The organism is Fictibacillus nanhaiensis, from assembly GCF_036213205.1.
In the GTDB taxonomy this organism is placed as follows: Bacteria; Bacillota; Bacilli; order Bacillales; family Fictibacillaceae; genus Fictibacillus; species Fictibacillus nanhaiensis_E.
In genome coordinates, this window is sequence record NZ_JARMFC010000006.1 from 57,537 (window position 1) to 171,403 (window position 113,867).

Annotated in this window: 146 protein-coding genes and 1 pseudogene (2 of these 147 cut by a window edge); 92 read left to right on the forward strand and 55 right to left on the reverse strand. The window is 34.1% G+C overall.

Annotation, left to right across the window (positions count from 1 at the left end; translation table 11 throughout):
• On the forward strand, nt 1-1,808 hold the 3' portion of the coding sequence (locus tag P4V41_RS06885; protein ID WP_328084113.1) for a ribonucleoside-diphosphate reductase subunit alpha. Its footprint begins 418 nt before the window's first position; only the last 1,808 of its 2,226 coding nucleotides appear in the window; the start codon falls outside the window, past its left edge; the stop codon is at nt 1,806-1,808.
• Entirely contained in the window at nt 1,798-2,850 is a 1,053-nt protein-coding gene (locus P4V41_RS06890) for a ribonucleotide-diphosphate reductase subunit beta (RefSeq protein WP_328084114.1), read from the forward strand. Before P4V41_RS06885 ends, P4V41_RS06890 begins: the two co-directional genes overlap by 11 nt.
• A gap of 59 nt (nt 2,851-2,909) precedes the next feature.
• Here P4V41_RS06890 and comER read toward each other — a convergent pair whose 3' ends face one another.
• A complete protein-coding gene (comER, locus tag P4V41_RS06895; RefSeq protein WP_328084115.1) occupies nt 2,910-3,746 on the reverse strand; it encodes a late competence protein ComER in 837 nt (278 codons plus the stop codon).
• Between the two features lie 93 nt (nt 3,747-3,839).
• Here comER and P4V41_RS06900 point away from each other — a divergent pair, with 93 nt between their 5' ends.
• From P4V41_RS06900 to P4V41_RS06910, 3 genes are all read left to right on the forward strand, one after another.
• Nucleotides 3,840-4,478, forward strand: coding sequence for a helix-hairpin-helix domain-containing protein (locus P4V41_RS06900; protein ID WP_328084116.1), 639 nt, complete (start codon nt 3,840-3,842; stop codon nt 4,476-4,478).
• Between the two features lie 69 nt (nt 4,479-4,547).
• Entirely contained in the window at nt 4,548-5,009 is a 462-nt protein-coding gene (locus tag P4V41_RS06905; protein ID WP_328084117.1) for a ComE operon protein 2, read from the forward strand.
• Nucleotides 5,006-7,294 carry a DNA internalization-related competence protein ComEC/Rec2 gene (locus tag P4V41_RS06910; RefSeq protein WP_328084118.1) on the forward strand — a complete coding sequence of 763 codons (2,289 nt, stop codon included), beginning with the start codon at nt 5,006-5,008 and terminating at the stop codon, nt 7,292-7,294. The genes P4V41_RS06905 and P4V41_RS06910 overlap by 4 nt, the downstream gene beginning before the upstream one ends.
• Nucleotides 7,295-7,329: 35 nt before the next feature.
• Here P4V41_RS06910 and P4V41_RS06915 read toward each other — a convergent pair whose 3' ends face one another.
• The gene (locus P4V41_RS06915) at nt 7,330-7,461 is read right to left on the reverse strand and encodes a YqzM family protein (RefSeq protein ID WP_082820577.1); all 132 of its coding nucleotides are present in this window, start codon (nt 7,459-7,461) and stop codon (nt 7,330-7,332) included.
• A gap of 286 nt (nt 7,462-7,747) precedes the next feature.
• Between P4V41_RS06915 and holA the strand changes: the two genes are divergently transcribed.
• Nucleotides 7,748-8,773, forward strand: a complete 1,026-nt coding sequence (gene holA / locus P4V41_RS06920; protein ID WP_328084119.1) for a DNA polymerase III subunit delta — start codon at nt 7,748-7,750, stop codon at nt 8,771-8,773.
• Between the two features lie 372 nt (nt 8,774-9,145).
• On the opposite strand, the gene rpsT is transcribed toward holA, so the two are convergent.
• Nucleotides 9,146-9,412, reverse strand: a complete 267-nt coding sequence (rpsT, locus tag P4V41_RS06925) for a 30S ribosomal protein S20 (RefSeq protein WP_066291124.1) — start codon at nt 9,410-9,412, stop codon at nt 9,146-9,148.
• A gap of 156 nt (nt 9,413-9,568) precedes the next feature.
• Here rpsT and gpr point away from each other — a divergent pair, with 156 nt between their 5' ends.
• From gpr to P4V41_RS07010, 17 genes and pseudogenes are all read left to right on the forward strand, one after another.
• On the forward strand, nt 9,569-10,678 hold the full coding sequence (gene gpr, locus P4V41_RS06930; protein ID WP_328084120.1) for a GPR endopeptidase: 1,110 nt from the start codon (nt 9,569-9,571) through the stop codon (nt 10,676-10,678).
• 68 nt (nt 10,679-10,746) lie between these two features.
• On the forward strand, nt 10,747-11,100 hold the full coding sequence (locus P4V41_RS06935; RefSeq protein ID WP_328084121.1) for a DUF3679 domain-containing protein: 354 nt from the start codon (nt 10,747-10,749) through the stop codon (nt 11,098-11,100).
• A 234-nt stretch (nt 11,101-11,334) separates the two neighbouring features.
• Nucleotides 11,335-13,173: a translation elongation factor 4 gene (lepA, locus tag P4V41_RS06940; RefSeq protein WP_066396318.1), complete on the forward strand. Its 1,839-nt coding sequence runs from the start codon at nt 11,335-11,337 to the stop codon at nt 13,171-13,173.
• Between the two features lie 73 nt (nt 13,174-13,246).
• Nucleotides 13,247-14,392 (forward strand): radical SAM family heme chaperone HemW, encoded by a 1,146-nt coding sequence (gene hemW, locus P4V41_RS06945; protein ID WP_328084122.1) that lies wholly within the window; start codon nt 13,247-13,249, stop codon nt 14,390-14,392.
• Nucleotides 14,393-14,472: 80 nt separating this feature from the next.
• On the forward strand, nt 14,473-15,498 hold the full coding sequence (hrcA, locus tag P4V41_RS06950; protein ID WP_197133243.1) for a heat-inducible transcriptional repressor HrcA: 1,026 nt from the start codon (nt 14,473-14,475) through the stop codon (nt 15,496-15,498).
• A 25-nt stretch (nt 15,499-15,523) separates the two neighbouring features.
• Nucleotides 15,524-16,096 (forward strand): nucleotide exchange factor GrpE, encoded by a 573-nt coding sequence (grpE, locus tag P4V41_RS06955; RefSeq protein WP_328084123.1) that lies wholly within the window; start codon nt 15,524-15,526, stop codon nt 16,094-16,096.
• A 34-nt stretch (nt 16,097-16,130) separates the two neighbouring features.
• Entirely contained in the window at nt 16,131-17,960 is a 1,830-nt protein-coding gene (gene dnaK / locus P4V41_RS06960; RefSeq protein ID WP_328084124.1) for a molecular chaperone DnaK, read from the forward strand.
• Between the two features lie 172 nt (nt 17,961-18,132).
• Nucleotides 18,133-19,245: a molecular chaperone DnaJ gene (gene dnaJ, locus P4V41_RS06965; protein ID WP_328084125.1), complete on the forward strand. Its 1,113-nt coding sequence runs from the start codon at nt 18,133-18,135 to the stop codon at nt 19,243-19,245.
• A gap of 291 nt (nt 19,246-19,536) precedes the next feature.
• Nucleotides 19,537-20,478 carry a 50S ribosomal protein L11 methyltransferase gene (prmA, locus tag P4V41_RS06970; RefSeq protein ID WP_328084737.1) on the forward strand — a complete coding sequence of 314 codons (942 nt, stop codon included), beginning with the start codon at nt 19,537-19,539 and terminating at the stop codon, nt 20,476-20,478.
• A gap of 17 nt (nt 20,479-20,495) precedes the next feature.
• Nucleotides 20,496-21,248, forward strand: a complete 753-nt coding sequence (locus P4V41_RS06975) for a 16S rRNA (uracil(1498)-N(3))-methyltransferase (protein ID WP_328084126.1) — start codon at nt 20,496-20,498, stop codon at nt 21,246-21,248.
• 5 nt (nt 21,249-21,253) lie between these two features.
• Complete coding sequence (gene mtaB, locus P4V41_RS06980; RefSeq protein WP_328084127.1) at nt 21,254-22,606, forward strand: tRNA (N(6)-L-threonylcarbamoyladenosine(37)-C(2))-methylthiotransferase MtaB; 1,353 nt, start codon at nt 21,254-21,256, stop codon at nt 22,604-22,606.
• A gap of 162 nt (nt 22,607-22,768) precedes the next feature.
• Complete coding sequence (deoC, locus tag P4V41_RS06985; RefSeq protein ID WP_328084129.1) at nt 22,769-23,443, forward strand: deoxyribose-phosphate aldolase; 675 nt, start codon at nt 22,769-22,771, stop codon at nt 23,441-23,443.
• A 148-nt stretch (nt 23,444-23,591) separates the two neighbouring features.
• On the forward strand, nt 23,592-23,765 hold the full coding sequence (gene rpsU / locus P4V41_RS06990) for a 30S ribosomal protein S21 (RefSeq protein WP_066237650.1): 174 nt from the start codon (nt 23,592-23,594) through the stop codon (nt 23,763-23,765).
• Between the two features lie 20 nt (nt 23,766-23,785).
• The gene (locus tag P4V41_RS06995) at nt 23,786-24,229 is read left to right on the forward strand and encodes a GatB/YqeY domain-containing protein (protein WP_328084130.1); all 444 of its coding nucleotides are present in this window, start codon (nt 23,786-23,788) and stop codon (nt 24,227-24,229) included.
• 100 nt (nt 24,230-24,329) lie between these two features.
• Entirely contained in the window at nt 24,330-25,661 is a 1,332-nt protein-coding gene (locus tag P4V41_RS07000) for a nodulation protein NfeD (RefSeq protein ID WP_328084133.1), read from the forward strand.
• Between the two features lie 22 nt (nt 25,662-25,683).
• A pseudogene (locus tag P4V41_RS07005) lies at nt 25,684-26,259 on the forward strand (flotillin-like FloA family protein); the annotation flags it as partial.
• 93 nt (nt 26,260-26,352) lie between these two features.
• On the forward strand, nt 26,353-26,655 hold the full coding sequence (locus P4V41_RS07010; RefSeq protein ID WP_328084134.1) for a zinc ribbon domain-containing protein: 303 nt from the start codon (nt 26,353-26,355) through the stop codon (nt 26,653-26,655).
• A gap of 127 nt (nt 26,656-26,782) precedes the next feature.
• Here P4V41_RS07010 and P4V41_RS07015 read toward each other — a convergent pair whose 3' ends face one another.
• The 20 genes from P4V41_RS07015 to P4V41_RS07110 form a co-directional block, all read right to left on the reverse strand.
• Nucleotides 26,783-26,920 carry a hypothetical protein gene (locus P4V41_RS07015; protein ID WP_328084136.1) on the reverse strand — a complete coding sequence of 46 codons (138 nt, stop codon included), beginning with the start codon at nt 26,918-26,920 and terminating at the stop codon, nt 26,783-26,785.
• A gap of 179 nt (nt 26,921-27,099) precedes the next feature.
• The gene (locus tag P4V41_RS07020) at nt 27,100-27,798 is read right to left on the reverse strand and encodes a MarR family transcriptional regulator (RefSeq protein ID WP_328084137.1); all 699 of its coding nucleotides are present in this window, start codon (nt 27,796-27,798) and stop codon (nt 27,100-27,102) included.
• Between the two features lie 36 nt (nt 27,799-27,834).
• Nucleotides 27,835-28,059 (reverse strand): DUF5659 domain-containing protein, encoded by a 225-nt coding sequence (locus P4V41_RS07025; protein WP_328084138.1) that lies wholly within the window; start codon nt 28,057-28,059, stop codon nt 27,835-27,837.
• Nucleotides 28,060-28,211: 152 nt separating this feature from the next.
• Nucleotides 28,212-28,643: a hypothetical protein gene (locus P4V41_RS07030; protein ID WP_328084139.1), complete on the reverse strand. Its 432-nt coding sequence runs from the start codon at nt 28,641-28,643 to the stop codon at nt 28,212-28,214.
• A gap of 138 nt (nt 28,644-28,781) precedes the next feature.
• Nucleotides 28,782-28,985: a hypothetical protein gene (locus P4V41_RS07035; RefSeq protein WP_328084140.1), complete on the reverse strand. Its 204-nt coding sequence runs from the start codon at nt 28,983-28,985 to the stop codon at nt 28,782-28,784.
• 15 nt (nt 28,986-29,000) lie between these two features.
• The gene (locus tag P4V41_RS07040) at nt 29,001-29,399 is read right to left on the reverse strand and encodes a hypothetical protein (protein WP_328084141.1); all 399 of its coding nucleotides are present in this window, start codon (nt 29,397-29,399) and stop codon (nt 29,001-29,003) included.
• A 143-nt stretch (nt 29,400-29,542) separates the two neighbouring features.
• Nucleotides 29,543-30,418 carry an N-acetylmuramoyl-L-alanine amidase gene (locus P4V41_RS07045; protein ID WP_328084142.1) on the reverse strand — a complete coding sequence of 292 codons (876 nt, stop codon included), beginning with the start codon at nt 30,416-30,418 and terminating at the stop codon, nt 29,543-29,545.
• Between the two features lie 23 nt (nt 30,419-30,441).
• Nucleotides 30,442-30,891 (reverse strand): hypothetical protein, encoded by a 450-nt coding sequence (locus P4V41_RS07050; RefSeq protein WP_328084145.1) that lies wholly within the window; start codon nt 30,889-30,891, stop codon nt 30,442-30,444.
• Nucleotides 30,882-31,370, reverse strand: coding sequence for a hypothetical protein (locus tag P4V41_RS07055; protein WP_328084146.1), 489 nt, complete (start codon nt 31,368-31,370; stop codon nt 30,882-30,884). The genes P4V41_RS07050 and P4V41_RS07055 overlap by 10 nt, the downstream gene beginning before the upstream one ends.
• Nucleotides 31,371-31,372: 2 nt before the next feature.
• Entirely contained in the window at nt 31,373-34,402 is a 3,030-nt protein-coding gene (locus P4V41_RS07060; protein WP_328084147.1) for a phage tail spike protein, read from the reverse strand.
• Nucleotides 34,403-34,660: 258 nt separating this feature from the next.
• Complete coding sequence (locus P4V41_RS07065; protein WP_328084148.1) at nt 34,661-36,085, reverse strand: O-antigen ligase family protein; 1,425 nt, start codon at nt 36,083-36,085, stop codon at nt 34,661-34,663.
• Between the two features lie 78 nt (nt 36,086-36,163).
• Entirely contained in the window at nt 36,164-37,660 is a 1,497-nt protein-coding gene (locus P4V41_RS07070; RefSeq protein ID WP_328084149.1) for a polysaccharide deacetylase family protein, read from the reverse strand.
• Nucleotides 37,661-37,828: 168 nt separating this feature from the next.
• Nucleotides 37,829-38,113 carry a hypothetical protein gene (locus P4V41_RS07075; protein ID WP_328084150.1) on the reverse strand — a complete coding sequence of 95 codons (285 nt, stop codon included), beginning with the start codon at nt 38,111-38,113 and terminating at the stop codon, nt 37,829-37,831.
• A 33-nt stretch (nt 38,114-38,146) separates the two neighbouring features.
• The gene (locus tag P4V41_RS07080; RefSeq protein WP_328084151.1) at nt 38,147-39,574 is read right to left on the reverse strand and encodes a hypothetical protein; all 1,428 of its coding nucleotides are present in this window, start codon (nt 39,572-39,574) and stop codon (nt 38,147-38,149) included.
• 71 nt (nt 39,575-39,645) lie between these two features.
• Nucleotides 39,646-40,416, reverse strand: coding sequence for a phage tail domain-containing protein (locus P4V41_RS07085; protein ID WP_328084153.1), 771 nt, complete (start codon nt 40,414-40,416; stop codon nt 39,646-39,648).
• Nucleotides 40,413-46,397, reverse strand: a complete 5,985-nt coding sequence (locus tag P4V41_RS07090; protein WP_328084154.1) for a phage tail tape measure protein — start codon at nt 46,395-46,397, stop codon at nt 40,413-40,415. Before P4V41_RS07090 ends, P4V41_RS07085 begins: the two co-directional genes overlap by 4 nt.
• 299 nt (nt 46,398-46,696) lie before the next feature.
• Complete coding sequence (locus tag P4V41_RS07095) at nt 46,697-47,593, reverse strand: hypothetical protein (RefSeq protein ID WP_328084155.1); 897 nt, start codon at nt 47,591-47,593, stop codon at nt 46,697-46,699.
• A 57-nt stretch (nt 47,594-47,650) separates the two neighbouring features.
• On the reverse strand, nt 47,651-47,869 hold the full coding sequence (locus P4V41_RS07100; RefSeq protein ID WP_328084157.1) for a hypothetical protein: 219 nt from the start codon (nt 47,867-47,869) through the stop codon (nt 47,651-47,653).
• Between the two features lie 76 nt (nt 47,870-47,945).
• Nucleotides 47,946-49,631, reverse strand: a complete 1,686-nt coding sequence (locus P4V41_RS07105; RefSeq protein ID WP_328084158.1) for a hypothetical protein — start codon at nt 49,629-49,631, stop codon at nt 47,946-47,948.
• A 156-nt stretch (nt 49,632-49,787) separates the two neighbouring features.
• Complete coding sequence (locus P4V41_RS07110; RefSeq protein ID WP_328084159.1) at nt 49,788-50,006, reverse strand: hypothetical protein; 219 nt, start codon at nt 50,004-50,006, stop codon at nt 49,788-49,790.
• Between the two features lie 150 nt (nt 50,007-50,156).
• Between P4V41_RS07110 and P4V41_RS07115 the strand changes: the two genes are divergently transcribed.
• A complete protein-coding gene (locus tag P4V41_RS07115) occupies nt 50,157-50,369 on the forward strand; it encodes a helix-turn-helix transcriptional regulator (protein ID WP_328084161.1) in 213 nt (70 codons plus the stop codon).
• A 68-nt stretch (nt 50,370-50,437) separates the two neighbouring features.
• On the opposite strand, the gene P4V41_RS07120 is transcribed toward P4V41_RS07115, so the two are convergent.
• From P4V41_RS07120 to P4V41_RS07270, 31 genes are all read right to left on the reverse strand, one after another.
• Complete coding sequence (locus P4V41_RS07120) at nt 50,438-50,881, reverse strand: hypothetical protein (protein ID WP_328084162.1); 444 nt, start codon at nt 50,879-50,881, stop codon at nt 50,438-50,440.
• 38 nt (nt 50,882-50,919) lie between these two features.
• On the reverse strand, nt 50,920-51,921 hold the full coding sequence (locus P4V41_RS07125; protein ID WP_328084163.1) for a site-specific integrase: 1,002 nt from the start codon (nt 51,919-51,921) through the stop codon (nt 50,920-50,922).
• Between the two features lie 24 nt (nt 51,922-51,945).
• Entirely contained in the window at nt 51,946-52,362 is a 417-nt protein-coding gene (locus P4V41_RS07130) for a hypothetical protein (protein ID WP_328084164.1), read from the reverse strand.
• A 17-nt stretch (nt 52,363-52,379) separates the two neighbouring features.
• Nucleotides 52,380-52,928: a hypothetical protein gene (locus P4V41_RS07135; RefSeq protein ID WP_328084165.1), complete on the reverse strand. Its 549-nt coding sequence runs from the start codon at nt 52,926-52,928 to the stop codon at nt 52,380-52,382.
• A gap of 127 nt (nt 52,929-53,055) precedes the next feature.
• Nucleotides 53,056-54,678 (reverse strand): hypothetical protein, encoded by a 1,623-nt coding sequence (locus tag P4V41_RS07140; RefSeq protein ID WP_328084166.1) that lies wholly within the window; start codon nt 54,676-54,678, stop codon nt 53,056-53,058.
• Between the two features lie 159 nt (nt 54,679-54,837).
• Complete coding sequence (locus P4V41_RS07145) at nt 54,838-55,104, reverse strand: hypothetical protein (protein WP_328084167.1); 267 nt, start codon at nt 55,102-55,104, stop codon at nt 54,838-54,840.
• Nucleotides 55,105-55,561: 457 nt separating this feature from the next.
• Nucleotides 55,562-55,999, reverse strand: a complete 438-nt coding sequence (locus P4V41_RS07150) for a hypothetical protein (protein WP_328084168.1) — start codon at nt 55,997-55,999, stop codon at nt 55,562-55,564.
• A gap of 611 nt (nt 56,000-56,610) precedes the next feature.
• Nucleotides 56,611-56,757 (reverse strand): hypothetical protein, encoded by a 147-nt coding sequence (locus P4V41_RS07155; RefSeq protein WP_328084169.1) that lies wholly within the window; start codon nt 56,755-56,757, stop codon nt 56,611-56,613.
• A 27-nt stretch (nt 56,758-56,784) separates the two neighbouring features.
• Nucleotides 56,785-57,519 (reverse strand): hypothetical protein, encoded by a 735-nt coding sequence (locus P4V41_RS07160; protein WP_328084170.1) that lies wholly within the window; start codon nt 57,517-57,519, stop codon nt 56,785-56,787.
• A 10-nt stretch (nt 57,520-57,529) separates the two neighbouring features.
• Nucleotides 57,530-58,036 (reverse strand): hypothetical protein, encoded by a 507-nt coding sequence (locus tag P4V41_RS07165; protein WP_328084171.1) that lies wholly within the window; start codon nt 58,034-58,036, stop codon nt 57,530-57,532.
• Complete coding sequence (locus P4V41_RS07170) at nt 58,029-58,676, reverse strand: hypothetical protein (protein WP_328084172.1); 648 nt, start codon at nt 58,674-58,676, stop codon at nt 58,029-58,031. Before P4V41_RS07170 ends, P4V41_RS07165 begins: the two co-directional genes overlap by 8 nt.
• Entirely contained in the window at nt 58,663-58,911 is a 249-nt protein-coding gene (locus tag P4V41_RS07175) for a hypothetical protein (RefSeq protein WP_328084173.1), read from the reverse strand. The genes P4V41_RS07170 and P4V41_RS07175 overlap by 14 nt, the downstream gene beginning before the upstream one ends.
• The gene (locus P4V41_RS07180; RefSeq protein ID WP_328084174.1) at nt 58,908-59,303 is read right to left on the reverse strand and encodes a hypothetical protein; all 396 of its coding nucleotides are present in this window, start codon (nt 59,301-59,303) and stop codon (nt 58,908-58,910) included. Before P4V41_RS07180 ends, P4V41_RS07175 begins: the two co-directional genes overlap by 4 nt.
• Before the next feature lie 13 nt (nt 59,304-59,316).
• On the reverse strand, nt 59,317-59,781 hold the full coding sequence (locus P4V41_RS07185) for a hypothetical protein (protein ID WP_328084176.1): 465 nt from the start codon (nt 59,779-59,781) through the stop codon (nt 59,317-59,319).
• Nucleotides 59,782-59,855: 74 nt separating this feature from the next.
• The gene (locus tag P4V41_RS07190; protein ID WP_328084177.1) at nt 59,856-60,872 is read right to left on the reverse strand and encodes a hypothetical protein; all 1,017 of its coding nucleotides are present in this window, start codon (nt 60,870-60,872) and stop codon (nt 59,856-59,858) included.
• 46 nt (nt 60,873-60,918) lie between these two features.
• On the reverse strand, nt 60,919-61,455 hold the full coding sequence (locus P4V41_RS07195) for a hypothetical protein (RefSeq protein ID WP_328084178.1): 537 nt from the start codon (nt 61,453-61,455) through the stop codon (nt 60,919-60,921).
• 34 nt (nt 61,456-61,489) lie between these two features.
• A complete protein-coding gene (locus tag P4V41_RS07200) occupies nt 61,490-62,938 on the reverse strand; it encodes a hypothetical protein (protein ID WP_328084739.1) in 1,449 nt (482 codons plus the stop codon).
• A gap of 41 nt (nt 62,939-62,979) precedes the next feature.
• The gene (locus P4V41_RS07205) at nt 62,980-64,509 is read right to left on the reverse strand and encodes a hypothetical protein (RefSeq protein ID WP_328084179.1); all 1,530 of its coding nucleotides are present in this window, start codon (nt 64,507-64,509) and stop codon (nt 62,980-62,982) included.
• 51 nt (nt 64,510-64,560) lie between these two features.
• The gene (locus tag P4V41_RS07210) at nt 64,561-66,345 is read right to left on the reverse strand and encodes a terminase large subunit domain-containing protein (RefSeq protein WP_328084180.1); all 1,785 of its coding nucleotides are present in this window, start codon (nt 66,343-66,345) and stop codon (nt 64,561-64,563) included.
• The gene (locus P4V41_RS07215) at nt 66,345-67,202 is read right to left on the reverse strand and encodes a hypothetical protein (RefSeq protein WP_328084181.1); all 858 of its coding nucleotides are present in this window, start codon (nt 67,200-67,202) and stop codon (nt 66,345-66,347) included. The genes P4V41_RS07210 and P4V41_RS07215 overlap by 1 nt, the downstream gene beginning before the upstream one ends.
• Before the next feature lie 143 nt (nt 67,203-67,345).
• Nucleotides 67,346-68,737 (reverse strand): hypothetical protein, encoded by a 1,392-nt coding sequence (locus P4V41_RS07220; protein WP_328084182.1) that lies wholly within the window; start codon nt 68,735-68,737, stop codon nt 67,346-67,348.
• 223 nt (nt 68,738-68,960) lie between these two features.
• Nucleotides 68,961-69,563 carry a ClpP family protease gene (locus P4V41_RS07225; RefSeq protein WP_328084183.1) on the reverse strand — a complete coding sequence of 201 codons (603 nt, stop codon included), beginning with the start codon at nt 69,561-69,563 and terminating at the stop codon, nt 68,961-68,963.
• 142 nt (nt 69,564-69,705) lie between these two features.
• Entirely contained in the window at nt 69,706-69,870 is a 165-nt protein-coding gene (locus tag P4V41_RS07230) for a hypothetical protein (RefSeq protein WP_328084184.1), read from the reverse strand.
• Between the two features lie 44 nt (nt 69,871-69,914).
• Nucleotides 69,915-71,138 (reverse strand): hypothetical protein, encoded by a 1,224-nt coding sequence (locus P4V41_RS07235; protein ID WP_328084186.1) that lies wholly within the window; start codon nt 71,136-71,138, stop codon nt 69,915-69,917.
• 8 nt (nt 71,139-71,146) lie between these two features.
• Nucleotides 71,147-71,335, reverse strand: coding sequence for a YonK family protein (locus P4V41_RS07240; RefSeq protein WP_328084187.1), 189 nt, complete (start codon nt 71,333-71,335; stop codon nt 71,147-71,149).
• Nucleotides 71,336-71,369: 34 nt separating this feature from the next.
• Nucleotides 71,370-72,626: a PhoH family protein gene (locus tag P4V41_RS07245; RefSeq protein WP_328084188.1), complete on the reverse strand. Its 1,257-nt coding sequence runs from the start codon at nt 72,624-72,626 to the stop codon at nt 71,370-71,372.
• A gap of 177 nt (nt 72,627-72,803) precedes the next feature.
• A complete protein-coding gene (locus P4V41_RS07250; protein WP_328084189.1) occupies nt 72,804-73,070 on the reverse strand; it encodes an HU family DNA-binding protein in 267 nt (88 codons plus the stop codon).
• Nucleotides 73,071-73,239: 169 nt separating this feature from the next.
• Nucleotides 73,240-76,026, reverse strand: a complete 2,787-nt coding sequence (locus P4V41_RS07255; RefSeq protein WP_328084191.1) for an RNA dependent RNA polymerase — start codon at nt 76,024-76,026, stop codon at nt 73,240-73,242.
• A gap of 27 nt (nt 76,027-76,053) precedes the next feature.
• Nucleotides 76,054-76,860 (reverse strand): hypothetical protein, encoded by an 807-nt coding sequence (locus tag P4V41_RS07260; RefSeq protein ID WP_328084192.1) that lies wholly within the window; start codon nt 76,858-76,860, stop codon nt 76,054-76,056.
• Nucleotides 76,861-77,046, reverse strand: a complete 186-nt coding sequence (locus tag P4V41_RS07265) for a hypothetical protein (protein WP_328084193.1) — start codon at nt 77,044-77,046, stop codon at nt 76,861-76,863.
• Nucleotides 77,047-77,194: 148 nt separating this feature from the next.
• The gene (locus P4V41_RS07270; RefSeq protein WP_328084194.1) at nt 77,195-77,461 is read right to left on the reverse strand and encodes a hypothetical protein; all 267 of its coding nucleotides are present in this window, start codon (nt 77,459-77,461) and stop codon (nt 77,195-77,197) included.
• A gap of 252 nt (nt 77,462-77,713) precedes the next feature.
• On the opposite strand from P4V41_RS07270, the gene P4V41_RS07275 reads away from it, so the two are divergent.
• From P4V41_RS07275 to P4V41_RS07400, 26 genes are all read left to right on the forward strand, one after another.
• A complete protein-coding gene (locus tag P4V41_RS07275) occupies nt 77,714-78,547 on the forward strand; it encodes a ParM/StbA family protein (protein ID WP_328084195.1) in 834 nt (277 codons plus the stop codon).
• Nucleotides 78,540-78,767: a hypothetical protein gene (locus P4V41_RS07280; protein WP_328084196.1), complete on the forward strand. Its 228-nt coding sequence runs from the start codon at nt 78,540-78,542 to the stop codon at nt 78,765-78,767. The genes P4V41_RS07275 and P4V41_RS07280 overlap by 8 nt, the downstream gene beginning before the upstream one ends.
• 153 nt (nt 78,768-78,920) lie before the next feature.
• Nucleotides 78,921-79,511 carry a M23 family metallopeptidase gene (locus P4V41_RS07285; protein WP_328084197.1) on the forward strand — a complete coding sequence of 197 codons (591 nt, stop codon included), beginning with the start codon at nt 78,921-78,923 and terminating at the stop codon, nt 79,509-79,511.
• A gap of 218 nt (nt 79,512-79,729) precedes the next feature.
• Nucleotides 79,730-80,167 (forward strand): helix-turn-helix domain-containing protein, encoded by a 438-nt coding sequence (locus P4V41_RS07290; RefSeq protein WP_328084199.1) that lies wholly within the window; start codon nt 79,730-79,732, stop codon nt 80,165-80,167.
• Between the two features lie 120 nt (nt 80,168-80,287).
• Nucleotides 80,288-80,434, forward strand: coding sequence for a hypothetical protein (locus tag P4V41_RS07295; RefSeq protein WP_328084201.1), 147 nt, complete (start codon nt 80,288-80,290; stop codon nt 80,432-80,434).
• Between the two features lie 147 nt (nt 80,435-80,581).
• Nucleotides 80,582-81,115: a hypothetical protein gene (locus tag P4V41_RS07300; protein WP_328084203.1), complete on the forward strand. Its 534-nt coding sequence runs from the start codon at nt 80,582-80,584 to the stop codon at nt 81,113-81,115.
• Nucleotides 81,094-82,266 (forward strand): hypothetical protein, encoded by a 1,173-nt coding sequence (locus P4V41_RS07305; protein ID WP_328084205.1) that lies wholly within the window; start codon nt 81,094-81,096, stop codon nt 82,264-82,266. Before P4V41_RS07300 ends, P4V41_RS07305 begins: the two co-directional genes overlap by 22 nt.
• A gap of 119 nt (nt 82,267-82,385) precedes the next feature.
• Nucleotides 82,386-84,587 (forward strand): FtsK/SpoIIIE domain-containing protein, encoded by a 2,202-nt coding sequence (locus P4V41_RS07310; protein WP_328084206.1) that lies wholly within the window; start codon nt 82,386-82,388, stop codon nt 84,585-84,587.
• Nucleotides 84,588-84,695: 108 nt separating this feature from the next.
• Nucleotides 84,696-84,866, forward strand: coding sequence for a helix-turn-helix transcriptional regulator (locus P4V41_RS07315; protein WP_328084207.1), 171 nt, complete (start codon nt 84,696-84,698; stop codon nt 84,864-84,866).
• Between the two features lie 29 nt (nt 84,867-84,895).
• On the forward strand, nt 84,896-87,085 hold the full coding sequence (locus P4V41_RS07320) for an AAA family ATPase (RefSeq protein WP_328084208.1): 2,190 nt from the start codon (nt 84,896-84,898) through the stop codon (nt 87,083-87,085).
• On the forward strand, nt 87,078-87,962 hold the full coding sequence (locus P4V41_RS07325; RefSeq protein WP_328084209.1) for a hypothetical protein: 885 nt from the start codon (nt 87,078-87,080) through the stop codon (nt 87,960-87,962). The genes P4V41_RS07320 and P4V41_RS07325 overlap by 8 nt, the downstream gene beginning before the upstream one ends.
• Before the next feature lie 1,207 nt (nt 87,963-89,169).
• The gene (locus tag P4V41_RS07330; RefSeq protein WP_328084210.1) at nt 89,170-90,393 is read left to right on the forward strand and encodes a hypothetical protein; all 1,224 of its coding nucleotides are present in this window, start codon (nt 89,170-89,172) and stop codon (nt 90,391-90,393) included.
• A gap of 419 nt (nt 90,394-90,812) precedes the next feature.
• The gene (locus P4V41_RS07335) at nt 90,813-91,166 is read left to right on the forward strand and encodes a hypothetical protein (protein ID WP_328084211.1); all 354 of its coding nucleotides are present in this window, start codon (nt 90,813-90,815) and stop codon (nt 91,164-91,166) included.
• 8 nt (nt 91,167-91,174) lie between these two features.
• Nucleotides 91,175-91,360: a hypothetical protein gene (locus P4V41_RS07340; protein WP_328084212.1), complete on the forward strand. Its 186-nt coding sequence runs from the start codon at nt 91,175-91,177 to the stop codon at nt 91,358-91,360.
• 259 nt (nt 91,361-91,619) lie between these two features.
• On the forward strand, nt 91,620-91,898 hold the full coding sequence (locus P4V41_RS07345; protein ID WP_328084213.1) for a hypothetical protein: 279 nt from the start codon (nt 91,620-91,622) through the stop codon (nt 91,896-91,898).
• A 113-nt stretch (nt 91,899-92,011) separates the two neighbouring features.
• Nucleotides 92,012-92,461 (forward strand): hypothetical protein, encoded by a 450-nt coding sequence (locus P4V41_RS07350; RefSeq protein ID WP_328084214.1) that lies wholly within the window; start codon nt 92,012-92,014, stop codon nt 92,459-92,461.
• Between the two features lie 147 nt (nt 92,462-92,608).
• The gene (locus tag P4V41_RS07355) at nt 92,609-92,755 is read left to right on the forward strand and encodes a hypothetical protein (protein ID WP_328084215.1); all 147 of its coding nucleotides are present in this window, start codon (nt 92,609-92,611) and stop codon (nt 92,753-92,755) included.
• A 182-nt stretch (nt 92,756-92,937) separates the two neighbouring features.
• Nucleotides 92,938-93,066 carry a hypothetical protein gene (locus P4V41_RS07360; protein WP_328084216.1) on the forward strand — a complete coding sequence of 43 codons (129 nt, stop codon included), beginning with the start codon at nt 92,938-92,940 and terminating at the stop codon, nt 93,064-93,066.
• Nucleotides 93,063-93,518: a SprT-like domain-containing protein gene (locus P4V41_RS07365; RefSeq protein WP_328084217.1), complete on the forward strand. Its 456-nt coding sequence runs from the start codon at nt 93,063-93,065 to the stop codon at nt 93,516-93,518. The genes P4V41_RS07360 and P4V41_RS07365 overlap by 4 nt, the downstream gene beginning before the upstream one ends.
• 441 nt (nt 93,519-93,959) lie before the next feature.
• Complete coding sequence (locus P4V41_RS07370) at nt 93,960-94,172, forward strand: hypothetical protein (RefSeq protein ID WP_328084218.1); 213 nt, start codon at nt 93,960-93,962, stop codon at nt 94,170-94,172.
• A gap of 31 nt (nt 94,173-94,203) precedes the next feature.
• Nucleotides 94,204-94,785: an HNH endonuclease signature motif containing protein gene (locus tag P4V41_RS07375; RefSeq protein WP_328084219.1), complete on the forward strand. Its 582-nt coding sequence runs from the start codon at nt 94,204-94,206 to the stop codon at nt 94,783-94,785.
• 400 nt (nt 94,786-95,185) lie between these two features.
• Nucleotides 95,186-95,377, forward strand: coding sequence for a hypothetical protein (locus P4V41_RS07380; RefSeq protein WP_328084220.1), 192 nt, complete (start codon nt 95,186-95,188; stop codon nt 95,375-95,377).
• A gap of 85 nt (nt 95,378-95,462) precedes the next feature.
• Nucleotides 95,463-95,963: an Ltp family lipoprotein gene (locus tag P4V41_RS07385; RefSeq protein ID WP_328084221.1), complete on the forward strand. Its 501-nt coding sequence runs from the start codon at nt 95,463-95,465 to the stop codon at nt 95,961-95,963.
• A gap of 302 nt (nt 95,964-96,265) precedes the next feature.
• Complete coding sequence (locus P4V41_RS07390; RefSeq protein ID WP_328084222.1) at nt 96,266-97,000, forward strand: hypothetical protein; 735 nt, start codon at nt 96,266-96,268, stop codon at nt 96,998-97,000.
• 104 nt (nt 97,001-97,104) lie between these two features.
• Complete coding sequence (locus P4V41_RS07395) at nt 97,105-97,329, forward strand: AbrB/MazE/SpoVT family DNA-binding domain-containing protein (protein WP_328084223.1); 225 nt, start codon at nt 97,105-97,107, stop codon at nt 97,327-97,329.
• 156 nt (nt 97,330-97,485) lie between these two features.
• A complete protein-coding gene (locus P4V41_RS07400) occupies nt 97,486-97,725 on the forward strand; it encodes a hypothetical protein (RefSeq protein ID WP_328084224.1) in 240 nt (79 codons plus the stop codon).
• A gap of 35 nt (nt 97,726-97,760) precedes the next feature.
• On the opposite strand, the gene P4V41_RS07405 is transcribed toward P4V41_RS07400, so the two are convergent.
• Nucleotides 97,761-98,033 carry a hypothetical protein gene (locus P4V41_RS07405; protein ID WP_328084225.1) on the reverse strand — a complete coding sequence of 91 codons (273 nt, stop codon included), beginning with the start codon at nt 98,031-98,033 and terminating at the stop codon, nt 97,761-97,763.
• A gap of 132 nt (nt 98,034-98,165) precedes the next feature.
• Between P4V41_RS07405 and P4V41_RS07410 the strand changes: the two genes are divergently transcribed.
• The 42 genes from P4V41_RS07410 to P4V41_RS07615 form a co-directional block, all read left to right on the forward strand.
• A complete protein-coding gene (locus P4V41_RS07410) occupies nt 98,166-98,375 on the forward strand; it encodes a helix-turn-helix transcriptional regulator (RefSeq protein ID WP_328084226.1) in 210 nt (69 codons plus the stop codon).
• 150 nt (nt 98,376-98,525) lie between these two features.
• Nucleotides 98,526-98,741 (forward strand): hypothetical protein, encoded by a 216-nt coding sequence (locus P4V41_RS07415; protein WP_328084227.1) that lies wholly within the window; start codon nt 98,526-98,528, stop codon nt 98,739-98,741.
• Between the two features lie 107 nt (nt 98,742-98,848).
• Entirely contained in the window at nt 98,849-99,013 is a 165-nt protein-coding gene (locus P4V41_RS07420; protein WP_328084228.1) for a hypothetical protein, read from the forward strand.
• Nucleotides 99,014-99,034: 21 nt separating this feature from the next.
• Nucleotides 99,035-99,181 carry a hypothetical protein gene (locus tag P4V41_RS07425; RefSeq protein ID WP_328084229.1) on the forward strand — a complete coding sequence of 49 codons (147 nt, stop codon included), beginning with the start codon at nt 99,035-99,037 and terminating at the stop codon, nt 99,179-99,181.
• 12 nt (nt 99,182-99,193) lie between these two features.
• Complete coding sequence (locus P4V41_RS07430; protein WP_328084230.1) at nt 99,194-99,367, forward strand: hypothetical protein; 174 nt, start codon at nt 99,194-99,196, stop codon at nt 99,365-99,367.
• Nucleotides 99,357-99,587, forward strand: coding sequence for a hypothetical protein (locus P4V41_RS07435; protein WP_328084231.1), 231 nt, complete (start codon nt 99,357-99,359; stop codon nt 99,585-99,587). The genes P4V41_RS07430 and P4V41_RS07435 overlap by 11 nt, the downstream gene beginning before the upstream one ends.
• A 158-nt stretch (nt 99,588-99,745) precedes the next feature.
• Nucleotides 99,746-99,898, forward strand: coding sequence for a hypothetical protein (locus P4V41_RS07440; RefSeq protein WP_328084232.1), 153 nt, complete (start codon nt 99,746-99,748; stop codon nt 99,896-99,898).
• Nucleotides 99,888-100,043: a hypothetical protein gene (locus P4V41_RS07445; protein ID WP_328084233.1), complete on the forward strand. Its 156-nt coding sequence runs from the start codon at nt 99,888-99,890 to the stop codon at nt 100,041-100,043. Before P4V41_RS07440 ends, P4V41_RS07445 begins: the two co-directional genes overlap by 11 nt.
• 1 nt (nt 100,044) lies before the next feature.
• Nucleotides 100,045-100,278 (forward strand): hypothetical protein, encoded by a 234-nt coding sequence (locus tag P4V41_RS07450; RefSeq protein ID WP_328084234.1) that lies wholly within the window; start codon nt 100,045-100,047, stop codon nt 100,276-100,278.
• Nucleotides 100,279-100,317: 39 nt separating this feature from the next.
• Complete coding sequence (locus P4V41_RS07455) at nt 100,318-100,659, forward strand: hypothetical protein (protein ID WP_328084235.1); 342 nt, start codon at nt 100,318-100,320, stop codon at nt 100,657-100,659.
• 41 nt (nt 100,660-100,700) lie between these two features.
• Nucleotides 100,701-100,865 (forward strand): hypothetical protein, encoded by a 165-nt coding sequence (locus P4V41_RS07460; protein ID WP_328084236.1) that lies wholly within the window; start codon nt 100,701-100,703, stop codon nt 100,863-100,865.
• A 43-nt stretch (nt 100,866-100,908) separates the two neighbouring features.
• Entirely contained in the window at nt 100,909-101,457 is a 549-nt protein-coding gene (locus P4V41_RS07465; protein ID WP_328084237.1) for a YpiB family protein, read from the forward strand.
• 80 nt (nt 101,458-101,537) lie between these two features.
• A complete protein-coding gene (locus P4V41_RS07470; protein ID WP_328084238.1) occupies nt 101,538-101,693 on the forward strand; it encodes a hypothetical protein in 156 nt (51 codons plus the stop codon).
• A 44-nt stretch (nt 101,694-101,737) separates the two neighbouring features.
• The gene (locus tag P4V41_RS07475; RefSeq protein ID WP_328084239.1) at nt 101,738-102,043 is read left to right on the forward strand and encodes a hypothetical protein; all 306 of its coding nucleotides are present in this window, start codon (nt 101,738-101,740) and stop codon (nt 102,041-102,043) included.
• A 30-nt stretch (nt 102,044-102,073) separates the two neighbouring features.
• A complete protein-coding gene (locus P4V41_RS07480) occupies nt 102,074-102,331 on the forward strand; it encodes a hypothetical protein (RefSeq protein WP_328084240.1) in 258 nt (85 codons plus the stop codon).
• Nucleotides 102,332-102,373: 42 nt separating this feature from the next.
• Nucleotides 102,374-102,583, forward strand: coding sequence for a hypothetical protein (locus P4V41_RS07485; protein WP_328084241.1), 210 nt, complete (start codon nt 102,374-102,376; stop codon nt 102,581-102,583).
• Nucleotides 102,584-102,653: 70 nt separating this feature from the next.
• A complete protein-coding gene (locus P4V41_RS07490; RefSeq protein WP_328084242.1) occupies nt 102,654-102,818 on the forward strand; it encodes a hypothetical protein in 165 nt (54 codons plus the stop codon).
• Complete coding sequence (locus tag P4V41_RS07495; protein WP_328084243.1) at nt 102,818-103,039, forward strand: hypothetical protein; 222 nt, start codon at nt 102,818-102,820, stop codon at nt 103,037-103,039. The genes P4V41_RS07490 and P4V41_RS07495 overlap by 1 nt, the downstream gene beginning before the upstream one ends.
• Nucleotides 103,040-103,254: 215 nt before the next feature.
• Complete coding sequence (locus P4V41_RS07500) at nt 103,255-103,575, forward strand: hypothetical protein (RefSeq protein ID WP_328084244.1); 321 nt, start codon at nt 103,255-103,257, stop codon at nt 103,573-103,575.
• 19 nt (nt 103,576-103,594) lie between these two features.
• Nucleotides 103,595-103,807, forward strand: a complete 213-nt coding sequence (locus P4V41_RS07505) for a hypothetical protein (protein ID WP_328084245.1) — start codon at nt 103,595-103,597, stop codon at nt 103,805-103,807.
• Between the two features lie 16 nt (nt 103,808-103,823).
• Entirely contained in the window at nt 103,824-104,006 is a 183-nt protein-coding gene (locus P4V41_RS07510; protein WP_328084246.1) for a hypothetical protein, read from the forward strand.
• Nucleotides 104,007-104,308: 302 nt separating this feature from the next.
• A complete protein-coding gene (locus tag P4V41_RS07515; RefSeq protein ID WP_328084247.1) occupies nt 104,309-105,562 on the forward strand; it encodes an AimR family lysis-lysogeny pheromone receptor in 1,254 nt (417 codons plus the stop codon).
• Between the two features lie 45 nt (nt 105,563-105,607).
• The gene (locus tag P4V41_RS07520) at nt 105,608-105,742 is read left to right on the forward strand and encodes a hypothetical protein (protein WP_328084248.1); all 135 of its coding nucleotides are present in this window, start codon (nt 105,608-105,610) and stop codon (nt 105,740-105,742) included.
• Nucleotides 105,743-106,079: 337 nt separating this feature from the next.
• Nucleotides 106,080-106,298, forward strand: a complete 219-nt coding sequence (locus tag P4V41_RS07525; protein WP_328084249.1) for a hypothetical protein — start codon at nt 106,080-106,082, stop codon at nt 106,296-106,298.
• A 163-nt stretch (nt 106,299-106,461) separates the two neighbouring features.
• Nucleotides 106,462-106,638, forward strand: coding sequence for a hypothetical protein (locus P4V41_RS07530; protein WP_328084250.1), 177 nt, complete (start codon nt 106,462-106,464; stop codon nt 106,636-106,638).
• Nucleotides 106,639-106,669: 31 nt separating this feature from the next.
• Nucleotides 106,670-106,801 carry a hypothetical protein gene (locus P4V41_RS07535; RefSeq protein ID WP_328084251.1) on the forward strand — a complete coding sequence of 44 codons (132 nt, stop codon included), beginning with the start codon at nt 106,670-106,672 and terminating at the stop codon, nt 106,799-106,801.
• Between the two features lies 1 nt (nt 106,802).
• Nucleotides 106,803-107,177, forward strand: coding sequence for a hypothetical protein (locus tag P4V41_RS07540; protein WP_328084252.1), 375 nt, complete (start codon nt 106,803-106,805; stop codon nt 107,175-107,177).
• A 27-nt stretch (nt 107,178-107,204) separates the two neighbouring features.
• Nucleotides 107,205-107,363, forward strand: coding sequence for a hypothetical protein (locus P4V41_RS07545; protein ID WP_328084253.1), 159 nt, complete (start codon nt 107,205-107,207; stop codon nt 107,361-107,363).
• 542 nt (nt 107,364-107,905) lie between these two features.
• Nucleotides 107,906-108,079 carry a hypothetical protein gene (locus P4V41_RS07550; RefSeq protein WP_328084254.1) on the forward strand — a complete coding sequence of 58 codons (174 nt, stop codon included), beginning with the start codon at nt 107,906-107,908 and terminating at the stop codon, nt 108,077-108,079.
• A 103-nt stretch (nt 108,080-108,182) separates the two neighbouring features.
• Complete coding sequence (locus P4V41_RS07555) at nt 108,183-108,470, forward strand: hypothetical protein (protein WP_328084255.1); 288 nt, start codon at nt 108,183-108,185, stop codon at nt 108,468-108,470.
• A gap of 244 nt (nt 108,471-108,714) precedes the next feature.
• Nucleotides 108,715-108,897 (forward strand): hypothetical protein, encoded by a 183-nt coding sequence (locus tag P4V41_RS07560; RefSeq protein ID WP_328084256.1) that lies wholly within the window; start codon nt 108,715-108,717, stop codon nt 108,895-108,897.
• A gap of 204 nt (nt 108,898-109,101) precedes the next feature.
• Nucleotides 109,102-109,350, forward strand: coding sequence for a hypothetical protein (locus tag P4V41_RS07565; RefSeq protein WP_328084257.1), 249 nt, complete (start codon nt 109,102-109,104; stop codon nt 109,348-109,350).
• A gap of 54 nt (nt 109,351-109,404) precedes the next feature.
• Complete coding sequence (locus tag P4V41_RS07570; protein ID WP_328084258.1) at nt 109,405-109,602, forward strand: hypothetical protein; 198 nt, start codon at nt 109,405-109,407, stop codon at nt 109,600-109,602.
• Nucleotides 109,603-110,037: 435 nt separating this feature from the next.
• Nucleotides 110,038-110,310: a hypothetical protein gene (locus tag P4V41_RS07575; RefSeq protein ID WP_328084259.1), complete on the forward strand. Its 273-nt coding sequence runs from the start codon at nt 110,038-110,040 to the stop codon at nt 110,308-110,310.
• Between the two features lie 487 nt (nt 110,311-110,797).
• Nucleotides 110,798-110,920, forward strand: a complete 123-nt coding sequence (locus P4V41_RS07580; protein WP_328084260.1) for a hypothetical protein — start codon at nt 110,798-110,800, stop codon at nt 110,918-110,920.
• Nucleotides 110,921-111,132: 212 nt separating this feature from the next.
• Nucleotides 111,133-111,393: a hypothetical protein gene (locus tag P4V41_RS07585; RefSeq protein ID WP_328084261.1), complete on the forward strand. Its 261-nt coding sequence runs from the start codon at nt 111,133-111,135 to the stop codon at nt 111,391-111,393.
• A 50-nt stretch (nt 111,394-111,443) separates the two neighbouring features.
• A complete protein-coding gene (locus P4V41_RS07590; RefSeq protein WP_328084262.1) occupies nt 111,444-111,605 on the forward strand; it encodes a hypothetical protein in 162 nt (53 codons plus the stop codon).
• Between the two features lie 55 nt (nt 111,606-111,660).
• The gene (locus P4V41_RS07595; protein ID WP_328084263.1) at nt 111,661-111,885 is read left to right on the forward strand and encodes a hypothetical protein; all 225 of its coding nucleotides are present in this window, start codon (nt 111,661-111,663) and stop codon (nt 111,883-111,885) included.
• A 115-nt stretch (nt 111,886-112,000) separates the two neighbouring features.
• Nucleotides 112,001-112,282: a hypothetical protein gene (locus P4V41_RS07600; RefSeq protein ID WP_328084264.1), complete on the forward strand. Its 282-nt coding sequence runs from the start codon at nt 112,001-112,003 to the stop codon at nt 112,280-112,282.
• Nucleotides 112,283-112,480: 198 nt separating this feature from the next.
• Nucleotides 112,481-112,636, forward strand: coding sequence for a hypothetical protein (locus P4V41_RS07605; protein WP_328084265.1), 156 nt, complete (start codon nt 112,481-112,483; stop codon nt 112,634-112,636).
• A gap of 317 nt (nt 112,637-112,953) precedes the next feature.
• The gene (locus P4V41_RS07610; protein WP_328084266.1) at nt 112,954-113,499 is read left to right on the forward strand and encodes a DUF3267 domain-containing protein; all 546 of its coding nucleotides are present in this window, start codon (nt 112,954-112,956) and stop codon (nt 113,497-113,499) included.
• Between the two features lie 194 nt (nt 113,500-113,693).
• Nucleotides 113,694-113,867: the 5' portion of a hypothetical protein gene (locus P4V41_RS07615; RefSeq protein WP_328084267.1), read on the forward strand. The gene runs 15 nt beyond the window's last position; the window shows 174 of its 189 coding nt (coding positions 1-174); it begins with the start codon at nt 113,694-113,696; its stop codon lies off the right edge, out of view.

Sequence of the window (113,867 nt, forward strand, 5' to 3'; positions counted from 1 at the left end):
TCGGACTAAAAACGCTTGCTGATCGATATTTGGCAAAAGGTTTCAACCACGAAATCTATGAATTGCCACAAGAACGCTGGATGCTGATCGCATTATTTTTAATGAGAGACGAAAATCCATCGAAAAGACTTCAATTAGTTGAAGAGGCATACTGGGCGCTCTCGAATCTTTATATGACGGTTGCGACCCCGACTCTAGCGAATGCAGGCAAGAGTTATGGGCAGCTTAGTTCTTGTTTTATTGACACCATCGATGATAGTTTAAGAGGGATCTTTGATTCTAATACAGATGCTGCAACTGTTTCAAAAGGTGGGGGCGGACTTGGTATCTATCTTGGGAAGATTAGAGCTAGAGGTTCTGACATTAAAGGATTTAAAGGGAATTCATCTGGTGTAATACCGTGGATGAAGCAGTTAAATAACACAGCCGTTTCTGTAGATCAGCTAGGACAGAGGCAAGGTGCGATTGCGGTTTACCTGGATATTTGGCATAAAGACATCTTGGAGTTTTTAGATGCAAAGCTAAACAATGGTGATGAACGAATGAGAACGCATGACCTTTTTACAGGTGTGTGTCTGCCAGACCTTTTCATGGAGAGCGTGGAAAAACGCGAGGATTGGTATCTGTTCGATCCTCATGAGGTAAGAAAAATCAAAGGCTATTCATTAGAAGATTTCTATGATGAAACGGTTGGATCAGGAAGCTTCAGAGAAAAATATGCTGATTGTGTAGAAGATGAGAGGCTTTCAAGAAAATCTATTCCTGCTATTGAGATCATGAAACGAATCATGAAGTCGCAACTTGAAACCGGAACACCGTTCATGTTTTATCGAGATACGGTAAACCGGTTAAATCCGAATCCTCACAAAGGTATGGTCTATGCATCTAACCTGTGCACAGAGATTATGCAAAACATGTCTGTAACTGTTGTCACTTCAGAGGAGGCAGAGGATGGAGAAATTGTTATCAGAAAAACGCCAGGAGACTTTGTCGTCTGTAATCTGTCGTCTCTTTCTCTTGCTAAAGTGATCAATGATCAAGTGTTAAAAAGAGTCATTGATATTCAGATCCGAATGCTTGATAACGTTATTGATCTTAATCGTATAGATGTACCTCAAGCAGAACTTACAAATAAGAAGTATCGTGCGGTCGGTGTAGGTACGTTTGGATGGCACCATCTTTTAGCGAAAGAGGGAATAAAGTGGGAAAGTGAAGAAGCCGTTTCGTATGCTGATAACCTTTATGAAACCATTAATTATCATGTAATCAATGCTAGTTGTGAGCTTGCGAAAGAAAAGGGAGGATATCCGGCATTCAAAGGATCAGATTGGGAGACCGGGACTTACTTTTCAAAGCGTAACTATTCCTCTGAAGAATGGAATAGTTTAAAAGAAAGAGTCAATATGCACGGCCTAAGGAATGGATACCTCATTGCGGTTGCACCTAATTCATCAACGTCGATCATCGCTAATTCGACACCGAGTGTGGATCCTATATTTAAAAAATTCTATTCTGAAGAAAAAAAGAATTATAAAATACCAGTAACCGCTCCTGACTTGAATGCAGAAACAACTTGGTATTATAAATCTGCGTTCTTAATCGATCAAACATGGAGCATTGAACAGAACGCAGCTAGACAAAGACACGTGGATCAGTCCATTTCGTTTAATCTCTATGTCAATCACAATATAAAGGCAAAAGATCTGTTACACCTGCATATGCTTAGCTTTAAAAAAGGGTTGAAGACTACCTATTACACCCGATCTACGTCAATTGAGTTAGAAGGATGTGAAAGCTGTGAAAGTTAAAGAAGGTGAACAACTCAATGAGAGAAAAATTTATGACGTACAAGCTCCTAATCGATCTACAGGTATCATAAATGGTAAGAGTTCCAATATTTTAAACTGGGACGATGTGAGATATAAATGGGCTTATCCACTATACAAAAACATGTTAGCTAATTTTTGGACACCGTTTGAGATCAATATGTCTAGTGACAGCAAACAATATGTTAGCTTGAGCGAAAAAGAACAAGATACGTTTAATAAAATCATAGGATTATTGGCGTTCTTAGATAGTGTTCAAACGGATTATTCGAGCAAAGTAGCTGCGTATTTAACAGATTCAAGCCTTGCTGCACTCATGGCCACTCTATCGTTTCAAGAAGTCGTTCACAATCAATCATATTCGTACGTATTGTCCTCTTTAGTACCGAAGTCTAAGCAGGATGAAATATTCGAATACTGGAAAACAGATGCTGTACTAAGAGAGAGAAATGATTTTATTGTTGAAGGGTATGAGGAATTTCTTCATAATCCTACACCTCAAACATTTTTAAAATCTATTATTTACGACGTGATTCTTGAAGGATTAAATTTTTATTCTGGTTTTAGCTTCTTCTATAATCTGGCAAGAAATCAAAAGATGGTCTCAACTTCAACTATGATTAACTATATTAACAGGGATGAGCAGCTGCATGTTTATCTATTTACACAAATTTTTAAAGCCGTATTAGAAGAAGATCCGCATTTAAGAGATGAAGAGCTGGAAATGTTTGCGAAAAACACGTTTCAGCGAGCTGCGGAGCTCGAGATCAAATGGAGTAAGTATATAATAGGAAATTCATTTGAGGGCATCCATGAATCCGATCTAGAAGCTTATATTAAATTCATGGCAAATAAACGATTAAACGAATTAGGATTTAACAAGTTATATCCAGAATACAATAAAAATCCACTTCCTTGGATAAAGGCTTATTCTGATGTGAATTCAGGAAAAAGTGATTTTTTTGAGCAGAAATCGAGACAATACACTAAAGTTTCTGATGAAAATGGTTTCGATGAACTATAGAAAGCCGGGATTTAGGTCCCGGCTTTCTTTTTTTAGGTGTTTTATAATGACGATAGAAATCACTTAAGCTCCTCTTTCACTTCAAACTGCTGACTTACTTTGTCACATTCTTCATGATATTTTTCATGTGTACGTTTAATGACATGATCGAATACATCATCGACCTCATTGCTCAGAATCTTAATACCTTCACCTGTAATACCACCCTTTACGCATACCTTTTGAATGAGTGTAGGTAGCGTATAAATATCCTTCTCAAGTAGTTTCCCCATTCCGATGATCATATCACTTGCAAGTTGGGTTGCCTGAGCTTTAGTGATATCGGTTTGATCGACTGCTGAATTAATAAAGCATTGCAGGACATAACCGATAAACGCAGGTCCACAGCTCGCGATATCAGATGAGATTCGAGTAATATTTTCATCGATTACAAGTGGTGTAGAAATATTGTTCATTAAAGATAGCAGCTTCTCTTTGTAATCAGGGTGACACCTCTTTCCGAATGATACAAGTGATGATCCAGCTAGTGCACGGTTATTAATGCTCGGAATAGCTCTTGCAATATTGCAATCTAGCAGATCTTCCAACTGTTCACAGGAAATAGGACTCGTAATAGAAACGAGCAACTGATGTTTAGAGATGGAGCTTTTATTGCTAGATAGCAACGAATAAAACTCGTGTGGCTTCACACATATGAACACAATTTCAGCAAAACGGAAAACTTCTTCAGGAGTAGTTCCAACCTTCATTTTTGGATAGACATTCTGCAGCCTCTCAGCTTTAGACAGAGTGCGGTTAGTGACCATGAGCCTTGATGGCGATATGGCTGAAGATTCGATAAAAGAAGAAGCAAGAACGCTTCCCATATTTCCGGTTCCGATAATTCCAACCTTCATATCTGAACCTCCTTCCTCTACGTTCAAATTTATGCACACAGTGTATCAAATATGTTTGTTTGCAAGTTCAAGCCTATTTAAGAAGGTGAAATGATGGAAAAGCTAAAGCGACATATGAACTGGATAATTGGAGGTGGAATACTGCTCACACTTGCAATAATTGTATCTCTATTCAATTATTTTCAAAGTGAACCAAATATGACTATAACTTCACAAATACCAAAACAATTGGAACCGAAAACACCAATTACCACTGATCAGCCTAAACGAAAGAATGAAGATAAGAAAGAAGAGACAGAAACTGAAATTATGGTTGATGTTCAAGGAAGTGTAAAGCGTCCAGGAGTTTACGAGCTGAAAGAAGGAGACCGTGTGTTGGATGCTATACAGATGGCTGGGGGCTTTAAAGATGGAGCAGAAGTTCGTTCGGTTAATCGAGCGTTAAAAATATCCGATGAGATGATCGTGTATGTCGCTGAGAAAGGTGAAAAGTATGAGTTGCAACGAGCATTAAATAAACCGATGGAGGAAAACATCACACTCGTTAACATCAATTCAGCGGATGAAACGGTGCTCCAAACCCTAAACGGAGTGGGTCCTGCAAAAGCGCAAAGTATCATCTCCTATCGCGAAGAGAACGGACCTTTTACCTCCTTAGAGCAGTTATTAGAAGTAAGAGGAATCGGGGAAAAGACGATTGAACAATGGAAGAATCAAATTAGTTTTGATTAAGGGTTTTTATTGACCCATTAAAAAACGAATACTACACTTAGGTTATAGAAATTGAGGAGGCGGTTAGCGTTGCAGCGAATATCGTGGAACGAATATTATATGGCACAGAGCCAATTGCTTGCACTGAGAAGTACATGCACCAGATTAGCTGTAGGTGCAACAATAGTAAGAGATAAACGGATTATCGCTGGAGGTTATAATGGCTCGATCTCAGGTGGTGTTCATTGTATTGATGAAGGCTGCTATGTTATAGATGGTCATTGTGTAAGGACCATTCATGCAGAGATGAACGCACTCTTGCAATGCGCAAAATTCGGTGTGCCGACAGAAGGTGCCGAAATGTACGTGACCCACTTCCCTTGTTTGCATTGCTGTAGATCAATCATACAAAGCGGTATTAAAAAAATCTATTATGGTCAGGATTATAAAAATCATCCTTATAGCATTGAACAGTTTAAAGAAGCGGGAGTAATCGTTGAGAAAGTTGAAATGAACTTCTTACCTTCAACATTCCTTGCTCATAAAGCATGATTCCTAGACATGCAGTCTTGAGTGCATGTCTAGGATTTTATGGGATTTGGCTTTCTCGGAATCCTTCGGTAACCGGGTTAGTTTTTGCGGCTTTCCTGGTTATTGTTATCGTTATACAAATCAGAAAAAAATCAGTATACATCCTCGTTTTTCTCCCATTCTTCTTTATTTATTCTCATTATGATAACAATAAAAGTTTCTCAAAGCTTTCCGCGGAACAAATGATGTTTTCAGGCAAAATAAATTCAATCCCCAAAATAGACGGAAACCTGCTACGTTTTGAACTTGTAACGTATAATGAAACGATTGTTGTCTATCATAAAATCAAATCAGCAGCCGAAAAGGACCAGCTCAAAAATCTACGCATAAATCTGACGTGCACGATAAAGGGGAAGCTTCAGGAACCCAGGAGAAATACCCATTTTTATGGAATGGATTATCGTGAATATTTAAGGAACGATAATATTTACTGGATCTTAAAAACGGCACAGTTTGGTTTGAATCAATGTAATGAGGTAAGAGAACCAAGTGTATATGAACAAATAAATACTTGGAGAAGCAAAAGTATTAAAGAATTAGAAAGTCATTTTTCTAAAAACACAGCAGGATTGATGAACGCCCTCCTTTTTGGTTATAGAGATGGAATAGAAGCAGAAACACTTCAGTATTATCAAGGACTAGGGCTGACGCATCTATTAGCAGTCTCAGGGTTTAATGTTGGAATTGTAACTTACTTCTTGTACTTAATTCTTGTTCGACTAGGTGTGATAAAAGAAATAGCTTACATACTGATCATTCTTTTCTTGCCGATCTACATCGTTCTAACAGGAGCGGAGAGTTCCATCGTACGAGCTGGTATAATGGGCATGATTGTTATATTGATCATGATGTTTAGAAGAAAAGTGCACCCAGTGACCCTCCTGTCTTTTGTATGTATAGGGATGCTGAGTTGCGATCCTTCATTTGCTTCAGACCTTGGATTTCAACTTTCTTTTCTAATGACCTTCGTGTTAATTACTTCTAAATATGTTCTCGAAAACTCTTCACCTATTAGGTTGCTAATCATGACTACCTTCATCTGTTCTTTATTTTCCGTTCCGATTATTCTTTATCATTTTTTTGAGTTTTCCTTATTGTCCATTCCGTTTAATGTCATATACATTCCTTTTGTTTCAATGGTTTTGTTCCCGATTTCTTTTTTTATTCTGATCCTTTCACTATCTAACCCAGAATCAATTCTTTTCGTTAAAGAGTTTATTGAATACTTGTTTAATTTTTCAGTCTTGGTCATGGAAAAGGCGCAATCTCTCAAGATGTCTGTGATTTTAGGCAGACCGGCTCACTGGATATTTGCGCTGTACTTTGTGGCGATATTTTACTTTCTTTATAGATGGGAAGTTACTAAGCGTATTCAATTATTGATGACTCTTCCGTTTCTCATGGTCTGTTGTATTCATTGGGGGCTTCCTTATGTGAACCCAAAAGCAACGATATCTTTTATTAATGTAGGACAAGGCGATAGTATTCTCATTGAGCTACCATATAGAAAAGCAGTATATTTGATTGATACTGGTGGCTCAGTCTCTTTCGATCAAGAGGATTGGGAAAAAAGAGAGGAAGAATATGATGTTACGAAACAAGTTGTATATCCTTTCTTGAAGGCTAAAGGTATTCAACGCTTAGATGGTTTAATCATTACTCATGGAGATTTGGATCATGCTGGGGGAGGCGAGTTTCTGCTCGAAAATTTTAAAGTGAACCATGTATTTTTACCTCATAAGCAAATAGGTAATAACATGGAGGCGCTCATCCAAACTGCTGCAGCCAGAAACAAGATAAAAGTGGTGAAGCTAGCTAAAGGTATGCAGTGGGAATCAGCTCACTCTCTATTTTTAGTTTTACATCCTGGATCCAAAGAAAGCACTTCAAATAATAGCTCTATCGTTCTCTGGATTAAGGTGTACGATCGTACATTTTTATTAACAGGAGATATAGAAGTAGAAGCTGAAAAAGCGATAATAAAAAGTTTTCCAAGAATCAAATCTGATGTCCTCAAGGTCGGTCATCATGGAAGTATGACATCTTCAACTGAGTCATTTCTAGACAGTGTTTCTCCTCGATATGGAATTATTTCCGCAGGCGAAAATAACATATATGGCCATCCTGCTCTAGAAGTTTTGAAGAGATTTAAGGAAAGAGGGATTATCATTTATCGGACAGACCAACACGGTGATATTTCATTTGTGGTAGATAAAGAGAGATTAAAGGTTAAAACGGCACAATAAAAAAGGACCGAAAAAATTCGGTCTTTTTTTATGTATTATGCGATTGCTTTTAGAATGACTCCGATGGCGAAGATTACCGTAAAGAATCCAAATGATACAACAAAGCCCATGCCGGAATCAATAAGGTCGTTACGCTTACTTTGTACATCTTTTTCGAAATGGTTCATGTGACAACCCTCCTAATCCATCCTTAGTATACGTTATCATTTTTAAAAAATCCATACTGAAAATGCTTTCTTTTATGTGTTTTATCTAAAACTTACCAAAGATGAGAGTCGTTGTCACCAATATTTAAAAAATGCATAGGATATCCTATTAAAGCTAGCCTCAAACGATTATTTCGTTTTGGTGTTAGTGTTTATCATAAATGAAGGAACAGACGTATGTGCTGTTCCTTCTTTTGCTTGCAAATGCACATAGTTCCTCATAGGATAAGAGGTAGAGGTGAAAAAGGTGCTTACAGTAGAAACGTTAAAGAAGAAGATAAAGAACAAAGAATCATACCCGATCTACCTGATTTGGGGCACGGAAACTTATTTAGCAGAAGAGGCGGTACAAACTATTACAAGCCTTTTGGCTCCTGACGAAAGAGACTTTAACTTAAGTGTACATAATCTAGATGAAATCTCAGTTCAAGAGATAATTGAAGACGCAGAAACAATGCCCTTTTTGGGAGAACGCCGCGTCGTAGTAATAAAAAATGCAACTTTCTTAACAGCTGCAAAAGATAAATCAAAGAGCGAACATGACTTCAAAGTGTTTGAACAATATATACAAAATCCAGCAGACTATACAACGTTAGTCATTGTGGTTCCCCACGAAAAATTAGATGAGCGCAAGAAGATTGTAAAATTGGTTAAAGCACAATCTGAGATGATTCAGGTTTCAGAGCTTAGTAACGATACCGCTGAAAAATGGCTCCAAAAAGAAGCTGTGAATCTAGAAGTCTCTATCGATGGAGAAGCGATTCAACTGCTTCTTTCAAGACTAGGAACGCATATGGCAGTATTAGCAAAAGAAATAGAAAAGATGGCTCTATTTGTCGGTGTGAATGGAGTTATCACAAAGGAAACAGTGGATTCATTAGTAGCTAGAACTCTTGAAGATGATGTGTTTGCATTAGTTGATCATGTAGTGCATAAAAGAACAGAACAAGCTCTTAGAAGCTTTTATGATCTAATGAAACAAAATCAAGAGCCAATTCAAATTCATGCATTGATTACGAGGCAATTTAGAATGATTAACGGCATTAAAGAACTTCAAAAGAAAGGATATGGGGAAAAGCAAATTGCTTCATCACTTAAATTACATCCTTACGCAGTAAAGTTGGCTGCAAAACATGCAAAACGATTCAATGAAGTTTTTCTTCGGAATTGTCTGAATGAATTCGCCGAAACAGATTATAAATTAAAAACTGGCCAGATGGACAAAACACTCTTGCTGGAGTTAGAGATCGTAAAACTCTCACAAGGCTCATAAGTTTGTGACAAACCTCTTTTCATATGATGAAAAGGGGTTTTTTTATGTTCCTAGTATAGTTTAGTGATGGAGGGTATAGGCATGACGATTATTTGTCGAGTTATGACTTGCCGATTTATGTTCAAAACTCGCCGTAATAACTCTAGAATTTCTATAATTATTGTCCAAATATCTAAAATTAGTAAGTTGAATACCCTGCATGGTATAAGTGAATCCTTCATTAGTCCCATAAATGAACCTGTTTTGTTCAATGTACAAACATTCTAAAAGCCAGCTCACATTTAACAGATGAGCTGGCTTTTATAATGAATTGTGCAAAATAAAAAAACGACCTATTGGTGTAAGGCCGTTTTTCGGATTTCATCCTTCAATTTATGCGTTAACACCGTTTAAAGCCTTAGCAAGACGAGACTTTTGGCGAGAAGCTGCATTTTTGTGGATAAGTCCTTTGTTTGCTGCTTTGTCAATCTTCTTAGAAGCAGTAACAAAAGCTGCTTGAGCACCTTCTGCATTGTTTGAAGCTGCAAGTGCTTCAAAGTTTTTGATAGCAGTACGCATGCCAGACTTTAGTGAAGCGTTGTGTGCACGACGCTTTTCGTTAGTTTTTACACGTTTAATCGCTGATTTAATATTAGCCAATCCATTCACCTCCCTAAATGAACCATGAGCAACAAAATTACTTTCCGTTGCAAAAAATAGGACACAAAGTATTCTATCAAAATCGCCCTCTAAATGCAATACAAGAATGAAAAGGAAGAGTTGCGGCAAAAATAAGATAAAGGAAGGTGGTAGATTATGGGTAAAGATTTAGACCTGTCAGCCTATTCTGTGCGAACGGATCTGGCTATAGAAGCGCACGATATGCTTTTAAAAGAAGATGAAGTTGTTAATAAAAGTACGCTCGAGGGTGTCATTATACATGAAAAAGATAGAGATGGTATCAAGATCGTTAGAGTAGAGATTGACGAAAAGGGAGCAGAGACTACCGGGAAGAAGGCAGGTGTGTATGTCACTTTTGAAGTTCAAGGAATTCGTGAAAAAGATTCAAAGCTTCAGGAGCGTGTACAAGAAGTATTTGCGCATGATTTTTATCGGTTCTTAAAAGAACAAGGCATCAAACAGGATGACACTTGTCTCGTTGTGGGATTAGGAAATTGGAATGTAACACCAGATTCTCTAGGACCTTTGGTTGTTGAAAATTTGACGATCACAAAGCACTTGTTCGAGTTAGCACCGGAAAACGTTGAAGAGGGTTTTCGTCCAGTCTGTGCGATTTCGCCTGGAGTAATGGGTATTACAGGTATAGAAACAAGTGATATCATCGATGGGATCGTTAAAAAGGCAAATCCAGACTTTGTCATAGCAATAGATGCTCTAGCTTCACGTTCGATTGAGAGGGTGAACGCCACGATTCAAGTTTCTAATACAGGGATCCATCCAGGATCCGGTGTCGGAAACAAACGTAAAGAGCTTAGCCTTGAAACGTTAGGTATTCCGGTGATCTCTATTGGAATTCCTACGGTTGTTGATGCGGCAACAATCACAAGTGATACGATCGATTTTATCCTGAAACACTTTGGGCGCGAGATGAATGAGAAAGATAAACCCTCCAAATCTCTTTTGCCGGCGGGTATGACGTTTGGGGAAAAGAAAGTACTAACTGACGATGATTTGCCAGAGGAAGATCATCGTAAATCGTTCTTAGGAATTGTTGGTGTATTAGAAGAAGATGAGAAACTTCGGTTGATTCGTGAAGTGCTTGCGCCGATCGGACACAACTTGATGGTCACACCGAAAGAAGTCGATGTGTTTATTGAAGACATGGCCAATGTATTGGCAAATGGTTTGAATACAGCGCTTCATGGTGGCATTGATCAAGGAAATACTTCTTCTTATACACATTAAGTTTTAGTCATGTTTGGACAAGCTTGTGCATAAATTTAAATCGTATATCCCCATGTGGAGGAATGATCATGACAAAATTTATGTTAAAGTGTTTCGGGCTAGTAACTATTCTTTTATTTGGGGTTTTATTTGGTATTCAAAAAGCACACTTTGAAATGGATGAGTTAAAAGGCTCTCCACAAGAAGCTTTAGAATCAAGTTCAAATCCTTCGAATAAACAAGAAGAAACGAAACCGAAATCAGCCTCAGTAACAAGTCATGATATAAAAGCAAAGCAAGAAACGCTAACTAAAATAGATTCCTTTAATGTTTTTTCAGCACTTGGACAAAGACTTACATCGTGGATTTCTTCAGCTTTCGGTGTTATGATCTCTATATTTGGTGTTATCATTAGTGAGATGCTAGCTATTTTTTCACCCTAGAACCATAAGGGATTCTTTCCTTTATTGGTTCTTTTTATTTAGGTGCCATTCAACATTCACCATAGAAATTTTGATGAAAATTAAAAAGAACAGAATAAAAACATTACTAAAGAGTTACTATGAACATAAAACGCGTCTTCATCCTATTTTTTTAGGTTGTGATTGAAACAGATACTCTGTATTGCTATAATCAAAGCTAGTGACTTTTCCTAAAATTGTAGGAGTGAACGTATAATGAATAGAGAAGAAAAATTAAAAAGACAAGCTAAGATCAGGAATTTCTCCATAATTGCACATATTGACCATGGGAAATCCACTTTAGCGGACAGAATTTTGGAAGAAACGAGTGCACTAACACAGCGTGAGATGAAAGAGCAGCTGTTAGACTCGATGGATCTTGAACGTGAACGTGGAATAACGATTAAATTGAATGCCGTTCAGCTTCAATATAAAGCTAAAGATGGCGAGATTTATACGTTCCACTTAATTGATACCCCAGGACATGTAGATTTTACATACGAAGTGTCTAGAAGTTTAGCAGCCTGCGAAGGAGCATTGCTTATCGTAGATGCTGCTCAAGGGATTGAAGCACAGACGCTCGCGAACGTTTATCTCGCACTTGAGAACGATCTAGAGATATTACCGGTTATCAACAAGATTGATCTGCCAAGTGCAGAGCCTGAACGTGTGCGTCAGGAGATTGAGGATGTTATCGGACTGGATGCTTCAGAGGCAGTACTTGCTTCAGCTAAAGCGGGTATCGGTATTCAAGATATTCTTGAACAGATCGTAGCAAAAGTACCGGCGCCACCTGGTGATCCGGAAGGGCCGTTAAAAGCACTTATCTTTGACTCTCTTTATGATCCATATAGAGGTGTTGTTACGTATATTCGAGTAGCTGAAGGTACAGTGAAAGTCGGCGATAAGATTAAGATGATGGCGACAGGTAAAGAGTTTGAAGTACTTGAGCTTGGGGTGTTTACACCAAAAGCGGTTCAAAAAGACTTTTTAACGGTTGGTGATGTAGGATTCTTAACCGCTTCGATCAAAAATGTTGGAGATACACAAGTCGGGGATACGATAACGAGTGCAGTAAAAGGCGCCTCTGAACCTCTGCCTGGTTATAGAAAGATGAACCCGATGGTTTACTGCGGATTATATCCAGTAGACACAGCGAAATATAACGATCTTCGTGAAGCGTTAGAACGATTAGTGTTAAATGATTCTGCTCTTCAATATGAGCCAGAAACATCTCAAGCACTTGGTTTTGGTTTCCGTTGCGGATTCTTAGGACTGCTTCACATGGAGATCATCCAAGAGCGTATCGAGCGTGAGTTCAACATCGACTTGATCGCGACAGCTCCGAGTGTTATCTACAATGTTACGATGACGGATGGTGAGAAGATCATTGTTGATAACCCGGCGAATATGCCAGAAGCACAGAAGATTTCTGTAGTTGAAGAACCTTATGTTAAAGCATCCATCATGACGCCGAACGATTATGTTGGTACGATTATGGAGATCTGTCAAAAGAAACGCGGTATCTTCATGACGATGGATTATTTAGAAAACAACCGTGTAAATGTTTTATATGAGATTCCTCTTTCAGAGATCGTGTATGATTTCTTTGATCAGTTGAAATCGAGTACGAAGGGATATGCATCTCTTGACTATGAATTGATTGGTTATAAGCCATCTAAGCTGGTTAAAATGGAAATATTACTGAACAACGAGAAGATCGATGCCCTTTCTGTAATCGTTCATAAAGATTTTGCGTATGAGCGTGGAAAGGTAGTCGTTGAAAAGCTGAAAGAGCTTATTCCGCGTCAGCAGTTCGAAGTGCCTATCCAAGCGGCAATCGGACAGAAGATTGTAGCTCGTTCAAACATTAAAGCATTACGTAAGAACGTTTTGGCTAAATGTTACGGTGGAGATATCTCTCGTAAGCGTAAGCTTTTAGATAAGCAAAAAGAAGGTAAGAAGCGTATGAAGACCATCGGTCGAGTAGACGTTCCGCAAGAAGCGTTCATGGCCGTTCTTCGTATGGATGATACAAATAATAACAACAAATAAAAAGCAACTTAAGACCGCGAAGGCAATTCTAGCGGTCTTTCCTAATTTATGAGACAAAAAGGCGGTGAACATCTTGCTAAAAGCGGCGTATCTGCATATTCCATTCTGTGTTCAAATCTGTCATTATTGCGATTTTAACAAGATATTTATTCATCAGCAGCCAGTGGATGAATATCTACAATCTATGAAAAAAGAGATGATTCATACAACGACGAGGTTCAAGGATTATGAGATGGAAACCATCTTCGTAGGTGGTGGAACACCAACCTCTTTGAGCGAACAGCAGCTGCAGACGTTCTTGAGTGATGTGAATGAAGTGCTAGGTAACAGATCCCTAAAAGAATTTACAGTTGAAGCGAATCCAGAGCAGACAACAAAAGAAAAAATTGCAGTGTTAAAAGAGAATGGAGTTAACAGGCTAAGCGTTGGCGTTCAAGCTTTTCAATCTTCTTTATTAAAAAAATTAGGCAGAACACATAACAAAGAAGATGTCTATTCTACAGTTACAGAGGCAAGAAAAGCAGGTATTGATAACATGTCGATCGATCTCATGTTTGGGCTGCCAGGTCAAACGATGGATATGTTTAAGGAGTCGGTAGATGAAGCGTTAGCATTAGATGTTCCTCACATTTCTTCTTATTCGCTGCAGATCGAAAAGAAAACCGTTTTTTATAACTTGGCTCAAAAAGGAAAGTTGACTCTTCCAGAACAAGAGCTTGAAGCTGCCATGTATGAATATTTAATTGAGGCACTTGATAAAAAAGGTTTTAAACAATATGAGATCAGCAATTTTGCAATTCCAGGGTTTGAGAGCAAGCATAATCTCCAATACTGGAACAATAACGAATATTTTGGTATAGGGGCTGGAGCTCACAGTTATGTTGAAGGAACAAGAAGAAGAAATGCGGGTCCACTAAAACAATATATGAACTTGGTCGCGGAACATGGTTTTCCGTATATCGAAGAACATCAGGTTCCACTATCTGAAAAGATGGAAGAAGAAATGTTCATGGGCCTTCGGAAACAGGAAGGTGTTTCTGATACGACGTTTATGAGTCGATATGGCAGATCCATGTTTGATATTTATAAAGAACCTATTCAAAGACTCATTCAAAAAGGCTGGCTAGAACAGCGAGAAGACACTCTCGTTTTAACCAAGGATGGAAGACCATTAGGCAACGAAGTCTTCCAAGAATTTATTGGTGTAGTTTTAGATTGACAACGGAGAGTACCTTTTGGTAACTTATATTATAGATTTAGCACTCGCTCTTTAAGAGTGCTAACAAGTGGGGTGATGGTATGTTAACGGAACGACAACTCTTTATTCTTCGTGTTTTAATAGATGACTATATTAAGCATGTTGAGCCTGTGGGTTCCCGTACGATCTCTAAACGAGAGGACATTACCTACAGTCCCGCAACGATTCGAAACGAACTTGCGGACTTGGAGGATCTTGGCTTTCTAGAGAAAACCCATACATCATCTGGTAGAATACCATCTGAAAAAGGATATCGATTTTACGTGGACCACCTGCTTCCTTCTCTTTCTATGAAAGAGAGTGAGATAGGTCATTCAGAATTTTTATTTACAGAAAAGGTCCAGGAGGCAGAGGCATTATTTGATCAATCAGCTAAGATTCTATCAGATCTGACAAACTATACATCTGTAGTGTTAGGACCTAACGCATTAGACATGAAGTTAAAGCACATGCAGATCATTCCGATCTCTTCCCAAGTCGCAGTGGCAATCTTTGTGACGAACACGGGACATGTTGAGAACAGACAGATTGTACTGCCTGATACGATCGAACCTTCAGAACTAGAAAAGCTCGTCAATATTCTAAACGAAAGGCTTGCAGGTGTTCGATTGATAGAATTGAACACACGGATACAAAAAGAACTTTCGGCGGTGTTTAAAAAGCACCTTAAAGATTATCAAAACATGGGCGTATTTTTAGATCAGCTTCTTTTATGGAGCAAGAAGGAAAAGCTTTTTTATGGTGGGAAAACAAACATGCTTTCTCAGCCTGAATTTCGAGACTTAGATAAAGTTAGACCGCTTCTAGATTTCTTAGAAACGCGTGACTTAATGGAAAAGCTCGTGTCATCTACAGAAAAAGGACTTACCATTAGAATTGGTACGGAAAACGAGCATGAAGCGATGAAGAACTGCAGTGTGATCAATGCCTCTTACACGATGCATGGTAAACATATAGGTACGATTTCGTTAATCGGTCCAACAAGAATGGAGTATCAAAAAGTCATCTCTTTACTAGATTCATTATCAAAGGAAATGACGAACATATTAAACGATTTTTCAAATTAGTGGATTACTTTAGGGAGGTGAAAGCATGAACAAAGAGGACATCACTCAAGATCAAACACAAACTGATGTGAATGAAGAAGGAACAGAAACAGAAGAAGTTGTTGTTGAAGAAGTGGAATCTATTACGGAAGAAACTCTAACTGAAGAGCAACAACGTATTTCAGAGCTAGAAGCAAAGCTTGAGGAAGCCAGCCAAAAAAATCTTCGCCTTCAAGCGGATTATGATAATTTCCGCCGTAGAACAAGAGAAGAACAGGCAGCAAGCCTTAAATATAAATCTCAAAGTCTTCTTGAACAGTTATTACCTGCACTCGATAACTTTGAGCGTGCTTTGAAGACTGAAGCTACAAACGATCAGACCAAAACTCTTATTCAAGGGATGGAAATGGTTTATCGTCAACTAGCGGATGCGCTTAAACAAGAGGGTCTGACAGAAATCCCGTCAGTCGGTGAAACGTTTGACCCCAACCTGCATCAAGCAGTGATGCAAGTGGAGGATTCTGAAACAGAGTCTAATACAGTAATTGAGGAACTGCAAAAAGGTTATATGTTAAAAGATCGAGTTATTCGACCTGCGATGGTAAAAGTAAACGCGTAGATAAAACTACATATGAATGATGGAGGGAAAAAACATGAGTAAAATCATCGGTATTGACTTAGGTACAACAAACTCTTGTGTAGCTGTTATGGAAGGTGGAGAAGCGGTAGTTATTCCGAACCCGGAAGGAAACCGTACAACACCATCAGTTGTAGCTTTCAAAGATGGAGATCGTTCAGTTGGAGAAGTAGCAAAGCGACAAGCAGTAACGAACCCGAACACAATCATGTCAATCAAACGTTACATGGGTACAGATCATAAAGAAACAGTTGAAGGCAAAGATTATACGCCACAGGAGATTTCTGCAATCATCCTGCAAAAGTTAAAGTCCCATGCTGAAGACTATCTTGGAGAAAAAGTTGAAAAAGCGGTAATCACAGTTCCAGCTTATTTCAACGATGCTCAGCGTCAAGCTACTAAAGATGCTGGACAGATAGCTGGACTTCAAGTTGAACGTATTGTAAACGAGCCAACAGCAGCTGCATTAGCATATGGACTTGAAAAAGATGAAGACCAAACAATCCTAGTATTTGACCTTGGTGGTGGTACGTTTGACGTTTCTATCCTTGAACTAGGAGATGGATTCTTTGAAGTAAAAGCGACATCTGGTGATAACAAGCTTGGTGGAGATGACTTTGACCAAGTGATCATCGACTATCTAGTAAGCGAATTTAAGAAAGAGAACGGTATCGATCTTTCTCAAGATAAAATGGCTCTACAACGCCTAAAAGATGCTGCAGAGAAAGCGAAAAAAGACCTTTCTGGTGTAACATCTACACAAATTTCATTACCGTTCATCACTGCTGATGCTTCTGGACCTAAGCACTTAGAGTTAAACTTATCACGTGCGAAATTTGAAGATCTTTCTTCAGACTTAGTTGAACGTACGATGGGACCTACTCGTCAAGCGCTTAATGATGCAGGAATGTCACCATCTGACCTTGATAAAGTTATTCTTGTTGGTGGATCTACTCGTATCCCAGCTGTACAAGAAGCAATCAAGAAATTCACAGGTAAAGATCCTCATAAAGGTGTAAATCCTGACGAGGTTGTTGCACTTGGTGCTGCAATTCAAGGTGGAGTACTTGCTGGAGATGTGAAAGATGTTGTTCTTCTTGACGTAACACCACTTTCGTTAGGTATTGAAACGATGGGCGGCGTGTTTACAAGATTGATCGATCGTAACACAACGATTCCAACTTCAAAATCTCAAACGTTCTCAACAGCTGCTGATAACCAAACATCTGTTGATATCCATGTTCTTCAAGGAGAGCGTGAGATGGCAGCGCACAATAAGACGCTTGGAAGATTCCAGTTATCTGAGATTCCACCAGCACCACGCGGAGTGCCTCAAATCGAAGTAAGCTTCGACATCGATGCGAACGGTATTGTAAACGTACGTGCTAAAGATCTAGGTACGAACAAAGAACAATCCATTACGATTAAATCTTCTACAGGTCTTTCTGATGAAGAGATCGATCGCATGGTAAAAGATGCTGAAGAAAATGCAGAGTCGGATAAGAAGAAACGTGAAGAGATCGACACTAGAAATGAAGCAGATCAACTTGTTTTCACAGTTGATAAAACGTTGAAAGATCTTGAAGGTAAGGTAGACGAAGCTGAAGTGAAGAAAGCTGAAGAAGCAAAAGAGAGCTTGAAAAAGGCTCTTGAAGGTGACGATATCGAAGCAATTAAAAAAGAAAAAGAGGCATTGAGCGAAATCGTTCAACAACTTTCTGTAAAACTTTATGAGCAAGCAGCACAACAAGCTCAAGCTCAGGGCGATGCAGAAGGACAATCAACGAAGAACGATGACAACATCGTTGACGCTGATTACGAAGAAGTAAACGACGATAAAAAGTAACCTTTAGCAGATAAAAGTCAAAGTCAGGTCATCTTGACTTTGACTTTTTTTCTGAGTTGAAGATGAGTTCATTGGACTTAAGAACGTAACAAAACCTTTGCAGTTTTCGTCTTGAGTCAGGTGGTATTCAATGGTAAGATAACTTTTATGTGAGAATTCGGGAGTGTCCTATATGAGTAAACGAGATTATTACGAAGTACTTGGATTAGATAAAAATGCCTCAAACGATGAGGTGAAAAAAGCATACCGTAAACTTGCCAGAAAGTATCACCCAGATGTAAATAAAGAGGCAGATGCGGAAAATAAATTTAAAGAAGTAAAAGATGCATACGAAACACTGAGCGATCCTCAAAAGAAAGCTCATTATGACCAATTCGGCCATACTGATCCAAATCAAGGATTCGGTGGCGGCGGAGCTGGTTTTGACGGTTTTGGCGATATTTTTGATATGTTCTTTGGTGGAGGCGGCGGCCGAAGAAATCCAAACGGTCCTCGTCAAGGAAACGATCTTCAGTATGGACTAAGACTATCTTTTGAAGATGCTGTATTCGGTAAAGATACAGAAATACAGATTCCTACAGAAGAATCATGTGAAACATGTCATGGGTCGGGTGCTAAGCCTGGAACAAAGCCTGAAACGTGTTCACATTGTAATGGAAGCGGCCAGCTGAACGTTGAACAGAACACACCGTTTGGTCGTATTGTTAATCGCCGAGTATGTAACCACTGTAGTGGAAAAGGAAAGATCATAAAAGACAAGTGTAAGACGTGTCATGGTAATGGGAAAGTGCGCAAGAACAAGAAGATTTCTGTTAAAGTTCCAGCTGGTGTAGATAACGGTCAGCAGATTCGTATGTCCGGCCACGGAGAACCTGGGGTTAACGGTGGACCTGCGGGAGATCTTTATGTGGTGTTCCAAGTAGCAGATCATGAGTTCTTCGAGCGTGATGGAGATGATATCCTTTGTGAGATGCCGTTAACGTTCTCTCAGGCTGCATTAGGTGATGAGATTGAAGTCCCAACACTCTATGGAAAAGTTAAGCTTAAAGTTCCAGCAGGCACACAAACAGGAACTCATTTCCGCTTAAGAGGTAAAGGTGTAAAAAACGTTCACGGAAGAGGTCAAGGTGACCAGCACATTCAAATAAAAGTCATCACACCGAAAAACTTAACAGAAAAACAAAAACAGCTTCTTCGCGACTTCTCAGAAATCAGCGGAAGCATGCCAGATGAACAACAAGATGGATTTTTCGACAAAGTAAAACGAGCATTTAAAGGCGAGTAAAATCAACCTGCAATACCTAAGTTATACATGCATAAATAAACTTTCTAAACCTCTTTCTAAAAGTTTTTTGTTTTGTATCTATTTACATCTTTGGCAGGTTGATTGAAACGTAAGGTGCGAGACTCCTGCGGGACAGGTGGGCAGGTGAGACACTTAAGAGTGAATCGTACGAATGTGGCTCACCGCCTGCCCCGCGGAAAGCGAGCGGCCTGGAGTGGAAATCAACCACCCTCTTGCAACAGGAATATCTTAAATTTTCTATAAGCCAAACTAACAAACGGAGTTGATATGATGAAATGGTCAGAGATTAGCATCCACACTACTCAGGAAGCTGTTGAACCAGTATCGAATATTTTACATGAGGCGGGAGCTAGCGGAGTTGTGATTGAGGATGTAGATGACCTCTCTAAAGAGCGTCAATCCGTATTTGGCGAAATCTATCAGCTAAACCCATCTGATTATCCTTCTGAAGGTGTAATCTTAAAAGCTTACTTACCTGTAAACAGCTTTTTAGGTGAAACGGTTGAAGAAATTAAACAGTCGATAACAAATCTAGTGAGATACGATATTGATATCGGAGCAAACACGATTTCTATTTCAGAAGTGAATGAGGAAGAATGGGCGACTGCTTGGAAAAAATATTATAAACCGGTTAAAATCTCAAAGAGAATCACGATCACTCCTACATGGGAAGATTACAAACCTGTACATTCTGATGAACTTATTATTGAACTAGATCCAGGTATGGCGTTTGGTACAGGAACACACCCAACAACTGTTATGAGTTTACAGGCTATCGAAAAATATATCGCAGAAGGTGATTCTGTTATTGATGTTGGAACAGGATCAGGTGTATTAAGTATCGCTTCTGCTATGCTAGGTGCAAAACAAGTGGAAGCATACGACCTTGATGAAGTAGCCGTAAACTCCGCACGCTTAAATGTGAAGCTGAATAAGGTTCACACAAAAGTAAACGTAGACCAAAATGATCTTTTAAAAGGTATTGAGGGTCCTGTCGATCTTGTTGTAGGAAACCTTTTGGCTGAAATTATTCTATTGTTCGTCGAGGATACAGCTAAAATATTGAAGCCAGGGGGGTACTTTATTACTTCAGGAATCATACAAGGAAAAAAACGTGATGTTAAAGAGAAGTTAGAACAACAAGGCTTTACAATTGTAGAAGTCTTAGAAATGGAAGATTGGGTTGCGATCGTTGCTCAAAATAAGGAATAGGATAGGAAGTGCATTTCATGCAAAGGTACTTTGTTTCATCAGAAAACTGGAAAGATGACTTCGTTACGATTACAGGGGACGATGCTAAGCACATCTTAAAGGTGATGAGAATGCAAGTAGGAGACAATTTCATCTGCTGTGATAACAAAAGTCGTACATCTTTGTGTGAAATCATAGAGGTCGATGGTAACGAAGTAGAGACGAAGATCTTGAATGATATTGAGAAGAAGGCTGAGCTTCCTGTCTCTGTTACCATTGCTCAAGGACTGCCAAAAGGAGATAAGTTAGAATACATCGTCCAAAAAGGTACCGAACTTGGTGCAACATCCTTCTTTCCATTTTCTGCAGACCGATCTGTTGTAAAGTGGGATGACAAAAAAGCGGTTAAGAAAAAGGAAAGACTTGAGAAAATTGCAAAAGAAGCAGCAGAACAGTCACACAGAAATCGGGTTCCAGACATATTGAATCCTGGTTCTTTTTCTGATTTGCTAAAAATGGCAGAACAGTATAAGATAAAAATCGTTGCATTTGAAGAAGAAGCAAAACAAAACGAAGTCTCTAAGTTTGCTTCTGCTTTAAGTTCAGCTGATATAGGAGACTCAATCCTATGTGTGATCGGTCCAGAAGGTGGCATCAGTGATAAAGAAGCAACCTTGTTAAATGATCATGGATTTTTGTTGTGCGGGCTGGGTCCAAGGATATTAAGGACGGAAACAGCACCGTTGTACCTGTTATCAGCTATATCTTATCATTTTGAACTAAAGGGGTGATCAATATGCCATCCGTTGCATTTCATACATTAGGTTGTAAAGTAAATCATTATGAGACTGAAGCGATCTGGCAGCTTTTCCAAGCTGAAGGATATGAACGTACAGATTTTGATAGTACTGCAGACGTCTATGTAATTAATACATGTACCGTTACGAATACGGGAGATAAAAAGAGCAGACAAGTTATACGAAGAGCTATCCGGAAAAATCCGGACGCTGTTATTTGTGTTACAGGTTGTTACGCTCAAACGTCGCCTGCAGAGATTATGGCGATTCCGGGAGTCGATGTTGTTGTCGGCACGCAAGACCGTTCTAAAATGCTTAACTATATTCAACAATATAAAGAAGAACGTATGCCTATTAACGGTGTTTCAAACATCATGAAGGCACGTGTATATGAGGAACTAGATGTTCCTGCATTTACAGATCGAACAAGAGCATCGCTTAAGATTCAAGAAGGCTGCAATAATTTCTGTACGTTCTGTATCATACCTTGGGCAAGAGGTCTACTTCGTTCTCGTAACCCTGAAGATGTACTTTCTCAAGCACAGCAGCTTGTAGATTCTGGTTATAAAGAGATCGTACTTACAGGTATTCATACAGCTGGATACGGAGAAGATATGAAGGATTATTCATTTGCGAAGTTGTTGGATGATCTTGATAAAAACATCTCTGGATTAAAACGAATTCGTATCTCATCCATTGAGGCTAGTCAGATCTCTGATGAAGTGATTGAAGTTATGGGCAGATCAGACAAAGTAGTTCCTCATCTGCATATACCACTTCAATCAGGGTCTAATACGGTACTACAAAGAATGAGAAGAAAGTATTCAATGGAAATGTTCGGTGAAAGATTAGACCGTTTAAAAGAGGCACTCCCAGGACTTGCGATTACATCAGATGTAATTGTAGGTTTTCCAGGTGAGACAGAGGAAGAATTCATGGAGACGTACCAATTCATTGAGAAACATAAATTTATGGAACTTCATGTATTCCCTTATTCTAAGCGTACTGGTACACCAGCTGCAAAGATGGAGGATCAAGTACCTGAGGATATTAAGAACGAACGCGTACACAAGCTGATCGCTCTCTCAGATCAATTAGCTAAAGAATATGCATCCAACTACGAAGATACAGTTGTGGAAGTGATTCCTGAAGAGGCTTTTAAAGAAGACCCTACCAACAAACTATATGTAGGATATACGCCGAATTATCTTAAAGTTCTATTTGAAGGAAATGAAGAGATGATAGGGAAATTGATTAAAGTGAAAATCACTGAAGCTGGGTATCCTTATAATAAAGGTGTATTTGTAAAACAAGAAAAGGAAGAAATCCTAAAGCAAGCTGTATCAAGCTAACATCCTGGAGTTCATCCCAGGGTGTTTTTTTTATCATACTTAAGGTTTCGGCGTGGTTAATGCACCTTACTGTAAATATTTTTAAGATGCTCGATTTATGTCGAAAAATTTGTTATGATACTAATGGTGTTTAATTTTTTTATTAAGAAAGGGTTTGTTGAAATGAGCAATTTAAACGTTGCAAGAATGATTGACCACACAGCATTAAAAGCTGAAACTTCAAAGAAAGAAATCTTAACTCTTTGTGAGGAAGCTAAAAAATATAATTTCTTTTCTGTTTGTGTTAATCCAACATGGGTTTACACTGCATTCGAACAATTAAAAGATTCAGATGTAGCGGTTTGTACTGTGATTGGTTTCCCATTAGGTGCAAACACTCCAGAAGTAAAAGCGTTCGAAACGAAGAATGCGATTGAAAACGGAGCAACTGAAGTAGATATGGTTATCAACATCGGTGCATTAAAAGATGGCAACTATGAGTTAGTTGAACAAGATGTTCGTGCTGTTGTTGAAGCAGCTAAAGGTAAAGCTTTAACAAAAGTAATCATTGAAACTTCACTTCTTACAGACGAAGAAAAAGTAAAAGCTTGTGAGATCGCTGTTAAAGCAGGAATTGATTTTGTAAAAACATCAACAGGATTTTCAACAGGTGGAGCAACTGTTGAAGACATCAAATTGATGCGTGAGACAGTTGGACCAAACATCGGTGTTAAAGCTTCAGGTGCTGTACGTGACCGCGAGACGGCGTTGGCTATGATTGAAGCTGGCGCAACACGTATTGGAGCAAGTGCAGGAATCGCGATCGTTGAAGGCGGAACTTCCACTTCAGATTATTAATTTTTATTTTTACGCCATTTACCTATTCTCTAGAAGACCAACTTGTTTAAATTAAGTTGACCGCATTGCAAGGATATATTATAATGGCAAAAGATATGTGACGCATCTTTACTTTATGTAAGGGTGGTCTGGAGGGAGGGAAATACAAATGGCAGAAACACGTATTCGCAAGAATGAATCCATTGATGATGCTCTTCGTCGTTTTAAAAGATCCGTTTCCAAAGATGGAACATTGGCTGAAGTTAAAAAGCGCAAGCATTATGAAAAGCCAAGCGTAAAGCGTAAGAAGAAGGCTGAGGCAGCAAGAAAGCGTAAGTTCTAAGCGGGGTGTAAGTTAGTAATATGAGTCTTCTTAAAGAACTAAATCAAGATATGAAACAAGCGATGAAGGACAAGAACAAGCAGAAGCTTTCTGTGATTCGCATGCTTAAGGCATCACTTCAAAATGAAGCCATCAAGCTAGGGCGTGAATTAAACGAGGAAGAAGAGCTTACCGTTCTTGTACGCGAAATGAAACAAAGAAAAGACTCCCTCCAAGAATTCGAAAAAGCTGGCCGCGATGATTTAGTCGCTGGACTTCAAGATGAAATTGCTGTTCTTACGCCATATTTACCAAAACAGCTCACAGAAGAAGAACTTCAAGAAATCGTTGCAGAAACCATTTCTGAAATAGGTGCTACTTCAAAAGCTGATATGGGTAAAGTTATGGGGGCTCTCATGCCTAAAGTTAAAGGGAAAGCCGATGGCGGACTCGTTAATCGTATTGTTCAGCAACAATTATCATAATTGAAATGACAAACGCTCTGTATTTATACAGGGCGTTTTCTTATTTTTGAAACTTTTTTCCACAAATTAACGTAAAATAGAGTGGAGGGGGTGTTAGTTTGTGAAAAGGATTCGACTGCTAATCTATATGCTTTGTCTGATCTGGGGAATATATGGAGTGCTTTCAACTTCACAAGTATTCTCAGCAGGTAAAGGAAAGACAGTTACTTTTATACCTGTAGAACATGAAGTAGAAAGAGGTCTTGAAGCTTTTTTAGAGAGAAGTATTAAAAAAGCGGAGAAAGATGGCACTGACCATATCATTCTAGAGATTTATACTCCTGGAGGCCGAGTAGACGCAGCATTACATATCGCAAAAGTCATGAGAGAATCAGAAATTCCAATCACAGCGTATGTGGTTAAAAATGCTTTTTCAGCAGGAGCGTATATCGCTTTAAATGCTGACCAGGTAGTTATGAAGCCATCTACTACTATCGGGTCTGCCGCAGTGATTGACAGTCAAGGAAATACCGCTGGACAAAAAGCAGAGTCTGCTTGGAAAGCAGAAATGCTTGCAGCAGCAGAGCTGAATGAGAGAGCTCCAATATATGCTGAGGCGATGGTAGATCCTGACTTTGAAATTCCTGAACTTGGATTAGAAAAAGGTGAGTTGCTTACTCTTACAGCCAGTGAAGCATTAAAAGTAGGATATGCAGAAAAAATTGCAGAAGATCGTCAAGAACTGCTAGCACATCTGAATTTGGAGGATGCAAAAATTTTAGAGTCTAATCCTACTTTCGCAGATAAGATAGCACGTTTCGTTACAAATCCTGTTGTCGTGCCTATTCTCTTATCTTTAGGAAGCTTAGGCCTTGTTTTAGAGCTCTATACACCTGGCTTTGGAATTGCGGGTTCTATCGGTGCATTATCATTATTGCTGTTTTTTTACGGTCATATGATAGCGGGTCTAGCCGGGTGGGAAGCAATCATTTTATTTGGTGTTGGACTGATCTTATTGATCCTAGAGTTGTTTTTGCCAGGTGGTATTATCGGTATACTGGGGGTGTTGGCCGTGTTAACAGGATTGATCATGGCAGGTGGATCATTATCAGGAATTTTGATCGCCATTGCAATCGCGATTGTTGTTACAATCATCGGATCATATTTTTTCTTACGATCATTCGGTTATAACGGCTCTTTAAAGAAACTCGTACTATTTGACTCAACGAGCTCTGAAAAAGGTTATCTATCACACAAAGAACGCGATGATTTAACAGGTAGGATCGGCGTCACTGCAACAACATTGAGACCTTCTGGAAGTTTAAAGCTTGAAGATGAGTTCTTAGATGTAGTAACTGAAGGATCATATATTGAAAAAGGCACGCCAGTCAAAATTATTAAAGTTTCTGGAGGACGTGTTGTAGTAAGAGCTATTGAAAAAAATAATGAATAAATAATGAATGGAGAGTGTGTGGATGTTAGAATTCGGATCGATCGCCAGTATCGTAATTATAGGGTTGATTGTTATCGCATTAGCTGTATTATTTACGTTTGTGCCCGTTATGTTATGGATTTCTGCATTAGCAGCAGGAGTAAGAGTAGGGATATTTACATTGGTTGGGATGAGATTAAGAAGAGTTATTCCGAACCGGGTAGTTAATCCGTTGATTAAAGCAGTAAAAGCGGGATTAGATTTAAGTACGAACCAGCTCGAAAGTCACTATCTAGCTGGAGGGAATGTTGATAGAGTAGTAAATGCGTTGATCGCAGCACATCGTGCTAATATTGAACTTAGCTTCGAGAGAGCTGCAGCCATTGATCTAGCAGGACGTGATGTACTCGAAGCTGTTCAGATGAGTGTAAACCCTAAAGTAATTGAAACACCTTTTATTGCCGGTGTAGCATTAGACGGAATTGAAGTAAAAGCAAAAGCCAGAATCACCGTTCGTGCGAATATCGATCGCCTAGTAGGTGGAGCAGGTGAAGAAACGATAATCGCCCGTGTTGGTGAAGGGATTGTTAGTACGATTCATACAAAGACTAAGAATAGATTGTCAGTAAGAATAAGTGATACAATGATTCCATCAGTTGAAATTGTGGCTAGAGTTAATTTGGGACAAGCATCATAGTTAGGAGATGTTAAAATGCGTTTTAAGGGGCTTATACGCTGCTCTGAGTGTTTAAAGAACTATAAGGTTAAAATGTATAGGGATAAGGTTAAATATGCGTGTGGCGGACGCTGTAACTACGGTAAAGACTTTTGCAGCAACAATCCAATTTCAGAAAAAGAGTTGGATTTCTACGTTGATATGAGATATGAGAAACAATTATCAGCAGAGGAATTGAATGAGGAAATAGATGAAATAGTTATGTACCTGGATAAATTTGAGATCAGATACAAAGATGGACACGTTCAATCTTACAATCAAAGTGTGATTAATTTTTAGGACAACACAATCGGAAAAGTAAATTGAGCAGGAGGGAGGAATATTCCCGTGAATCCTGCTCTTTGTCATTTTTGGTAAGGTCTACATTATTCAACTTCTACACGACATGAAAGTCGGGAAGTAGGTACTATTCAGCCAACCATTCTTCCAACTGTTCAGCTCTCTCCAACATCCCGATTAATGTTAAAGTTTCTTCAAGGTCATTGCTTTCAATTGCCTGCCTAATATCCTTTAACATTTCATCCATTTTATCTTTTGTAGTCATAACTACACATCCTCATAGTTTCATATTTTTTACTTATTAATTGTAAGTTAGTTGATAAATATAGATTTTGATTAATTTATAGTTCCATTTATTTAACCTTTAAATTGCCTAAAAACTTAGTAATAATAAAGGATTTCATCGAAAAGTCATACTCTGTATCTCTACTTATCTACCCTTAATTAGTTATATGTATAATTTGAATCTAAACTTTCAGAATGCTGATTTACTATTTCTTTTTCAATTAATGAAAGGAATTCTTCAGTATCAAATTCAAAGTTATTTTCATTAGTTTCAATTTCATTATTATCTGGTAATTTATTTTTCCAAGTGTCAACGAATAATTGATTTAATCCTTGAAATTTTTGCTTCAAATTTCTATCCATCAACCTGCCTTTATAAAAGATATAAGGGGAAATCATATACTTTTTTCCGTTTTTCACTTGGTCATGTTTCTTTTCAAATATTAACTTTTTCTCAATTAATCCTTTAAGTGTTCTTGAGACAGTGGGCTTTGTCATACCACTTAAGTCAATAATGTCTTTTTGAGTACACAGTGATCCATCTTTATTCCTTAGAGTATTATCCTCATAAGTTGTAAATTTCAAAGATAAGAAGACCATAAAGCCCATTTCGCTGAAATTAATAATTCCGTTATCAAAGAGTAATTCAACTTCCTTTTCATACAGCTTAATAAATCGTGCATTGGATGATTTCCATTGTGATTTTGAAACGTCCTTTACATAAAGACTTATTGCTAACTTTTCGATATCCTCAACAGGGATGTCATACTTATCCGAGATTTCGCTTAATTCTTCTTTCATTTTTGATAGTACGATTTCATGTACCATTCTTGCTAACTGTGATTGATTGTAATTCATATTAAAACTCTCCTAAACATATAATATATTTGTTGATTAATTTACTTTATTGAGGTAATGCTTGAGTTCTCTAAATGCTGAAATGAACTTCTTTAATTCTTCTTGATTGTTATAATCCCTTACAACGTCATGTAATTCATTTGTCTTATTGAAGTAGATAGTTACTGATTTGCCTGACTTAGTTTTACCGACTGGATCAATTCCTTTTGACATAATGTAAGCTGCCAAGTTTAACGATTGTGTATAATACATATCTTTCATTTAATTCACTCCTAATCTAATTTTCTCAGTGAAAAGCTCTGCTTTGAACTGAAGGACTGAGCATTCTTTTAGCGAAGTCCATATCTTTTGAACTTTTGTTTGCATTGAAAAAGAGACTCCAAATGAATGAAGTCTCTCCAACAACAAAAAACTTATACAGTAGCACCTGCTGAATCTACCCATGTAGCAGGTGACAATACTTTTGCATATACAGGCTTACCAAGTGTAGTGTCAAAGTACATTTGTCCAACATAGCTAGGTACAGGTCTTGAAGCAGTTACTCCTGACAATCGCATTTCATTCACTTTATTGTCCACAGTAGTAACTGAAGAAGTATCAGCTTTACCATTCCATGTTGCTTTCTCTGTATCAGTCACAAATCTGTTATTAGCATCTTGTGTGATAATACTTGGTGAATGATTAGCAGGATGAACATATTTATTAGCTTGAGCTTCAATTCCTGCAAGTTTATCCTTTTCTGCTTGAGTCGTATGAATAGAACTATTACTTGTATGTGCATTTAACTCTTCAGATGTAGCAGCATTAAAATCTAACATCTGCTTTTGGATTCTATTGAGTGGCATAAATTTTCACCTCATTTTACTTAAAAATAGAAAAAAGATTGTGAAAAACGAAATCTAAAAACCTAGTAAAATTAGGTTTTTATAATTCTAATTCACAATCTTTTTTAGGTTTGTATAAAAGAAATATTTTAACGAAAGTTATTTCTTATCTGGATTCATAAAGATTCCAAGGATCAACGCTGCCCCTGAAATAAAAGCAGTTAACTTTTCAGTTAAAGACAATGCATCAATTTCATATCCCATTAGTGCTCCACCAAATACAACTAAAGCTACAAGTGGGGGAACGATTAATTTCCACTGTTTTTCTTTAACTTTCTTTAGGTTAGACCATAACTTTTTCATATGTATTCCTCCTGATTATTTAAGTCCGAATCTCATAAGTAAATAAGCACCGATTAAGGTTGCTATGATTGTTGGAACAATCTTAAATAATAAGTTACTCATCTTCGTTTTAAACCAATCGGCAACTTTATTATCTGATTGAATCTTTTCAAGTGATCCCACACGACCATCAAGTTTCTCATATGAATCACTCATCTTTTCCATACTGTGACTCATCTTTAACATAGTTTCATTTTGCTTTTGCATTTGTTCATCTTGACGTTTATTGCTTTCAACTTGCATTTCCATTAGCATAGTTAAGCGACCTAAAACTTTATTATCATTAGTCAATTCTTCAATCTTCTTATCGGTATTATCTTGTCTCTCTTCTAATCTGGTAACACGTTGTAGAGTACTTTCTTTGAAGTCATCCAACGATTTCATCCCTCTCAAATTGAATAATTTACTTGCATCACCAACCTTTTCATGTTATATTTAAATGGCTAACATAAGTTGGCTACATAAAGGTGATTATTGACTTCTTAGTAGGTAGTGGATAATCACCTTTGTTGTGTAATTTACTTAATTTCTTGAATCATTTTTTCAAGTTTAACTAGTCTTTCATCAAGTTCTGCCATTACATCTTTAAGGTTACGTCTAACACGATTCATAACTACCGCAGTTTCCTCACGAGTAATATTATCTCCTGGTCTAGTTCCATCGAAATAACCGTTTAGTTTTGCTTCATCCCATTCTTTCTTTGCCCAAGATGATACTACATTAATGTCTCTCATAACTTGTTTTACCTCCTCAATAATATCTTGCTTAGTTGCTGGTTTAGGTTGTTCAGATTTGTTTTCATTTAAATCTTTATATTTAACCCCATAAGCTTCACAGATACCTTTACAAATCTCTGTAGCACATTCTCTTCTAAATGAATCAGATAGTAACAACTTAGCTTCACGCATATTATCCATGAAAGCACATTCCAATAGTACTGCTGGCATATTTGTTTTGCGAATTACCCATAGGTGCGAACCATCTTTTACTCCACGATCTTTTTGTTGTGTACCTTCAGACAAATGCTTATGTATTAAAGTACCAATTCTTTTAGATTCACCTTTAGGTAGAACAAATGTTTCAACACCCTCAGCTTTACCCCAAACACCTCCAGCAGCATTTGCATGAACTGATACATATAAGTCTACATTTCTAGTGTTAGCTAAACGTGTACGAGTTGAAAGGGGAGCATCTGCATCAGTAGGTGCTACCATGTATGTTCTAAATCCATGTCGTCTTAATTCTTGATCAAGATATTTAACTACAACTTTATTAAAAGAGTTCTCGTACATTACTGAACCATCAGGGAAAAGAGGAGTTCTTTTGCCAGGTGTAACTCCGTGGTCTCCATGCCCATCACATAAGGCAATTTCAATTTCATTAGGATTAATCATATTGTTTTCCTTTCTTGTATAATTTACTTTTGAGATAACAATTTATAAAGTTGATTTGGGGTCAATAAAGCAGAATCTTCATATCTACCTATTGTCATTAATAAAGAGTAAACTAACTCCGAACAAATCAAAGAGTTTGGGTTACTCCATAAGTTTAAATCATTCCTTTTCAAAATATCTTTTGCAACTAGCTTTAATATTGTCTGATAGTCATACCACTTTCCACAGAAATCAATTGCATTGTGTACAATAGAATCTTGTTCTTGTTGAGTTAATCTTAAGTCAACTACTTCATAGTTTTTATAATTCATAGGTGTTATTCTTACTTTGGTTGAATATTGAGCTTCCACACAATGAGTATTTGATACCATTACACAAACATGTGAAAACTGCCCTCTATCGAAATAACGAATAAAAGAGGAGATTAAAGAATCCCCTCTAACGAATATAATTTGACCAGCTTTTAGTCCCATACCACATTCACGATTTCTTCATGCGTCTCTGCCGTAGCTACCGATTTCTTTAAACCGTCATACTTAAACAACTGAGTTTGTTTATGAGAAAATCCTTCAAGATATACTAACAACCATTCGTCTCTTAAGTGATCAATATACCCAACATCTTCAGTTTTCCATTTCACTGTTTCAACAGATGGATTGTCAATTAAATAATCTTTCTGACCAATCATATTTGTTTGATCATCTCTATTTGTACGATATGTATGACCATTGGTAGCGAGGAATCCTTCAAGAATTGTTTGTTCGCACATATCGGAAAGTTGTTTAATTTTTATGTCTTTATGATAATCTAATAAAACCTGCTCAGAAACTTCGTTATAAAGAATACCTTTTAATTCTGCAATTCTAGCAGTTAGGTTATTCTTTTCAAATGGAGTAAGAGTGTTATAGCCAACCTCAATCAACCTCTTATCTATTATGTTTAATACACTCATTATTAACCCTCCTGTTTACTCTTCAAATATTCAACTTCTGCTATTAATTCTTGAACAGCTTTAGTTAAGTATGCTACAAGGCTATAGGTTTTTACGCTGTCAGGAATACCTTCTTCAGTTCCTTTGGACACAAACTCTACCGGAAGTTCATCTGCCATGAATCCATAGTCTTTTAATGAATCATCTGATTGATTATTCATATGATATTCATAGATATTTAATTTATTTATTGTGTTTAGAGCAGAAATACCTTTGTCGGAAAGATTGATGATGTTTTTCTTCATGGAGCGATCTGAAATATTTTCAATTACACCTTTAATTGTTCCAGGAGTATAAAAACTTTTGTTGTTTACAACTCGAACCCATGTTGAGTCCTCCATGTAAAACCCACCGCCAAATGAAGAAAAATCGAGATGTTTATTGTCACTAATTTGCACATTTCCGCTAAATGAAGTTATAAATGCATTAGAAGATAGATATGCACAGTTTAAATCTAAATCAGTCCCTGAACTATTAATTCTAGCCATATTGTTAAAAATAATTGATTTGAAACCTGAGTACCCATTACCTAAATGCATGTTGTTACCAACATACAAATCTGTAGAAACGTTAATAGTTACACCTGAAATAGTTCCTCCATTGATGTTGTCTGCACTTAATGTACCCGTATATATACCATTAGCATCAATATAGGTAAGTTTGTTACCAAGCCCATCAATTTGACTTGCATCGGGTGGCGTAACTGAATCCCAAGAAATACTACCACCATACATAGTGATATCTCCTGCTATATGTACATTACCTTCATCATCAACTCTGAAAGTAGATTGGTTGTATGGATTCTTGACATCAATTCCTTTAATCACATCTTCTTTACCTGTTATTACATTAAATCCTGTAAAGTTAATCGTTCGAGTATCTGCGTCAATTAGAGTGAATCCACCCTCATCACGCACTTTTAATTTTCTAGTTACAAGATCCTCAGCAACTAACGTTCCGTTTGTATCAGTGTATAATTTGTCGTTCCATTGTCCGAATTCCCACTTCTGAATTTTAATACCATCTGTAGCGTTAAGAATTGTTCGGTTAATTGTACCCTTAGTAACGGTTATACCTGTTTCTGGATCAAGTTTTATTCCATTTGCACCTTCAGTTATTGTAAGAGCAGCTCCGTCTAGTAAGGCACCCGAACTATCAAAGCGGAAAGTTCCTCCATCATTTTCAATTGCTAAGTTGACACCGAATATAGCCTTACCATATAGACGTTGAGCCACAACGCCCTTCGCTGTAATTGCTAAATCCCATGTTTGACCTTTGGTATTACTGATTGCAAATACTCCAGATTGAATGATTAGCATTTCATCTGGAAAGCGAGGGTTGGTTACCGTAACTCCTTTACGGTCGATAATAACTGAATTGTCTACTCCAGCTAAAATTTTTTGTTTAGTAGTATCTAAATCACTGTTTATGTAATCGTGTATACTTCCTAAATCTTCATAAGCTTTGTCATATTTGTGCTTATTCATATCAACACTTGTTGAAGTAGAATATGATTGATACAACATTTTAATTAATTTGTTTTCATCAGATTCAATTTCTTTTACATTTGCAATTGTAAGATTAATGTCTCCACTGTTGTAATTGTAGTTAATTTCAATAATCTTAGCTTTTACATAGACTCCTAGTTTTTCATACTTAATTGTAATTGTGTCGCCTAAATTGAGTTTATCCCAATTACGCTGTTCTTCAATAACTTCAAGGAAGTTAATAATATTTATATTGAAAACTGTCTGAGGTTTCTTTAAATCATCAAACCGTTTCTTTGCATCTACATACAAGTCTTCATCGTTAAGATAGTTAGTATCTGTCCATGTACGTCTAATAAGATATGGAGAACGTTCGACAATTTGTTCAGGAGTAAAGTTGTTTTCTAATTTGAGTATATTTTGTAGTGTTTCAATTTGAGAATCAATAGTATCAATTTGAGATTCAACTTGATCTAGCTCTAATTGTTTTGAGTCAACTTCTGATTGTTTTGTTGCTAATTGTTGTTGGAGATTTGTTAAGTCATCGCCATTAGCTTTTGCAACTTCCAATTCATCGTCAATGATAATTAGTTCAATTTGGAATTGTGACATTTCATTTTGTTTTGTAGCTAAAGTTGTTTGCTTGGTTTCTTTGTCTGATAATAAAGTAGCAAACTCAGTTCCTTTCGTTTCAACTAAATCCTGATAATCTAAAATTGCATGGCATAATCCATCCGACATGTAGTATGAGGATTGAATAGTATTTCCTTGTGCGTCTCTTTGGAAGGGAAACAGAAAATATTCAAAGGACTCAATGTAACTTGATCCAGTAGGATTTACACGATTAATTCCGATATTTTGGTCGCCTATCGGCTGGAATTGAGTAACCATTTCGTCTGCTTTAAGATTCGTACCCATCGACTTGCTATATTTACCGTAGCCAATTCTTAGCCCTAGATCTATCCCAACTCTCTCTTCTTTTTCTAAATTGATTCTGCGATTGACTGTATCGAATTGAACAATTGCATTAAAGGTTTCTGCAATTTCAAATATAAAATCTAGTACTGTTTTTTCAGGAACATCAAATGAACGATACTTAATATCGAAATCTACATCTATGTCACCGACTGACCAAATTGTATCTCCTAATGCATCTGTCAGTGCTTCCGTTGCGTTTTTAGAAGTAACTTGGTATTCTCGGATAAGTTTATCGTTAAGTTCATAACCAAGAGAGAATGCATGAACTCTCATTACATCTTGACTGTCTTCCATGTTTTTATCAATTTCATTGATCAGGTAATACTCTACATAATTATCAATAACAATTTTCAATTGATATCTTTCTCGAATATTATCAATTATTGGATTACGTATAATCTTATGATTTCTTTCTACATCGTAAGGGACATCGAATGAAATTTCATTTAATCTTCCTAATAAAACTTTATGGTCTGGTGGAACAACATCTTTTAATATCCCTATTACTTCTCGTCTCGGATTACACAAAAATACACGAGGTTTAATCGGTTTAAGAGTTCTATCTATAGAGTAAATATGAAATCCTCCTTTCTACAAATAAAAAAAGAGGACTCATATTAAAGTCCTCTGATAAAAAGTTTCTAATTAAATTGTCAGAACTTTTATTATCGCTTGTTTACTCGATAATGCTCTGTTTTTCATTTCTTTTTTCTGTTTAAAAGTATTATTTTAATTTGAATATGTTATGAATATCTGATGTATAATTCGTTGTAATTAAAAGTGTAACTACTGCACAGTTTGATCCGAATACGTACTTATTCCAATTCCGAGTAATAATAAAATGAATCCCGATACTGGATATGTTTCAATTGTAGAACCAACCAAACTATTGACTAAGAAAATTAAAAATACCGCCAAAGAGGTTGATGCAATCTTTTTATGGATATTATTTGGCTTATTAAAAGTTTTACGAATTAAGATCATGAATATAGACAGGAATAATACGAAAATAAAGAATCCGCCAAAAACACCGGTTTCCATCAATATCTTTAAGAAAAAATTATGACTTGTAACGTGATATTGAAATTCGTATAGATTCTGTAAAGTATCTCCTGCCGAACCAGTACCATAAGCTATAAAAGGCTTTTCTTTTATTAAATGGGAAATAGTTTCCCAACCATGTGATCTTCCTGCTAACCTCGTATCTTCTTGAAAACTTGCAATCGTACCAATCATTCTTATGAAACTGTTCTCCGATAATAAAAAATTAACATAATTGGCTGAAACATATGAGAAAAACGATAACATAGCTATAGTGACAACCGGCAAAATCATTAATATTACTTTAAGGTTCATTTGAAGAATTTTGTATGCTAATATTCCCACAGCTAAAGCAATTAAATTAGTTCTTGTCATAGAGGTATAGCAAGCCATGAACGACAAACTAAACAAGATGAGATAAAAAAACTTACCACGTAATTTTCTTGAGGTACTTATCAAGAACATATTGAGAATTGCCAAAACCGCAGCGAACATACCAAAATGAAATGAACCAGCAAATATTGAAACAGCTCTTACTTTACCAAAAAGCATTCCGGTATAAATATCTGCATTATTCGCCTCTAAAAACAAACGATCCAAATCTGATATAGAGAAATATTGTTTAATTCCAAAAATAAGTACCGGAACGCTAATGATAGAAAACTTTTTAACGAACTTCCTTACTTCATCACTACTATCAAACCCAAGTAGTCCTAAATAAAACAAGATAAACGCTAAAGATGTTTTTCTAAAACCTTGCATTCCTGCTTCAAGTGAAGGGATATTATCGTTAAATATTTGAAAGAAAGAAATCAAAAGGAATGAAGTTACACAAAATAAATAAAACGCTTTACTTTTAGGAACTCCATTTTTAAATAGATGCTTAACTATCAGAAGTATTAAAAGCGCATCTAATCCTGATGAAATAATTTTGTAGCCACCGAATGGTCTAAGAACATTAACATACAATAGCAAACTCACAAAAAGGAAAGCAGTTTTACTATTTAGTTCAATTTTTAAAAATAAAAATAAAGCAATTACACCTACTATAGCCCCGATTATATATATACCAACGAAAGGGGTAGCACTTCCAATTAAGACAGCAGAAATCAGCCCTAAAACAATTACTTTCAGTTCGCTATTCTGGTGATTTAAAACATTGTTTTTCACTTTTAAACATTCCCCTATTGTTTAGTCTTGGAAATTATATACTAGTTACTTCATATTAACAATAGGGGTGAAAGATGATTATCCCTTTAAAAGCATAAACTTCCAGTTCCGATCAGTTACTGTAATAGAAATAGTAGTAGGGTTAGCTATCCTTACTCGAATCGTATCATCAGCAGAAATGAAGGCTGTATACATAACGTCCGTTGTAAATCCACCGATAGGATTGACTACAATTACATCAGTTAATGCTTTTGCGCCAGCGAATGTTATGGTTAGCTCTTTTGTACTGTTTGGATTAATTGTCCCAAAACTCAACGATTGCACTACAACAGGTGCTTTATTCGCACCTTTTGCATCTATTTGCTCAAATGCACCCCATGCGGGTGTCTGCCCAAATACAACCCATCTCCTTTTGTAAACTTCATTGCTATTATGTGGATACCATATCTGGAAATGAAGATCGTTAACCCCGAAACGGTATGTTTCAAGTATCCCTCCTTGATTACTTGGAAAACCACTTCCATCTGCAACAAGAAAATTCGTAACAGATATTCCTGTAGGAAAAGTAGTAACAGGAGTATTAATGTTAATACCTGTTTTAGGTAGCTCTCTTACTCGATTGTCATTTGAATACCCTGTTCCGTCAGCTCCGACCACAAAATAAGGGTTTGATTGTCCTTTAACGTAATCTCCAGTATCTACTAAATTACCTATCACATCCATAGCTTCATTCATGTTCATGATCGGGATATTTAAAGACTTAATGTAGTTAATGATGTCAGCAAGATATTGTTGCTGAGTAGCGTTAAAGTCTGAATGAGCAGGATGTAGTTGAAATATTAACCATTCGTTATTCGCTAATGCGGCATCCACGTGGCTTTTGTAATACTCATACGTATTCGTGTCCGTTCCTGCATCGAAGTAAGACCCAATGGCAACACGGTTCAATCGATATGTCGATAATGGAGCTTCATTTCGTCCATTATATGAAATAGCGCCACATCTATAATATTTTCTAGCAATCTTTCGTACCCTTGCGTCTTCACTTCCGTAGGGATAGATGACAGTGTTAACTTTAAATCCTTTAGACTCTAATACTTCTTTAGGGATTCTCAACTCATTATCTATCTCTGCTTCGGTTGTTAAATTTGCCAATCGAATATGAGTATTAGTGTGACTCATTACCTCCCACCCAAGATCATCATGAAGAATCCTAATCGCATCTTCATCCATGAATCCTGATGTACCAATGAAGCTGCTAACAATAGCAATTCCGCAAGGTACTCCCGCAGCTTCAAATATAGGTTTTAATCTAGTCCAATCTTGCACTGTTCCGTCATCAGATACAAAGGATATAATCGGTTGTTTTTTCCTTAAACCCAACCTTAGTGCTCCGTCGAGATTAATTTTTTCACCTTGATTAGTTCCTGATAATAATGTCGTAGTTTCCGCCAACTGGGTCGTAATGTTCTTTATATCAGCAGGTGTATATTTATTCGTTCCATCATTAATAGCCCCCGAGTCCACGGCTTTCCATGTCTGAGAGGCTTCATCAAAATATTTTTGAATAGGCATTAATTACATCCTTTCTTTAATGAAATGCTTATTTTATTTAAATTATTTGGATGTATCTATCCAATCTTTTTTAGTATCAGTGGGAGGAGTAGGTTGAACTTGAGTGTTAGCTGTATCAATTTTGATTACAGGTTCTCTCTTAGTGTTCTTGTTTCTAAATAGAGACATTTACCATGCACCTATCCAGTTGTACTCAATTCCTGCTTCTACAATCACAAAACTCCAAATAGGAGCATCTACGTGAGTTACTTCAAACCCTTGACCGCCACGTAAATGAATTGGACTTCCTCCATTTATTCGGATGCTGCAAGGATTTGTATTATCAAAACTAAATTTATATAGATTATATTTAACCGTCCAATTCGATGGTGGATTAGGTACTAATTCTTGGTTAGCCGTTGAAACTTGTAAACTTCCTGATCCCAAGTAACCCTGTCCGATTTTATAACTCATTTATAACCCTCCGATAATTGCTTAATTTATTTATTAAGAACTAGTATCAATCCACATGCTTAATTTGTTTACAGGAGCTGATAATCCAACATGATAGGGTTGATAATTTTTAAGTTTACTAGCGTCCAATTCATCATTCCCACCTAAATAGTGAGAAGAAGTGTGACCTCTATAAATAGTAATTGCACCTTCAAACCATTCTGCTCTTACTACTACACCTGCTGGAACACCTTCTGATAATGTGAATGAAGTGTCAGTTGTTTCCGTAAAACCTTGACCAACATACTGTTGAACTCCACCAACCCATACTTTAAGATGTTTGCCACCCATAATGTAATTACCGTTAGCTATAGTGAAAACAGTTTGATTAGCTGTAGCAGTCCAGTTTTGAGCGTTTAAAGTTGTTTCATTTGAGATAACTCTCCAATATGATGCTTGAGTAGGTAATACTCCTGCTGATGTATCTTGAATACACATCCAAGTTGCACCGCTATACCAAACTACATTTCCTTTTTTGTAAGCAGTAGAGTTAGAGTAGTCGCCTTTATGTTGGAGATTGTCTCCGATACCTTTGGCGAAATCACCTTGAGTTTTCGCATGATCGCCTTGTAATTGAGCAAATGTAGCTTTGGAATTTGCATTTTCGGTAGCAAGGTTCGCATTTACTGTGGCATCAATCGCAGCATCTTCAGCAACTCTCGCATCAGCAGTGGCATCACGAACTCCATCCATCGCTTCTTTTACTGAAACGACTAATTTCCATTTAGAAGTATCTGTTACTGGATTCCCAATATTATTATCAACAAGAGACATGTAGAGTTGTTCATTTTGAGCAAACTGTACATAGTCACCTGTTTCATAGGAAGTTGTATTTAAATATGTATTTTTAAAAGCGAATCCCGATAGTTTTTTCCACTTGGTTTCATCGGTAGGGGAGGCACCTTTTACATCAACTAATGCCATGTATGAATTTCCTGCATAGTTTACAATGTTACGTCTTTTGTATTGTGTTGTAGAATTGTATGATCCTTTATGATTAAGTGAAGTAGCAGCCAAATCAGCTTCTTCACGGGCAACCTCTGTTGTATCTACTAGAGTCTGTAAAGTTTCAGTTACTTCACCATTCTCTTCACGAGTCCATATTCTTCTTGCAGCTAAATAATTAGCACCTCGACCTTTAAAACTAAATGTTAAAGTTTTACCTTCATGTGCTTGAGAAAAACTTACAACACCTAAGTTATAATCCACTACATAAGTATTTGTTCCAGGAATACCTAAATCTATTTCATTCCAAGTTATTCCGTCACCTGTTACAGTCACACGGTCAAATTTGGAGGGAACTTCAGAAAGTACAACTTTTTGATTGTAAATAGTTTGCTGTTCACTCAAAGAAACAAATGGATCGTTGCTGTCTCCTTTGCGAAGTTTGCTTATTACACTTTTGGAGTTTTCTATTTGCACAATCTAACCTCCTTAGTCAAATTAAAAAAAGAGAGTGCCAAAAGACACCCTCCGTAAAACTGGTATTTTATTTAAAATAAAAATCTCATTTGATAATTAAATTTAATCCTGCATTTACCATAAACTTTGAGATATGAATTTGAGTAACCGCCTAATTCTAAAAACACATCATTATGTGCAGAGTAGCGGTCAAGTTTCAAACTAGATTCAATCTCATCATACTCGTTATTAATTTCTAATATTTCTCCATCAACTAAACCAGTAAACTTAAACTCTTTACCACCATTAGAGGTGTTAACAATCTTTATGTCACCGTTACCGATTTTCTCAATAGTTATCATTGGAAGAACAGGTAAGTCCCCTTTGTTTTCGAAAGTAAGATTACTACCTTCAGATGTATTTTCAGAGAAATCATAAGTCTGTGATTCAATAACGTTAGAATAATACCAAGGGGCATCACATCTCATTTGGACTTGGAGATAACCTTGTTGACATCCGTTGTGAATTAACTTTGAGTCACCTTCATACATACAATAAATAATACGTCTAGGAAGTTCATGAAATTGAAGTGGTACATAATGTGGGGTAGATAACCATCTAGCTACTTCACGAGCTTGTTCATCAGTAAACCCATGTTCAAAAGTAAGAGTAAGGGAGAAGGAGAAAGGCTCATACTCATGACCGAATAAATATGACTTTTCATTCCCTCTAATCTTTTGTTCATTTATTTTACGAGTAGGGAGGAAGTTATCTTCAAACAAACCATCCTCCACACTCGCTTGAATAACTCCCATTGTAGAGGACTCAATTCCATTCAATATGAATCCTGTGGAATGTTTCATCGTCTGATCACTCCTAATCCTCTAAGTTTATTTCCAATAGCACTATAAAGTGTTTCAGCACCTTTTTCTCCACCTTCAAGTCTTTCAATGTGGATACCACCTAGATTTACATCTCCTGCACCTGCTAATTGTGGGGTAATATTAGGTAATTTAAAGTTCTTAAACACATCAGCAAAACTACGAGTGATTTTAACTGCTTCAAGGAAATTGGAAGTGTCCGATTTGCTAAGTACAATTTCTTTGTCATGAAGCATTGCGAAACCTTGACTACTTCCCGTGTAACCACCAGTGTCGAATGATTGATAATCAGCCATAGCTTCAAGGAAGGGGATACCCCACCAAAGTTTAGAGTTACCATTCTTTCGAGCAGCTTCAATAATTACATCGGTTAAATCAAACATCTTATCTTTAACTGAAGCTGTGCCGATACCTTTAGAGATAACATCACGAATGTACTTAGAGAATAATACTTTCTCAGTATCATCTAAATTACCAAATAAAGAACCGTAAGAAGCGTTAGTATTCAATAAAGTTCCACCTGCAATAGCTTCATCTTTATAACCCTTAACTCGACCTGTTAATCCATCTTTAACTGCCTTATCCTTAACTCCAGGAAGTATCTGCGATTCAATAAATTTACTAGCCATCAGTCTCATGTCTGCTTCGGTAAGTTTCTCAGGTTTCCCACCAGTAGGGTTCTTACCACCAACCACATCGCCAAACTTAGCACCATCAATAGTTTCTAGAAGTTTTATAGCCTCTTGTAACTTATCAATTAGGTTGTTTGAAATTGCCTTACCAATCTCACCCATACTTCCTTGAATTGTTCCTACGAAACCATGTAATTGATCAGTCATACCGTTGATGTTTCCAGCAAGGATTTGTTCACGAATACTAGCCCAATACGTTTCATCATTGATTAAATCATCGTAGTACTGATTTATCTGTCTAAGTTTATCGTCTTGTAGACGCTCGAAGTTTTCTAATTCTTCCTCATTTTTTTCTTTCTCAGCATTGATGGATTCTTCTTTTGTTCTAAGCTCATCTTGTAAGTTTTGTTTTCTTAATTCAACTTCTCTGTCGTGAACAAATTCAGCCAAATCAATTTGTTGTTGTTTTAAATCTTCTTCAAGTTTGGCTTTTTTAGCTTGAGCTTCACGAGTGTCATCCATTCCAAGAATGTTAATTTGGTTTTGTGTTTTTTGAATTTCTTCTTGTCTCTTTGTTACTTCTTTGTTGTAATCGTCTTGAGATTCTTGTCTGTCAATGGATTCAAGTTTAGCATTGATAATATCTTGGTATTTCTCCAACTCATCATCAAGCATATCCATTTTATCTTCATGAGCTTCTTGGAATCTATCCAATTCATCTTCAATGGCTTTTGTATCCATGTCTCTTTTTTGCTCATAAAATTCTTTGTAGGCATCAATTATTTCATCTGCCATTTCCTTGTATACATCTTTTAAGCTGTCTTTTAAATCGAAAGAAGTGTCATCTATGTCATTTAATCTGTTTGTAAGCTCATTGATTTGTTCATTAATAAACTTTAAATCTTCTCCAGCTTTCTGCATTTGTGTACGTTTAGCTGCAAGTGCTTTGATAGCTTGTTGTATTTGAACTTTCTCACGTTCCGCTAATATTATTTGTTCTTGGTATGCTTCAATTTGTTTTCGACTACGTTTGGGATCATCCTCATCAATTCTGTCTGCTTGACGACCGATACTGCCTCTACGTTTAGATAATTTGTCCGTAGCTTCATTTAGTTTATTTGTAATACGTTCAATCTCAGATTGTCTAATTGCTTTTTGTATTTCGTCAATCTTATTGCGGATTTCATTCAGTGCGTTCAACTCAGCATAATATCTATCCATCAATAAATGCTTTTGTTCTTGTGTTAAGTTTTTGTTTTTCTCGGCAGCGTGTTGTGTACGCCATGTTAACTCATTTTGTGATTTACGTTGCCATTCCATAGTTCCTAATTGTTTTTGTAATTCATCGGTATATGCTTTAGATAGGGGATCAAGTTTAGCAAGTTTGATTTCATGTGCCTGCAATAATACATTAGCTCGTTCAATTTTATGTGACCATTCATCTAATTCAGCGTTTACCAATGCAAATCTGATTTCTTGTAACTGGTCTTCCATAGAATAGATATCTTGTAATAAACCATTGTAATCAGATCGAGCCTGGTCTACCGCTTGTGCCATTTCCGCTTTAGCATTTTCCGCATCGTAAGGGTTTTTTGTACTACCACCACTACTACTAGAAGTAGATACAGGAACCGAACCACCTTGACCAGCAAACTGCGCTAAAAATCCGTTCGCATATTTTTGACGATGGGGAATGTGTGTACCCTCAGAACGCTCAAATAGTTTGTCAAAAGCAGCAGCTATAGCAGAAGCACTTGCACCTTGATTGGCTTGTAAGTAGTTCATAGTTCGTTTTTCTGTACTGTTTAACTCTTTCCACAAGAAGTTTAATTGAGTTACTAAGTCATTAGAACTTGTACCCATAGAACCTGCGAAGTTATTTAGTGCAGTTTTACGACCGCCTAACCATTGAGCAATACCGAAAGCACCTGACGATCTGTTTAATGCGTTAGGATTCAAACCTGACTCTAATTGAAGATTCCCCATGATACCAGCAGCAACCGCATCTGAAAATCCTTTAGATTTAAAGAAGTTCCAAATAGTAGCTGAGTTACTTCCACCTTTTGCAAAAGAACTGCTACCAGTAGAAACCGCCGCTGAGGAAGAGGAGGATGTTATTGTTCCGCCTATGTCGATGAGTCCCGTAGGTTTAATTTTTCCAGATTTAATCTGCTGTCCAAGTGAATACGCTTGTTCGTTTGTAAGCTTCTTTTTCTTTTCAATTAACTCAATCTCTTTACGGAGTGATTTTTGATAATCATCTGACCATTTAGGGTAGTCATCTTGTATTTCTTTTAATTTTGCTAACTCAGTGTTGAGTTTTTCAATGGCAGTTTTGTATTTGTCTGTCACATATATCTGTCTCTTAACAGATTCAGTATTTTTGTCTTTTGACTTAGTATTCTTGTCAGTAGAGCCTGTGAAACTATCAGTGTAATCAATCATTTTACCTAAGTCGCCAATTACTCTGTCACGTTTGGGAATCTCAATTTGTAAATCAGCCTCAATGGTCTTTATCTTGTTGTACATGTTCATGATTCGTCCATTTGAAGCAATCGCACCACTCTCATTGAGGTTCATTTGAGCCTGTGCATATTCTTCAAGCATTTTGTTCAACGCTTGTAATTCTTGGTTCATAATTTGAACACGAGCATTAGCTTCAGAAGCAGCAGTAACTGTTCGAGCTTCTTCATATGTCATTTGACCATTTGACATTTTTTCAGTTGCTTGTAATAAAATATCATTTGCTCTGATTTCAGCAGAAACAGCTTCAAGACGAATCTCTGTTCCATCAACTAGAGCAGGGTATTGTTCAGCTAAATATTTTTGTGCATTAGCTAAATATTCTTCTTGTTCAGCAGTTTTATTTACTTGCCCTTCCAAGATGCTCATGGTGTTGATTAAAGTTCTTAGGCTGTCAATCTGGTCATTAGACATACCAATTCCAAGAATGCTATTTACATCTTCCATCATCTTTTTAGAATCAGATAATGAATTCTTAAAGTTGTCATATGATTTAGCTGCGTTATCTACTTCTTTAGCTTGATCTGAAATACCATCTTTCAAATCATTAACAATCATCAATACTTGAGATTGAGTAAATCCAGCTTCCGTTAGGTATCTGGTAAAGTAAGTTGTGTCTCCACCGAACTCTTTAGCTAAAGAAAGAAACCTTTCAAGTGCTTGAGTCTTCTCATCGGAAAGTCCCTCTACAAAACCTATAGAAACTTTTTCTGCACCTAGAGAACGAAGCTCATTCATAACTTTCTGTAAGTCTGCATACTTGTTAGCAACTTTATCTACTGTGTCGATATCTTTAATATTAGACTTTTCTTTGTCAATTTGAGATTGTATGTATTTTTGGTCTTCTTTAGTTAAATTTTCTGTGCTTTTTTCAAGCTCTCCATAATATTTAACTTTGTCTTGTGTTAGCTTAATTAGCTTTTCACGTTGAGTCTCGATTTCTCTTTCAAGCTCAAGCTCTTGTCTTCCACGAGCAATCGCTGACAATTCTGTTTCAGGCATTCCACCGACTATACTTAACTTAGAAGTGTCGGCTTTTTTGTATTTAAGACCGTCTAATTCTTTTTCGGCATCCTTAATTTTTTGTAGGGTTTTATCAATGTTGTCGTCCATTTTTGCATTCGATTCTTTTTTATAGCTTTCTGCCAATTTATCTGCAAATTTAATTTCTTGCTTTATGGCATCAACGTTACGGAGATGAGCATTTGACTTGGAGTCTATGTTTTTGGTCAAAATCGGCATCAATTCATTTAAACGGTTTTGAGTTTCAGTTAATTCCTTATCTTCCTCTGCATTTAAAGATGAGTTAGACTGTTTTGCTTTTAAAGATTCATATGATGATACAAGTTCATCAATTTCTTCTTTGTTGTTTGCATAAGATTTGGCAATTTTTTCGTTTTCTTGGGCAGTCTTTTTGGCTTCTTCTCTTTGTTTCATTAATCTTTCAGTAATTTTGGAAACGCCATAGCTAACTGCCATTATTCCTGCGATAGGTAACGCAATTCGTGATAAGAATACAGTTGCAGATTTTAGTGCTCCACCCATGAACAAAGCAGCCCCACCTGCTGCACGACTTGCCAAAGTTAAATTGTAGAGTGAAGTCTGATAAACTCTACTAGCACCTGATGCAATAAGCATCGAATCTCCCGTTCTAGCCAAAGAAGCTGAGAGCACCCCTTGTTGCATAATAGATGCTCTGGTGGTATTATTTAATGCTAAAAATGAACCAGTCCCAAGTGCCATTACAACAGGAAGTAAGCCAAATGTATCTACAACAACCTTGATTCCTTTTGCAAATAAATCTAATGAAGTGACTGCCATTCTAATAGCAGAAGAGTCAAAGGCAGATTGCCATAGACTTTCCCATGTTGCTTTTAATCTATTAATTGCAGCTTCATTTGAATCTAAGTATTTATTAAACTTTTCTTGAGTTATGCCAGCGGAATTAAGTGATTTCTCATATAAGCCAACGGAATCGCTGTATCCCTCCATTAAATTCAAGAAGCGTGCCTGTTGATACGTACCTGCAATAGTTGTTGAAAGGTAGGCTTGTTGTCTAGTATCTAAAGAATCCCATTTAGAACCAACTTCGTCCATCACTGTTCCGAAATTTCTAAACTGTCCGTTAGAATCAGTTAACGCAATACCAACAGCAGACAATGCCTTTGCTACATCATTTATCTTAGTTCCATCTTCTTCAGAAAAACCTTTTTCACGCATGTTTTGCACACGTGCTAAAATACTTTTTATTGATTGTCCGATAGTTTCTGCACCTTCACGAGTACGTGAGGAAACGACAGCTATCCAACTTGAAACTTTCTCAAATTCAATATCGAGTGCCCCAGCAGATCCACCAACCTTTTGGAAAGCTCGACCAATCTCATCAGCACCAGTGGCTGTAGCATCTCCTAGATAAGAAAATACATCCGAAGCCCTATCTGCTGAAACATTCATCGAGTTGGTAGTGGCTGTTAGAATTTCAGCAGCTTTAGCAAAGTCTAATGCTGAAATTTTTGCATACTGAGTAGTGGTATTTACTCTTTCCATAACTTTTTCTTGTGATAAACCTTGACGATAAAACTCAGTCGTTGCTTTTGCAATTTCTTGAGTTGTAACCCCCATAGTGTGGGCTAATTTATTATATTCTTCGGCTAAAAGAGCAACATCTGCTTGAGACTTACCAGTAACGATTGATATCTCAGTTAAAAGTTTATTCAAATCATTAATGTAAGTAATTCCAGAAGAAAAGAAATTCAAACTTTGGAAGAACATAGTTGAAGCAGCCATCCAGCGAAAATTATTAATCATTAAGCGTGCACCTTAATGACTCGCATTTGCGACTATATATTTCTATATAGATTAGACCATATCATGACGAAAAATCGCCCTCTCTGTTTCGACTTATCATTACGCACTTATAAGCCTACGATACTTCCTTTACGGTTTCTCTGGTCGTTGAACGTTTCTCTATTCGAGACTTCGCTGCTGATTGCCTAATTCGATTAATTTTCAAGCATTCACACTTAGGTATATTTCATCCTTATGTTGTAGCTTAATCGACTCTAAAGGTGTCCCAGCAATTAAAAGAGTTTTACTCCCACCTGAATTTAGTTAATGGGAAATTTAACCATAGCAGTTTGCATTGCTTCTCCAAATGACAGTACATGGGAGGAAGAACTTTTTACACTCGCCCCAATTTGTTTGAAGCCTAAATCAACTTCAGATTGCCAATGCCTCATATCCTTCATACTTTGGAAAGCACTTGGGTCTATAGACATCACACGATTTAAATTTGTTTGTAATCCCGTGGTATCTGCTGCATTACCGTATCTGCGAACCATATCTTGAACTTGTAGTTGTTTCTTTTTTTTGTATAAATCTAGTTCTCGTTCAATTTGTAGATTCATTTCTTGCTGTGCTTTGGTTTCTTTATGTGTTTGTTCAATGTTCTTATTTATGGCTCTGTCTTGCTCGATCGCTGAAGCCTTTTGAACCTTTTGTCTACTTTCAATTGTCTTTTGCAATGCTTTTTCCATTTGGAGAGAAGTATTGTCAACTTCTGAGCGATTGGTCATAATAAAGCCATCTTTAATTCCATGAATACCATTCAATTGAGCAAGTTGATATTTAAGACGTTCGACCAACCCATCGGCTTTACGAATCTCTACATTAAATTCCTTTAGGTCATTGGTTACTGGATCAAAGCTTTTATTAACCTTAATAGTTCCTAAATCTTTGAATTGTTTTTTAACTTCCTCGATTGAGGTTACAAATTTTTTAGTATCGGTTAAATCCTTTTCGTTAATTAACTTAATACTTGTTTCTTTTCCGAGCTGCTGCTGTAAGGAGTCTAAATTCTTTTTTACTTTTTCAAACTCTTTAATATCTAAGCCTACTTTTAAATCAAGCTTACCCGAAATTTTATCAAGCTGATCTTGCATTGATTTCTGTGATAAATTTTCATCGAGGACGGCTTTTATTAGTATATTTAGTTCATTACTCATCTCACCACCAACCTTTGCAAAAATAAAAACCGCCAACAACAAGAGTTAGCGGTTAAATCAATCTATACTTTTATTCAATTCTTCTTTTTCTTCTTGTTTAATATTCCACTCATTAAAATCATTGATATCCCTTTGTGTTATAGTATCATCGTTTTTATACTCATTAATTATGCCTTGATAAATAGGTTTAACAAAGAAGAAGAGGAGTAACAATCCTACAATTATAAAAAAGGAATAAGCTTTAATTTTAAGTAATGCTTTATCACCAATGTTCACAAAGAACACCTCTTTAGTTAAATTTTAGTAATTATAACATAAATTAACTAAAGAGGGAAGTGTGTATTTAGTGTGCTTAATTGTTACTTTTTCTCAGCTGGTATGAACACTCATAGCTACAGCAATGTGTTTTAGAATTATTATATTTGCTAATTAACTGAACTTTTTCTTTTCCGCAGTGTTCACAATTGAAAGAAATCCACTTATCGTATTGAGTCTTATCTCTTTTTTCAGTAAGAATATTGATAACATTTCTCATATCTTCTATATTGTAATCTTGATACGGTATTATATTGTTACCATTTAACTTCAGTTCATCAGACTTGTTTAAGTAATAATTAAAGCTGTGAAAGTTAGTTAAATTGCCGCTCAAGTTAATATACTCTATAATTAACTTTTCAATTAATAAAGGGTTGGAAAGTATATCTTGTTCCCACAAATATAGAATGTTAATATTTTGATTATTATTTAAAAATGAATTTTTAGCTTTATCACTCTTTATTCTATCTAATTGTCGTTGATAATTAATTTCTTTGTATTTCCTTGGATCTGCGTGCCAAAAAGTTCCCATTACTTCAATTGCTAAATTGTGATCTGGTATATAATTGTCAATAGAATAGTATTTAACTCCATACTCGTTTACAAATTTGATGTTAAGTAAATTTAAAATTTCGTTTACAATTACTTGACATCCTGTATCTGTATGATTGAATACTCCATCTTCTAACATCTTTACAGCTCTAATTCTGCTTTCTTCTTTCCATTCTTCCCTCTGCGACCAATCTTCTGCATACCATTTTTGAAAACATATTTTCGAGCAGAATTTTTCTTTACCGTTTTCTAACTCTTTAATTTTATAAGGGGAAATCTTACACTCTTTTTTACACATCTTACACTCCACGATTCTCTTTTCCAATGGTATATTATGATTATAGTTATTAGCTTTAACACCAATTAAATATTGAGATTGCCATACATTCTGACAACTGCTTGAACAAGTAACGCTTTTTTCAAATTCACTTCTTTTCACTTTATACGTTCCCTGACATATCAAACATGTTTTTTCAATTTTCTTATCCCTTATAATTCCATTGTATAATCCTACACAGCTATTACTACAAAATAATAATCCGCTTTTACTTTTTTTGATCTGTGAAGGAGTGGTTAAAAATGATTTTTCACATGTACCACATTTAACCTCAACTCTCTTTCTACTTCCTTCTCTTTTACACTTTTCAGAGCAATAATTCGCAGTGTCTTTGCGGTGAAATGGTACCGTATAATCTTTATTACAACTGTTACAAGATTTATAAACTGAATTGTAATTCGGATTATTTTCACCTTTACTATGTTCGCTTTTCCAAACAGATTGACATTTACGACTACAAAACAAATTTTTAGTTTCTCCATAAAGTAATTTATCATGTCTATGCTTACTAAAAAGTGTTTGTTCACCACAATTTTCACAAGGATGAAGCACTTTGGTCGAGGGGTTGTTTGGGTGTTTTTTCATATTTAAAGTTTTACAGCCAACTGAACAAAAATGCTTCTTGTATTTGAACGCTAATTTCGCTATACGAAAAAAGATGGTATTACACACGTCACAACTACATTTTATTTCAATTTTTGATCCTTTATTTAGTTCGTCAATGTTTACTTCAAACTCATCTCTTACAAAAGTGAATATATACCCATATTTCTCAAAATGTTTTCTGTTATTACTATGCCACTTAACCTTAACTTTTTGTCCCTCAACTATCATCTTCTTTTTCCCCTTTCACAATCTTAATCCCCCAAATTAAACTTGTAGGTGCGAGAGTGAAGGGGAATACACTCATTAATTAAAGGTAGCTACTCCTCTAACCGCACCCACAAAAGTTATCAACCTATTCATCTATCCAACTTACATTCTCAAAACTTACTCATCTTCACCAAAGTAAGCTTCCCAATCTATATTCCAGTTATGTACTTTCACGTTATGTAACTTTCCATTCAAATCTTCAAACTTTAATTCTACATTCACAATTCTCATGTCATTCAATTTATAGTTAGCTTCAAGTATTCCTAAGTCATTGGACTCGCTGCCAACCTTCGTACTTACATCCAAGTTGATTATCCCGTATACTTCATTAGGCATTTCAATCTCTCCCTTAAATGGAATTGTTTAACTATCTTTATATTACAATATGCACTAACACATAGTCAATATGTTAAATAAAATAATTTCTGATTTATATTGCCAAATGACTATTGATTATTGCATAATGTATTTAAAGGAGGGAGCAAATTGAATTACATTGTTAATCCAAGACTCTCATATATATTGAAAGAAAAAGGTATGACTCAGATGCAGTTATCCGAATTAACAGGAATTAATCAGGCTGTAATATCCAGGTTTGATCGCAATAGGCAACACATGGATTTACATTTAATCTTAATATCAAAAGCACTAAATGTTCCCATTGAAGACTTATTTATAATTAGGGAAATCGAAGATTGATCTTATCAATTAAAATCCCACTAATGGAAGCTTAATTCAAAAGAACACAAAGACCACTAAAAATAAATCTAGTGGTCTTCCTTATAACTTAAATTCTCAAAAGCATCTGCATATACATCAAACTGCATTGCTTCTTCACCTGAAATTGTACCTTCATAATTCAATATAATTTCACGTACAGTAGTTAACATATCTTTATTGGATTCGCTTTCATCAATGATCCAATCTTCTTGCATTAATGATGAGTATTCCCTGTTGTAAGAATCTACATTGTCCATATTAGTTACTTTAATTTGAACTGTACCTTCATCGTTAGGTATAGTAACCAGTTTTCCATTTTCATCTTTATCTCCGTATTTCTCAATCAGTTCTTGTTTGTATTCATGTAACTCCTGTAAATGTGCTCGTGCTTGTTTTACCAACTTAGAACGTAAGCGAGACTGACGGAAGGGGAGTTCAAGAGAAAGCAAAAAGTCTGCAAACGGCTGAACTAAATGATTTGGAATACGCATAAAATTCCTCCTTGTAATCCTTTAAGGGTATAATTTGTTTATTTGAAAATTTGATTCTTTTCTTCTTCAAAGTCACGAAGATCATAGTGAGCGATAGTAGTTGCTACATTTTCGTGGTGGGCTACGAATTTAGAAACAAGTTCTAATGGAACTCCACTCTCAAGTAAGTAGGTAATACATGAAGCTTTAAATAAATGTGGATTAATTCTACGTCCAAGAATGTCACTTAACACTTCAGAACAGAAATAGTCTGCCCATGATTTAGACATCATTTTACCTTCTGTGCCGTACTTAGTAGAGAATATGTAATCGCAATCATATCCACGTTTTTCTACCCATAATTTCATATATTTTATTGCTTCACGATTGACCATATACGGCTCAATTTTCCCGTCTTCTCCAGATCCCTTTAATCTTACATTGTGGGAATACATAAATGATGCATCTTCAGGAAAATCATAAGATAAAATTTCAGTTTTAAATTGAATTATCTCACTACGTCTTGCTCCTACATTAAAAGCAGTAGATAGCCACGCCATTCCCAACCAATTCTCATCACCTTCAAGAACCTTCATCATTTCTTGATATTCATCGTATGTAACTTTGACTTTCTCATACACTTTGTTCTTTGGGATAGCAGGGAGTCCACGAGTAAAGTTTCTAAACAACTTATAGTTTTCATCATCTTCGGCAACAACATTTTCTATGTAATTACACAATGAAGAAACACATGCTTTTTTAAAGCTTTGAGCAGAAGATGATTGTTTTCGATTGTCACGTAAATAACTCATAAAACGGATGAAATCACGCTTAGTTACTTTATAAAAAGGTTTGTTGTTCATAGATGTTTTGAGATACCATCCGAACTGTTTAAGTCCGCTTAGATATTGTTTCTTAGTTTCAGGCGAGTGATTTTGTACTGAAACATATTCTTCAACTAATGTTCTAAAGTCTTCATTTACTTCTTGCCACATTTGCTCTGTTACTTCTGGAAGTGGTATAGCTCTTTCACGCAACATGTTTTTATTAATGTTACTCATTTATCCACCAACTTATTATATAATTTACTTTACTTCTATTCCTTGTTTTTTTAAACCCTTTATTAAAGCATCTTTTGCCAACCCATTAGCCAATTCTTTCGCTACTTCTTCATGAAACGGTCTTGCTCCTATGCGTTCATCTAAACCATCGTAAGAATAACCTTTTCCATACTCGATGATTGAAGCGATATCTCGACCATCTTCTTCACGTGTTGATCTAACACTCAATGTATTGTCGTTTTCCATATGAGTATCTATGTTTCTATCTTGCAGTAAACCACCCGTTCTATCGTATGTCTGAGGGGTATAAGCTTCATAAACGTCATCAACAATGTGTTCTTTAAGTGAGTTCCTCGCTGTTTTAGAAACTTCAGTTTCCAATGCTTGACGTATTTTTTTATTGATTAAAGCTTCAAGCTCTTTCATATTTTTAGCTGCCATTATTCAACAACTCCAATTTACATTTCAGGTACTTGTTTGTCTTTACCAAACTTTTCAAGGACATCTTTATTTTCTAATTCTAAGTTCTGCACATGCTTTTGGAATTTGTGTTCTAAATTGTTCATGAAGGAATACGCAGCAGTTAACTTAGATGCTTTTTCCCATACCTTATTGATTTCTTCTGTTAAGAAACCGTTGTCAATTAATTCTTGAAAATAGATTGTGTCAATAATTGCATTAAATTGATCTAGTATTTTTGAGGAGTCGTCAGTGATTGACTTTTTGAGGTCTGTAAAGTGTTTGATTACGAGAAAATGAAGGAAATACACTTGGAATTTTTGTTTTTTAGTTTCAGTCATTTCACTCATATGATCCTCGAAAGTATTCATGTGTTGACCATATTCCTCAAGCATATCTTCAATTGCAGAAGGTTTAAATCGAATATTTATGTTTAAAGTTTCACCATTGGAAAATTCAAATAGATGCGTTTCAGAAAAGCTTTTTGTTTCTTTATTAATCTTAGCAAGTGTAAGAGTTGATTTAGGTTTTAATTGTTTCTTTGTCATTAATAATTCCTCCTTAGATTCCTTTATAAGAGTAAAAAAAATAAGGCTCAATCATCTGTGCATAATGATCGAACCTTATTATAGAAAGTATTGTTTCAACTTCCTGCACATCGGAGTTGATACTGAGTTAAATTGCTTGGGAGTTGAGTTGTTCATATTTATCTAGAATTTGTTTAGCTAGTTCTTGTTGGTCAGGCGTTACAACATTCATAATATTAATTCCCTTATTTAACTTGATATTTTGAAGATAAGCAACATCTTCATTATGGATGAAATGATTATTCTTCAAATATTTAATATAGAAATTTAACTTTACTGGAATTAAACTTTGGCTTCCCGTCAACTTTCTTAATGAACTTGCTAAACCTTGAAGTCCTAACTCTTTTAATACTTTTTTGTTAATCGGTAATTGCCTATCACTTACTATTTCAAACAATTTACTAAAAATTAATTCTTCATTCCATTCATATGATCTAGCCACAAGTTTTTTATTGAATTTTTTAGCAAAAGCCAAATAAGTCTTATGTCTTCTTCTTATTTCAATGGAAAAGTGGTTCAATCCTAATTCACTTAATATTAATTGAGTTGGGAGGTAGTCTTCATCCTCACTGTATTTCATAATTTCATTTAAAATTCCTTCATCTGTTAATTGAGATGGAGTTACTAAAAATTCGTTTTCTATAATTTTAAAATTGTATCCTTTTAAAACACTCAACGAATTGATCAAATAATTTTGTATGCCATCAAGATTTTTATGATACATATCGCTGTAGTTAAGAGATATTAAGTTTAAATTATATTTTTGGTAAAGTTTTAATTTTCGCTGCTTAATTTCTCCATATCGTTTACCTATTCCACTAACATCATTTTCTCTGAATCCCCAAAGTTCAACGTGAAATACTTTTCCATCGACACTTTCAATACAAAAATCAGACCTATAGTATCCTTCATTTTTAGGAAAAGGTCTTTGTTCACGTTTATATGGGATCTCGTTATGAATTAAATATTGGGCAACAAGATATTCCAATCGTGAACCATTTAGAAAGCCGTTATCATCCACTAAATCTTTGTCGTCTAAATAATTTAACTTTCGTTTTAATTCGTATATTCCGCCATGATAATCAATATCTCTCTGCTGAATTCCTAGTTCTTTAATGATTTCTTTTTTATGCGGAAATCTTTTGTAAGTATTTATAAAACTATTTATTTCCGTTTTAACATTTTCAAAGTTTTTATAATGATTATTAAAATTGACTGAACAAACCTCATTCCAGTTGATGTTCATTTCACTCAAAAGTTTATTAACTGAACCGTCATATTTCCATATGGCATCATATAGAGTTCTGTCTTTTTCTGCAAGATGGTCAATTGTACCATTATTGTCAATAAACAGTCTAAGTTCATTTTGTCTATTTTGTTTAAAATTCCAGTATCCTTTATCTTCCTTCGTTAACAATCCAAGATTTTGTTTTATTATATTTAGTTCGGTAGTTTTAGCTTGTGTGCATTTTTTACAAGCGTCCTTATTAAGTAGTTCAGACTTTCTATCGTTGTATTCATTATAAGACCTTGGAATTTTTTTATTGCAATAATCACATTCTAATTCTATCTTTATGTTGCTTTTAGGAAACAAATCTTCAACTTTCACAATAAATTTCTCTCGGAATTTTGTAAACTTATATCCAAGAGTTTCATAATGTTTTCTTGTAGTTGGATTCCAACTAGTTTCAACTTCTTTTGTCAATAACATAACTAACACCATCCCTAGTGTATAATTTACCCTTTTAAATTAAATTGGAAGAGAGGTGGGATAGACCCCTCTTATCGGTTTGGCTCATGACTTCCTAACCTATCCAATTTCATCTTACTTGAATAATTCACTTAAGTCAATCATTTACATTGAAAAATTTTACTTTAATGGTAATAATTTTACTGAATGTATATCTTCTAAATCTCCAAAATAGCGGACTAATATTTTCCCGTGAGAAAGATTCTCTTTATCATCTTTTGACAGAGATTCATCAAAATATGCTCGAACTCTCCAGCCACCAATGTTTACAATTACAGCATCATGTTCGACATCATCAATTTGAAGTTCGATTTCTTTGGAAGTCTTCACTTCAGTTTTTTTCTCAACTTGAATATCTAGAGACTTACTATATTTATTTTGCTTCATTTATTTCACCTCTTTAAAAGGGGAGAGGCTAGGGTTTAATCTCTAACCTCATAATTATTAAATAATTTACTAATTAAACGATATCGCTATCACTATATACTACTAGTTCCCACATGTCATCTGAAGTTGAAGCTTTCAAGATTTCCATGTTCATGTCAAGTACCGCAGGATCTCCATCCGCACTAACGTTTCTTCATACAGGCTCGCTAAACCTATACCGCTATTTCTAGCTGCTTTATGTTTCCATAAAGACGAGACTATATCAAAATCTTCAGCATTACCTGTTTAGATTTCACCCATTTCCACTACCCATCGCTTGTAGTGTACGGCTTACGCCTAGTCGTTGCACCTTCCGATTTCTCGGCTTGGCTCAAGATTGTCCACAGCATAATCTGTTTGGAGTTTCCTTGAATTAAGGTGATTTCGATATGATATTTCTATCATAAAGCCCAAAGTTTTAGGAAAGGTTGAAGTTGTCCTCGAACTTAGCATTTGGAATACGAAGTTGACCGAAATATTGAGCTTTAGTAAACTCGTCAGTTACTAATACATCAAGAACTACACGGAATGATTTTCCGAAAGATGTACTCGTTACTTTAATTGTTTTAGCATCAATTGCTGTATTCACTTGATAGTAAACACGGAATTGAGTTCCATTAGCTACGCCAGAATGTACAGTTAGTTCTTTACCAACAATTGAATATTCTTTAGCATTTGTTGCAGGAGTACCAAGAGTAAACTCTTCTCCATTTGTTCCATCTGCATTCAACTTAAATACAGATACTAAAGCACCTTGAGGAGTTTTACTAAGAGTGATTTTGCTTGATGTAACAATTCCAACTTCGTTACGATCAACTTTTTTCACGCCTTCTACAAGGTTGTTACCAGTTAACATTGCGATTGCTTTGTTATCAAAACATTTTGTTATCCTAGAGGTTTTTTATCCTCTAGTTCTAACAGTTCAATTCCTGCTAGTTCAGCATACGTTTTCACCTTCAACTTAACTTGCTAAGGTGTTGCGGACTCGTGGAAGGATTATATCTTTTCACCTTCTATGCGTTGCCCCTGACTAATCTAAGACTAGCCTTCGGTTCAGGTTGGCATCTCAGCGTCCCTGCTTAATTCCGCAATGACTATCTAAAGTATTTCTACTTTAGGCGACCTTTGATAAGTTGATCGCATCTTGAAGTGTAATTTTTGCTTCACGGTTAGTAGAGAAACCTACTAACTTAGAGTTTCCTCGTCCCAAATCATGTTATCCATAAGGCTTTTTATCCCTATGTTCTATACTTTCATTTCAGTATAGTTCAGCATACCTTTTCATCCTATTAATAGGATGGTGCGGACTCGTGGGAGAATTATATTCTACTACCGTAGGTTCATCTCCTATGCGTTGCGTGTGACTACAATATTATTTGCAGCCTTCCACTCGGATTCCCATCTCAGAGTTCCCGATTTCTTCCGCACTCATAATCCTAATTGTTACCAAATAGGACGGCTAACGAGTTAACCACGAGCGTATACAGTTTCTCCAGTAGTTTCTACTCCTGAAGTTTTTAAAGTACGAAGTGTTACAATTGCTTTACCAGAAGTGAGGTCGAAAAATGAAGCTTCCCCACATTCCTTGATCGCCCAACGATTAGGTGTTGCCATTGATATATCATCCTTTCAGAATGTTGTTTAATTTATTTTGATAATATTTGCCCAATTGATTTTGGACAAATCAATATCCTTACCATTGATAGTTCCTGCATAAATGCCACGCATTACATTGTCATAATTCTCAATGCTTTGCGTTCTAGAAAAACCATCATAAATTTGATAAATAGTTAAATCCCAAATTGAGTTAATATTTATCGAATGAGACTTCCACGCTAACCCAGACACTAAGCTATGTAAGTTAATAGACTCTTTCTTCTTAGGTGCTTCAGCTTTAATCTTTTTTAACTTTTCAATAAATTTACGTGCCATTTCATTTCCTGGGTTGTACGCTTCTTCCTCTTTCTTTTCTTGAAGATTATTTATCTTCTTTAATAGTTTCTGCATGGTTTCAAGTCTTTCAGCACTCAAAACTCGTTCCTCGTCAATTTCACCCAAATAAAAAAAAGCATAATTCTCATTAAAGAAGAAATTAGCTTTCTCATTAAAGAACAACTCCAAACCCTTGATGAACATTTCTCTAAAATTAATATCTTGATAACTTACAGCTATCAACATTTCATAATTAGATGCATCTTGGTCTTGTAATTGTTCAATATTCGTTTTGTCGAAAAGAAGAACGGATAAATGTTGATTATAAACGCTCTCATCCATATTCACTATTTCTTTGAGGGGCAATTGTCTCAACTGTCCAAGTCCATCAATACTGATAGGTAATCCTGCCAAAAGTTTCAACTGAATATCAGATTCCACCATAACTCATCACCTAATAATTCTCACTAGCAAACTCATAAACTAAGCGATAGCCTTGATAATCTTTTGGAGCATTGATAGGTTGACCACCTTTAAATAGTACCTGACCTAATCCTGCTATTCTTTGACCAAAAACTAATTCATTTACTCGTTCACATATCCACTCATTTCTTAAATCCATATTCTGAAAATCAGAATGGGTAAGAACATCAAAGTTGAATTGTTGATTAGCAAATAGAAAGTTCTTATCGGTCGGTCTTCTTACGCCAGGATAGATAAACAACCTACACATAGCTTTCTTTTCTAAATCGGATATCTTAGGGGCAGTCATAATATGAGCATCTATAATGTCCCATTTTTCATCCTCATCCTTAGATAAAATATCATTTTTACTCGGATCTAGAGGATCGTCTAGTCTGTTCTTAGGCTTATAATGGAGTAGTCTTAAAATGATCTCATCATTGTAAAAACGATTGGAAATATCTAATGTGTACTTTTTAAACTTAGTTGCTTCACTCATCAGAAACCTCCCTTTCACAATGTAAAATCATCAAACCTACACCTTCAACCGACTGACTTCTATCTATACCTACAATTTGATATTGTTCACCATACATCTCAAATTCCTTATTTTCAGCAATCGCATCATTCACTGTGTATGGAATGGTAACAAGTATCTTTCCATTTGGTAACTGAATAGATTGACTGTCGTTAGGGAGATAAATAGTTGATTCAACAATACAAGGTAGTAGGGTAGGGGGCGATATTACGGTTTCATAGACTGGTCTTCCTGTTCTTGGATCATTACCGATTTTAGTTTTAACTTCTGTACCACCAGGTAAAGGAAACTTTGAGTTGCAGAGTCTTATGGATGCTTTACGATAAATCTTGTTATCATCAGGTTTACTGATAATAATCCAATAGTCATCATTAACTAAAAGAGTTTTTCCTCTTTCAATATCTGCAATCTGACCAATAACGTGCTTAGTAGTTCCTTGTTTATCAGAAAAGCTATTGTAGATTAAGACTTTTTTATCAGTGCCATCCATTTGAACGGTATAGCCCTCAAAACCATCTAAACCATATTCAAAAATCAACTTCCCATCATGAGCAATCTTGTCATTAATTGAGACATTGTGATAATTACTATAATCCTTCATCTTCATCACCAACTACTATTAAAGTTGATAATTTAGAGATGTCAGCACTCATAGTAAGCACCAAGTCTCTAATCTCAATAAGCTCATCATCAGACATTAACTTTTTACCCAAATAGTTCTCAAGCTTGTAAAGTAAGGAATTATTTCTTTTTCCAAGTCTTTTGCAGTAGCTTTCCAAAGATTCATAAGAATTTTGGTCGTGAGAATCAGATACTTTTACTAACAGTTGACTCATAGATAATCCTCCTCCGAATTCATGATAATTCGATCAATCATCTTTTGTTCTTCATAAATAGAGGATTCTATAGACTTCAACTGACTTGAAAAGTTTTTAACCCCTACATCTTTCATAAATGGCTGGAATAGGCTTTGAAAGTAAGTTTTTTGATTCACAAGAAAGAAATATCTAATATAGTGCGAAAGGATAAGTAAGTGATCATTTGTCATTACTCTATCTACTGTTTCAGCCTGATCATCCCATTTCATTTCTTCACGTAAACGATTATTGAAGTGTCTTATAGCGTTATGAATAGCTTCATATATCTTTTCGGGAAGTTGCGGAATATCAATATCAGATGCCTTACAGTTATTGAGAAATGACTCCCAAATTTCATCATAAGAAGTCATTTGAATTCACCTCTTATACTTCATCAAAAAGGATGTCTTTTTTAATGCCAAACCAGTCTGCAAGGAAAGTTAATTTAGCATTGCTGTCTAGTTTAATTTCTTTTGCAGTGTCAATGAAAAATTTCTTTTCGTCTTTATTGGTAATTTTCTTTAATTCGGCTTTCATTTTGTTGACATTGCCTTCAAGAATTTTGATAGCTTCTTCAGTGGAATGAGTATTGTTTCGGTATTCTTCAAGGTCGTCAATATTCTCAACTATTTCTTTAGCTTCTTTATTCTCTTCAATAATTGCTAGTTCACCGTCTCGAAAACAAACGCTGTTCATTGTTAACCATTCTACAACTTCTTGCGGAATAGGTTTAATGTCAACTTTTTTACCTTTGCTACCTGACCAAGAATATACTTTAGTGCCACCGTTCGTAATAAAGTTAACGATATATGGTGATGTACGATATCGTGCAATTTTGATTTCTGACATGTTAAATTCCTCCTAATTATCCTAAGTTAAATTAAAAAAAGAGGAGTAAAAATCTACTCCTCCAAGATTAAATATTAAAGTGCTACAGCAGCGTCTTCTTTGATTTTAGCAATTGCTTGACCGAAGATAAGTTGGATATCAGCATCTTGAGTAAGCTTCATTTTGATACGCTCATCTTCCATATCCATTTCAGTCATTTGACGAAGAGAACCAAACTCAGTTACAACGAATGGTTTTTGTGCAGCAGAACCAGCAATCATGTAACCAATGTTTACTGGAAGTTCTGTTTTGTCGTTCTTTTCAGTGATGAATGGATTCACAAGGTTCATAGCATCAGTACGACCAATTTCAGATACGTTTAACTCACGAACTAAGTCCTCACGAATACGATCTGTTAAAAGCTCTTTGTTAGCAGCATTAGCTTGTTGTTGAGCAAAGTAATCTACAAGAAGAGTATCAGCTACGAATACAGGGCGACCACCAGCTACACGTGAAAGAGTAGAAGCAACTTTGTTGTATTGAGCTAGAGTAAGGTTGTTACCACCAAGAACATTCTTAGATGGGATTTCACCAGCAGAAACAGCAGCGTCAATAAGTTTAGCAATTTCATTGAAGTATAGGCGTAACTTTGCATTAGCAATATCATCAACTAAAGCTTTAATGCTTGCTTCAGCATCTTGAACCATACCAAATGGCTCGTAGTAGAAACCAGTAGAGAAAGTCTTAGGTACAGCTACTTCTGATTTCTTGTTTTCAACACGAACCAAGTCAACTCCAGAACCGTTAGCAGACCAACGAACTTTAGCTTTGTTCTTTTGTGGAATTTCATACTTCACGATTTGATCACGTTGAGCTTGCTTGTAGTTAGCAAGAAGTCCAACCATATCAGATACCATTGGTTTCGCTAGTTGATCAGCCTGTTGTACAACAAGTGTGTTAAATTGGTGAAGCATAGATGGATCTGGAGTAGCGTCACCATTTCCGAATACACGCTTTGCGAATTCTGTGATATCTTGAATGTCGTTACCTTCAGTTTTCCCGTTTACTACACGAGAGAAAAGACCTTTTAATTTTTGAGTATCTAGTGCCATTATATAAAATCCTCCTAATAATATAATTAAATAATTTGTTTTTAAATTAAGCTTTTGAAACTTCTAAACGAATAGTAGCTTTTCCTAGAGAGTAGTCCATGTCTTTTTCATCAGAAACTACTACGAATTGAGCAGAAGATGTAGCATAATCTGCATGTGGTGTACCAGCAGCAGAAACAATGTACTTTTTAGATGCAACATCAAAGTGAGCTACAAGACCGTTTGCAACAGCAGAAACACCAGCGTTAAGTGTGAATGCAGAAGTGTCAAAACGAGTGTAACCTGGCTCAAGAATTACCACACGAACTCTTTCTCCAACAGCATTGTAGAAATCAACAAGTTCTTCACCCATGTAACGTGCTTCTGGAGCAGCTACAAGATAAGCTTTGTTTCCTTTTGCAGCAAGTTGCTTAACAGTACGTTCACCGTTCGCATCGAATCCAAGCTCACCAAGAGTGAACTGATCAATATCTGCACCAGTTACAATTGCACCGTGATTTACAGTTTTGATTTTCAGGTTATTTAAGTTACCAACTTCTCTGTTTCCTTTAGTTTGTAAAGCGATTTGTTGACGAGTAGCCATTATTTATTTCCTCCTATAATTGTTTAATTTATACTTATAATGAATAACGACTTTCAAATGAATCTGAAGTAGGAATTAAGTTCTCTCTCTTACTTGCAGTTTCTCGGATAGTCGAATCTTCTTTCTTCGGTAAAACAACTAGATCAACTAGCTTTGAATTTAATTGGAAGATTGCATTTTTACCTTCTTCACTTTCATTTAATGAAAGTTTGATTAGGTCTTGAACTTCTTCACTTTCAAACTCAGACACAGCGTTAACTGCTTCAAACTTAGCTTTATAAATCTCTGATTTTTCATTTAAAGCTTTTTCAAGTTGTTCTTTTTCAACCTGTTCTTTAAATGGCGTTAATTCTTCTACTTTACTATTAAGTGAAGTAATAGTTTCAGTAGCTTCGCCAAACTTAACTTCAACATAAGCTTTCTCAGTTTTCAATGTCTCAAGTGAAGTGTTAGCCTCATTTAGTTGAGTCTTAGTTGTTTCAAGTTCTTCTTTAGCAGAGTTTAATTCACTTTGAAGTTCTTGAGTTTTTTCAAGTGCAACCCATTTTCTTTCTTCCACAACTTCAACTTTAGAATCGAAGTCGATAGCTACAGTATCATCTTCATTTTTCACGTAATTATATTGGTATTGCTTATATTCCTCTTCAGATTCAATAGAAACGATGAATCTATCATCAAAACTATCAATAATCCAAGTCCAATATCCTTCTCCTAATTGAGCATCAAGTGCTTGATATAATTTTGAACGAATATCGGAGTGAGAAAGTTCAAATACCTTTTTAAACATATCAGGCATAGTTTCCGCCTCCTTTTTCTGATTTACTGCTTGTGCAACCAATTTATTAAATTTGTTTAATTCATTAAAACTTAGTAATTTAGATGAGTCATAAGCAGGTAATACAACTTCATGCTCTCCACGTTCTTCCGAATTAAGAACAGCATGACCTTCAAAGTAAATAGGGGAGCGTATGTACTCAATACCATCTTCAACTGTAAAGTTTGAATACAAAAATTCGCAACTAGTGTTAATGTTTATTCCTCTTGAGTACCATTCAAGTAAAAGATCACAAGCGTCACTGAATCTCGATTTCCACAAAATAGCATCTGCTGCTAATACTTCTCTTTTTTCTTCACCTTCACCAATTTCAATTATGTACCCTTCTGAAGTAAAGGTTCCAATCGGAACAGTATCCATTTCAAAAGCAAGATTGCCATGTTTATTTTCTGCTAGTGTAAGTTCGTGACCTCCAAAAGCATCTGTCTTTGTATTCGCTTCATCTACTCTATGATATTTAGCAACAATAGGCTTATTATTAATTGTAGGAGCAAATTCCAGTGCTACATCTTTGGTGACTATTGCGTTATTCCAAGACTTTTCAAAATCAAGAATTATGAATGTACATGGAATTGCTGTAGGATCAACACTTTGCTTAATTTCATTAAGTTGAAGTTGGCATAGTAATTTTTTGTTTGTTTTATCCAAGTTCATTTCTCACCTCCTTTAAAGGATAAGATGATTTATTTTTATGAAGGAGTGTTGTTACCGTTTGAGTCTTTAGATTTTTGAGTATTATCATTCAGTGAGTCATCTTCTGGAGGTCTACCAGAGTCTTCATTTGAAGTGGTGTGTGTGCTCTTATAAGGAGTAATCTTGGATTGTAGTTGAAGCACTTCAGTTTCATGAAGAGTTTGCTCAAGATAAGATTCCCAAGAAATTCCTGGTAGCATATCAACGATATGTTTAGTTGACCACCCTTTGTCATTCATCTTTGATAAAATGTCCACTTTCTCTTTAAGGGTTAATGGAGTTTCTTTATCATAAACAATATAGGAATTATCTCTTTGGCTTGCAGGAAGAATGATATTAATAAGTTTCTGATACACTTCTTGTTCAATATCCTCAAGTAGTACCCCAATACGTTTATATAAAGTGTCTAAGTTCATTTTACTTGCAGCGAAGTTACCACCAGATCCATTTAATATTGAACCAGACAAACCATATGCAGATTGAATATCTCCATTGATATGTTCAAACTTCTTACCGTCAAGACCATCAGATTTAACATCTGGAAATTCCAATTTAGCGAAATCAGGTACTGCTACAACCGTTACTCCGTTAGCTTGATTCTTCTCTAACGCTGATTTAACTCCACTATGAACCTTTTGCTTAACGCCTTTTGGTAGTTTCATATTTGCATAATCATTATTCTTTTCGTTTGTACCAATGTGACCAATGGTTAAAACTGCAACAGCATTAATAATCTTATTGGCAATGGAACTCTCAACATCTTTAAGTTTCTTCTTGTGCAAAACATCGTATAGACCAGGAGTAACCCAAGATGTTCCCAAACCTTGATTACGCTTAAGCTTTCCAGTCTGCAATACAAACGTTCTATCTTGTGGAAGATATATGTGTTTTTTGCCTTCTGTATCTTGCAGAAATGCGTCATAGTCTTTTTGTGAAACATATGGAGATAAATTCTCTAATTGTGCTTTACGATAAGAATCTGACATACCTTTAAACCAATTCATATCAATTACACACTGCCATTCTCCATTTTTTCTATGAGCAGGGAAGATGTGTGAAATATCATCGAATATGTAAGGGTAGGGGTTAGACTTAGAACCCAACCATATACCTACTAATGTTCCTGCTGTAGAAGTCTGCTTAAGCAAATCTCTAGTCAACCGTTTATGCTTGACTTTGTGTAAAGCTTTATTTACCATACTGTTAAACTTGTCTTGTTTTTTATCTTTTTCAAAAGAGTCAATCTTATAGTTTAAAGTAGGTAATGCTTCAATCAATTCATATAGCTGATGAATTTCAGCAGAAGAAATATAAAAATACTGTGCTAAATCTTCAATTTCTTTCTGAAATTGATCGGGATTTGCGAAATATTTTTTTAATTTTTCTGCATCTACTTCATTAATGATTCCTTGAGAGAATAACTTTGTTACAAATCCACTTGCAAAGGTGGATGCATATGTTTGATAATCATTAAGCATAGTTTTGTATTCTTCAGATTCAATATCAATCTTATTAATTTCTGTCATTGGTTCACCTCCTTGTAGAGTGAGTGAAATAATTATTGAATAGTTTACACATTAAAAATAGATGAAGTCATCATCTTCATCAAAGTTATCCTCAGATTGTAGATTTTCACCCTCTAAGACTTTTGCAAGGTAATTCGCAAAACTCAATGAGCTGTACCTATCTTTTCTCTTTCCAGATTTCTCTTTGATTTTAATAAATCCGCCTACAATTTCATGGTCTAAGTTAACTAACTCATTAACCATTAAGGTTGTTTGTAAATAAGGCAACTCATACTGAACTCTACCTTCAACACCAGCAGACTGATAATGTTTTTTATCAGATAAAAAATCTTTAGCTTCAATCTCACTTATTAATAGTTCAATATTTGAACTTTGGAGATTAACCCTTAAAGAAGTTGCTATTTCATGGTTCAGTCTGTTTCCAGCTTTTATTGAAAACACAACTGGTAATGGGTTAGGCGACTTCGCTCTTTTTCTCATTTCGTCATCGTTTAATGAGCACCAAGCCTCATATTCTACATCTCTTTGCTCGTCATAAAGTACTTTGACAAGTGCGTCATATATAGACATTCCATTTCCGTGACAGTCAAGTGCTATATAGCTTGCTTGAAAATCTTCAAACAATTGCTTGATTCTTATTGCTTGATCATCTGTGTGGCTACCTTCAATAGTTTCAATATAGGCAACTTTTCTTAAGTACTTGTCGCCATTAGGAATTAATCTCAAGCAAGTCATTACAGTCGCATCATTAGTGTTTCCACCCATTAAGGCAACGTCAACGCCAATCACTCTAATTTCACCATCTCTAAGTTTTTCTTTTTTCTTATTCTTTTTCACAGAATAGTCTTCATTAGAAATGGGGTAAAAAGGATTCTTTAATTTTCTATTCTTAGTTATATCTTCTAACTTAAATAGTGCGTTAGAGTTCTGACCGTACATTAAATTTTCATATTCCATCATAAAGCCGATTTCATCAAAATCAGAACTGTCTCTTTCTTTCTGAATTCTTTTTTTACTCAATAGCCCATGATGAATTGAAGTTAAGTAGTCCAATGAAAATACAAAAGTATCTTTTCCTTTTAACATCATATCTCTTGCATTCTGCATGGATTTCCACATCCAATGCGAAGTGTACCAAGCTGATGAAATATATACCTCAATATTTTCTTCAGTTAAATGACTGTATTCTTCTTTCTTTAAATATGGAGGCTGCCTAAATACGTTTAGAAAAGGTTTCAGTACCGTATTAAGGATATTTTCATCAATCATCCGAAATTCTTCCAAAATTAGGATGTTTCCGCGATACCCCCTTGAGTTTTCACTAGAAGTTACCGCTTCAATTGTTGATCCATTATGAAAAATTACTGAAGCATCATTTGATGAACTTTTTATCTGTTTTATTTCTCTAGCTAGATTTGGATATTGCATCAATTCTTTTTCAATTTTTTCAGTAATTATTAATTTTCCTTGTTTTTTAACGCCACTTGCAATTATTACCTTTGTGTTAGGATATAGTACGCACCTTGAACATGCAAAAATCGCAATCATGAAGGATTTTGAAAGTCCACGAGCTGCGATTAACATGAAAAAAGTATTGAGATTCATAAAGAAAAGTAATAATTTTTGAAAGAAAAATAATTCGATGCCGAAATAATGTTCTATAAATCTATGTAAATTCAGCCTATAAAAAGTAGTCCATTTCTTAATTTGAGTTCGCATATTATCGCTTTTTGATAAATTGTCTTTTGTTTTATCAACACTTTTAACCTTATCTAAATAGTTTTGACCTTTTGAGTTTTTATTACGTCCAACTTCATAGTTTTTTATTCCAGCCATTAGTTGTCATCCTTAACATTAAAGTCTTTTGAAATGTTAAAAATGTTTTTAAACGGACGAACAAACCATTTATCAATATATTCTTGAAATTTATCGTAGTCTTGATATATTGGTTTATTTTCAAAAAACTCACAAGGCTCATCATTTTCTATAGTTTTAATCCAAAGCCCATATGCAGACAAACCTTTATCGTCATTCGCACCAGTTGATTGAATTGGTTTTATATTTCCGTCATTATGTAATTTTGAAGATAGCTCCATTAAATCTTTAAATACTTTTATATTACCTGAAGACAACTCTTTCTCAGCTTGTAAATGAACTTTAGCAATGTTGCGATACAAGTTAATTTGAACAGGTGTGTCTGTTGCATAATTATGAGAATACTCTTTGTAAAAGTTCTCAAGATATTCAATATCATCACCGGATAAATTAGATGAGCCCCATTTTTTCTTTAACTCATCATTTGTTGATGGGGAATTTGAGGTTGTTTGGTATGAATCATCTTCTTTAAGATCAACTACTTTTTCAGAAGGAGTTTCGCTTTCTTCCCAAGTCAAATCTCTATTTTGACGTAATCCTAAATTTTTCATATATATTTTAAATATATTTTTGTTTGCTTTTTCTGCTTCTGAAATAGATGATTGCCACAAGTGAAGAATAAATGGCTTATCTAATCTTCTTAATGTGGTTTTCACCAGACCTAAGTCATTATAGTTGTCACCAACTTGATCCCAAATACACTGTTTACATGCGTGAAGTTTTCCAGTTAATTTGTGAAACGGTGAGCTAGAATAATAAAAATCTCCTGGAGATTTTAAATTTCCGCAACAAGCACATTTACTTTTTTTTCCTTCCATTGTAACCACCACCTTGTTTTCCTTTGAAAAAAATAAAAAACTCTCATTCCAACACATCTCTTCAAGTAGAGCAGGGGAGATGTGTTGAGTGAAAGTTCTTAATAAAATTAGGGTTAGATTTATTTTATAATTGAATAATTTGTTTAAAAAAGTTCTTTAATTAAAATTTCTTCTATGTTATCAAAGTCCCAATAGGGAATGCGGATAAGCTTAATATTATTTTTCTCACAATATTCATTTTTGATTTGATCATTTCTTTTTAAGTCTTGGAAAGACAGCATTGCAGATTCATCGGAACAGCCTCCGAAATTTGAAGGGTTAAAATGTTGTCTTCCATCATATTCAATAATCGTATGTACTTCATTAGATTGCATTAGCACAAAGTCAAAAGGTAATGGTTTACGAATACCCCTACAGTCACTGAAACTGTACTCTCTTTCATGTACAATATTTTCACTGTCTAAAAACTTCTTAATTCTCAGCTCGCCCATTGAAATTGAAGATGAGCATATATCACATTTCTTTTTATTTCTAAGGAAGTGGTATCTAGGAGTCTGAAAATATTCTCCACATTGACATTGTAGGGTAAGGATATGCCTAGCGTGAATATACCCTTCTTGACTTTCAAATTCTATTAATTTACAATGCTCAACTTCTTCTTGATTACTAAAAATGTTAATAAAATCAGCCACTTTAAGTAGTCCTTTGCCACATTCATTACATTGACGCTTTCCACCAGACTTAAACTCATGAAAACTAGTTTTGAATAATTCTCCACAACCGCATTGAAAATCTATGTTTAGTCTAGAATTTATATATTCGTCTTCTGGAGTAATTATTTTACAATTAGATTCACTTATGTTTTCAACATAATCCTTTATATCGAAGTAGGGTATAGTCTTTCTTTCAGAAAGTTCTTTTCTGTAGCATTCGTTACATCTTCTAGTTTTTCCGTATTTAAATAATGAAAATGTATTTTCAAAAGGGTTTCCGCAAGAGCATTCGATGTCTAATTTTTGCGATGCATTTTTATAATTTTCAAAGCTAGTTAGTAATCTACAGTTGAATTTTAATAAATATTCTTCTACTTCTACATATGGAATTTTTGTAGCTTGCCCTCTATTAATATAACCACAATCATTACACTGTCTTTTGTTTGAGTGTGTAAACATTGAGCTTGTAGTTGAAAATTCGTTACCGCAGTGACATCTTAATAACAATTTACTTGTACTATTTTTATAGTTTTCCAGAGATGATATAAGTACACATCCACTATTGCTATCAATTTCAACAAATAATTTGAAGGCTCCGTAAATTTCTTTTCTTTGCCACTCTTTTATACAATTTTTACAGCAATAGTATTTTCTTTTTAAAAAGTCATTAAATCTTGTTTTAATTATTCCTTCATCACAGCACTTGCTTTTAATACTTATTGTTTCACTTTTATTTTTAAATTCTTCAAATGGTGTGATCAGTGAACAACCTTTTGACTCTACAAAATTTAATACCTCTTGATACACAAATGATTTAGACAATTTTTTATCCACCTTTTTATACGAGTTTTTTAAAACAAAAAGACTGCTATTTAAAAGTAATAGCAGTCAAATCATTTTTAAGTTTTTCTGTGCTTTCGAATACAAATACTGATTCATTTGGCTTTAATCTGTTTGGCTTTATGTCAATTATTTTATTACCTTTATGTAAAAGTGTTCTTGCTATAGAAGGCTTGATTATAATTTTAGAATTCATTTGCTCACCTTATTCAATAAGACTGTCCACAATGCCCAGCTCTAGTGCCTGATCTCCAAAGAGATACCATTCCTCGTCTTCTTTTTCTTTGTAGAGTTCAGCACTAATTTTCGTATTATCTAGAATGAATTTATTCAGCCTCTCATCTAAACCATCATAATAAGCCATTGTCTGTTTAGCTTTCTTTGAACTTGAGGAAAGTTGTAAACTTCCATCATGAAGAAGAATTGTAGTATTTTCATAACATTTTCTCTCATGACCGCCAATTAGCAATAAAGCTCCCATTGAAGCACAAACTCCAATTCCAACAGTGACTACCTTTGTCTCTGACGATTTAATTGCATCAATCAATGCAAGACCTGACACCACGCATCCACCATTTGATGAGATGTAGATAGTGATTTCTTGTTTTTCATCTGGACTTTTGCCTTTATCTTCATCATTCCATCTCAGAATCCAATAAACAGCTTTATTAATGATACTTAAATCTACTTCACTATTTAGGTATATCTTACGTTCTTTTAGACCTAGCCAATTTTGGTATTCTTCAATCGAGTTCGGTAATTCTTGAATAATTTCCATATACTGTTTATCAAAACTAATCTCTTTCAAAGTATCCACACTCCTCTTAAGTGTGGCATCGGATGAGTTTGTTACCCATCATACCTATAATTAAATAATTTACTTAAAATAAACTTTTATAATTCACAATCTCCGCAATCTTCTTCACAATCACAATGTCCATCCATATCATCTATATGCTCATCTTAAGTTCAATATCTTGAATTAAGGATTCACGTTGCCCGTTTTCAAAAGCGATATCATGTAGAGCTTGAAGGATACCAATAATGTCATCAAAAGAATCCGAACTAACTATATCTGTAGCCATATCATGAATCATGTGACAGGTAGACAGCATACTTCCTCATTTTTTAGATCTAATGGTTGCATTAAGCACGACCTTTACTTTAATTTAAAATCAAAAGTTTCTGTTCTCCCTAGACCACGAACAATTTTCATCATTGTAGCACCAGCAGGGGCAGTCTTCTTCAATTTCATACTATAATCATCAATTCCGCAGATGGAAGGGTGTTGATAGAACTCAATATTTTGCATTCCATCCATTCCAACTGTCTTAGTGTGAGTATTATGTAAATGACCAGTTAGTAGCATATGTATTTTCTTATTATATGTAGTAGTGTAATCTCGGATTGAATTTTGAAGATTCTTCTCATCTTGACCATGTGTAGCTAATACTTTAGTACCTACAATATCCACATAAACAAGTGGTTTATTTTTATGTATAGTTATGTTTGGATTCTTTTCTAACATACTCTCCAAATGCCAATTGATAATCCTAGCTACATTCTCATTAGGGAAGTCACCTTTGCTTGATCCTAGTGGACGAATTTCATCATGATTACCTTGAGTAGAATAATAATCTACATAAACATGTTTAGATAATTCATTTAGCCACACAACCATGAAGTCTGCAAATCCCATTTGAGAGTCCATAATTCCCAATTGAAGTGATTGTAAAGCTGACATTCTAAGAATTCCATCAATACTATCTGCTAGATTGAAGACATTTAAATGTTTAATGTTTTCTTTTTCTACTTTATGTAGTACTTGATTAAGTAAATCCCACATACGATTTTCAAAAATTTCTACATTGTACTCAGCAAGAAGTTCATCTTCAAGTCCAAATATCTTAAGTTCCTTACCATAATGAATATCTGCAAAGTTTAAAACCCAATCGCTATCAGTCACATTATACGAAATCTTATAATTTGGAACTTCTGGAAGATTGCGTTTAGAAAGTATTTCTAAATACTGCTCGTAGAACAATTCTGAGCGACCTTGATCACGAACCCATTTATTAATTTCATTTTTAGTCGAAGATAATTTAACTCTTTCCATCTGAAGTTCAAGTTTCTTTTGAGTTAGTTTATCAAGAATTTCCTCATCTTCAATATTCTCAACTTGTTTATTATGTAGGTTTTCGGTCATTTCCTTGTATGCATAAGATAGCTTTCGCAAGTGGTCAGGTGAGCAATTTAGTTTAAGATAATCAATGATCTCAGACCAGTCTAAATCAATCTCTTTATTTAATTTAGACAGACACAAGCGAACTTTATGATCGAATTCAGATTCTCCATCTTTTCTTTTTAGAATAGAATCAGTCATTCAATCACCTACTCGTTATCTTTAACGGGAAGTTCGTCTTCTTCTTTGATGCTAATTGTTATTGTTTTCCCGTCAAATTCAGATAAAAGATCTTTTAAGTCATATGTATTAATTGAATCTTTAGTCGCTTCCTCAATTTCCATTACACCCATATCGAAAAGACCTTTTAGCTGCACAGATTTTAATCTTTTAGCCATTTTTGTAAATCCTCCTTAAATTCCTTTAAATAATTTACTCTTCGTCTAACAACTCCGCTAATTTAGCAGTGTCACTACGTTCAGTTTTATCTAGTGTCACAAGTCCGAACAGATGCTGTCCCTTTAACTTTTGTAAAGCCTTGAGTCCACTATTATTCTTGTAAACATCTTTATCAGTCTGTTTCAAATCACCATTTAACCATAACTGAGAACCAAGACCTACACGACCAACTAATAATGTTGCATGTTCCTTGGTATTGTTTTGAAATTCAGTCACGTAAATTATTGAGTTTTTGATATCACGACCACGCAGACTTCCCAAATGTTGAATTTCAATCTTCTGTTGTCTAAGTAACATCTCTAAACCATCAATCCCACCAACATGATCTGCGAGTGGCATAGCAAATTCAATAAGCTTTTCATTCTTATCACCAGGTAAAATACCAAGAGTAGGGACATCAGCTAACTCAACATTATTTCTAGCCCAAATAATCTTATCCATTTTTCCACTTTCAATAAGATCGAGAGCATGTTGAATCATCAAGTAGTCCTTACCGACACCATATTTACCCATGCAAGCTTTAATTGTTATGTCTTTGTTTTGCAGTAGGTCAAAAAGCATTTCTTGTTTCTTATTAATTGGTTTAACCTTGTCTCCAGTAAATTTACTGTGTAGAGGTTTATACTTTAGTTTAATTAATTTCTCACCATCAAATTTAAAACTATCAATAAATTCATATCCGTTAGGAATGCCATTATCGTTATAAGTAGGTTTCTCTTTATCCCAAATGAACAGATATTGATTTAGAGATAAGTTGAATACATTTCTTTCTGGTAGTTCATATAGACTAGCTAATAACTCTTGATCTTCACTAGATGATGATATATAGATTTCATGTACTCCAGTGTATTCATCAAAACTATAGCCTTTTGATTCAACATCAAGAACTTCAATACCATATCCTCTTGCTTTAATATCAAGTAATAAGTCAAAGGTAAGTAAAGAGTAGTTCTTCTGTAAGCAAGCTTCGATAATTTTATTATCAGTATAGTTTTCATCTAAACGTAAATCTTGAACTTGGTAGTCCATGAAATCAAATACTACATTATCCTGATGTTGCTTTAAATATCTTGTTGCTCGTCTAGCTCTATATGCCAAATCTTTATTCATATGTAATTTATGTTTCTCTAATTCACGAATAACGTGACTTAAAACCACAACTCTATAATCATGTATAATTTCTGGATTCTCCAATAGTACATTTGTGTCCAAGCATACGAGTTTATCCATAATAGTTACCTCATTTGGGTAGATTTTTGTTGTGGTGGGAGGAACATATCCTCCCATGCGTAACCACAGAATACAATTGAGCTTTCTTTTATTTGGATGCTCTACCAAAATTTTTAGTATTCACCCTTAATGGCGGTGAGACACCTTTTGTTCATATATTAATTGAATAATTTATGTTTAAAAATTTTCTTTAAATGCTTTACTCACTTTAAGTGTAGGAACACGTTTAGCTGGTACGTTAATCTCTTCGCCAGTTTTTGGATTGCGAGCTGTACGTGCTGCTTTATCAGCTACTTTAAAAATACCTAGATCAGTCTTAACTTGACCATGTTCAACTAAACCTTCTACGATTGATTCAGATACCACATTAAGAACAACCTCTGCATCCTTCTTTGTGACATCCAATTTTGTAGCGATAAGTGAAACTAATTCCTTCTTGTTCATTTATGTATCCTCCTTGTTTATCCTTTTAAATAATTTGTTTAAAATGTTTTGGGAAAAGGCTAATAACCCTTAAAGTGCCGTTAGTTTTCGCCTTTTCCCTTATAGACCATTATCGGTAATATTTGAAAAATGGCGGAAACGTTGGTGTATCAATGATTGCGCTAAACACTTAATTTTCAATGTGTTTATTTTGTCTAGTGCTTGATTTATTTTTATGCCAATTTTCACGCTTTGACTTTTTATGGTTTTCTTTTGCACAGTTTTCGCAAAATCTTTTTGCTTTTACTTTTTCAATCTCTGTTCCGCATTCCATGCACTTTTTCATTCCATGTACGTTATTTTCTATGTTTCTAACAATCTCTTTTCCGAAACATCTCCATAAGGTATCTTTATGTTTACTGTTCTTTTCATTAAACAGAAATTTCACAAGTACATCAGAGATGTAAAAAGGATTGTCTGCAAGTTCAAGCAACTTTTTCCTGATTTCTTTATATACTTTTAATTCAGTTTGCATATTAATTTTGTCATTGTCGTTTAGTTGATTTTTAATTTCCCATGATTTGCTATGATCTTCTTCTATGTATAACTGTATTATTTTTCGGCTTAACTCATCATCTGTTTTTTGTCGTTTGTTTCTCATTAATTGTTTGTAGTCAAATTTTCCAGCAATACTAATAAAATTAATTCGCTTGTTTGGAATCGCTGTTGTCAATCGGTTTAATGTGCTTTGATTAATTTCCTCAACCTTATTAACTTCTTTATCTTTGGCAAATTGAAAGAAGAATGGAACTTTTTTCTGTGTGAATTTTTTAATCTTTTTTGAAATCTCATCTGATCTACTCGGCATCCAAAGTGTTTTTGCATAATCTATGACTGCATTATTCTCCATGCAAAGAATTTTAATTAGGTTGATTTCATCTTTTTTTAATGCAGTATTAGAATTCCATATCTTTGTAATGAGGTTGCTTATCTCTCCGATATTTTTTGAGTAAGCAGCCTTTAAGCTATTCACGATATTCTCATTTGAAATCCTAGACTTTTTAGCTGTAGCCAGTGTATATTCCAAAGGCACAGTATTAGTCATTTGTCTTTCAGCTCTGTTGACGAATAGCGGATCACTCACAATTAAAGCGTCATCCCCGTCCACATCAAACATAAGTTGCTTTGAAATCATATCGTGAACGCTAGTGTAGATACAGTTGCTAACAAACCATTCATCAGTTTCACCATTTAAAACATTTTGTCTTACACAATGTTCCCTGAAGAGGTGAGGGCTACGCAAAACATCTATTTTTCTACCATTATCATAAAGTTTACAACTAACTTCGCCATTTTCAAGTAGACCATTCGGACTTTCAATTCCAGCAAATAGCCACTGTGCAAAGGCAAACAAATCAGGTGAAATATATGCTCTTTTAGTACCTTCAAGTAAAATCTTGCCTGACTTAGCCTCTTTCACTAGGCTCTTTTTTCTGTCTTTAATGGTTTGTTTACTGTGTTCGTCATTTAATAACTGTGGATATAAGGATAGTGCTTTTTGAAAATAATTTTTTTTAGAATTTGAGCCATCTGCCCCTAAAAGTCTAAGCATAGTATCTTTATTCTCACCAATGTCTAAAATATCCGAAACAGTTTTACTTGATAACTGCTTTAGTTCGGCATCTGAAAAATTCAAGCTCTGTATCATTTGATAATTAATTGGCTTATCTTCAAAAATAGTTTCTTCCACTTTACATATAGATGATTCACAATGGAATTGTTTAAAATAGGACTTATATTCATCCCAACTTTTATAATAGGAATGAAGTTTGAATTGAGATTTTGTAAAGATGATATTTATATTGTCCTTTATTACGTCATACTCTTTACCATAAATATCTTTTACGATGCACTTAGCATCAGGATACTTTCCAATAAATTTTAAATAATCAAAGGGGATCAAAAGTCCTTTGAAAAATGGCATTCTGAACTGAAAACTTTTATTAGATTGTGTAGGTAAAATTAAGCCGGCACCATCCATAAAATTTATTGGAATTGATTTTTCAACTCTTTTAATCTTGTAGGTTTCGTGATTTATTAAATCTACAAGTCCAGTAACTTCCAACTCCATATCATCAACAACAATGGCTTCATCAATATTAAAATCGTTCCATGTTTTTGAAGCAGAGTTGGTCAAACTTAAGTACGCCTGGAATTTATTTTGATTAATTCCTCCTTTCTTATTTATTTTATTTACTGATAAACCACACATTAATTTGTTTCTTACTTCTTGCTTATTTTTATTTAATGATTGTGATCTTACGAAGCAAGATTTTTTATTTCTTATTTGACCAGCAGAACTTGAAAAATACTCAAATTCTTCTCCGTTTAAGATAAATCCGTTTTTTATTAAATCTTCAAAAATAGAATATCTGTAAGCTCTGACCACAATAATTTCTGTCGTTAATTCATCTGCGTGAATATTTAGGCTACGGGTTAGGGTGGACTCAAATAAAGAAATCTTATTTGAGTCTCTTAACGATTCTTGTCTAAGGGTTCGCTTCCCCTTATGGTTTAATCCTTCGGACTCTAACTGGTACTTTAATTCATTGATGTATTTATTTAGATACTGTTCTGAAATATGTAAAATTGATTTTGGATTCGTTTGATATTTGTTTTCATCCTCATTGTAAATGATGTATTCATCAATTTGATTGTAGAATATTTTATTTTTATTTATGAATTGTAAAAGTTCAATCTCAATATTCTTTAATTCAGTTTCAACATCTGATTCATCTTGTTTTTCAAGCAGTTTGTTTGATTCATCTTTGAATTTTTTTAATGGTTTCAATATTTCTTTCAATATAGCTTTGTATTGCTTAGTTTTTATTAATTGTTGGTCGATTTTATACTCTTTATCAGTATAAAAAGATGAAGTGTCAACGCTGTAAATATAAATCAGATTATCTAATGTCATTAAGTCACTCCTTTACAATTGATTAATTTACTTTAAATTTATTTCATTTTCAATTAGGTAATCTAAAGCAAACGCCCAAACAAGCTTCTTGTTAGATTCATTGCATCTTCCTGCTGAATTTGCCATTCCGATGCAATTTTTTGTTATTCTGTATGGATCTGTCATTCCAACGTCAACCGCAGCCTCTTTAGCAGAAACATAAGTTTTACCTGTATTTATACATATAACTGGCTTTTGAATATTTGGAATGTCTTTTTCTATGTACTTAAATGATAATTTCTTATTATATACTTTTGAGAAAGATAAGCCCGATTTAATTTTTCCGTTACATATATTTCGGATAATAGTATCGACTATCCCTGTTTTCTTTTCTGCGTCTCGTGCGGTTAGAAAGATATCTCCAGTATTCAAACAAATTATAGGCTTTCTTGTTTTGCCTAATTTCATCTTAAAGGCGGTCTTTCCATAATAAAATCCATCTCCGCCAATTGTTTGATTGTACCCGAATTCTTTCTCACTTGATCTATAATATTTAATCCAATATTTTTCTTTTGTATCTAGTTCTTCTTTATTAAATGCAAAATCAAATTCTTCATTTACACTAAATGAATCGAATCCATTTTTCTTAATTGAAGAGTAAAGGTAGTTGTTTATATTCTCACCATATCTTAGTTTTCTTTCAAAAGAATTAAAAAGTCTTTCAATCCCTTCACCTTGTGCTTCATATCTACCTTTAAAACCTGTTTTTCTTGTGGTTTGACCTATGTACACTTTATTGTTTTTTATATTATGTATCTTATAAATGATTCCGTAGTAATCATCATTTTTGTTCATTTATTCTCCTTCATACTCTGATTTCATTTCAGCAATCACTGATTTTAATGCGTAATTTGTTCTATCTAATTTCCCAGACCAATGAAAGTCTTCATAAATTACTGATTCTTCTTGTGTAGCAATGCCTCCTTGAATTTTGTCTTCCAAGTATGCAATCACCTCAGATGCTCTCCATCTATTCTTCACTGTCTCCACCTCCTGACTTCAATTCTACGTTCGATTTTATTCCTATTTCATTAGGTTTGAAATGTACTTCATACCCTCCGAGTGTCTTACTATTCCTAGCTACTATGTATAAATTTTTCCTTATAGTTCATTTATAAAAAACGGCAACTTATTTCTTATGTAAAGATTTCATTCTTTCAGCAGCTTTTTGCTTCTGTTCTTCAGACATAACCCTGACATTCTTCATAGAGACTTGCTTTTCACTTAATGTTCCTCTAACTGCTACAGGTCGATCATCCTCTGATTCTAGGATTCTCATTTCACCAACTGACATTAGTTTACGAATATGCTTTGGTACATTACTGTAGCAATCCCATGTGTTGTCAGCGTAATTGTAGACAAGTACGGTTTCCATTTCTTCCTTGCTTCTGCTCATTTACTCACCTCCAATCTATAGGTTCTGACTTGAGTATAATTGAATAATTTACTTAAGTCAATCAATTCCAAGAATAAATTGTAAATTTATAAAAAACTTTAAATTAATTTGTAATTTTTCAATATGTACGTGCAATCACAACTAATCCACTCCATATGTATATCTCAAGTATCACATTATGTAATACAGACAAACATGAGTAAACTTGTCATTGCTTGACTGTATTACTCCAATATATAAGGAGGTATTACTATGATTCTAGGGGTAGATGCAGGGAATAGTTCAATTAAAATTTGCTCGCAATTTGGATTGTTGAAATTTCCTTCAGCAATAGGGGAAGCAAGGGAGTTGAATTTAAAACAACAACATGGAGAGGATGATATTTACTTTGAACACAATGGAAGAAAGGGTTTTGCTGGTACGTTAGCTTTATACGAGTCTGAATTTTGCGGAAGTATCATGGGCGATTCAAAAGCTCATAGTGATACGCTTCTCAGGGTACTTATTGGAATCCACAAGTATCTAACAAAATACAGGCTGAATTATAATCGGTTCAAACTGGTATTAGGTCAGCCTATTTCTAAGCACACTCAGGAAGAAAAAGAGTTTATAAAGACTATGGTAAAAGGATCGCACACTATCTCTGTAAATGGAGTCGAAAAAACTTTCTACATTCTTGACTGTCAAATTGCTGCCGAAGGAGCAAGTTCTTACTATTCGTCATTATCACACGAAGGACTTGTTAGAATATTAGACATTGGAAGTGCAACAATTAATTATGCAACTATTCTAGACAACAAATTTATAGATAAAGATTCAGGTACATTGTCATTTGGTTGCAACACTAATAAAAGTAACGATTTGTATCAAATGGCAAGAGGTATAGTATCGAACGTTTCTAAGAAGTGGAGCAGAGAAGACACAGTATTAATTGTAGGAGGCATATCTGAAACTGCTTGTTCATATTTAAGTGCATACTTTCCAAACGCAAATCAACTACTGCCGATTCACAACAACGAATATGCAGATTCCATCTACGCCAATGCGGTTGCATTTTACAATATAGGGGTGAGCATCTATGAGTAGAAAAATCAGACCAATCAGCTTTAACTTGGATGATCCTCATGAGTATCAGATGTATGAAGAAAGTATGAAGCTGCCTAACTTCTCAGGATATGTTAAGCGACTGCTATTACAATCCTTGCTAAACGAACAACAACCTGTCTATAATCAACCAACTAAACCAGTAAACAACTTGTCTAGTAAACAACAAATCAATCAAGAATATCTCAGTAATTTAATCTGAAATTTTCGTTACCCGACATCTCAATTTTCATTACCGCAAAATGTTACCCGAACGTTACCCACCGCATTCTATCGTTTTTCGTTACCGAGGTAACGTGATTTTGAAGAGTGCAAGAATGCGGTAACAAGTTTAAAATTAGGAGTGGAATTAAAAATGAAATACAACATCACATCAAAATTTCAACAACACGAAACATTCCGTTCACATGGTCACAACGGTTTGGATTTAGCAATGCCAAATCATTCACCTTTACGCTCATTAAAAGATGGAACAATTTCTAAAATTGTTGACTACAAATCACAGAATGTTGGAAAGGGTATTTTTGTCAAATGGGAAGATGGAAAGACAGCTATCTATGGTCACTTATCTGAATACGGAAAATACAAAGTAGGGGATTCCGTTAGAGCTGGAGATATAATCGGATATTCAGGAAACAGTGGTCATGTTGTAGGAAGGCATGGTGGATATCACCTTCACTTTGGATTAAAAGAAGACGGGCGGTTTATTGACCCGTCTCCCTACAGCGATGCTTTGCAACATATGAATGATCCATCATTTTTAAATAAATTAATCGCTAAACATGAAACTGTATCTCAAAAGAATTTCTCATTTTCCGATTGGTTCAATAATGACATCTACTCATCGTTTATGGAAATCAAGTTAAACTTGATTAATTTACTTTTCTCAATTGATTATTCGCTCATCATAGAGCACTTCCAAAACTTGTTTAAGTTGTTCTCTTGATAAGCCTGTGCGTCTAATTACATCTTCACTTGCATTTTCAAGGTAAATTTCCCAAGTTGGTCTTTTGTAAGTGAACCAATTCATACTCATATATTATCTTCCCTTTTCAATGGTTTCTGAAATGTACTCTTCAACTGATTGCCCGTCATCTTTTTTGAAAATTAGCATGTTCATCATCTCCTTGAGTATAGGTTGAACAATAATTAGGAGGAATATTCATGGAAAAAGAAAGAATTTCAATTGAATTAGGCTTTGATAAAGAAGTGATTGAAAAGATTAACAACTTTATTCAATTCATCAACACCTATCATAAAATTTACAAAAACGAAGACTGGAAGAAAGGTGCATTGGAAAACTTTATTAGGGGATCGGTAAATCGTGAAATAGAGAAAATAGAAAATTTAAATCCCAAATTAACAGGTATCAATAAAAAGATACCGAAAGGAGTTCTTAAAAATAGAATAAAGGAAATCATGAAAGAGAAAAAGATTAAACAATTGGAAATGGCATCGATTACTGGTATTGATAGAAGTAATATTAGTCTTATTATGAATAATCACGTACAACCGACATCAGATCATTTGATCAGAATCCATGCTGCGTTAAATTTTCCACCTTTAGATGAAATGTTTTACAGAGAAGAGAGCGACAAGTAGTTCGCTCTTTTTTTATTTTTGTTAAGTTTACAACTTTTGAAAATTATTGTAGTAGGACAATTTTCAACAATCATACACTTGAATACAATGTATTATCAAAACAAACAGGAGGAATTTAAGATGATCGGAACATTAATCTGCATACAATCAGCGTGTGTATTGGTATCGAGTGTACTTACTTACAAAAGAACTAAGAGATTGGTAACTTTGGAATTAATTAAGAAGAATAGAAACGGATTCAAACATTATCGAGTAAAGGGGATGTAGAGATGACACCAGGCGTAATGTTTGTAGCAGTAATATTGATCAAAGTGTCTACTTGCATGTCGGTAGGTTTAATTCTTTCAGAAGGAGTTAGGCGATTTCACAATTTCGAGATGAAAGATAAAAAGAATAAAAAAGGAGGAGAAGAAAATGACATTCACTTTGAAAATTTACGCCAAAGAGTTAGAGAGTCACGTAACGTACAATAATCCTCTAAAAGAAATTAAACAAAATTATGGATCTAATACAATTGGCGATTTGGTTTTTTTCGTCAAAAGTCTACCGAGGGAGGTGAAAGAACTCAAGAAGAAAGACAGGAAAGTATTAAAAAAGACATTGAGACTAACATACCTAACATGCGTGTCACTATTGGCACTAACCAATCCTACATTTGCAGCAACTACTACAGTAGCAACTGGAATGATGCAACCTGCCGAGATAATGGAAATAATTCAGTGGATGATAAAGATATGTGCAATGGTAGGAATCGGTTTATCTATTCTGTGTCTTCAAATTGCATCCGTTATGAGGATATTCAGAAAGAGGAAAGAAGCAATCGAGTGGTCGAACGACATAATCAAAGGAGCAGTACAGTTGGTTCTCGCTCCAATACTAATCATGTTAATCGCATACACAGCGTATCTCCTATTCTCAGGATCAAGTTGGTTCGTGAAACCTTTCTAAGAGTCGCAAAACTATACGTTATTCCTTTTGCAGCAGTAACTACTACATCTCTATTTGCAAATACACCTAAAGCTTCAGCACAAACACTGATGGAAAAGGTGACTAGTGTTAAAGCACCACTCGGTCATATGATTGGTAAGACTGAAAAAGCTACAGAAATGAAAGAATTCTTTGAAAAGTGGAATGTGTTAGCTGATATGGTCAACACTACAGTAAATTTCTTCTCGCACCTTCCAGAAACTATTGCTCAACTGTCTGTTAATCTACTAGCTAAACTTTATGAGTTGCTGATGATGTTAATTCAAACCCCACTATTCATATTTGACAATCCTTACCTTAGAGACGCAACAATGACGTTTTCATTCGTAGCAATGGGCATAGTAACTGTTCTTACAATGATTGAATCCATTAAAAAGATTACTAAACGAGATCACACAGACTTTAAATCTATCTTAAAGAGATATGGAGTAGCAGTAGTCGGAACAGGATTTGCACCATTCTTATTCAAACAGAGTTTCGCTTTAATCAATTGGGCAACAGAATCTATTACAAAAATAGGTTCGGCAGGTATTCGTTCTGAAGGAATGATGAGCTATGAAAAACTAAGTGGATTTGATACAACTGTACTTTTAGGATTCGATGTAATGCTTATTGCTTTAGTTGTACCGATAATCTTTCAAAATGCACGTAGGTTTTTCGACCTAACATTCCTTACAGTCATGACACCATTAGCACTTAGTTGTTATGTATTTGATGACTACAAATATTTGTTCTCAAAATGGTGGCATAGAATTAAACACTTAGCATCTATCCAATTAGTATTTGCAACATTCATTAGTATCATGGGATTGATTATATTCGGAATACCTGCAACTAGTGGAAGCTCATTCCTCGTCAAACTGTTAATTATCGCAGGAGGATTTTTCAGACTTGCAAATGCCCCCACTTTAGTTAAGCAACGTATAGATATTGGAGATGAAAGTTTAGGGAAGTCAGCAAATCGTACTACAAGCATGTTAAAGAAAGGAGTTGAATTAGCAGTATTTAAAAATCCTAGAGCATTATTAGCAAAGTCTGCTGCTGAAAAAGCAACTAAGATTGCTAGTTTAAGAAAGAAACATGGTCAACGATTTGTTAAAAATCTAACGTAAAGGGTGAAAATCAATGACTGGATTAGAAACTATCTTGATCTACAACACAATAATTATCGTTTCCAATACCATCATATTAGCCATGAACACGAAACAACTCAGAGAAAGTAGAGATTAGTATGTTACGAATCTTAAAGAAAGGAACGGATAAACCAAAATCATTACTTGCTTACAACTTTCCATTAACCGAAAGCAAACTGAACACCTTGATTGATTCACCATTATTAGAGGAAGGGGTATACTCACTTGAACTGTTCAATGGTGAAAGTGTTTTAGTAGCCCCCTCCCTTTATAGAGAAGGTGAATCAGTGGAAGTTCCTTATTTTCCTAAATTCAGAGTTTCGCATTACCGAATCACACTTGATAAACCATCATTCTTACCACTATATATCAACGAATCATCTAGCCTATTTAAACAGATTGCAGCGATAGATGAATCTGTTCATGTTCAGTTGGTATTCCAGAAGCTAAAAGACAATCACAAAAAACAATTCATTGAGCAGTATAAAAGTTATTTAGAAGGAAATGATTTACCTTTTAGTAGTTCACTAATCAGATCCTTTCAAACAAATGCAATTAAAGTGTTATCTAAAGTAGCCAATTACAATATGAAACGTGAATATATTCCCGAAATTGAACTGAAAATCCTTGAAAAAGGGTACAAATTTGAGATAAAGGTGGCAATTTTGAGTGAAAAAACGGATATTTTTGAAGAAAAACTACAAAAAATCATCAAAAATATGGATTTTTATAATGAATTATCGTTTGAACGGATAGATTATCACGAAAATATGAGACAAAGAGAGTTTTCACAATACGCAAATGGTCAGATACTTTGTGAATCTGAGTTGAAATGTATGTTGCTCGGTGAATATAAAGCAGAAGTGAAACCGTTGATACAGGATGCGATTGAGAATTCTTTGGAAGAGGTGAGTAGCGAAAGAACATCAACGAACTTCATAGATATGTTACCAGTTGGAGTTAAAAAGGAAAGACCGTTTGATGACGCTACTATTGGAAAACGACTTCTACAATCAATAAAGAGGGTGGGATTGAAAAATAACACTAAGTTTAAAATTGTCAGCGTTCAACAAGGAGCAACATTGCAGAAAATAACGGTCAAATTACCAGAAGGAGTAAATTACACAGAAATAAAAAAGAAAACTGAGGACTTGCAGAATGCATTCGGCACAGATTCATTTTCAATTGAGCATGGTGAAGAGCCTGAAACAATATCAATATTAGTTCCATGCAATGAAAGAGATACAGTTCATCTTAAAGAACTAATGATGACAAAGGAATTTGAAGAGTTTTCTAAAAAAGCACAGTTACCGTTTATAATTGGAGTCGATCCTGTTGGAAATTTAATATGTGTGGATTTAGCCGAGATTGTTCATTTACTTGTGGCAGGTCAGACGGGAGGAGGTAAGTCAAAGTTTCTTAATCAACTAATCTTAACGATTTTAATTGTAATGAATCCAAAAGAGATTATGATGTATCTAATAGATCCAAAGAAAGTTGAGTTTAAACAATTCGGTTCATTCCCTCAAGTGCAAAAAGTAATTACAGATATGAGTGAGGCAGCGATTGTTTTTGCTTCACTTGAATTAGAAATGGAATCCCGTTATGAGAAAATGGCTAAAGCAGGATACAAGAAGATAAGCGAATACAATAAGAAAGCCAAAAACAAAATACCGTACATTGTCGTGGTAGTTGATGAGTATGCCGATTTGTTCCATCAACATCCTGAAGTGGAGGGATATATTCAAACATTCGGTGGAAAAGCAAGAGCTGCTGGCATTCATATGATTATCGCTACTCAATATCCGTTAGCTGATGTAGTGAGTAGTATTATTAAAGAAAACTTACCTTCACAGATTAGCTTTAGATTGAAAAGTAATACCTCTTATAAGACTGTCTTTGGTTCAGGTATTCCTTACACATTACTTGGTAAAGGAGATGGTGTTGCAAGAATAGAAGGGCAACAAAAGGAGTTTATGAGATTTCAAAGTCCAGTTATCACAGTTGATGATACGAAAGAGGTTCAAGTATGTGAGGAAATAGCTAAACTATTTAGCGAGGAAAGATTAGAGGGTATAGGTTTGGTTAAACAAGAAAAACCGATTGATCAATTGAAACGTATAATTGCAAGTAATAAAGAAACAAGAATCAAAGAGCTTCAACAAGAATTGGGCATAAGAATAAATGTAGTTAGCGAATTGATGAGGTGTTTAGTCGATGAAGGATGGTTAGAAAAAGAGGAAGGGAAGAAAGGATATAGTATTGTAGCAAGCGATGAAGAACTGGATAAGTGGAGATAGGGAATGGTCGAGGGACTGTTCCCTATTTTTATTTTAAAAAGCATTGACTTAAATCAATTATTCAATTATATTAAGAGGGTAAACCAGTTTACAAAGGAGGTGTGATTAGTGTTATCGGGTAAACAATTAAAGATTCAAAGAATTATTAAAGAGATTCAAGCAATGGATATTGCATCAGAGTTGAACGTTAGTAAGACATACATAAGTTTAATGGAAAAAGGCGAACGGAAGATTCCTTTACATATATACAACAAGTGGGTTGATATTTTGGGATTGTAAAATAAATTAAACAATAAAGGAGATGTAGAATGAGTATTGAAGCAAAAATAACCCCGACAAGAGAAATGTATTACAGTGACAGTTCAAGTTATGGCATATACGCATGTGAAACAAAAGACAGAGCAGGAATCAAAATTAATAAGTATGGAAACTTCTCAATCAAAGGGAATACGGTGAAGCTTGAGATTGGTAATGAGTACAATGCTAGTTTAATTGAAAGAGAAGATAAGAAGTATGGTACATATTATGAAATTGAATCAATCTTTGAGGATATTCCAACAGATGCAAGTAAGCAGCGTGATTACCTTCTGTGTGTATTAACTGAGAAACAGGTTGAGGAGATATATAAAACGTACCCTGATCAAGATATTATCCAGTTAATCAAAGATGATAAGTTTGACATTGATAGAGTAAAAGGCGTTGGACTTAAGACTTACGAAAAGATAAAGGATAAGATTATTGAGAACTTGGAGTTCCAACAAGCATTTGAATTTTTATCGCAATACGGAGTAACGAACAACCTAATTATCAAACTTGTAAAACATTTTAAGTCAGCGAGTTTATTAATTAAGAAGATGAAAGACAATCCGTTTTCAATAACTGAAGTCAGTGGAATTGGATTCAAGAAAGCAGATGCTATTGCTTTATCAATGGGTACACCTTCTACTGATGAATTCCGTATTCTATCTGCAATTGAATATATGATTCAAGAAGAAGGAAACGGTGGGCATACATATTGTAAGATTGATAAGTTGGTGGATGCTGTATATGAATTGTTAGGTGTAGATATCAACTTAATCAATGAGCAAGTAAAAGATACGAATACTGTAATTGTGCTGGATGATAAGATTGCTTTAAAGAAAAATTACCGAGCTGAACAATACATAAGTAACCGATTGAAGGAATTACTAAAACAATCCACAACCTTGAATATTGATGTGGAAAAGTTTATTGAAGAACAACAAAAGAAACATAGTATTCAATTAACCGACCAACAAAAATCATTGTTTGAAATTGTAAAACACAATAATGTTGCTTTATTGGTTGGGTACGCAGGTGTAGGCAAAAGTCAGATTACAGCGTTACTTATTGATCTGTTAGATCAACTAGGGATTACTTATAAACTTCTTTCACCTACTGGCAAAGCTGCTAAGATTCTTTCTAATTACACGCAGCGTCCAGTTGAAACAATCCACAGAGCAATCGGATTAGGTGAGAAGAAAGAACAAGAAGCACAAAAGTTAATTGAAGAAGAATTTGTTATTGTAGATGAACATTCAATGACTGATGCTCAATTGTGTGCAAAGTTATTACGTAAATGCACGAATGAAAACCTAAGATTGTTATTCATAGGTGATGAAGCTCAAATTGCGAGTGTGTCAGAAGGAAACCTTTTACATGATATGATGCATAGTGGAGTCATTCCAACTGCAAAGTTAGATATTGTATTCCGTCAAAAAGAAGGTGGAATCTTAGATGTTGCAACTAAGACACGATTAGGGGAAAAGTTTGTTGAGAACAGTTTCTATGGATTAAAGGAATACGGAAACAATTGTACATTAGCAGCAGTCACTCAAGATAAGATGGAAGGTGGATACAAGTATTTCTATAAGGAAATGTTGAAGGAGTATGATCCTGAAGATATTACGATTGTAACCCCTACAAAGAAAAGTTCATTAGGTACAGTTGAAATAAATAAATCTATACAGGAGATTGTTAATCCTAGTGATGGAAAGAAACAAGAAAAGGAATACGGATTCAATAAGACGATATTCAGAGAAGGAGATCTAGTTATCAATACAAAGAACTCCTACAAGATTCCTAATATTTATGACAGAGCAGTGGACATTGTAAATGGGGATATTGGAAAGATTGAGAAGGTTGATTTAAAGGAAGAAGAATTAATAATTGATTTTGGATTTGATAAAGTACCGATACCCTTTAAGAAACTAGACCAACTGTTACATGCATGGTGTTTAACAAAGCATAAAATGCAGGGTTCCGCCAACAAAATAATTATTGCTATTGCTGATAAGTCACAAAAGTTCCAGCTTAATGCTAACTTAGTTTACACTGCATTCACAAGACCAACAGACAGATTGATTATATTGAGTCAGGCAGATACATTAAACTTTGCATTGAAAAAGTTTGCGAATAAACAGAGAAGAACATTCCTAAAGGATATGTTAATGAGTGAGGGGGAGGTATCGGTTGAATGAGATTATAAATAAATTAAGCTACAATGAAAAAGAAACTAAGATATACATTCCAAATGAGATATTTAATGACCTGGAAGGATTACATGTCAAAGGTAGCAGTCATGTTGCCTTTGCATATTCTTTTTACTATTTAACGAGTTGGTTATATAGATATTGCAAGTACGGTCAGATTGAAATTGATACGAAGATGATAAAGGAATTGTTAGGTTATCATCCTGACAATAAAGTGATCAATTACATTATCAAGAAGAATGGTGTACTCGATGAATTAGGATATACCATGACTACAACTGATTACCCTGTAGCATGGGAATACGAAGATGGTTTGGAGTTTGTGTTGCTCAGTGATTTAGATACAGATGCAAAGAAAATGCTTCAAAGTAAGAAAGGTAAGAATTATAAGATTAAGGTTCCAATTAAAGGTATATGGAGAAGTAAGGAAAGTGAAGAGGAAGGAATAGAGGATGGTACATTTTATGAAGTAGATAATACACACTGTGTTCCATTTGAAGTATTTATTGAGTGCATGGAGAATGATCAGTTAGGATGTATTGGATTCTATTTATACTGTTACATGAAAAGTAAGTATCAGATATTTGAAACAGGATATGATGTATCTCTAACTGAACTGGAAAGATGTACGGGATTGAGTCATAAAACATTGTGCAGGTATTTGGATAGATTGAAGAAATATAGAATGATAACCTGTGATGTACAAAACTTTGTACTTGGATTGGATAAAGGAGAAAGGAAATCTAATACATACCATGTGAATGACTGGGAGTTGTTTAGTGATAAGCCAATGAGTTATGTAAAAGCTCAAGTATTAAAGTTGGATGAATATCAGAAAATGCAGGAAGAACAATGGGAATTTTAAAAAGGTTACATTTTGACACTAGACTTAATATAAATAATTAATAATAAATATAATAATAAAATTTACAACAATTCAAGTTTATTATTAATCTATATTATATGTAGTGTCAATTTTTAACCTTTTTGATTTTCTGAAATGTAGATAAGGTTGAGGTGAGTTATTTGGATATCAATTTTAGGATAGGGCAGCTTATATGCTGCTCTATTTTTATTTGGTGTGAATGTATCCCCTATGGTTAGATCAGGATGGAGAGTTGAATATGAGATGAGTAGTTTACCAGTTATCGTATGTGTATCGTAAGGGGAAAATATGTGAGTCGTGAGTACGATAGAAAATGGATAGGTGAGAGAGGATAAATGTAGATAGAATAAGGGATTATGGGATGTTTGATAGGGCAGAATGGGAGGAAATGATGTGATGTTATCGTTAAACCGTTGAGAGAGTAAGGGTGAGAGGTGTTTTTAGTTAATTTGGAGGAAAAGTGGGTAATTTCAGGATTGCAAAAGTACAGTAAAAATGGGGATTGTTATCGTGGGGAACGATAGATTTACGATTCAATTTAGGGTGAAAATGGGTAAAATGCGAGTCGTCTGAGAAATGAGTACGGTGTAAAAGTAGATGTGCTATCCGAACATTTGTTCCTATAAAAGGGTCTATAAATGTAAAATACGCCCCCTATATTGGTATCAAAAGGTAAACAGAATATCCATTCTAATATACTAATCTTTTGTAAGTGAGATATTTGCAGCTATTCTAACTTGATTTACTCAGCTTTACTCAACTATCCAACATATTATAAATTTGTCCAGGCTCATGATCCTTTTTTATTTATTTATGGTTAGTATATAAGCAAATCGTTATATAACATAACTTTAGTCAGCAGTGTGATATATAACCATTTGCTTATATGCTTAATCATTCATATAATAGTTTACTTATATTATACTTATCCACAAACTTACTAACATATACACAACTTATTCAACAATCATCTTACCCATAACTTTTCCTTATCACTCTTCCTATTCTCCATAAGCAAACACAATCAAAATAATTTATTCAATTATCCTATTTCCACTTTACACCTACACTCATTCCATGTTATATTATATATGTACATACTTTTCCACTTCTAACCTATCTTCTCATTTCCTGGAATCTTATGTACAAATTATGCAAATATCAAAAGGAGGAATAATATACACGTATGACAATTATAAAAGTAGTTGATTCTATTATGGGATCTGGAAAGACTTCAGCAGCTATCAATCTAATGAAAGAAGCTCCAAGCGATAAGAACTTTGTATTTATTACACCGTTTCTTCCTGAAGTTGAACGTATTAAGGATAGTATAGACAAGGATATAAGGAGGTTTCACGATCCTAAAATACATATGTCTGAAGGTAAACTAAATACTAAACTAGATTCATTACATAAACTATTAGCAAACAACAAAGATATAGTATCTACTCATGCATTATTTAAACGAGCAACAGACGAAACGAAAAGCCTTATACATGCAGGTGACTATACATTAATCTTAGATGAAGTAATGGACGTTGTAGAACAATTAAAGATAAATAAGAACGACTTAGAGTTATTATTTAATCAAGAATTAATATACTTAGAAGACGGCTTTATCAAATGGAATGAGAATAAGAAAGACTTTGAAACTAGATATGATGATATTAGAGACATGGCTCTAAACAATAATCTAATATACTTCAGAGAAACTATTCTTATATGGACGTTTCCAGTTGAAGTATTCAAAGCATTTAAAGAAGTTTATATACTTACATACCTATTTGATTCACAATTACAAAAGTATTATTATGATCTGCACGATTTAAAGTATGAGAAATACATAGCTGAACAAGTAGAAGGTAAATACATAATTACTAATAATGAAGCTAACACCAAACACATTAAACAATCCATAAAAGAAAAAATAAATATATATGAAGGTAACTTAAATAATATAGGCGATGAAGACTTTTCTCTATCTAGTTCATGGTATGAAAAGAAAAGCACTCACACAAAAGGTAAGCTTAAAAATAATATAGGTAACTACTTTAAGAATAAGGTGAAGTCATCTAGTGAGGAAGCTATGTGGACTACATTTAAGAAACAAAAGGATAAGTTAAAAGGTCAAGGATATACTAAAGGGTTTGTGTCATGTACTGCACGTGCAACAAACGTTTATAAAGATAAGAAAAATTTAGCTTATACTATTAACCGTTTCATTAATCCAATAATATCAGGATTCTTTAATGAGAAGGGTATAGAATTAAACCAAAACAAGTATGCTTTATCTGAACTTGTTCAATGGATATGGAGATCAGCAATAAGAGACGGCAAAGAAATAAATTTATACATACCTTCCAAACGTATGAGAAAATTATTAATTGACTGGTTAGACGATAAATTATAAATAATTTAAGTTAGAATATCAAATGTTCTAAAACCTTCTAAAAATGCTAAAAAAACATTGATATTATTGGCTTTTTGAAAGTTAACCCTTAAAGGAAACATATAAATAATATATTCAATTATAGACATATCCATTTACTATTAGTAGGTGAATATGTCCTTTTTTTTTAAATTTAAAACATATGAATGTTGCGATAGTGCTGCAACATTCTGTAAGTCTTCACAAGTTCAGACTTACGTTTTTCTCTATAGGGGAAATGTGGTCTAATTTTTTATTTATCTTCCTTGTCTCCTTTTGTCGAAAACTTTTTTCCTCATTTCAAAACAAAATACGCAACAATACTTGTAATGTATCATATAATATTGTATAATCTTAAGTAAGGAAACAAAATAAAATCTTCACTAAAGGAGATCAACAAAATGTTAAAAGTAAAAGCTGGTAAATTTGCAGGAAAAGAAATTACAAAGGTAATCAACCAAAACGAAAAATTTGCAAAGGTAATCATTGAAAATGATACACAAGTAACAATCCCAGCTTCAAACATGGAAGAAGTAAAAACTGATTTAGTCATTGAAAATAGAACTTACAAAAATGTATTATGTGCAGACGGTAAAGAAAGATTTTTAATTTTTCACAATGATGGATCAATAGAATATTGTACAAATAAAAACGGCAAACCTTGGGGAGTAGGAAGACTTATCAAAAGAGAATCATTTTTACAACTTCCTAAATGGAGCACTGAAGAAATTAAAAGATTAATCAAAGGAGAATAAAATACACAATGATTAAAGTATTAGTAAACAAACACGGCAGTAAACTTTTACATGCTGCCGTTTATGATCAAACGACACAAAATGCAAAAGTGCTTTGCAGCGAAGCGAATTACTTAGGAATTATAAACGATTACACATTACCAACAGTAAATAATGTAACTTGTAAGAAGTGTATAAAATTAATGAATACATAAAAAAGGAGTTACCCAAAATGAATCACACAAACAACCTAATCAACCTAACAAACGAACTTCGCTCACATTCTATAACCTGCAACCTAGAAAACAATACTCTTTACCTTCCTACTCTTTCATTATCACTTGAAACAGGATCACAAATAAAAATATACGATTCACAATTTAACATTGTAGCAACCTTTAAAAGTCCAGTATCAGCTATAAAGTTTATCATGGAAATAAACAAACTAAAAACACAACTAAAGGAGCAAACACAATGAAAACCTATATTCTTTCTGTATTCACTGTTTTAACTCTTCTTATCACTCATGAGCAGTTACAAGCGCAACCTACTCAGCAACCTAACACAACAAAACAAACCTACACAATTCAGCTTATCAAACCTGAATCAAAAGAAATCTATGCAACTTCTAACAATCCTAAAGATAACCTATATCTTGATCAAACTTACTTCAATTCCAGCTATAAAGAATTAGAAAAGATTGTAGTAACATTTGATAATGTCGGTGACATTGTGGAAGTTGAAAGTAAATAATTTGTCGAAAACTTTATAAGTATAAATTACACAATTATATCAATTTATAGTTGTGTTTTTTCTTGTTATGGCATATAATATAATTAAGAAAACAAATAACGGAGGTTGTAAAAATGAAAACTCCTAACGAATACTTAGAAAACACTTTCAAGTCACTTGAAACAACTGAAAAATTTCAAAAATGGATTACTGCAAAACAAGTCAACTTTTTCACAAATGTATGTAACCTAAAAAAATCTAGTCACTTCAGAGCAAATCAAACATCTAGCCTTAATTATGTTGGAGAAACTGATAAATACAATATTAACATCTATATAAGCCCAGTAAATAAAGCTGGATCAATCACAATCATTAATAAAACTATCCAAAACGAAAAAACAAAAGAATTAAATAATGATAGAATAAATGAACTAAATGAAAAAATCATTTACTTAAAAACAACTATTGAAGAAGTTGAAAAAAAGCCTTTAGAAGAATGGAACAAATTTGATAAACTATACATTCCAGGAATGAAAAAGGATCTTGAAAAACACTTAAAAGAAGTAGAGCAACTACAAAGATAAGCCTCTATAAAGGAGGCTTTCCTCTTCTTTTAATATAAATAACATATTCAATTGTAACAATTTGTAATTGTATTTCTTTCCATAATGGAATATAATAGTAATAGGAAAACAAATTGAAGCCTAACGAGGCAAAAGGAGAAATTAAAAATGACATTTCATCTTACTGTAAATGGGCAGCTTGAAAAGTTTGATAATCTGGAAGGGTACTACTCTAGAATTGCATTTTTAAGAGGCAATGGCTTTAAGATTGAGTACGCTGATCAAAGTGAAAATGATTGTATGGCAACAAACTAAACCGTCTTAACTGGCGGTTTCTCTAGTCTGTAAATGCAGCATTTTACACTAATTTGTCGAAAACATTATAAATAAAATACGCAAAACTAGTAAGTTTTTCTTGTAATCATATAATCTATATTGTATAATTTACTTAAGAAGAAAAATAAATGCTGATCACTCAGCCAAAGGAGAAAATTAAAATGTGGACTTACAAAAAATCAAACTTTAAAGCTCAAGGATTACAAGTTTATACGGCGTATGCATTCGGTGAATTTAGTCACTATGTTCATAAAAAGCCAGTTTATCAGCTTCAAGAAAAAGAACGTTGAAAGGCATTGAACGTAAAGAAGTAAGATTAAAAGGGAAATATCACTATCAGCAGTTTTTTAGAGGTTTTAATGGAAGTTTAATTACTACACTAGGAGTCTTCATACATATAAGTGATACACTCACACCTTCACGCATTGAATTTAACAAGAAGTTTATTGAAAACGGTAAATACAAAGACATTATCTCTGTAATCAAACATGAATGTATCCACTATGCAATGTATATGTTGGGAAGACCTTTTAAAGATTGGGATAAAGAATTTGAAAAAGAATTACAATTACACGACGCTGCACCTAATACACAAGATATCGACTATTATGTTGAGAGGAATGTAAGAGTATATAAGTGTAAATGTAGAGAACACATTCAGTTTGCAATAATAAGTCCTAGTGTATGCACCAAATGTAATTACCGCTTGATCTACCAGGGAACTAGAAAACAATTGGCTTAGACAAGTCTGAATTAAAGACGAGTTTTATCGAAGGTTTAAATAGCCATAATAAAGGGTATCTTAAACAAAAGAAAGGTGTGATACTCTATGAATACCATCATAAACATAAAAGCTTTAAACTGGTTATTAAAAGCAAGAGCCAAATACAGAATGTTTTGGATTGGGCGGTTTTGTTGTATTCTCATGGTCACATTAGTATTATACATCGCATCGAAGGTGAATTTACATTTCTATACACTATAAGTTGGGGATCAGCCTGTATACTAATTATTGGATTAGATGTAATGGCTTTAGAAAAGGAAAAAGAACATAAATAAAATCATACCTGATAAACAGGCATATATAAATTTGTAAAAAAATTAAAATAAATTACACAAAAATAGTTGTATTTTGGTAAGTTGTAGCATATAATGGTAATAGATAAACGAAGGAGATGGTTAATTGAATAAATGCACAATTGATAATTGTAATGAATCGCAATATTGGAAAGGTTTTTGTTCAACACATTATGTATACTTTAATATGCATGGAGATGCTTTACATTTTGAAAAGCTAAAAGAACAGAATAAAGGAAAGTTGCATAAAGCATTAGGAAAGATAAAAACACCATATGAAAACAATCATAAAGTTAGTTATTGGGGATCAAGAATATAAATTATGCAGTCATTGTGACGAATGGATATTAATGATAGCTGATAATTTTTATCAAACCAAATCAAACAAGGTAGACGGATTCCATCCATATTGTAAGAAATGTGCAACAATAAAATCTACTGCATGGCAGCAATCAATTGACCCTGAACGTAGAAGAGCATATTTTAGAAAATGTGATTCATCTGATAGACGTAAAAAGATTAAAAGCGAGAATAATGCAAAACGAAGAGCAGAAGGCAAAGAGAAAACTTGGAGACAACAAAATAAAGATAAGTTATCCGAATATGGCAAATTAAGAAGAATGAACAAAACACATGAAATAACAGAGGAAGAATGGATCGAATGTTTAGAATTCTTTAACTACAAATGTGCGTATTGTGGAATGACTGAAGAAGAGCATTATAACACGATTGGACAGCAGTTACATAAAGAGCACGTAGAACATACTGGAGCCAATGACATCACTAACTGTGTTCCTTCATGTAAGAACTGCAATAGTCAGAAATGGGAATTCGATTTCCACGACTGGTATACAGAAGATAAATCGCAATACAGTAAACGAAGATATAACAAAATTATAAAATGGTTAATGAACTTTATCGACTCTGTATAAAATCCACATTTGATTCGACAATAACTTCTTGATCACTTGAAAGGAATGTTTACAAAAAATGCAAACTTACAAAATATTTATCAATGAAATAGACTCAGGAACAGTCAAAGGTGATAACATCAACGAATTCCTTGTCAAGTATTATCCAACATTCAAGCATAAAATCAATCATGGAAAGAAGTAAGATTGACTGTAGATGTATTAGTACTATTGCAGCAAAGATTTAAAGCTATATAGACAGTAAATTATTTAATAATGACTATCTTCTAGGGAGTGCACACTACACTCTATCTTCAACCTCTTCATTTGCGATTTGTTTTAGGGCAAAGTAGACTCCGACTACAAACCCTGCTTTGCCTAGAGGATAGTCTAAAACTCAAATAAAAGGAGACTGATCACAATGAAGCCATTATTCATTCGTGTAACAAATAACAGTGGAGTTTTAGAGGATTCAATTGAGCATATGATTGGTGAGGTTTATAAAGTATTTGATACTTACCAGTATGAAGATGAAGGCAATTTAGGAATTGAAGTAAATGACAACGTTGTACCGATCTTTGCTGATGAATATGAAGTTGTAGAGTGGGCTTAAGTATTAGAAGTAACAGGATGGGGTTATAAGACAACTCTATCCTGTTTATATATAAACCTATAACTAATTAAGGGAGAGATTTATTGTGAAGAAGTTCTTTAAATGGTTGGGCATTATCTTTGTTGTATTAGTAATTATTAATATGTTTACAGGTGGAGATGAGGAAACACAACCTACAACTAATAATACAGAGTCTACAGAAACAGCAACTAAACCAGAACCAGCAAAGAAAGAAGAACTTAAAGAGGAGCCAAAAGAAGAGGAAGCAGTAGAACAAGAACCTGCTAAACCTGAAATGTCAGTCTCACAAGCAAGTGCTGTGCAAAAAGCGGAGGCGTATATTGATATGGGAGGTTTCTCTAAAACAGGTCTTATCAAACAATTAGAATTTGAAAAGTTCTCCAAAGAAGATTCTGCATTTGCTGTAGAAAATATTGATGTGGATTGGAATGAGCAAGCTAAGATTAAAGCTGAAGCTTACATGGATATGGGTGGTTTTTCTAGACAAAGCCTGATTGACCAACTAAAATTTGAAGGATTTACAGATGCAGAAGCTACTTATGGAGTAGATCAAGTTGGACTCTAAGAACTTAAACTATTGTATATACAATATAATACGTACAATCATAAAGAGACTATTACTTTAGTCTCTTTATTTAGTTGTGATAAGTTCATTTAATAGTACATAGAATTTAGTTATTGACAAATATTTACCACTAATTGTAATATTATGAGGTAAGTTGTTCTTTGTAAAGAACGTATACGTATTTATACCCAGGAAAAAAGTTTTATAAAAAGTTTCTCAAAAGTATTTACAAGTAATAACATTTGGGTGTAGTATACGAAGTGTAGGAAAAATAAACCAAAAACGAAAGGTTGGGATTTGTAATGCCAGTATTCACTTCAAAGATTTTTGTAGGACTTTTAGCAGGTAGCGTAACTTTAGGAGGACTTGGTTTAACATTCGGAGGAACAGAGATACTTAGCAACGCTTCAAGCTATGTTGGTCAAACAGCTAACAAGATTGTTCAATATGAAGCAAATGAAAATGCACTAGTATCAAAGATTGATAATTTAAAAGCTGATGCTAATTCAAAAATTGCAGATGCCAACTCGAAGATCGCTTCTAAGAATCAAGCTATTGCTGATCAAAAGAAAGCTATTTCAGACTTAGAAGGTAAGAAATCTCAACTTGAAGGTGAAATTGTAGATTTAAATAACACGATTACTGGGTTAAATGCAGATATTCAGAAGTTAACAAGTGACCTTACAAAGTCTAATGCTGATCATGAAGCTACTAAACTTCAATTAGCTGATAAATCTGCTCAACTAGATGCTAAAGTTGCAGAGCTTGCAAAAGCTAATGAAGACTTAACTAAAGCTAATGCAGAAATTCAAAGACATTATCAAATTGCTCAAGATGCACTTAACAAAGCACAACAAGCAGATGGTGTAGTAAAACAACTTGAAGCTGAAGTTGATAAAGCTAACGCTGAAGTTAATGCACACGGTGAAGCAGTAGATGCAGCTAAATCTAAAACTGATGGAGCAGAACCAATTAACGTTGAAAAAGTAGACACTACTCTAACAGAAGTAGTTGACTCAACTCCAGCAGCAGAATAATTCCCAACTCTAGGCATGTATACAAATAAATAGTAAAGAAGTATGATAAGGTGGAGGCATAGTCCTTCACCTATTTCTATACATGTCAAAGGAGAGAAACTAATATGGAGGTAGAGAGAAAAATTAGAAAAATAGGGAATTCTTTAGGAGTTCATATTCCATCAAAGATAATAAAACAGATGGAATTAGAAGAGGGAGATATAGTGTATATCTCTTATAAAGAAGATAAGATTGTAATCACTAAAACTACAGATGAACCTACAGATGAATTAAAAAACAAGGTGATTCAGATCCTGGATGAATACCTACAAGAAAACGAAAAGAAATGAGACTCTACATTTAATGTGGAGTCTTTTTATATGTCTCAATATTATATAATCACAACTTTTTACAGAATTAATTGTAACTTTGTAACAAGACAAGTGCCTACTACATATCCTGTAATCATAAGAAAACAAATTAAACAAAACTTGGGAGGAATTAAAGTGAATATTTTAAACATCGAGGAACTACATGAATCTGGTGATTATATTCATTTAACATTTAACATCTATCTAGAGGGTATGAGATTCAGAGAAGTATATACAAAGTTTTGCCGAACTACTGAAACAAGTAGAAGTTACTTTGTATTACATGGAAATGTCTGTCAGGATATATCCCTCACAACTTCTGAATGCGACCAGATTAATTCCTACATCCTTTCTGAATTATTACAAACTGTTTAGAGCTATCTGTTTTGGATAGCTCCTTTCTTTACCCTTTACATGAATACCAGCTTAATAGCTTCACCTTTATTGAGTTCTATTGCATACATTAGTTTCGTGTAGGTATTGAAGTATTGATCATGTTTTAGTTTAATCATTGCAGCAATACTCTTTTCCATTATGAATCTGTTTTCCTTGTATATTTGCATGAATGTATTGAAGTCCGTTCTATCTTCTATAAGTAACATTAACTTATATCTTTCCTCAGTCTTAGTTGTAAGTACATTTATATAGTAGCTTTTCATCTCTTTATTCATTTCCATTGTCATAATGTATCATTCCTTTTCATATTGTAATAGTAGTCGTTTTGTTCGACTTCTTAGTGTATTCTATTCGCTTTCTTGGTCACTGTGACAACCTTTAGACTCATACCCATGCCTATTTTGAAAGGAGATAAAAGTATGTATAAACCTGATTACAAGCCATTGTGGGTTACAATGGCAATGAAGGATAAGAAGAAGAATGACTTGAGGAAGGATCTTGGAATGTCATCTTCTACTATTTCTAAAATGGTAAACAATCAATTTGTAGCTATGAGTGTAATTGCTCAGTTATGCGATTATCTAAGCTGCAACATTGAAGAAGTAGTACAGATGAAACCAGGTGAGTAATCATCTGGTTTAGTTTCTAAAAATAATTGGAAAAACTTTCATCAAAGTAGTTGACTTAAATGAATTATTCAATTATACTCATAATAAGAACACAGCAAGGATAACTTACATAGTATGAAAAGGAAAACAAATTAAAAGGAGGAAGTAAAAATGAGAGCTTTAAAAACGGATGTATTAGAGCAGTTACCTACCTTAGAATTACATTGTGATTTTGGAGAGTTGAAGTACGTAGAAGATGATGAAAAGATTTACATCAACACTAATGATAAAAGGGATAAGAAAGTTAATTATCTTTTTAAGAACAGGGATAGAGAGTGGATCACTGAAGAATATAAATATCTACAGTGGAACAAGTGGTATAATTAAAACTGAACAAAAGAGGAATTTTAAACAGATATAACAAATGAAAAACGAAGAAAAACAGAGATAATAGAAGAAAATAAAAGTTGTGACTATTCAAAGGAGGAAATACAATGCCAACAAAAATTGATGAATATTTAGTCAGATGGGTCGATTTGAAAAATGGTATCTTCAATGAAAAAGAAGTTAGCTACAGCTATATGAAAGATTGGCTAACTAATAAAGATCACATTCAGGTACTTCACAAAGAATATGTTAGAACAGTTAGTTTGGTCTGAAAAAAGAATAGGAGTGAAAAGATGAAAACGGGAAATTCATTAACGGTAATTATAAATACACTTATGGAAACTTTTGAATTTGATTATGAGCAAGCAGCAACTGTAGCAATAAAAGTAGTTAAGGATTTAGAAAGTAAAGACTTCCAAATATATTATAATTGGAAATGAGAGGGTGGAAATATGACAAACGAACAAATGGAATTACATATCAAAGGAATATTTGAAAATTGTAATGGTTTAGCAGTACAGCATGTAGTAGCTTTGGAAAATGAAATAAAAAGACTACAGGAAAGAAACAAGTTTCTGGAATCATTGAATGAAAAAAGCATCGAAGAGGATTTAAATGGAGAGTGAACTAAAACATCTACTAGGGAAAAAAGTAACAAAAGTAAAAGATAATGACCTTTATTTTGAAGATGGAACTATAATAGAATTTCATCCATATGAAACATATGTATATGATCCAGTTTGTAAATGCCCTTCACCAAAGAGACAAGTAAAAACTCTTGAGGGAAAAGAGGGATACGTAAAGGATGTTATTTGTATAAAGTGTGATAAGCCAATATACCGTTAGGGGAAATATAATGAAAGTAACTTATACAACAACGAATAAAAAATCTTGCAGACATGATAATGGCTGGTATGAAACTCTAAAGTTTTTATGGTTTACGAATAGATTTTTTGTTTGTACAGATTGTAAAACATTAATTAAAAGAATGGAGGAATAAAAAAATGAAAGTAATGGTGACTTATAAATTAGTCAAAAAAGCTGAAGAGTGCGAGAAGTGTGGCGGACATGGAGAATTAGAGTACGACAATGGAGTTGGCATTTTAACTTACACTTGCCCTGTTTGTAAAGGTGAAGGTGATACTATTGGAGCGTAAGGATGCTAATAAGGTAGTTGAAGAATTGCAGGAAATGAGAAGGTTAGATGATGAGAAATTCGCTATAAAAGTTCGTAAGGTGTTGTGCGAGTATGAACGCTTGAAAAGAGAAGAAAAACTAAAGAATGCTTTAGGACATATGTGAAATGTACAAAGAATTATTTTCACATAAATATTTTAAAAATCATCCGTATCTATTTGATTTAACTAAAGCGTTAGAAGAGTTAAAGGATGATATTGAATATCGTATACAGGAGTATGGCTTATTAATTGAGGGTTACCGTTTTGAGACTACATTCACGGAACCAAGTGAAAAACAAGAAAAGTATTTGTTAATTGTTAAAGCATTTAGAATAGAAAATGACTTAAAAACTGAATAAAACAGTTGTTTCTTACAGTTTTAAAAAGGAGGTTGAGAAATGGAACAGAAAACAGACCATATCCTAACAAAAGAAGAAATTTACACATTGATTGAAAATGCGAAAACCATGAGCAAAGGTGAAGAGTTTTCCGATTTGATTCAAGTAACCTACACGAATGCTTTAAGACTTGTGCAAGTTTTAAATAACATTGACAAGGTTTACTGGAAGGATATCACAACAAAGAATTTTACATTGACTAAAGCAGAAGTGTTTAAAATGTTTAAGCAACTTTTAGATGTTAGCGGAATAGATACTAAAGGTAGACATCTTTCATGGCACTCAATCAGATCGTCACGAATTCATCATTTAGCAAAAGAAATGAAAATTGAAACTGAATAAATGAAGTATATTATTGAAAGTTAGAAGGGAATTGATATGCAATGGAAGAGAAATATGTAAAACTACAACATGTTAAGGAACTGCTTAAATTAATTAAAACAAGGGACAGTTTCCATGACTGGTCTGATGAGTATGAAAAATTTGATCAAAAAGTAAAAAATACTATTGAATGGTTAGAGAGAAACGCTAAAGAAATTACTGTATAAAACACTTACTTTATTCTATTAAAAAAATAAGGAGATGATTAAAATGCATGTGATCACAACTGAAATGAAAAAGGAGTTTGTTAAATGGCTTCTTAACACTTATCAATTGGCTCAAAAAGAGCACACATGGTTACTTAACTATCTTAGCTCAACTAACGAGCAACTTGAAAAAGTTCATTTTGTAGATGTATTTGAGGATACTCATAAAAAACGTATTATACTTCACACTAATTGCTCTCATAAGCCTGGGCATTTTGAATTTAACTTGAACGGTAATATATTGGGTGAGCCTGAAAAGACTTTCCACAACATTAGACGTAATCCAGAAGAACATGTATTTGTTAAACTAATCTATAGAGACAAGGCACAGAGCATGGAATGGGGAGATATTTGTGAAGCATACAGCACTCCTAAATTTACAGGCTTTGAAGTTGCTGCACAGTTAATTCTAGATCAATCATTTGAAACATTTAATATTATGCAGTTACAGAAAGAGATTGATAATGCCTTAGAAACAGGCGATAAGGCACTATTTATGAAGCTAACAGACCAGCTATTACATACAGAAAATAAACTTGTAAAATCTTTCTAAAACACTAGACAAGAACAACTTATTCAATTATACTCAGAGTAGATAAACAAATTACACAATAGTAAAGGAGTTAAGAAACAATGGAAAATGAAACGTTAAGTTTTGGTCAATATGCTTTCTACCTATTTAGCATTATCTTCTCAATATTGTCAGTCTTCATGATCTCTGGAGCATTGTGTAAGAAGTTTTTACTTAAGAAAATTGAACAAATGGAGATTGACACAGGGCAACAATGAAATGGATAATAAAGGTATAAAAAATAAACTTTGAGGTGATACAAATGGGATTTTTCGAATCACTATTTAAAGGAATTGTAAAAGCGAAAATTGAAGAAGCGAATAGGAGCCCTGAAGAACAAGAGTGGGATAAACTTGCACCAATTGTAATAAACGGCATCAAAAATTTTTATATCGCCTACTATGATCACGGAGAAAGAAATCCCGATGAACTACGAAGACTATATAACCATTTTAATGAACCACTTACCGTACTTACAAGAGATGAAAATATAGTAAAGTTGTATTTTGAAAGACTACAACACATGCAAAGTGAAAGTGTTAAAATACTAAACAGCGGTTATTTTTAAAAGAATTTGATTTACTTAGGAGGAAACAATATGGAATGCTCTCACTGTCACAAAGAAATGTCAGAAGTAGTTACATGTATACCTGTTCCTATCCCTTGTAATGGAGTAGATTATCTTCCTGTAAAGTATGGAAATGAAACAGGCGTATGGTCAGACATGGCTGATAAACATGAAAACTGTCCGGATTGCGGAGTCAAAAAAGGCGGTTATCATCACCCAGGCTGTGACATTGAACGATGTCCTAAATGCAAAGGTCAGTTACTTACTTGTGATTGTATGGATATGTAGTCTGAATAAATGAATTGTTTTATCGAGAGGAGAAATAGAAAAATGACAGAAACTCAACTGTTTTTATTAAGAAGTCACGCAGAAAAACACAATGATCCTGATATGCTATGGTTAATCGAGCAAGCTGAAAAGGTATGGAAGCTAGAAGAAGCAATTAATTATGTCTTAACTGCTGAGCCAAGTCATTATCACAATATGAAGAACATGCTTGAGGATTTTAAAACGGTTATTAACATGACAATTAAAGATTAAGATTTCTGTTTAAAGTACGAAATTTACTTGAGTTAAAAATAAAAAGAGAAGGAAGAGGAGAGTGGGAAAAATGAAGTTAGAAGAAATAATGATTGAACATATAGAGGAAATAAATAAAGATATAAGAAAAAATCTCGGCAATAGCCACAGAGTCGAACTATTAAAAGCTAAATCCACTGCATTATTGGCACTTGCGATAAACGAAAAAAGCGAAAGTAACGAGGAGGTATATTAATGACAAAACAGGAAGAGTGTGACCATTTAATTGAAATGGTTGCCAGAGCAAGGATGTTAGCTGCTCAATCTAAAAGCAATGTAGTTGGCATAATGTTAGATATGGTGGAGGTATACAGTGACACTATTGTTGAACAACTCGGACTTACAAGTGAATTATTTAAAAATGAAACTACAAAACGCTATAACGAGATAAAATCTAAATCAGGTGAAAGTATATGATATTAAAAAAATTCTTAAATAGAAAAAAGAAGAAACAAACTACATTCTGTTATTGTCCAAATTGTAACTATGAATTAATCGGGAATAAATGTTTTGTAAGCGATTATAATTTAGTAACGTATAAATGCAAGCAATGCGAATGTATATCAATGTGGCAGTTTGACACGCCTGTTCCTATTTTGACCAAATATACTTGAATGAAAAGGAGGATATAAATGAAAAACCACGAAAAAGTTTACCAAGAATTTTGGAAAGCTATTGTTGAAAACGAGGACGGCACTCTAAATGTTGAACAAATTAAGAAAGAACTTGCTGATTATAGAGTTTTGTTGAAAGAAGTACCTAAAGTATACGATGAACTCGCAGGTTTCTCTAAACCTCACACTAGAGCAAGTGTAATCATTAGTGCTGTAAATGACAGAATGATTGATAAACAAATGGCTTTTAATGATTTGACAATGACAGCAGAAAATGGAGAAGTAATTTTAACTGTAGATAAACTGAAAGAATACTTTGATATTTCATTAGAGCATTAACAAAGGAGGTATGTTGAAATTGGATAATAAGTATGAGTATGTGGAATTTTTACTCGGAAGCAATATAGAATATGTTGTTAATAGATTGTTTGATTATAGAGAAAAAGGGAAATTGGTTGTAACGAAATTTAACGGAACCCGCCTGTATTCCGATACAGTAACAATGGATGAAGCATACAAGGCAATCACTGGTATGACAAAGACGGAGTTTGAGAAATATCTATCAAATTAATAAAGGAGGTAACATCATGTCAAAATTAGCAATCGCTGGCAGCGAGTTCTTTAACCCTGTCAACATTAAAGAAAAGTCTAGATTGATGAAGAAGATTAAAAACCAGTACAAAGATCACAAAGTGTACTTTACTATTGATGAGGATTTATTAATCTACTCTACACATATTCATGAAAGTGATGCATACAAATTAAATTAAGAAATTGTAAATAAATTATTTAAAAATGTTTGACAAGCATACAACCTGCATGATAAGATACATATATAGGAAGTGAAGGAAATAAATGATCTAAAGCACTTTAACTGAAACAGGAAATAAACGAAACTAAAAGGTAGATTAAACAGTAATATGTTTACATGTTTCCCAATACCACAATAACATTAAAGTGTGTAAAATGGACTAGTAAGGAAGTACTAAACTTTAGTTAACCATACCCGATCTACAGTCACAGCACAAAGTTAAATAAGGTTATGAAAATGTGCAAAGGGGTTGCTTGGAAAATGTCATTAAAAGCTAAATTAAAGGAAATTTGTTCTCAAGATAAAGGACTGGCTCTTAAGATTTGTGTGAATGCTGGACTTGCGAATGCTACACCACTTTACAAGTTTTATAAGAACCCTGATAAAGAAATGGAAAGTTTCAAAGTTCTACTTTCTATAGTTAGAGCAGTGTTTGAAAGTAAGGAAGTTTCAATGATGGACAGCTACATATCTACTCTAGATCCTAAAAAAAGAACAGCAAGATATTGTCTTGAATACACAAATATGAACAATATGACTGAAACTAAAATGTCATTAATTCATAAAATGTTAAAGTGTACCAATGTTGAAAGTAAAGAATGGGCAAAGCTATATTATATCAATCATTTAAGCACATACACAGCATTGAACGAAGATGACAAACTTCAAGTTCTAACAACCCTTAAAGAAGTGACTGGTGAAGAGTATGAGGTTAATGAAATTTTCGAAGGAAATTCAATTTTACCTGCTACTATTGAATTTTTATTAGATGAAGTACATCCTAAATCAGATGAAATGAAAGTCTTTAAAGGTATTGAAAAAATGTATTGCTACTATGATGTAAAAAACATAAGTGCAATTGAAGGCTTTAAAAAGAGCGTAAATGTAACACTACTTAAAGTAACCGATGAATTTATGAGAGATGTGTTATATTGCAAGCTTAGTTTAATCAGCATGGGGATCGCACTGCATACTAACGATATCACTAAGATAAGAAAAAACTACGAAAATATTGATCGTTTCCAATTTGACCTTGATAAAGCTAAATACAATCTTATGCTTGGCAACTCTTACATGTTTGAGAGTTATGACAAATCATATGAACTACTATGTAAAGCTTTAAAGTATGCTTACGATTCAGAATGTGAATTCAGAATTACTGATACAAAGAGAAGTATTAACTTTTTACAGAACTACTATAATAAAACGAGTTTATACATTGATAGCAATAGCTCAGCAATATCAGATATACATGAGTACGCTTTTAGTTTAATTAGAAAGAATAATCCAGAAGGCTTAAGAATTCTTGAGAATATGGATCTTGAGAAATTAACTGATCACAATAAAGGTTTTCACTTTTTCTTAAAAGGTCTTGCAACAAACAATATTGAGCACTTCTGGACATCTATAAAATCTTTTAATAAAACAAATGAAAAGTATTACAAAACTATCACGCTTATAGAACTAAAAAAACTAGGTATTGAGAACCATATATTAGATGTAATGGCAGTATAAGTATGGTATTATTTAACTGTAAGCTTTGAAAGGAGGTGAGAACACATGAAAAAAGCACTAGTAACTTTAGTTTTAGCAGCAGTAATGGCATTTGGAGCAGGATCTGCATCAGCGGCAGAGTTAGAGCCAATTAAGTCTTATGGTATCGTTTCAGATCCAGGCGGTGGCGGAGGTCGTTAATTACAACGGCTTTACAAGAGTAAATTATTTAACAAAAACACCTAGAACTACATAAGGATACTTCAATCTCCTTTCTGATATTGTTTTTTCCCAAATAAAAACTATCCATTGGTATTGAGATTGAAGTATCTATAATAAATTACACAATTATAAACAACTAATAAAACTATAAGCACTGGACATTGCCTTTTCAATAGAGGGTAGTGTCCTTTAGTATTTTTAAGACTTAATTCCAGAAATCACAAAAATTAAAAATCGGAACTTTTGACAACGAAAACAACTTTGCCGGGGAGCAAGTGGGGATATAATAAACTATCATAAAGGGGTTTGGATGAATATGAAAAACGTACAAGTGTTGACAAGTGAAATGAAAGAACTTGAGGTAGTATTAGAGGTTAAACATGCTGAGAAAGACACTGTTCACGTTTGTATGTATTGCTGGCAGCCTACAGCAACAGCTTACTGTGAGTCATGTGAGACATCTACAGAGCTTCAAAATGATCCTTTCTTAAATACATCAGAAGAACTAGAATACAGCGTTGCAGTAGGAAGTTAGGTTTAAATACCTAGCTTTCTTTGTCATTTAAAATAAATTATGTAAAACTAGTCAAAAAGTATTGCAATTGGTGTTTACTGGTGGTAGTATAAGGGTAAGATTAAAAACAGAGAGATATTACATAACTTACTCTTAAACATAATATCACTGGAGGGTATCCAAAATGAACGTTGGAAGAATGATTACAGATGACTTTACAAAGAGAAGATATGAAAAGATGTACAAAAGTTTCTATTCTGGTAAAGAGTATTCTAAAATTGAAAGCATTGATACTTACAGAGCATCACTTAATCCGAGAGCAAGGGTAGCTACTCAGATTAGAAGAAAGCAAATTATTTAATTGTAATTTATTATATCAGAGGAGTGATTAGATGGATAACGAAAGTATTAATATGTATCAGAATTTCTTTACACAGTTACCAAATGGAATTGATTTAAGGAATGATTCGATTAGAGAAGAAGATCATTGTGAGGAAACTAAAATTAGAGTAGAGGAGAATTAATATGTGTTATGCGACTAAATATATTAATCAACTTGAGCAATTGGTTAGAGATATTAAAGGTAAACATAAGGAACTGGGTAAAAAATTATCTGCTATTGACAAACAAGTTAATGTTTTCTATCACGATTTAGAACAACGACCAGCGTTTAATGCAGTAGAAGGCTACTACATAGCCAAAGACTTACAGCTTTTACTTCAACAGAGAAGAGTAATAAAGAGTGAACTTTTAAGATTACATACCATGATTAAGTCTTTGGAAATTAATCATGTTAGATCTAAATTACCTAAAACTATCAAAAACGTTAATGAGTTAGTTGAAACGAATTCAAGATATGAGACTAACTTCAAAGAAGAAGCATATATGGTATTGCATTAAACAAAGACTTAAATGGGAGGTGATTATATGTGGTTAGTAGTAATCGAACACTTAGGAAAGTCGTACATATTTAATTATTCTACATCTATGGATGCAGATAAGAAATTTTTAGAAATAACTACTGATTATGAAGGTAGTAAAGGAATTAGGGTATGTAAGGCATTTGTAGAAGAGTACTGGATCTGAGAAAAGGAACGGGAAGTTATAGGATGAATAAAATAAGGATTAGGAGAATTGTTAATTCCCTAATCCACTGCACCCTGCTAGTTTGGCGACTGAGGGTGGATTACTTCTGTAACTGCTTTAGACTGCCAATTAGCTTAATAATTTAAACATATAATAACATGATAATTTTAGTTTTGCAAAGCTGATGAAAGTTTTAATTGAAATGAGGTGATTAAATTTGATAGTAGAGCTGGTTTTGCCATCATTTTTTATAATATTATTTGCTGCACTTATTATTATAGGAATAAGAATGGCAAAATTTAAAGGGTTAGATGCAAAGACTAAAGGGGCACTTGTCATATTAGTTTCGTTTTATTCAATAATCCATTTGTTGCGTAATATTGTAATAGTTATTATTTAAAATTTATTACCTATATAGATTATACAAAAAAGGACTTGGTTTGAAGTTAGAAGATTGCATAAAGTCTTTTAAAAGGAAAATAATTTCAAAGTAAAAGGTTGCTTTTATCGAAAATGACTATAACAGGAAGGGGAAAAAAGAATTGGAGAATGAATTAATTAAGATGATTCAGATACAGGATAAAAGGAATCAGCTACTTGATGAAATAATTGAACGAGCAATTAAACGAGAAGGTCAACACATTATGGAAATTACAACAGACATTAAAATACTATGTGCAAAATTAGAAAAAACAATTATTGGAATTATTGATTAAAAGAATCTTTTTATCATGAAAGGAGTGATGCTCATAATAATTCTAATTATCATGGGGCTATCATAAACAAAATAAACTAAAATTTGAATTGGAGTGTATTGATGTGTTAATAAAACAAAAAGAATTTACTGAGCAATTTAAAAAGCCATATTCTAAGGTGAAATGGTTGGCGAAAAATCCTCAAAATTCGGCTCAGCTAGTTGTGCCTTATTTGCTACAAGAAGGATATGCGATTATGACAGCATATCATATGAATGAAATTCTAAAGGTGATCAGGACTTTAAGAGAGCTGAACATCGAATACACAATGAAAGTAGTAGAAAACAAAAATGTAACAAGTGGATACTACTACGAGTTTACAAGACCCAGCTTTTTTGACGACAGAAAGTAATACTACATAAATTAAGTAATAATTAAAATCATGATAGCCCCTCATGATTAGAATAGGAGATTTTTATGAATAAAGAACTAATGACTTATGTTAATACAATTAAAACAATACTAGACAGAGATTAATGGAAAGGAATCTGTTTTCTATGACAATGGAGAGTGGTATTCTAGGGAACATTGTAGAGTGATTAGCTTGGATGAGCTTCAGGATTATGTATTAAAAATAACAGATTCGGAGAATTAAAATGGATATTAAAAAACCGATGACAAAACAAGAAATTAAGTTATTTCGTAGAAGGGTAGACAGTTTTCTGCTGCCACTGCAAAACGATGTGTCTGAAATGCTTAAGTATAACTTTGAACAATTGCTTCAAAGAATAGAGTACTTGCAAGATAAAAATGTGATTAATCAGGAAAAAAGTAAATGAATTTCAAATTTATAAAATCCCATGAAAACGGTGTTTATTTCTTAGTTTTTACAACAAAGATGTTCAAATTAAAATGGTTTACTGACTACGGATTTTGGTTTGTTTATATACATTTTGGAAAGAGGTTTTACAGGGTCAGTAATAATGGATGTCTATCTGGTAAAACAAAATAGCTTGAAATAATTAGAGGGAAGGGTTAATTTAATGAGCCTGAAACAAGCGTTATTAGAAACCATAAATGAAAAATGGCAAAATCAAGAAGCTAGTGAGGACAGTTATTTAACAAACGTAACTATACATAAAACTTTAGCAGAGGCAATTAAATTGTTGGGTGAAGATGTACCTACAGAATTTAATCCAAATAAATTCAACTATATTGAAACTGATGAATATTGGAAGCTTCAAATTGAAGTTGCTGAACAAGAAGAACTTATAATTTTTCACTATGAATGACAAGTGATATCATTTTTACCTAAAAAATATTACTTAAAAGGAGAGGTATTAACAATGAAGCCGTTAGAAGAACAATTAAAAGATATGATTGATTTCCTTAAAGAGCAGTCTAAAAAAAGTAAGGATTTTTCCAAAGGACTGTTAGAAGTTGGAGATGAAATTAATGCACAATTTCATGATGGTGTAGGGGTTGGGATTGCTCAAGTAGTACATGAGTTAGAATGTATTGTTAAAGATCAAGAATCAAAGTAGGAAGAGGAGCTGAATAAATGGCAAGTATATTATACGGATTGTTGCTAGTTTGCTTATTGATAATGTCTATTTATAAGTACATTAATGGAGAAATCGAAAGTGCCTTGTTTTACTCAATATAGGTTGTAGGAGTAATTATTGCCAAGCGTTGGGTGGAATTTGAAGACTATATAAAGTCGTTTAAAAATAAAAATAAAGACATGTTTGAATAAAACAGATATTTTAAAGGGAGTGATGAACTATCAATAAGAATAAATGTTTAGATCTATTGTTAAATAAGTGGGAATTTGTATCGGTTTATGATGCAATTAACGACAGAATAAAAGCTATTGAAAATGCCAGTAAGTCAAATAATCATGTCGGTAAAGAAATAGATCTACATAATTTAAATTCCGTAAAGCAAAAGATGAACCAATTAGGTAAAGGTGGAAATTAATGATAACTAAGATGAGTATTATTTTAATGGTTTGGCTCAGTGTTGGCTTTATTGTGAGTCTAAAATTTATTTATATAGATAAAAAATTTAACTCTAATTTTTTTGAGAAAGCACGGAATAGAATTAACGCATCAAAAGAAGATGAAGTTTTTGCAATTGTTTTTAACCTATTCACAAAAAGTAAAATGACATTCATTGCAGCTATAACTTTGTTAGGTATTATTCCAATGATTCTTGATTTATTAGCAACATTTAAGAAACAAGAGAGGTAGTGATAATTATGTATAAAGACATGGTTGAACTTATTAAAGTGCCTGATAGTTATTATATAGAGTCAGAACCGAAAATTATGATTTCCAAAAAGATCAAAGACCAGCTTGAACAAAAAAGAAATTTCCATAAGAAAGCTGGCTCAAAAAATAGGCTTGAAGCACCCTCAAATCATTAGAGTAACAAGCATTCAAAATTATAACATTGACACATTGCTTAAAATCCTTAATGGATTAGATTTAGAGTTGGAAATAAAAACTAAAAATAGTCACAAATGAAAGACATGTATTCTAATTAAAATTACCCTTTCATACAAAAAAGAACAGGGGGTCAGTAGTTCCCCTGTTCCTCTACTAATAACTTAGGTTTCCACGCCTTCGCTATTAGCCTTCTCGTTCAGCGTTTAGAACGAGGTGTAATAATGCTTAATTGATAGTATAACACGATAGTTTTATTTTATACAACCTATAACAGAACGGTGGTGAAATGATGTCGAACTGGTTTGATCCAACTAAAGCTAAATGGTATCACAAGATATGGTTGTATCCTTTTATAGTTGTTGGTAGCTTTACATATAACGTATTTCAATGGCTGAAACGCAAAGTAAAATAATTAAAGAAGGAGTTTTATAATGAAAGAATATAAGAAGTTACAAATTATTAAGCATGCTCTGCAATATTACATAGAAAGACCTGAAGCAAATAGTAAAGACATACTTGTCGAGAATAGACTTCTTGATGAAATTACACTACAGGTCAACGAACTTAAAGTGCAATTTAACATTCGATAAAATAACGATTTTAATGAAAGTGAGGTATTAAGTTATGGATAAAGAACTAGCAATAACTATACTGACAAATAGAAAGAATGGACTGTTGGATGCAAAACCATATTTTTCTGAAAGAGTAGCAATACAAAAAGCTATTGATGCAATTAATAAAGTTGAGCAACAAGAAGCACAGATTGATTTACTTCTAACAATTGTAAATGGTTGTGAGAAAATTGCTGAGAAAACTGGAGACACATGGATCACTCAATACATAACAGATTTTAAGAATGATGTTATTCAAGAAAGTTCAAAGTAAAGTCAGTATTTGATTCAAACTTAAAAAGCAAATAAAACGTGAGGTGAATAATGAACAAAGTAATTAATAAAGAGACTGCCGTATTTATATTACAAGCTATTGAAAAATTATCATTAGCTATACTTACAGGAGAATATGATAATGAAGAAATTGATGGGATCAACCAAGAAGCTGGAATACATCTGTATGATTTGAAGAAAAATAAAGAGTAAATTACACGATAAAACTTATATTCCACGGGAATGGATGAAAGGAGATGTACAGCTAATGAAATGCTCTGATTGCGACAATGAAAAAGTGATTGAACAAATTAACATATTAATATTTAATAAACCAATTTGTCAGGATTGTGTGGACTATAGAGAAAACATGGCATTGGCTCAAAAAGTTAAAGAGAGATTCGATGATATAGCAAAGCAAATGGAGATAATTAAAAACGGATCGAGAGAATTAGATAGTAAAATTGAATCGTTAGCTAAAAAATTTAAGTAAAACAATTTTATAGATTGAAGAATCACAATTTAATTTCTAAAAAGTTGTAAACAGACAACTTCACGCAGCATACACTCTAATATAAGCATAAACAACTTAGAGGAGAGTGTGCATAATGAAAAAAGTTTACAACATCACGAAGGGTAGACTTGAAGTCGATATTCTTGAGGAAGTAAATTTTGTTGAGATCAGTGAAGAAATGGCTGATTTTATGACTGACCATGGAATTAAAATGACCGACATCTTCCAATTAGCACACGAAAGATTAGAACAAATTATACAAAATACAGTATCTGATAAATTAGATGAACTAGAAGATTTTGATCTTGATGTAGATTCTGCTAAAGAACTAGATGAAATTATCACAGATGATATTGACTGGTCGGATGAAGATTAATGGTTGTTATTTATGTGAAAGCCTATTGTGGAATTTGTGGTAAGGAAACGGAGATGACTGATTACCTAAGATGTATTGAGTGTGAAGAGTAATCGACAAACTATATACAGTGTTTAAGAGAAAATAAACACTGTATATATGTACATAGTTACTGTGTAAATCTGATTTTTTATATGATGTGAGTAAAGGAGATTAATAATGCAAAACGAATACGAAGGTGAATTAGAATCTAAAAAAGGATATTGGGCAGACGTTCATTATTATATGGAACAAAACAATTGTAATAAAGAAATAGCTATAAAAGCTATAGATAAAATATATGATGACTTTGTGAAAAAGAGCAATGAAAATTAGAGGAGTGTGCATACAATGGATTTATTTGAAATAGGTGATGAAATAAAATGGATTGGACAGTTTATTAGAAACCATTCGGAATGCTTCCAAAGGGCATACGATAGACTTTAGGCAAGCACCATACAATAACGATTCAACTTTATTGCAACACCTATTAAATGAAAAAATCACGGAGTTAGTTAATCTCCGTAATTTGTAGATAATACGACTCGATAAAAGATTCATTTCATCTTAAATATACGTAGTAAAAAGACATATGATCTATTTCTTTGTAGAATAATTATAGAAGAAGAGATAGGTAAAGGAGTGTAATTACTATGTATAAAACAATACAGGATATTGAAAATGATTTACATTTAACTCACATAGATACAATCAAGACATCAGGAAAATTCTTACGTTATATAAACTGGTCTATTTTAGTAGCAGTAATTATATTTACTCAGATGCCAAATGTTACTGACTTCAACTATAGACCAGGAACATTAGATGTAATATTATTTGCAACGTTAATCACTTTTCATGAATTGAGTCATTACATTGTAATTAGAATTTATGGCTATAAAGCAAAACTTAAATTATTTTCTGTGGAGATTGAAAGTGCAATCAAACGAGAGCATTTATTAGTATTTCTGATTTCTCCAATGGCAATTTTATCGGTTGTTTATTTAATCATACTTTTAATTTTTCCATCATTAACCATGACTGCCTTTATTCTGATAGTAGCTAATTATTATGGATCAAGAAGCGATATTGAGCAATTTATTACTGTAAGAAAAGCTAAAAAGAACACTGTAATAGGAAGACTGAATGACGGAGAGATATTAGTATTTGCAAAGAGAACGATTAAAAATAGCATATAAACACAGCAAAACCCCTCCAGCTCCTTGTTATTCTGGTAGGGGTTCTTATTGGGATGAGTCTTGGATGACTTAATAACAGTATGGGTATAAACGCTACTTGTTATACAAATATTGATAAATTTATTGATTATTCCCATAGCATGTATTATACTTAAGATGTGTCTAAAAGGAACAGAGATTCTGTGGTGGTTAATATGCAAAAAAGTCAAAAGCAATACCTTGAGGTAACACTTGAACTTAACGGTTTAGGTTTACAGAGCACAGAAGAAATAAGTCATTTCCTTGGAGAACTGTTTCCAGTTAACCATAGGGGAGAGGTTCTTGGTAAATGTCGAGTGATTGACATAGAAGAGAAAATAATTACAGCC

What these genes read in the sequence shown, in the direction of transcription:
- comER (WP_328084115.1), bottom strand. Translation starts at nt 3,746, where the DNA reads ATGAAGGTTGGAATTATCGGAACCGGAAATATGGGAAGCGTTCTTGCT.
- P4V41_RS06900 (WP_328084116.1), top strand. Translation starts at nt 3,840, where the DNA reads ATGGAAAAGCTAAAGCGACATATGAACTGGATAATTGGAGGTGGAATA.
- P4V41_RS06910 (WP_328084118.1), top strand. Translation starts at nt 5,006, where the DNA reads ATGATTCCTAGACATGCAGTCTTGAGTGCATGTCTAGGATTTTATGGG.
- P4V41_RS06915 (WP_082820577.1), bottom strand. Translation starts at nt 7,461, where the DNA reads ATGAACCATTTCGAAAAAGATGTACAAAGTAAGCGTAACGACCTTATT.
- gpr (WP_328084120.1), top strand. Translation starts at nt 9,569, where the DNA reads ATGGGTAAAGATTTAGACCTGTCAGCCTATTCTGTGCGAACGGATCTG.
- P4V41_RS06935 (WP_328084121.1), top strand. Translation starts at nt 10,747, where the DNA reads ATGACAAAATTTATGTTAAAGTGTTTCGGGCTAGTAACTATTCTTTTA.
- lepA (WP_066396318.1), top strand. Translation starts at nt 11,335, where the DNA reads ATGAATAGAGAAGAAAAATTAAAAAGACAAGCTAAGATCAGGAATTTC.
- hrcA (WP_197133243.1), top strand. Translation starts at nt 14,473, where the DNA reads ATGTTAACGGAACGACAACTCTTTATTCTTCGTGTTTTAATAGATGAC.
- grpE (WP_328084123.1), top strand. Translation starts at nt 15,524, where the DNA reads ATGAACAAAGAGGACATCACTCAAGATCAAACACAAACTGATGTGAAT.
- dnaK (WP_328084124.1), top strand. Translation starts at nt 16,131, where the DNA reads ATGAGTAAAATCATCGGTATTGACTTAGGTACAACAAACTCTTGTGTA.
- dnaJ (WP_328084125.1), top strand. Translation starts at nt 18,133, where the DNA reads ATGAGTAAACGAGATTATTACGAAGTACTTGGATTAGATAAAAATGCC.
- prmA (WP_328084737.1), top strand. Translation starts at nt 19,537, where the DNA reads ATGAAATGGTCAGAGATTAGCATCCACACTACTCAGGAAGCTGTTGAA.
- P4V41_RS06975 (WP_328084126.1), top strand. Translation starts at nt 20,496, where the DNA reads ATGCAAAGGTACTTTGTTTCATCAGAAAACTGGAAAGATGACTTCGTT.
- mtaB (WP_328084127.1), top strand. Translation starts at nt 21,254, where the DNA reads ATGCCATCCGTTGCATTTCATACATTAGGTTGTAAAGTAAATCATTAT.
- deoC (WP_328084129.1), top strand. Translation starts at nt 22,769, where the DNA reads ATGAGCAATTTAAACGTTGCAAGAATGATTGACCACACAGCATTAAAA.
- rpsU (WP_066237650.1), top strand. Translation starts at nt 23,592, where the DNA reads ATGGCAGAAACACGTATTCGCAAGAATGAATCCATTGATGATGCTCTT.
- P4V41_RS06995 (WP_328084130.1), top strand. Translation starts at nt 23,786, where the DNA reads ATGAGTCTTCTTAAAGAACTAAATCAAGATATGAAACAAGCGATGAAG.
- P4V41_RS07010 (WP_328084134.1), top strand. Translation starts at nt 26,353, where the DNA reads ATGCGTTTTAAGGGGCTTATACGCTGCTCTGAGTGTTTAAAGAACTAT.
- P4V41_RS07015 (WP_328084136.1), bottom strand. Translation starts at nt 26,920, where the DNA reads ATGACTACAAAAGATAAAATGGATGAAATGTTAAAGGATATTAGGCAG.
- P4V41_RS07020 (WP_328084137.1), bottom strand. Translation starts at nt 27,798, where the DNA reads ATGAATTACAATCAATCACAGTTAGCAAGAATGGTACATGAAATCGTA.
- P4V41_RS07025 (WP_328084138.1), bottom strand. Translation starts at nt 28,059, where the DNA reads ATGAAAGATATGTATTATACACAATCGTTAAACTTGGCAGCTTACATT.
- P4V41_RS07030 (WP_328084139.1), bottom strand. Translation starts at nt 28,643, where the DNA reads ATGCCACTCAATAGAATCCAAAAGCAGATGTTAGATTTTAATGCTGCT.
- P4V41_RS07035 (WP_328084140.1), bottom strand. Translation starts at nt 28,985, where the DNA reads ATGAAAAAGTTATGGTCTAACCTAAAGAAAGTTAAAGAAAAACAGTGG.
- P4V41_RS07045 (WP_328084142.1), bottom strand. Translation starts at nt 30,418, where the DNA reads ATGATTAATCCTAATGAAATTGAAATTGCCTTATGTGATGGGCATGGA.
- P4V41_RS07050 (WP_328084145.1), bottom strand. Translation starts at nt 30,891, where the DNA reads ATGGGACTAAAAGCTGGTCAAATTATATTCGTTAGAGGGGATTCTTTA.
- P4V41_RS07055 (WP_328084146.1), bottom strand. Translation starts at nt 31,370, where the DNA reads ATGAGTGTATTAAACATAATAGATAAGAGGTTGATTGAGGTTGGCTAT.
- P4V41_RS07070 (WP_328084149.1), bottom strand. Translation starts at nt 37,660, where the DNA reads ATGCCTATTCAAAAATATTTTGATGAAGCCTCTCAGACATGGAAAGCC.
- P4V41_RS07075 (WP_328084150.1), bottom strand. Translation starts at nt 38,113, where the DNA reads ATGAGTTATAAAATCGGACAGGGTTACTTGGGATCAGGAAGTTTACAA.
- P4V41_RS07085 (WP_328084153.1), bottom strand. Translation starts at nt 40,416, where the DNA reads ATGAAACATTCCACAGGATTCATATTGAATGGAATTGAGTCCTCTACA.
- P4V41_RS07090 (WP_328084154.1), bottom strand. Translation starts at nt 46,397, where the DNA reads ATGATTAATAATTTTCGCTGGATGGCTGCTTCAACTATGTTCTTCCAA.
- P4V41_RS07095 (WP_328084155.1), bottom strand. Translation starts at nt 47,593, where the DNA reads ATGAGTAATGAACTAAATATACTAATAAAAGCCGTCCTCGATGAAAAT.
- P4V41_RS07105 (WP_328084158.1), bottom strand. Translation starts at nt 49,631, where the DNA reads ATGATAGTTGAGGGACAAAAAGTTAAGGTTAAGTGGCATAGTAATAAC.
- P4V41_RS07110 (WP_328084159.1), bottom strand. Translation starts at nt 50,006, where the DNA reads ATGCCTAATGAAGTATACGGGATAATCAACTTGGATGTAAGTACGAAG.
- P4V41_RS07120 (WP_328084162.1), bottom strand. Translation starts at nt 50,881, where the DNA reads ATGCGTATTCCAAATCATTTAGTTCAGCCGTTTGCAGACTTTTTGCTT.
- P4V41_RS07125 (WP_328084163.1), bottom strand. Translation starts at nt 51,921, where the DNA reads ATGAGTAACATTAATAAAAACATGTTGCGTGAAAGAGCTATACCACTT.
- P4V41_RS07130 (WP_328084164.1), bottom strand. Translation starts at nt 52,362, where the DNA reads ATGGCAGCTAAAAATATGAAAGAGCTTGAAGCTTTAATCAATAAAAAA.
- P4V41_RS07135 (WP_328084165.1), bottom strand. Translation starts at nt 52,928, where the DNA reads ATGACAAAGAAACAATTAAAACCTAAATCAACTCTTACACTTGCTAAG.
- P4V41_RS07140 (WP_328084166.1), bottom strand. Translation starts at nt 54,678, where the DNA reads ATGTTATTGACAAAAGAAGTTGAAACTAGTTGGAATCCAACTACAAGA.
- P4V41_RS07145 (WP_328084167.1), bottom strand. Translation starts at nt 55,104, where the DNA reads ATGAAGCAAAATAAATATAGTAAGTCTCTAGATATTCAAGTTGAGAAA.
- P4V41_RS07150 (WP_328084168.1), bottom strand. Translation starts at nt 55,999, where the DNA reads ATGTTAACTGGTAACAACCTTGTAGAAGGCGTGAAAAAAGTTGATCGT.
- P4V41_RS07155 (WP_328084169.1), bottom strand. Translation starts at nt 56,757, where the DNA reads ATGGCAACACCTAATCGTTGGGCGATCAAGGAATGTGGGGAAGCTTCA.
- P4V41_RS07160 (WP_328084170.1), bottom strand. Translation starts at nt 57,519, where the DNA reads ATGGTGGAATCTGATATTCAGTTGAAACTTTTGGCAGGATTACCTATC.
- P4V41_RS07165 (WP_328084171.1), bottom strand. Translation starts at nt 58,036, where the DNA reads ATGAGTGAAGCAACTAAGTTTAAAAAGTACACATTAGATATTTCCAAT.
- P4V41_RS07170 (WP_328084172.1), bottom strand. Translation starts at nt 58,676, where the DNA reads ATGAAGGATTATAGTAATTATCACAATGTCTCAATTAATGACAAGATT.
- P4V41_RS07175 (WP_328084173.1), bottom strand. Translation starts at nt 58,911, where the DNA reads ATGAGTCAACTGTTAGTAAAAGTATCTGATTCTCACGACCAAAATTCT.
- P4V41_RS07180 (WP_328084174.1), bottom strand. Translation starts at nt 59,303, where the DNA reads ATGACTTCTTATGATGAAATTTGGGAGTCATTTCTCAATAACTGTAAG.
- P4V41_RS07185 (WP_328084176.1), bottom strand. Translation starts at nt 59,781, where the DNA reads ATGTCAGAAATCAAAATTGCACGATATCGTACATCACCATATATCGTT.
- P4V41_RS07190 (WP_328084177.1), bottom strand. Translation starts at nt 60,872, where the DNA reads ATGGCACTAGATACTCAAAAATTAAAAGGTCTTTTCTCTCGTGTAGTA.
- P4V41_RS07195 (WP_328084178.1), bottom strand. Translation starts at nt 61,455, where the DNA reads ATGGCTACTCGTCAACAAATCGCTTTACAAACTAAAGGAAACAGAGAA.
- P4V41_RS07205 (WP_328084179.1), bottom strand. Translation starts at nt 64,509, where the DNA reads ATGACAGAAATTAATAAGATTGATATTGAATCTGAAGAATACAAAACT.
- P4V41_RS07210 (WP_328084180.1), bottom strand. Translation starts at nt 66,345, where the DNA reads ATGGCTGGAATAAAAAACTATGAAGTTGGACGTAATAAAAACTCAAAA.
- P4V41_RS07215 (WP_328084181.1), bottom strand. Translation starts at nt 67,202, where the DNA reads ATGGAAGGAAAAAAAAGTAAATGTGCTTGTTGCGGAAATTTAAAATCT.
- P4V41_RS07230 (WP_328084184.1), bottom strand. Translation starts at nt 69,870, where the DNA reads ATGCTGTCTACCTGTCACATGATTCATGATATGGCTACAGATATAGTT.
- P4V41_RS07235 (WP_328084186.1), bottom strand. Translation starts at nt 71,138, where the DNA reads ATGACTGATTCTATTCTAAAAAGAAAAGATGGAGAATCTGAATTCGAT.
- P4V41_RS07240 (WP_328084187.1), bottom strand. Translation starts at nt 71,335, where the DNA reads ATGGCTAAAAGATTAAAATCTGTGCAGCTAAAAGGTCTTTTCGATATG.
- P4V41_RS07245 (WP_328084188.1), bottom strand. Translation starts at nt 72,626, where the DNA reads ATGGATAAACTCGTATGCTTGGACACAAATGTACTATTGGAGAATCCA.
- P4V41_RS07250 (WP_328084189.1), bottom strand. Translation starts at nt 73,070, where the DNA reads ATGAACAAGAAGGAATTAGTTTCACTTATCGCTACAAAATTGGATGTC.
- P4V41_RS07255 (WP_328084191.1), bottom strand. Translation starts at nt 76,026, where the DNA reads ATGACATTAGATAATCTGATTTATATTTACAGCGTTGACACTTCATCT.
- P4V41_RS07260 (WP_328084192.1), bottom strand. Translation starts at nt 76,860, where the DNA reads ATGAACAAAAATGATGATTACTACGGAATCATTTATAAGATACATAAT.
- P4V41_RS07270 (WP_328084194.1), bottom strand. Translation starts at nt 77,461, where the DNA reads ATGAGCAGAAGCAAGGAAGAAATGGAAACCGTACTTGTCTACAATTAC.
- P4V41_RS07275 (WP_328084195.1), top strand. Translation starts at nt 77,714, where the DNA reads ATGATTCTAGGGGTAGATGCAGGGAATAGTTCAATTAAAATTTGCTCG.
- P4V41_RS07280 (WP_328084196.1), top strand. Translation starts at nt 78,540, where the DNA reads ATGAGTAGAAAAATCAGACCAATCAGCTTTAACTTGGATGATCCTCAT.
- P4V41_RS07285 (WP_328084197.1), top strand. Translation starts at nt 78,921, where the DNA reads ATGAAATACAACATCACATCAAAATTTCAACAACACGAAACATTCCGT.
- P4V41_RS07290 (WP_328084199.1), top strand. Translation starts at nt 79,730, where the DNA reads ATGGAAAAAGAAAGAATTTCAATTGAATTAGGCTTTGATAAAGAAGTG.
- P4V41_RS07295 (WP_328084201.1), top strand. Translation starts at nt 80,288, where the DNA reads ATGATCGGAACATTAATCTGCATACAATCAGCGTGTGTATTGGTATCG.
- P4V41_RS07300 (WP_328084203.1), top strand. Translation starts at nt 80,582, where the DNA reads ATGACATTCACTTTGAAAATTTACGCCAAAGAGTTAGAGAGTCACGTA.
- P4V41_RS07310 (WP_328084206.1), top strand. Translation starts at nt 82,386, where the DNA reads ATGTTACGAATCTTAAAGAAAGGAACGGATAAACCAAAATCATTACTT.
- P4V41_RS07320 (WP_328084208.1), top strand. Translation starts at nt 84,896, where the DNA reads ATGAGTATTGAAGCAAAAATAACCCCGACAAGAGAAATGTATTACAGT.
- P4V41_RS07330 (WP_328084210.1), top strand. Translation starts at nt 89,170, where the DNA reads ATGACAATTATAAAAGTAGTTGATTCTATTATGGGATCTGGAAAGACT.
- P4V41_RS07335 (WP_328084211.1), top strand. Translation starts at nt 90,813, where the DNA reads ATGTTAAAAGTAAAAGCTGGTAAATTTGCAGGAAAAGAAATTACAAAG.
- P4V41_RS07340 (WP_328084212.1), top strand. Translation starts at nt 91,175, where the DNA reads ATGATTAAAGTATTAGTAAACAAACACGGCAGTAAACTTTTACATGCT.
- P4V41_RS07345 (WP_328084213.1), top strand. Translation starts at nt 91,620, where the DNA reads ATGAAAACCTATATTCTTTCTGTATTCACTGTTTTAACTCTTCTTATC.
- P4V41_RS07350 (WP_328084214.1), top strand. Translation starts at nt 92,012, where the DNA reads ATGAAAACTCCTAACGAATACTTAGAAAACACTTTCAAGTCACTTGAA.
- P4V41_RS07355 (WP_328084215.1), top strand. Translation starts at nt 92,609, where the DNA reads ATGACATTTCATCTTACTGTAAATGGGCAGCTTGAAAAGTTTGATAAT.
- P4V41_RS07360 (WP_328084216.1), top strand. Translation starts at nt 92,938, where the DNA reads ATGTGGACTTACAAAAAATCAAACTTTAAAGCTCAAGGATTACAAGTT.
- P4V41_RS07375 (WP_328084219.1), top strand. Translation starts at nt 94,204, where the DNA reads ATGATAGCTGATAATTTTTATCAAACCAAATCAAACAAGGTAGACGGA.
- P4V41_RS07380 (WP_328084220.1), top strand. Translation starts at nt 95,186, where the DNA reads ATGAAGCCATTATTCATTCGTGTAACAAATAACAGTGGAGTTTTAGAG.
- P4V41_RS07390 (WP_328084222.1), top strand. Translation starts at nt 96,266, where the DNA reads ATGCCAGTATTCACTTCAAAGATTTTTGTAGGACTTTTAGCAGGTAGC.
- P4V41_RS07395 (WP_328084223.1), top strand. Translation starts at nt 97,105, where the DNA reads ATGGAGGTAGAGAGAAAAATTAGAAAAATAGGGAATTCTTTAGGAGTT.
- P4V41_RS07405 (WP_328084225.1), bottom strand. Translation starts at nt 98,033, where the DNA reads ATGACAATGGAAATGAATAAAGAGATGAAAAGCTACTATATAAATGTA.
- P4V41_RS07410 (WP_328084226.1), top strand. Translation starts at nt 98,166, where the DNA reads ATGTATAAACCTGATTACAAGCCATTGTGGGTTACAATGGCAATGAAG.
- P4V41_RS07415 (WP_328084227.1), top strand. Translation starts at nt 98,526, where the DNA reads ATGAGAGCTTTAAAAACGGATGTATTAGAGCAGTTACCTACCTTAGAA.
- P4V41_RS07420 (WP_328084228.1), top strand. Translation starts at nt 98,849, where the DNA reads ATGCCAACAAAAATTGATGAATATTTAGTCAGATGGGTCGATTTGAAA.
- P4V41_RS07425 (WP_328084229.1), top strand. Translation starts at nt 99,035, where the DNA reads ATGAAAACGGGAAATTCATTAACGGTAATTATAAATACACTTATGGAA.
- P4V41_RS07430 (WP_328084230.1), top strand. Translation starts at nt 99,194, where the DNA reads ATGACAAACGAACAAATGGAATTACATATCAAAGGAATATTTGAAAAT.
- P4V41_RS07435 (WP_328084231.1), top strand. Translation starts at nt 99,357, where the DNA reads ATGGAGAGTGAACTAAAACATCTACTAGGGAAAAAAGTAACAAAAGTA.
- P4V41_RS07440 (WP_328084232.1), top strand. Translation starts at nt 99,746, where the DNA reads ATGAAAGTAATGGTGACTTATAAATTAGTCAAAAAAGCTGAAGAGTGC.
- P4V41_RS07450 (WP_328084234.1), top strand. Translation starts at nt 100,045, where the DNA reads ATGTACAAAGAATTATTTTCACATAAATATTTTAAAAATCATCCGTAT.
- P4V41_RS07455 (WP_328084235.1), top strand. Translation starts at nt 100,318, where the DNA reads ATGGAACAGAAAACAGACCATATCCTAACAAAAGAAGAAATTTACACA.
- P4V41_RS07460 (WP_328084236.1), top strand. Translation starts at nt 100,701, where the DNA reads ATGGAAGAGAAATATGTAAAACTACAACATGTTAAGGAACTGCTTAAA.
- P4V41_RS07465 (WP_328084237.1), top strand. Translation starts at nt 100,909, where the DNA reads ATGCATGTGATCACAACTGAAATGAAAAAGGAGTTTGTTAAATGGCTT.
- P4V41_RS07470 (WP_328084238.1), top strand. Translation starts at nt 101,538, where the DNA reads ATGGAAAATGAAACGTTAAGTTTTGGTCAATATGCTTTCTACCTATTT.
- P4V41_RS07475 (WP_328084239.1), top strand. Translation starts at nt 101,738, where the DNA reads ATGGGATTTTTCGAATCACTATTTAAAGGAATTGTAAAAGCGAAAATT.
- P4V41_RS07480 (WP_328084240.1), top strand. Translation starts at nt 102,074, where the DNA reads ATGGAATGCTCTCACTGTCACAAAGAAATGTCAGAAGTAGTTACATGT.
- P4V41_RS07485 (WP_328084241.1), top strand. Translation starts at nt 102,374, where the DNA reads ATGACAGAAACTCAACTGTTTTTATTAAGAAGTCACGCAGAAAAACAC.
- P4V41_RS07490 (WP_328084242.1), top strand. Translation starts at nt 102,654, where the DNA reads ATGAAGTTAGAAGAAATAATGATTGAACATATAGAGGAAATAAATAAA.
- P4V41_RS07495 (WP_328084243.1), top strand. Translation starts at nt 102,818, where the DNA reads ATGACAAAACAGGAAGAGTGTGACCATTTAATTGAAATGGTTGCCAGA.
- P4V41_RS07500 (WP_328084244.1), top strand. Translation starts at nt 103,255, where the DNA reads ATGAAAAACCACGAAAAAGTTTACCAAGAATTTTGGAAAGCTATTGTT.
- P4V41_RS07510 (WP_328084246.1), top strand. Translation starts at nt 103,824, where the DNA reads ATGTCAAAATTAGCAATCGCTGGCAGCGAGTTCTTTAACCCTGTCAAC.
- P4V41_RS07515 (WP_328084247.1), top strand. Translation starts at nt 104,309, where the DNA reads ATGTCATTAAAAGCTAAATTAAAGGAAATTTGTTCTCAAGATAAAGGA.
- P4V41_RS07520 (WP_328084248.1), top strand. Translation starts at nt 105,608, where the DNA reads ATGAAAAAAGCACTAGTAACTTTAGTTTTAGCAGCAGTAATGGCATTT.
- P4V41_RS07525 (WP_328084249.1), top strand. Translation starts at nt 106,080, where the DNA reads ATGAAAAACGTACAAGTGTTGACAAGTGAAATGAAAGAACTTGAGGTA.
- P4V41_RS07530 (WP_328084250.1), top strand. Translation starts at nt 106,462, where the DNA reads ATGAACGTTGGAAGAATGATTACAGATGACTTTACAAAGAGAAGATAT.
- P4V41_RS07535 (WP_328084251.1), top strand. Translation starts at nt 106,670, where the DNA reads ATGGATAACGAAAGTATTAATATGTATCAGAATTTCTTTACACAGTTA.
- P4V41_RS07540 (WP_328084252.1), top strand. Translation starts at nt 106,803, where the DNA reads ATGTGTTATGCGACTAAATATATTAATCAACTTGAGCAATTGGTTAGA.
- P4V41_RS07545 (WP_328084253.1), top strand. Translation starts at nt 107,205, where the DNA reads ATGTGGTTAGTAGTAATCGAACACTTAGGAAAGTCGTACATATTTAAT.
- P4V41_RS07560 (WP_328084256.1), top strand. Translation starts at nt 108,715, where the DNA reads ATGGATATTAAAAAACCGATGACAAAACAAGAAATTAAGTTATTTCGT.
- P4V41_RS07565 (WP_328084257.1), top strand. Translation starts at nt 109,102, where the DNA reads ATGAGCCTGAAACAAGCGTTATTAGAAACCATAAATGAAAAATGGCAA.
- P4V41_RS07570 (WP_328084258.1), top strand. Translation starts at nt 109,405, where the DNA reads ATGAAGCCGTTAGAAGAACAATTAAAAGATATGATTGATTTCCTTAAA.
- P4V41_RS07575 (WP_328084259.1), top strand. Translation starts at nt 110,038, where the DNA reads ATGATAACTAAGATGAGTATTATTTTAATGGTTTGGCTCAGTGTTGGC.
- P4V41_RS07580 (WP_328084260.1), top strand. Translation starts at nt 110,798, where the DNA reads ATGTCGAACTGGTTTGATCCAACTAAAGCTAAATGGTATCACAAGATA.
- P4V41_RS07585 (WP_328084261.1), top strand. Translation starts at nt 111,133, where the DNA reads ATGGATAAAGAACTAGCAATAACTATACTGACAAATAGAAAGAATGGA.
- P4V41_RS07590 (WP_328084262.1), top strand. Translation starts at nt 111,444, where the DNA reads ATGAACAAAGTAATTAATAAAGAGACTGCCGTATTTATATTACAAGCT.
- P4V41_RS07595 (WP_328084263.1), top strand. Translation starts at nt 111,661, where the DNA reads ATGAAATGCTCTGATTGCGACAATGAAAAAGTGATTGAACAAATTAAC.
- P4V41_RS07600 (WP_328084264.1), top strand. Translation starts at nt 112,001, where the DNA reads ATGAAAAAAGTTTACAACATCACGAAGGGTAGACTTGAAGTCGATATT.
- P4V41_RS07605 (WP_328084265.1), top strand. Translation starts at nt 112,481, where the DNA reads ATGCAAAACGAATACGAAGGTGAATTAGAATCTAAAAAAGGATATTGG.
- P4V41_RS07610 (WP_328084266.1), top strand. Translation starts at nt 112,954, where the DNA reads ATGTATAAAACAATACAGGATATTGAAAATGATTTACATTTAACTCAC.